The sequence below is a fragment of the Anaerosolibacter sp. genome (genome assembly GCF_029240175.1).
In the GTDB taxonomy this organism is placed as follows: Bacteria; Bacillota; Clostridia; order Peptostreptococcales; family Thermotaleaceae; genus Anaerosolibacter.
This window is the reverse complement of record NZ_JARBTM010000009.1, coordinates 1-105,555: the sequence shown is the minus strand read 5'-3', so window position 1 is coordinate 105,555 and position 105,555 is coordinate 1. Positions and strand designations below refer to the sequence as shown.

Here is a 105,555-nt window from a genome sequence, read left to right as displayed (position 1 = left end):
AATGTAGTGTATTGGAAACAAAAACAGTCATAGTTCAATTTCACTAGAAATCAAACTATGACTGTTTTGATTCTTTTTAAACTAACTTAATGACATTGGGAGAAATCCGCACCTTTTTATGATTAATTTTTAAGAAATCTCTAATGATGAAAGGATTTCCAGAAGTCACCTTTTTCGTTGATGATGTCTGCAATTTCCTTAAAAGGTATTTTAAAGGTTGGAAACCCAGCAGCATAGGGGGCTATATCATAAGGGTAAAAGTAAATATTTAGTCCGGCCTCAGAAATAAAAAATGGTTGATCTTCTGTAATTCCTTTATAGCTATCTAACCATACCGATGAATCATCACCTTGGCTGATGATTTGTTTCCTAATAATATCACTTAGTCTCCCTACATAATTGCTGTTGGATTTAAACAGGTCTTTTAGCCTATAGAACGCACCGCTCACCAAATCGACATGGGTATAGATCATGGTAGGCATGCCATGGGCCGCACCAAATGGATAATTATAGCCTGTAATTTCAATCACCACTAGGTTCTTTCGAAAGAAAGTTACATTATAATCTCCTTGATAGCTATATGCAAGTTCTTTCTCTCTATCGATGCCTTCTGCCTGAGCCAATTTACGTAGCTTTTCATTGACTTGCTCTTGCATGGCATTATCCTTCATACCTTTAATTTCTGGATAATATACCAAATAATTTCGGTTCGGTTGATATTTCTTTTCTTTCACTATATATTTATCATTCAATCCAATAGTATTGTCTTGTTTCCATATGATTTTTCCTGATTTATCATAATAGCTGATCCGCTGGTCAACATTTGCTTTGATGAGATTGCCTTGGGCCCTGAGGGTTCCCGCCCCTTTAACTGTGGGCAAATTCATCACTTTTTTCCCATTCTGATCAATGAAAAATGTTGTAGCGCCATCATTGACCGATGAAATACCCTCTCGATAATCGGTGATGTCATAGTATATGAAATCAGTAAACAGTGAACCATCCAAATCACCAATAGCGTATCTTGATCCTGCAAATGGAACGTCAGCATTTATAGGTATACCTACTGCGATTCTTCCTTCTCCTAAAAATCTTATATCGTTATATTTTGGTTGTAAAATAAATCTTCCTGTTCTATCAATTAGACCATATTTAGGTATATAGTTTTCATCTAAGCTAACGATAGCTTTGCCATCTTTAAAACCCTGTACCCCATCAAATTGAGGTGTGATGACTACTTTTCCGTATTCATCTATGAACCCAAATTTTCCGTCTGTAGTAAGTTTAAATGGTAATAGTCCTTCATGCAAATCTCCGACGAAGGCATAATTGAATGACCGTAATACTTTCCCGTACATATCTATGATTGCATAGTTCTGATCCCGAAGCTGCACTACCGCTTTCCCATGATGAAAATTCCCTGCAGTTTTATAGGTTGGCTGTATAACGATTTCTCCATTTCTATCAATAAAACCATATAATATCTCATTGTTCTCATTTTCTATACTAAACTGAGATCTGCCTTCCTGCATCCCGCCGATAAAATTTTTCGACTTAAACATCACATTTCCTTTTTCATCAATCAATAACGATTCCTTTGAGTTCCATGCAATTGCCCTGCCTTCTGCAAATTCCCCAATACTTTCATACTTAGGTGTTATCACGTAATTTCCCTTTTGATTGATAAGGCCTGAACGATTATCTAACGTAACCACTGCTAATTCGTTTTTTTGAAAATCCTCAGCCCACTCATAATGGGCTCCAATACAGAACTTTCCTTTGTCATTGATATATCCCCATTTTGTTCCACCAATTTCAGGTTTTGAGGCTAGATATAATCTAATATTTCTATGCCCTAAAACATCCAGTACTTTGTTTCTTAACTCTTCAAAAGCATCCTTGCCTGGATACTCCATTCCTAAAGCCATCCCTTTTTCAATGGTTTTCAATGCTTGCTCTGGCATACCCGCTTTCAGCTGGGTATCGGCTAAGTAATACCAGTAAAATGCAGCATCCGGCATCTCTTTTACTTTTTTCTCATAATAGCTTACCACTTTTCTAAAATACTTAGGGTATGCATCTTCCGCAGCAACTAATGTCTCTCCGTTCCAACGAAAGACATCGATTTTATAAGCTTCACCCGTATCATGTATCCAAATCGCAATTTCTGCTTTCCCATCTTTTCCTGATACGTCTGTAATCTCTATCCTGCTATAGGGTATTTCCTTGAAAATCTTACTAAGCATATGGTGTCCTGTTCTGTAAATATCTAAGTCTCCCCAAATTGCACCCATCTTCCATCCGATCAACAAATCTTTACGCTCTCGACTTGTGATATTAACAAAACCTAAATAATTGATTCCATATCCCCTTCCCTTGATGATAATACGACGATATCCTCTCACCCCATTACTTTTTAAAATCAATACATAAGGCTCGTCATTCATCATGTAGCCAATAGCAATTTCAGATGTTCCATCCCCATCCATATGGCCCCTTTGTATCTCTTTGATACCGTTGGGTCCTTGTGTTTCTATGACTTTTGCACCTTCAGGCAATGCATGTTGGATTATATTTGAACCAGGTATTGTCCACTCCACGAAAACATCCTCCATTCTTTTTCATTACTACTATAGTATGTAGCTAGTATGAAAGTGTTCTAAATAACCAGCCCAGAATCAGTATTCCCCTTTTATACTGATTCTGGGCTGTTTTCCAGTTCTACTCACTTTATTTAGTATTCTTTAAGCTCATAAAACCTCTCTTTAGGACAGTACTCTTACTTTAAAAATATATTATTTATAGATGGACAATTACTCATATTATGATGTCTCATACCAATCAACGGTCTCCTTTATTCCCTGCTCTAAATCATATTTAGGAGCATATCCAAGCAATTGTTTGGCTTTTTCAATATTTGCCTCCCTTTCTATGGTCTCATCCCATTCCCTACGGTCACTAAATACAATAGGTGAAGATGATTTTGTAACGTTCTTTATGGTCTCAGCTAGCTGTCGAATGGTTGTTGCTTTACCTGTTCCTATATTAAAAACTTGGTTCTTACCTTCATCCATATGGGCTGAAAGGACTGTACCTCTCACAGTATCTTTTACAAATGTGAAATCCCTCTTTTCATTTCCATTTCCTGTAACGATAATTGGTAAACCTTTTATAGCATTCTCAATGAATCTGGGGACTACTCCTCGGTATTCATTGAATCCTTCCCTTGGTCCATATGAATTAAAATACCTTAAAATCGTAACGGGAAGATCATACATTTTGCTATAGAAATTACAGTAGTATTCCCCAGCTAACTTGGAAATGCCATAAGGTGTATGGGGTATGATCTCATGTTCTTCTTTCATAGCTTGAGATAAGGGGGCATAGACACATGACGTGGATGCATAAACAAATCTTTTGATACCTAATCGCCTCGCTATTTCAAGTTGTACCAGTGTTCCTTTCGTATTAATGTCCAGATTAATTTCCGGTTCTTGAATAGATAGCTCATTGGCATAGTGGGCGGCAAGATGGAAAAGGATGCTTGGCTGAAAGCTTTCGTAAATCTTCCTAGTTTCCTTATCACATACGTCCATATGAAAGAAGTGAAGATTGTCATTTGCTGGAAGGTTTTTACGATCTCCAGAGGATAGATTATCTATTGCAATGACCCTATATCCAATCTTCAATAGATAGTCAACGAGGTGGGAACCAATCACACCTGCTCCCCCTGTGACAACAACCGTTTTTAAGTTATTCATGTTCTCGCCTCCCTTACACCTTATATAAGTAAATATTGGGGTGTGGCGCTAAAGCATTTCTTGTATCAACGACGATAGCAGGTTTATCCATTCTTTCTGAGATTTCAACGGGATCAAAACCTACATTTTCTTGCTTCGCGGCAATAATGATACAATCGGCACGATTAATCGCCTCTTCATAGGAATTGGCTTGATGGATGACATAGGCAGGCACTAAAGGATCATAGGCTCTAACTTCAGCACCTTCCCTTATAAGATGCTGGACTATTTCAAGTGCGGGACTATATCGATAATCAGCACAATAATCCTTCATGGCAAGGCCAATCACTGCAATCTTAGCATCTTTAATGCCTTTACCATGTTCACTTAATCGTTTAATTACTTGATGTACTATTTTTATAGGTCTGAGATTGTTCAGCTCCCTTGCTGTATTCATCAATTGCATTTCTCCCCGCATCTCCTCGTCTAAGGCTAATTGCAGATATTTTAGTGCATTAGGCAGACAATATCCGCCTACCCCTGGACCTGGCTCTAGTAGTTGTACCCTTGGATGGGTATTGACCAGCTGCCGCAGTTCATGGATATCTATGCCAAGTTTCAGCGCGACTTCACTGACTTCATTGATAAAAGCGATGTTTACATCACGATCAATATTCTGAACCACCTTTACCATTTCTGCAAGTTTAATGGTAGATGCACGATGAATTGGTGAATCAGTTAAACTTTTTAGGAACTTCTCGGCGGTAACATAACTATCTTCATCCATGGCAGACAGGATTCTCTCATTATGCTCTAATTCATAAAACGCTGCTGTTTCAGATATCGTCTCAGGAGAATAGGCTACATATATTTTTTTGTGTAATGATTGTACCTTTGGAATTACTATCGTATCTATTGTTCCTGGAATCATTGTGGTCTTGAAAATAAGTAGATCTCCATCTACCAGGCTGGGCAGAATGGTATCGACTACCTTGTGAACTGTTGAGACATCTTGAGTTCCATCGGGTCTATCGGCGATACCCACTGTAATTACAAAGATAGAAGGCTCATCGTTCATCCTGTGGAAGGTATCCTGCAGCCTAAGTTTGTTAGTTTTCAATAAATCTCTTGCAATGCTTGCAATATGTTTTCCTTCGTGATGCTCTTGAATCGCTACAGTTCCTTCTCTTATTGTTTCGATTTGGTCTCGATGTATATCAATACCCGTAACGTTATAGCCCTTTAAAGCCATCCATATAGCCATGGGCAAGCCTATATGACCCAAGCCAAAAACATATATATTCATCTTTAACACGCCTCCTTAGAAAATAAATGTCCATGATCCGCTCTAATTCTGAGATTTTACAAGCAGCCATTTGCACACCTTGTCTGTCCCAGTAATATCCTATGTAAAACTTGGCATAACGTTACAAACACCTATATTGATATTTTTGTAGTATTTCAAATATATTTATAAAAGTTGAAAGTCTCTCCCGTCCTAAATGGGAAGAGACTTTTTCTTTTCATATGTAAAACAGTTTATTTTGTATTTTTGCTACTTATTTTTTTCTAAAAAATCTACTAGAGTTTGGGCTCTATGATAACAAGAGTGGTTGTTAACTGCAAATTCCTGTCCATCCCGTCCAACCCTCTTTCTGTCTACATCATTGATAAGATAGTGGTTTACCAACGTCAATAGGTCATTTTTGTCATCTGCCCATTCTAGATGTACACCGCGCTTAAATAGGTACTCATGGGCTTTGGTATATTGTGTAAGATAAAAGGCTCCACATCCTAAAACTTCAAAGGTTCTCATACTTGTTTGGGTAAGGGACGTATTATCCAGATGTACACCTAATACTATCTTAGCTGAATTATATACCCATGGAAGCATACAATATGGAAGAAAACCCCCATAATGCTTTTGGGGAATAGAAAAGGGTACACTTTTATCCACCCACCATGAATTTCCCCAAACCATTAAATCATAATTTTTCTCAATCAGTGGCTGCAATAATTTTTTAGTCGTTTCTACCCTTTCATTATAATTATTGCCTACCAATACAATATCGTGTTTTAGCGTCCTACATGGGGGTAATGTTTTGTGAAACTGAGGATTACAAGAAAATAATAGTAACGCTGCCTTTTTTCCCATTCGTTGATACTCTTTCAATAGTTCTACACAGGTTGTAAAAACATAATCGGCATTTTGCGCTATACCCCTTGATAATTGTTGATGATATAACGGATCTTCTACAGCCCAGTAGATCACAGGTATTTGATAAGTATCTCTAACCGCCCAGAGAGCATTCCAGTTAAACCCAGGAGGATCCCCATGAACAAAAATGTAGTCAGGCTTAAATTTTTCTATCTTCATAGTCAGCTTATTTTTTTGCTCTTCAAGTGGAAACTTTCCCATATCAAAAATTTTTACAGTATGACCAATATGCTCTAATCCAGGCTTTAAAGAATAAATAATCGTAACACACTCATGCACAAATAGCATTCTCATGATTGCCCACCTCCATTACACATATAGCATGGGATTAAACTCAGTTTCTAGTTGGAATAGCCTATGTGCATAAGTATGTTTGCTAAGCACTTCTTCCTGTCCCTGCTCTGCTATTTGTTCCCGTTCTTTATCATGCTTCAAATAGTAATCTACAAGGTCTATAGTTTCTTTTTGCGAATTAGACCACACCAAATGCTCATGGTTGTTAAAAATATTCTCGTGGGAAGGGGTATAACATGTTATATGAAAGGCGCCTGTGCCTAGAATCTCATAAGTTCTCACACTGGTTTGTGTGGAAGAAGTATTTACAGATTGAATACCTAGCACAATTTTTGCAGAAGAGTAGATATATGGAGTCTCATGATAATTAACAGATCCTCCGTAATATTTCGAATCTATTGAAAATCCATCCGCTGCTTTCATCCAGCTTTCTGAACCAAATATTTTTATATCGTATCCACCGCGAACCAAAGGCGCTACTATATTGCGGATTGCTTTTCTACGGAAACTATTATCTTCTGAGAACCAATCATAGTTATTGGCTACTAGAACGATATCATGTTGGTATTCCAATTTTACAGGTGTTTTTCTAAATATCTTTGGATTGCATCCAAATAGCAGAGTAGATGTGTCCTTGCCAAGAGCATTATATTTTTTTTTGAATTCTATAGAAGTGGTAAATACATAGTCACAATGGGGAGCAAAGATCATGGAAACCTCATCAAAAAATATAGGGTCTTCCGCTGCCCAGTATACGTGAGGTATCTTATATTTCTTTATCATTTTAATAAACATATCAGTTTCGAAAATTCCTTGAGACCACCCGGGAGTGAACACATAGTCCGGTTTAAACTCCTGCAGCATTGATTTTAGAATTCGTTTTTGATCACTTTTGGGGTATTTTCCCAATGGCAATATTTTTAATTCATATCCTTTGTCTCTCATGGCTTCAAACAGCCCATCATTTATATAATAAAGTAAATGATTTACACATAAAACACGCAATTTGTTTCCCTCCTTCATGATGATTTCACTATATATTATGTAGCTTGACTATAACGTTGCTGGATTTTCTCCATAGTATAAAGTTAAATCGTAACTGCCGGTAATCTTGTTCTATCATTCTAAATTGTAATCTTTCTTAGTTTTGTGACTGTATATAAACAAAAACATGAAATAGACCAACGCTTGAACGACATTGGTCTATTTCATGTATATTCACTCAAATGCTATTTGCTATTTATTAAACAATTCTATTCATCAAAATAAGAATCTAAATATGAATGATGTTTTCCATCTTGATCCCAGCCTAAAATTGCATCCATATTCACATTCTGAGCAGCTTTAAATATTGATTTATCTACATCTTTAAATGTATCTTTCAAATTCTTGATCAATTCCTTAATTTCATATCGCTTATTTCCTGTCTTCTCAGCAGCCACCATACATGCACAGTTTAATGGCCAAATTCCACTCTCTTGGGTGAAATGCTCAATATATTTCTCTTCTACATAGTACATAGGTCGAATAAGCTCTAAGCCTTCAAAGTTAGATGATCTAAGCCTTGGCAGCATTGTTTTAAAACAGCCGGTATAAAGTATGTTTAGCATGGTGGTTTCAATTACATCATTAAAGTGATGGCCCAAGGCAAGTTTATTACAACCTAAATCCTGTGCCTTATTATATAGGGCGCCACGTCGCATTTTGGCACACATATAGCAGGGATAATCCTTTGCAATATTATCTACGATGCGGAAAATACCTGAATCATAGATTTGGATAGGTATATCTAGATAATTACAATTCTCTATCATCAGTCGCTTTATGTCTTCATGATAGCCTGGATCCATAACAATAAACTCAAGCTCAAAATTATTTTCCCCATGTCGTTTTAATTCCTGAAACAGCTTGGCCATCAACATGCTGTCTTTGCCCCCAGAAATAGCTACCGCGATTTTGTCTCCAGGTTCAACCATTTTATAGTCTTTTAATCCTTTTATAAATTTAGACCAAATCTGTTTCCTATATTTCGTAATTAAGCTTCTTTCAATTTCATGTAAAGGTTTCCTTTCTTCAAAAGGAACCAATATATCGCAGCCCTTTCCTGCTATGTCACCCATTCTATCACCCAACCTTTCTCGAAAAATATTATAACATCTCTGAATACTTTTGTACTAGAAAAAATGGGTTGGTAAAATGATGGTTCAGTTCTACAAGGATTAAGTTTCTTATAGTTATGCCTAGTAAGCTTTTCCACGCTGATTACTCTTTGTTCTAGCATTTTGATTTCTTGAACCCGTCTTTTTTTCAAAAGTATTTCTTTTCTCCTCATGTTTTCTTTTGCCATCAGATGATCTCTTAAAAGAACCACTCTTGTCACTGTGTTTAAATCTATCTCCCTTTTGATTACCTCTAGATTTTCTCTCCCTTTCTTCTGAACGATCTCTCCCATCACTTTTTCTATTTGGATTCACTCTGAATTCTTTTTCCTTGGTAAGTCTTCGCTTTTTGATTGTCATTTGAATGGTTTTTTCGATAATTTGTAAATCTTCATAATCCTTAGGAGTCACAAAGGTTATAGCGACACCCGTCTGTCCAGCTCTTCCTGTACGACCAATTCGGTGAACATAGCTTTCAGCATCCTGGGGTATATCATAGTTAAATATATGAGTTATACCCTCGATATCCAAACCTCTGGCTGCTACATCCGTGGCTACAAGCAGTGGTATTTCCATATTTCTAAAGCTTTTCATAACTTTTTCCCGTTTTCCTTGGGTCAAATCTCCATGTAATTCGTCAGATTGATATCCACGTTCATGAAGGGCTTCATTAAGAGCAGTAACCCTTCTTTTTGTGCGACAGAAAATAATCGCCATAAACGGCTTGTATTCATCAATCATCTGGCATAAGGCATCTTGTTTTCCTCTATCGGTTGTATCTACGACAATTTGTTCTATTTCATCTAATGTAACACGGTCACTTTTTGTCTTTATTTGTATTGGTTCATTCATGTAGCGAGACGCCAATTCTCGTACTCCCTTTGGCATAGTAGCAGAGAAGCACATAGTTTGTCTATCTTTCCATGTATGCCTGATAATCGTCTCAACCTCTTTTAAAAATCCCATATGCAGCATCTGATCTGCTTCATCTAAAACCAGAATATCTAACTTACTAAAATCAACTGTTTTTCTACGCAAATGATCCAACAGCCTTCCTGGTGTACCAATGACCATATGGATATTTCCTTTTAGCTTTCTTACCTGCTGCTCCACATCTTGTCCACCATATGCAGCCAATATTTTTATATCTTTGACAGGTGCCAACTTCCTAGCCTCGGCGGTAATTTGAATGGCAAGCTCTCTGGTAGGTGTAATGACAAGGGTTTGTACACTAGATTTATTTACATCAATCTTTTCCATGGCAGGCAGTAGAAATGCTAAGGTTTTTCCCGTCCCAGTCTGCGCCTGAGCGATTACATCTTTCCTCTGCAATAAAGCTGGAATTGTCTCTTCCTGGATTGGTGTTGCCTCTGATATTCCTTGTGCATGTAATACATCACATAGTTCTTTACTAATTCCAAGTAAATTAAAGTTCATACTCATCATAACGACCTTTCTTTTTTTTATTTATTATAAGTATTCCTGATATGATTCATTCTAAATCTTTTCATGAATTGTATCCCTTGTGCTTATTCTTTTTTTAGTTCCCAAAAAAGTCTAGCATTCATATAATATATGTAATACAGGAAAATTTCAATAAGGAGAAATCCAATGTGACGGAGGGAAAAAAATGAATAGCCTTATCTATAAACGATATGTGCAAAATTTTGAAATCAATCTATTGGATTGTAAACTCCTTGGCAGAGGAAATAATGGTGTTGTATACCTGCTTCCAGAAGGTAAAATCATCAAAATTTGCTTCGAACCCGAATCCTGTGAAAAAGAGTACGCTATTCTGAAAAGAGTAAATGGTAATAGATATTTCCCAAGGGTCTACGGGATGAATGGAAATTATATGATTCGCGATTATGTGGATGGCATTATTCTGAAAGACTATATCAAAGAACACGGCTTAGACAGAAACCTTTCCATAAAAATCATCGACCTATTGAGAGAATTTAAACGATTACGTTTTTCCAAAATCGACTTACGCTGCAAAGATATCATTGTTCAACCTAATGGGAACCTGATGGTCATCGATCCCAAAAAATTTTATACGAAACAACGTCATTTTCCAAGACATTTATCAAAAGGTCTTTATAAGCTTGGTGTATTAGATTATTTTATGTCTGTTGTTAGGGATGTAAGCCCCAAACTCTATAATCAATGGCACAAAGACATTGAAGACTACATTCAAGAAAAAAAAGAAGAACTTGATTAATCTCATAATAGACAAAAGATGTTCTACAAGATTCCATTGATTATAACATCTTTTTTCTGTTTCTTATTCTTACCTAAGATTTAATAGTTTAAGATCGGTTATATGCTGATATTTTTGAACTGATTAAAATATAACCGATAATATAATCCCCTTTTTTGCAAAAGTTCATCATGGTCTCCTTGTTCCACAATCTGGCCCTTATCGATTACCATGATCATGTCTGCATTTCGTATGGTGCTCAGCCGATGGGCAATGATAAAACTAGTCCGTGACTTTAACAGTTTAAGGAGTGCCTCTTGTATATGCAATTCTGTGCGGGTATCCACGTTGCTGGTTGCCTCATCTAGTATAAGTATGGATGGATTGGCCAGTATTGCTCGTGCAATCGCCAAAAGTTGTTTTTGGCCTTGACTAAGGTTTCCAGCATTTTCTGTAATTTTGGTCTCATATCCCTTAGGCATTCGTCGAATAAATACATCCGCGTTGGCCAGTCTGGCTGCTGATTCTACTTCTTCGTCCGATGCATCCAACCGTCCATATCTAATGTTATCTCGAATCGTACCCGTAAATAAGTAGGTATCTTGCAGCACTACACCAAAACAGTTACCTAGACTTTTCCGAGTATACGCTCTTATATCAACACCATCGATAGAAATGCTTCCACTACTTACATCATAAAATCTAGTGAGCAGACTTATGATTGTAGTCTTACCTGCTCCTGTAGGACCTACAAGGGCAACAGTGCTTCCCGGAGAAACTTCAAAATTTATTCCTCGAATAATCGGTATATCCTGCTGATAGCCAAAGGTCACATCACGAAAAATCACATGTCCCTTTGGATTCTCTAAAACCTTTGCATCTGCCCTATCTTTCGGTTCTTCCTCTACATCAAGGACCTCAAATACTCTTTCTGCCCCAGCTATAGCAGATTGTAATGTATTGTAAATACTTGATACCTCATTCAATGGTCTTACAAACTGCCTGGAGTAACTTAAAAAACTAGCAATTACACCAATGGTTATCATTTCTCTAACAGCCAAAACGCCCCCCACACCTGCAACCAAAGAAAATCCGATATTATTAATCACATTTAGCAAAGGCATAATAAATCCTGCCCATATTTGCGCTTTGATCCCAACTTTACATAACTGATGGTTTATTTCAGAAAACTCATTTATAACCTTTACTTCATGATGAAATGCTTTCACAACAAAGATGCCTGATATGGCTTCCTCAATATGTCCATTTAATCTACCTAGGTTTTGCTGCTGTTCTTTAAAAAACACCCTTGTCTTTCTCGCTGTGAAGCGGGATACAATAAAAACTAAGGGAATGGTTACAATACTCGCCAGCGTGAGTAGAGGGCTTAACCATATCATCATGTAAAGGGATCCACTTATTATGAATAGACTTGCGAGCAAATGTATAGTTGATTGGGAAATGGTACTACTTACATTCTCAATATCATTTACCAATCTACTCATAATTTCTCCGTGGGTATGGAGGTCAAAAAAAGATATAGGCAGTTTTTGAAGTTTCTGAAATAATGAACTACGCAGCTGTTTAACGATACGCTGAGATACTCCCGCCATAATCCAACCCTGAAAAAAGCTAATAATGGCATCTAGCATGTATACAAAAAAGAGTATCAGCACAATCATTGCAAGTAAACTACCCGTTTCTATTCCTTCTTTATGAGTCATTTCATCAATAGCTCTACCTATAAGGTAAGGTACTGTCAACCCTAAAACAGCACTTGAGATGATTAAGAACGATAGCCCTATGATGTAATTCCGTTCACCTTCAAAATAATGCCATAACCTCTTTATGGTTCCCTTAAAGTTTTTCGCTCTCTCAATAGGGCCCCCTCGATGACCTTTGCCAATCCTATGATAACCAATATAATTTTTACTCGCATCCTTTTGTATGTTATAATTCAAGCTTACTTTATCATTGTATTCACGGCTCTTATCACCTTCAGTCCTATTTTTCATATTCCATTCCCTCCCTTCCGATCTGAGAATAAAATATATCCTGATAAATTGCGCAGTATTTCATAAGTTCTTCATGGTTTCCTATACCTACGATACTACCATGATCTAATACAATAATCTTATCTGCACCTATGATCGAAGTGATCCGTTGAGCAACAATGAAAGTAGTCAGTGCTTGAGCATATTCCTTTAAGCCTTCCCTAATCTTTTCCTCAGTTGCCACATCTACAGCACTGGTACTGTCATCCAAAATCAATATTTTGGGCTTTTTAATGAGAGCCCGCGCAATGGCAATTCGTTGTTTTTGGCCTCCAGATAGATTTACCCCTCCCTGTCCCAACATAGTATCATAACCAGCTGGAAAAGATGTGATAAATTCATGGGCTTGAGCCAGAGAAGCCGCCTCTATCACCTCATCACTACTGGCATTTTCTTTACCCCATTTTATATTCTCTTGAATTGTACCTGTGAACAATATGGTCTTTTGGGGAACAATTCCAATCATTCTCCGCAATAGCTTCGGGTCTATTTTTCTAACATCAACACCATTTACCTTGATAACACCTTTTAAAATATCATAAAACCGCGGTATAAGATGAATAAGACTGCTTTTTCCAGATCCAGTCGATCCTATGATTCCTATGGTTTCCCTTGAACTACATGTAAATGATATGGCTTTTAGTATAGGATCTCTTAGACTACCTTCATATGAAAAATATACATCATCAAAGTCCACTCGTCCCTCTTCCACTAATGTAACCTTGCAATCTTTAGGTACAAGAACTTCATTATCCAGTTGAAGCACCTCATCAATTCTTTCATAGGATGCCCTTGCCCGAACAAATCCATTGAATACCATGGATATCATCATGAGAGAGTGCAATATTTGGGTCATATAATTAATAAAGGCAATGATCTTTCCTACTTCTATACGTCCTTGACTCACCCTCAATCCACCAAACCAAATCACTGCAACGATGCCTAAATTCACGGTTAAAGTTATGGCTGGGGAGAATATAGCTATCCTACCCATTGCATTGGCTGATATGGAAGTTAGCTCTTGATTTACAGCTTCAAATCGCTCGCCCTCGTAATCAAATCGATGAAATGCCTTTACCACACGGATGCCTGCTAAATATTCTCGGAATATTCCATTGACACGGTCAAAGGCTTTCTGTACTTTCCTAAAATATGGATATCCAATTTTCATATTGAAGTATATCAATCCCCCTACGATAGTAACCACCAACAGCAGTATTCGTGTCATTCCTGGATCCAGTAAAAAAGCCATGATGAAGCTTCCTATGCTTAGTAACGGTGCCTTTACAAAAATTCTCATCATCCGATGGACGAACCCCTGTACTTGTTGTACATCATTGGTCAGCCTCATAATCAAAGAAGCAGTATCAAAATCATTGATTTTTCCAAAAGAGAAGTATTGGATTTTCGTAAAAAGGTCTAATCTTAGTTCACTTCCAAATCTTTGTGAGACATTGCTCGAGATAATATTACGCCATATGGCACCTATTGCCCCGATCCCTGAAATACCAAGCATTACCATGGCCATTTTCAATACGTAATCCATATCCCTATTGGCGACCCCTACATCTATGATCTTTGACATGATTGTGGGCTGAATCAAATCGCAAATCGCTTCAATGGTTAAGAAAACAACACTTATGCAGAAATGCTTCCAATATTTCTTTACATACTTTTTTGCTGTTATCATTCGGTTCACCTCTGCATATTTGATCACGATGATTGCATCCTAAGAATTTCTTACATGTTAAATTATACCACTAGTACAAGCTTGAAAACTAAAACAGCATGAAATGAAATAAAAAAGAAGGCTACACTATAGCAAATCTTAGTTTAGCCTTCTTTCCTTAAAGTTATTTATATTAGCTGTTCTTTACAACTGGCAGGGTAGAACCCCCATAGGGCATAACTATCACTTTAGCATCCTCCCCTAAAATACTATAGGCGTTTTGTAAGGCTTCCTCTATGTTCTTCTGTGGTTCAAGAAAAATCTTTTTTACGAAAACATCCTCAAGGTCTGATATGAGGAATATCTTTGCTCTTTGATGAACCATGGCTATTGCAGCAGCTTTATGTCCTCCTAATTCAAACTTCTTCTGAATATTGACAATCATTTCATCAGGTGATTTTGATGTTGTCATCCATCTTTCAAAGGTATGCTCTCCCAAGCCTTCCTTGCAAGATGCCGCCAATATGATGATCCCACCATCTCTTACGGCATGCTGGGCATTGTCTAAGGCCTTTTGTGCCTGATATACATTGATGTCCTTAGGAAACCCTCTAGGTGAAACAATCACAATATCTGCAGGATGATCTATCTCTATTTTATATAGCCGGTCTAAAAACTTACATCCTTCCCGGTGAGCCTCTATATGATGGCCTGCTACCGCTTTTATAATATTTTTCTTTTCATCCAGCACCACATTCAAAATGAAATCAATGGATAACTTTTTGGCAACTTCATCGATATCTCTTCGAAGTGAGTTTTCATCCAAGGTTCCTGCCTTCGCATCTTTTCTAACCATCATACTATGGTTTGCCTGTATGGCTTCTCTTGTCGATACCCCAGGCATAATTGCTTTTGCACCCCCGCTGTAGCCAGCGAAATAATGGTATTCGATATTTCCCAGACAAATTCTTCGCTCAGCTTCTGCCACAGGTTTAAATATATCTACTGGTGTTCCAGCAGATGTTATCCCTATGTGGATACAATCATCCACATCGGAATCGATACATTCTATTTTTTCATAGATATCATCTCCAACTAGATACCTTTTTTCTTCCTCAGAATGCTTTCTATGACTTCCCAAAGCAAAAACAATGGTTATATCTTCATTAGGGATATTGGCTTCATAGAGTTCCTCCAACAATATTGGAAGCGCAGTCTTGCTAGGCATAGGTCTTGTGATATCGCTGGTGACGATGACGATCTTTTCTCCCTTCTTTACGATATCCTTTAATCTCGGTAACCCTATAGGCTCATGTAATGCCCTTTTCACTTCATCGGCACCCATACTGTCTACTGTTACTTTATTGGCCTCTAAGAGACCCATCAGATTCTTCTGATCTATAAGAAACTTTACACTTTGTTTTCCAAATCCCAATGCAAATTCCATGCTTCTTCCTTCCTTTTATAGGTAATTTTGTAATAAACACTATAACCGGCTCACCTTGGTATCTATGGCAGCTTGTGCCACTGCCTTTGCGATCTTTTCTGCTACCCTCATGTCAAAGGCATCGGGTATAATATATTCTTCATTTAATTCTTCTTCACCAATTAACTCCGCAATAGCATTGGCAGCAGCTAACTTCATTTCTTCGTTGATTTCCTTTGCCCGTACATCTAACGCGCCTCTAAATACACCTGGGAAAGCTAGTACATTGTTTATCTGATTAGGGAAATCAGATCTACCTGTTCCTACTACTCTTGCACCTGCTTTTTTTGCCAAATCAGGCATGATTTCAGGAACCGGATTTGCCATTGCAAATACGATGGCATCTTTTCCCATTTTTGAAACCATTTCCTCTGTAACTACATTGGCAGCAGATACACCGATAAATACATCAGCACCTTCCATAGCATCAATCAAAGTTCCTTGTTTTCTTTGTGCATTCGTAATCTTCGCCATTTCTTCTTTCGACGCATCATTATATGGCGAGCCAGGATATAGAATTCCTTGACGATCACACAACAGAATATCCTTTACGCCCAGACTAATCAACATTTTTGTGATGGCAGTTCCTGCTGCCCCTGCACCATTTACAACTACTGTAACGTCTTTTGTATTCTTATTCACCAATCGTAGGGCATTGATTACACCCGCGATTACAACGATGGCAGTTCCATGCTGGTCATCATGGAACACTGGAATATCTAATTCTTTCTTTAATCTTTCTTCTATTTCAAAGCATCGAGGTGCACCGATATCCTCTAGATTGATCCCCCCAAAGGTTGGCGCAATAAGCTTCACAGTTTCAATGATTTTTTCTGTATCCTTAGTTCCTAAACAAATAGGAAAGGCATCCACATCTCCAAAGTTTTTAAACAGTATGCATTTGCCTTCCATCACAGGCATAGCTGCCTCAGGGCCTATATCTCCAAGGCCTAGAACCGCAGTTCCGTCCGTAACTACAGCCACCAAGTTCCACTTTCTTGTTAAATCATACGCCAAATCTTTATTCTTTTCTATGGCAAGACATGGCTCTGCTACTCCTGGTGTATAAGCAATTGACAGATCCTGCTTGCTTCCTAGGGGCGCAGTGCTAACAACCTCAATTTTACCTTTCCACGCTCTGTGCATCTCCATTGCTTTCTGTTTCATATCCATTTTACAGCCTCCGTATCTATAAATATATTTAATTTTGATTATTATACTTTCTATCTTTTTTTATAATCTCCTTCGATCATTTTCTCCTTTCATTGCCTGCTCTGACATTATACCTTTATATAACTTATTTGGATCTGCCATAGTGCATCTAGCATAAAGAAATATGGAGTATTTGCCTAAAGGAACAAACACTCCATATTTCTAAAGTAATTCATATCTCATATTTCATTATAAATATTATCTTATTTTTCAAAATGCCACTGCACTATAATGGATATTTAACTGTTATAGTATAAACTCTCAGAAGAGTACTCTGGATCACTCGTTACATCAATGCCTAGTTTTCTAAAGGTCTGTTCATCATTCATGCTTAGAATTGTTGTTGAGTGGGCCTGACATCCCTTTAGCATCGTTAATTTTTCCATAGCTACCTGGGCTGTTGGATTTGTAACTGCACATATGCTAAGGGCGATTAATATTTCTTCACAGTCAAGGGCTGCATTGTTACTACCCAAAGTTTTCGATTTCAAGTTGATGATCGGTTCTAAAATCAAAGGAGAAATCAAATGGATTTCATCAGATATATTGGCATAATGTTTTACTGCATTTAAAATTACTGCTGCTGGTGCATCCATAATACTTGAATTTTTTCCTGTTAGAATCGTCCCATCATTTAGTTCCATGGCGACAACAGGGCATATCTCCCCTTCACTAGACCTTTCTCTTAATTCAGCTGAACGTTCTCTAGCGGGCACAACTACCTTTCGATCCTCTTGTTTTAGGTTAAGCTCTTCCATAATCAATTTCGATCTTTCAAAAGTTTCCTTATCCACATGACCTTTTTTATATTCACAGCCAGTTTTAAAATATCTTCTGATGATTTCTTGCTTTGAGGCTTCTTTGATCACCTCATCATCGGTGATCCCATATCCAACACGATTTACACCCATATCTGTAGGTGATTTGTATACCGCTTCTTCCCCAGTGATCTTTTCAATAATCCGCCGAAGAACTGGAAATGTTTCTATGTCACGATTATAATTTACGGCAATCTTATCATAGGCATCAAAATGGAATGAATCAATCATATTTACATCCTTTAAATCTACGGTTGCGGCTTCATAGGCGATATTTAATGGATGCTTCAAAGGAACATTCCATACTGGGAAAGTCTCAAATTTTGAATAACCCGCTACCCGGCCTTGTTTATATTCATGGTATAGTTGGCTAAGACATGTTGCTAATTTTCCACTTCCTGGTCCTGGCGCTGTGACAACCACGATTGGCTTCGTTGTTTCAATATATGGATTCTTACCGTAGCCTTCGTCGCTTACAATGGTATCTACATCGGTAGGATAGCCTTTTGTAGCACGATGGGTATACACCTTTATACCTCTACGTTCAAGCTTATTGATAAATACAGTGGTTGCTGGCTGTCCATCATATCTAGTAATTACAACACTGTTTACGTCCAGCTCATATGACCGCAAGTCATCAATCAGTCTCAGGGTATCAATATCATAAGTGATACCAAAATCCCCTCTTATTTTATTTCTTTCAATATCCCCTGCATATATACAAATGATTACTTCAACTTTTTCTTTCAGCTTATGTAACAGCTTTATTTTTGCATTTTCATCGAATCCTGGCAGCACTCTTTTTGCATGGAGATCAAATAACAGTTTCCCCCCAAATTCTAGATATAGCTTATCGTAATCATTCACTCTTTCTAAAATATACTTCGATTGCTCTTCTAAATATTTTTTATGATCGAATCCTATTCTCATATTTTTCTCCTTATCATATAAAATGGTTATTTAGGTAGTGTTTACTAATATTTATCTAACATTCTTGTATGAAGAATTACTTTTCGACATTATATTATTACATAGTTTTAGGCTTAAGTAAATAGCATCCTCACTGAAAAAATAAAGATAAACTTATTTTCCCTACATAAAAAAACAAGGATTCCTTTCATTTATAATCCTTGTTTTTTCTATCCTAATCATGCTTTATCTTTTCATTATAAAAACCTTCATAACCATCTATTTCTCGTTAAGATAGAACCGGCTAGTCAAATCTCAGAATCATCTAGCATCTTATTTAGTGCATCTATATAGCCATGTATACTGGCTTCAATAACATCTGTGCTCAATCCCCTGCCTGTATAAATACGATGGTCTCCACGTATCTTTACGATTGCTTCGCCTTGGGCATCCTTTCCCTCTGTTACTGCATGAAGGGAATAATCCTGTAGGATGATTTTTCTCCCAATGATTTTCTCAATGGCACGGAATGCTGCATCCACCGGACCATCACCGGTTGCCACTTTTTCACTTTCCTTCCCGTGATGACTTAACTTCACTGTAGCCGTAGCCGTCATCATATTTCCGCTGTTGATTACAAAGTTCTTTAATGTATAAATCTTCTTTGCCTCAACAAAGTCTTTTGTCATAATAGCCTCAATATCACGATTATCCACTTCTTTCTTCTTATCTGCCAATTCCTTAAATTGTAGAAATGCTTTGTCTAGCTCCTCTTTTGATACCTCAAAACCCAACATCTTCAACTTCTCATGAAATGCATGTCGGCCGGAATGTTTTCCCAAAACCATCTTATTTTGTGATAATCCAATGGATTCCGGAGACATAATTTCATAAGTACTTCTTTCCTCCATAACACCATGCTGATGGATACCAGATTCATGGGCAAAGGCATTGGCTCCTACTATGGCCTTATTGGGCTGCACTTGTATACCTGTAATCGTACTGAGTAATTTACTTGTTCTTAAAATCTGTTTGGTCTCTATATTACAATCAAGACTATAAATGTCCTTTCTGGTATGAATACCCATGACGATTTCCTCTAATGCTGCATTGCCTGCTCTCTCCCCAATACCGTTAATGGTGCATTCAATTTGGGTTGCGCCCCCTTTTACCGCTGCAAGGGAATTTGCGACAGCCATACCTAGATCATTATGGCAATGTACAGAAATCTCTGCCTTATGAATATTGGGTACATTCTCTGAGATACCACGGATTAAATGGTATATTTCATCTGGTGTACTATAGCCTACCGTGTCCGGGATATTTATGACCGTTGCCCCTACGTCAATAACTGCTTTTATGATTTTATATAGAAATGCAGGATTGCTTCTCGTTGCATCTTCAGCTGAAAATTCGATATCGGAACAATACTGTTTTGCAAGCTTTACTGCGCTGACTGCACTTTCAACAACTTCCTCCGGCTTTAGCTTCAGCTTATGCCTCATGTGAATGTCTGATGTGGCAATAAAGGTATGGATTCTTGGATGTGATGCATATTGTATGGCTTCCCAGGCACAGGTAATATCCTTTGGTAATGTCCTAGCTAAACTGGCAACGGAACAATGCCTAATGTTCTTTGCAATCTCTTTTACCGATGCAAAATCTCCAGGAGATGCAATGGCAAACCCTGCCTCAATTACATCTACCTTCAAGCTTTCTAACTGCTTTGCCATCTGAACTTTTTCGTGTAGGTTCATACTGCAACCTGGGGATTGTTCTCCATCTCGCAATGTCGTATCAAATATTTTAATCAATTTACCCATAATCGGTCACCTCTCCTTTATTTTCATAACATTTTTTTCATCTTTCTTTTCAGATGTATCTTGTATATTGTATTATTACTTTTCAAAAACCTATTGCCGCAGATGCTCTTTTTTTTGTAAATAAAAAACTCCCGTCACTAAGATATACAACTATACCCTAGGGACGAGAGAATTTCCCGTGTTACCACCCTTTTTCACAGCCTATTTTCATAGACTGCCTCATCAGGTCGAAGGATATATGAATCCTTTTAACCTTAGTCATATAACGGTGACTGTGAGGTACCGGCCTTAATTACTTTGAAATATACATTTCATCTTGGCAGTTCAGGAGTGAGTATTGTATACGTTCTTTCCACTGACTCACACCACCCGTCAGCTCTCTGTAGGCAAAAACCGCATTTTTCTCTCCGTCTTTACTTTTTAAATATTCAATTAATTATTGAAACTTATTCTACTATTTTCAAAATCATCTGTCAACTATATTAAATAATTTTTTTATATTTTTTTAGCAATAAAATTTTTGTAAATTGCCTTGATTGCCTTTTCAAAATCCTCATTTTCAATTCCAACAATAATATTTAACTCGCTAGAGCCCTGGGTGATCATACGAACATTGATGCCTTCTTGAGCCAACGCACCAAATACTTTCGCAGATATCCCCTTGGTTTTAATCATCCCTCTACCCACTACAGCAATCAGTGCCATATTTGGATAGCCAACAATAGATTCTGGGCATAATTGTGAATGGATATCACTTATTACCTTCTCCATTTTATTCCCAAGCTCTGAATCTGCAATAACCAGTGAAACGGAGTCAATACTGGATGGCATATGCTCAACGGAGATATCATTTCCCTCCAGTATGGAAAGGAGTTTGCGGAAAAAACCCTTTTCAGAGCTCATCAGCATTTTTTCTATGGCAATAACAGTGAACCCTTTTTTCCCAGCTATACCAGTGATCGTACCCGAATAGCTTACTGGCGATAAATCACTGAGAATCAGTGTGCCTTCATCCTGGGGTTTATTGGTATTCTTAATCTTGATGGGTATCCCTTCCTTTTTTACAGGAAAAATAGCCTCTTCATGGAGTACCGAAGCACCCATATAGGAAAGCTCTCGAAGTTCTTTGTAGGTAATCTTCTCTATAAGTTTAGGCTCTTCAATAATTCTAGGGTCTGCCATACAAAACCCTGAGACATCGGTCCAATTTTCATAAACACTCGCGGCAACACCCCTAGCGATAATGGCACCTGTTACATCTGAACCGCCTCTTGAAAAAGTTTTGATTGTAGCGTCCTCCATGGCACCATAAAAACCAGGAATCACCCCTTGGTTAACAGATGCTAATCGTGTCTGGACCCTGTTTTGTGTAGCCTCTGCATCAAATTGACCATTTTTATCAAAAACAATTAACTCTGCTGCATCAATGAACTCATACCCAAGATAGTCTGCAAGGATTAACCCATTCAAATACTCCCCTCGACTGGCTGCATAGTCCGCAGAAGTGCCTTGTGCAATACGGCTCTTGACTTCCGTAAGAATCGCCTTCATATCTAAAGAGACACCTAATTCTGTGCAAATATCTAGGTATCTTTTCTCGATAATACTGTATACCTCATCAAAAGGAAGTCTTTGGGCCACATGCTGATGGCATAAATATAATAAATCCGTAATTTTATGATCTTCACGACTTCTTTTTCCTGGCGCAGAAGGTACAACATATCGTCTCCTATTATCCGATAAAACAATATTTTTCACCTTTAAAAACTGCTTACTATCGGCAAGTGAGCTTCCGCCAAATTTCGCTACTATAACCTCGCTCATTATTCTTTCCCCCTATAATAAATAAAACTTTTTATCTCTATATATTTTCAACACGAATTACATTGGCAATGCTCACAACCTCAGGTAATTTAGCAATATCTGTAAGGGCATACTGTACATTGAGCTCTATTGTCTCATGGGTAATAAACACAAGAGAAACCGCAGGTTCTTCTTTCCCCTTTTGAATAACAGAAGACAAACTGACATTATACTTACCAAACAGCGAAGCAATTTTTCCTAGTATACCAGGAATATCTTTTATCAGCAATCGTACATAGTACTCCCCTTGGTTACTTCCCATATCCTTTATGTTGCTTAGGTCTTTTTCATTTATTACTTGCGTAATCATTTTATTGGGCGAGCCTTCTCGAATAATAGAGATGATATCTCCAACCACAGCACTACCCGTCGGCAAATCTCCAGCTCCTTTACCGTAAAACATCAATTCTCCTACGGCATTTCCTTTTATATATACTGCATTAAAGGCATCCCCTACCGCAGCCAAAGGGTGCCCCTTGGGGATAAAAGTAGGATGTACCTTCAGCTCAATCTTACCATTTGTTTCTTTTGCAATAGCCAATAGCTTTATTACATAACCAAGCTCTGTAGCATATTCAATATCAATAGGTGAAATATTTGTAATCCCCTCACGGTAAATATCCTCAATCTTTACATCTATTCCAAATGCTAACCTAGCTAGAATTGTCAGCTTATAGGCAGCGTCGAAAGCCTCCACATCACTGGTTGGATCGGCCTCAGCATATCCTTTTTCCTGTGCCTCTTTTAAAACAATATCATATTCCATCCTTTCTGACGTCATTTTAGACAGAATATAGTTCGTTGTTCCATTCAATATACCCATAATGCTATTGATCCTATTGGCTGATAAGCTTTCTTTTATGGCATGTATTATTGGGATGCCGCCTGCAACGCTTGCTTCGTACAGTAATTTTACATTTGCATCCTTTGCTGCCTTCAAAAGCATATCCCCGTGGGAAGCAATCAGGGCTTTATTTGCAGTAACAACATGTTTTCCTCGCTTTATCGCCTCAAGCATATATTCCTTTGCAGGTTCAATACCACCCATGACCTCTACAACGATTTTAATGTTTTCATCATTTAGAATCTCCAAGGGATTGTCTGTAAAAACGCCTCTGGCTATTTCACTATTTCTCTCTTTGGACAAATCACGTACTAATATCTTCGATACCTCTATTTTAAAGCCGCAATTTTCAATAATTTTGTCACTGTTATCCTGAAGTACTCTCCAAACACCACTTCCAACAGTTCCAAATCCCATTAAACCAACTTTTAACTTCTGCATTTCATAACCTCTTTTCTCAAATATTCAATCCCGTTTCGTATATATATACATTTCTATATCTATCTATTTAACCTTTTTTTGAATGTTTTGTCAATTATATTTATGCGCTTTCATCAAATTTATTTAATTCACAACTTAAACGTGATCATGCTACATCATCATCGTGGCTTAAATTGAGAATAGTTTCAAAATGGCTAAATTTTCAGAAATTTATAGCAATATGATGCTAATTTCGTATAATCTCCGTTTTTCACTTAAAATGCACTTTGTATAAATTAATCGTCATGTGTATAATAACTACTAATTAACTTCATATGGGCAAAGGTTATGATGGAAAGTAGTAGCTGTGAAAGTCATTCAGAGAGCTAGTGTTTGGTGTGAACTAGTTGATAGACATGGGGAACTCGTTCCTAAACTTCAAGACTGAACATGAACGAAGCATTCAGTAAGTCTTGCCGTTTCCCCGACGTTAGAGGGTTAAGTGGATTTACTGATTTCAGGTAAATCTAGTAGGGTGGTACCGCGGATTACACATTCGTCCCTTTTGGGATGCATGTGTTTTTTTATAGTATAGGAAAGTATACTTTCCTATACTATAAAAAAACAGGGGTGCAGGGGAAGCAATCCCATGCCGCACTCAGAGGGGTGCTCAGGCTGCTTTGCACCCGTCGAAGGGGAACTAGGTTCCCCTAGCGAAGCAAGCGAAGTGTGCCTTTTTTATTATTTACTATTATTCATTTTAAAGGATATGGAGGTTTGCATATGAAGCATACTTTAATTGTATTGGTGGAGAATAACCCTGGTGTGCTTTCTAAGGTTTCAGGTTTGTTTAGCAGGCGAGGTTACAATATTGAAAGTTTAGTCGTTAGCGCCACGGATGATCCTAACACTTCTCGAATGACGATCGTTGTAGATGGAGATGACAAAATCATTGAGCAGGTCTCAAAGCAGCTTCATAAATTAATCGATGTCATCAAGGTACAGGATGTTACATCCCAAGAAACGGTAGATCGTCAGCTTCTTTTAATCCGGGTGGCTACTGATAACAATACAAAATCTGAGATTATTCAGTTAATGGATATTTTTAGAGCCCGTGTAGTTGATATTGGACAAAAGTCTCTAACCATCGAAGCTACAGGAGATGAAGCAAAGATACAGGCAATTATCAAATCATTAAAACCCTTTAAAATTAAAGAGCTTGTAAAGACAGGCACAATTTCAATATTAAGAAGTAACTAGCTGAGAAATACAGATATGTAGTTTCTAAGACTGTTTATTAGAAAGGTGGATTGATTCTATGCGATTAAATGGTGCAGAAACCTTGGTGAAAACGTTGGAAGATCAAGGTGTTGAAATAATTTTTGGATACCCTGGAGGAACGGTTCTGGAAATCTATGATGCTTTACTAAATAGCTCTATTAAACATATTCTTGTAAGACATGAGCAAGGAGCTGCCCACGCAGCCAGTGGGTATGCTCGGGCAACCGGTGGTGTTGGTGTTTGCTTGGCTACCTCAGGACCTGGCGCAACAAATTTGGTAACTGGAATAGCTACCGCTTATATGGATTCTATCCCCATTGTATTCTTTACAGGCCAAGTTCCTCAAGCCATGGTTGGAACCGATGCTTTTCAGGAAGTAGATATTACGGGTATAACCCATCCAATAACAAAGCACAATTACTTGGTCCAAGACATTAAAGATTTACCCCGCATCGTAGCTGAGGCTTTTTATATCGCCAAAACCGGCAGACCTGGTCCTGTACTAATTGATATTCCCCGCAATGTCTCTATGGACATCGCTGAATTCATACCCTATAAAAAGGTAGAAATACGCAGTTATAAACCTACTACCCAGGGCCATCCCTCTATGATCAAAAAGGCAGTACAAAAAATCCAAGATTCTAAGAATGTAGTGTTTTGTACTGGGGGAGGCGTCATCCACAGCGATGCATCGGATCAAGTGAAAAAAATCATAGATTTGACAAAAGGGAAAGTGGTCTCAACCCTTATGGGTCTAGGTGCTTATCCAGCCGATCGTAAAGAATTTGCTGGAATGTTGGGAACATACGGCAACCAAGAAGCAAATAACATCGTTCAAGGGTGTGATTGTTTTGTGGCCTTAGGCATGCGTTTTGATGACCGGGTTGTAGGAAATCCAGAAAAGTTTGCCCCAAATGCAACAATCATTCATATTGATATTGACCCAGCTGAGATCGGAAAAAACATCCATGCAGATATACCGATCGTTGGGGACGTAAAAAATATTCTAATAGATATGATCAAGCTTATGGAAAAACATCAAGCACCCCATGAATCGATTAACTTCATTCATCCAGAGAGAGTACCTCCTGTATTGCCAGGCCGTAACGTGCCGTGGATTCTCAAAAAATTGTCAGAGGCTGCACCCAATGACATTCTGATTACCACCGATGTGGGTCAACATCAGATGTGGACAGCTACTTACTATGACTTTAACAAGCCGCGAACCTTTATTTCTTCGGGGGGATTAGGGACGATGGGATATGGCATTCCAGCTGCTCTTGGGGTTCAAGTAGCAAAACCGAATCAATTGGTTATTGCCATCACCGGCGATGGCAGTTTTCAGATGGGCATGACAGAAATAGGTGCCATTGCGGAGCTAGGATTGCCTATCAAAATCCTGGTATTCAATAATCAAACCCTTGGAATGGTAAGACAGCTTCAACATTATTATTCAAACCAACGATACACTGGGGTACATTTTGAAAATAAAATCGATTTTGTCATGTTAGCAAATGCCTTCGGTGCTGAAGGTTATCGCATCGATGATGCAATGAATGCCCCTGCGGTCTTAGAAAAGGCCCTTAACAATGGCAAATTCACAATTATAGAATGTACCATTGACCCTGAAAACTTAGTACTTCCTATTGTCCTTGCAGGCAAAGGACTCGAGGAAATGACAAAGAATCCATAAAACAGGAAAACCACTAGCTATAGTTCTTTATTCTTAAAGCGCAGCGTAAATGCCCTAATAATTTCCTTTTGCATTTTTTATAAAAGTCTATTGACAATACGGGCTGTAGTTGTTACAATATTATAAATTAACTGAATATTCTGAATGCATTGATGGAGAATGATATTTTACATTCACAGTTTTAGAGAGTCGGTGGCTGGTGAAAATCGATACTGTCGTAAAATATGGATCACTCCGGAGCAGTATCTTCGAAATTTTTAGAGTAGGTGATACCGTTTTGGTCTCGATAACGACCTCGGTTTATTTAAACCCATGAGAGGTTCTCTCCTATTCTTCAAGGAGAAACAATTAAGGTGGTACCGCGAAATATATTCGTCCTTAAGATCATATTTTAAGGACGAATTTTTTTATAGTATAGGAAAGCACACGTAGTGTGCCTTTTTATCAAAATTTTAATATTAGAAGACATTTTAAAGGAGGAATTAATATGCACAATGCAGCAGTCAGCTTAATGAACTTAACAAAGGATCATTCACCTTCGTCCACCAACACTGATAATCAGCCAATGAATAGATCAGAGGTTCCAGAGAAGAAAGTGAATACTATGAACTTTTGGGGTCAAGGTGCCCATGCAGACGACCTAGATTTTTTTCAATCTGATGTCTATGCATTTCTTAAAATTGTGAAGTAATGTATTCTGTATTCTTTTATTCAGATGACTATACAAAGAGCCTTATATAGTCATCTGATCTTGTTATAATGTACAAAATTTTTTGACAATTTCCCAAGCCTGCCTTATACTAATAATTGTAAATATATACTATAAGGAGGTAATCATGAAGAATACCATTTTTCTTAATTCGGCAAAACTTGACTTTGATAACAAGCTTAGTTTTTCGCCAGTAATGAACCTCACTACTTTCACAAAATACGACGATAGCAGCAACGATGAAATTCTAGAAAGAGTGAATGATCAGAATATTATCATCACAAAAGAGCTGCCTATGGGAAGAGATATCATCTCCCAATTGCCTTCATCCGTTCAACTTATTTGCGAAGCAGGCACTGGATATAACAATATTGATATCGCTACAGCAAGAGAAAGAAATATTGCGGTCTGCAATGTCCCAGGTTACAGCACTGAAGCAGTGGCACAACTAGCCATTACCTTCATTTTAACCTTGAGTTCTTCATTCGTACTACAACAAAGAATGATCCAACAAAACAATTATGATAACTTTACAAAGCACCTCCAAGTACCCCATTTTGAAGTACAGAACAAAACCCTAGGCATCATAGGTGCAGGGACAATCGGTCAACAAGTATTGAAGGTTGCCCGAGCTTTAGGCATGAACGTTCTTGTGTTTAATAGATCTCCAAAACAGTGGGATGATTCAAATATACAGTCCGTTTCTCTTGAAGAATTACTTCGCAAAAGTGATTTTGTGACGATTCACTGTCCCTTAACGCCAGATACAAAACATCTTATAGACAAAGATAAGTTAAAACTCATGAAACCCACGGCGTTTATTATAAATACTTCTAGAGGCCCTGTGATCAATGAGCTCGACCTCATTGAAGCGCTTAAAAACAAAACCATTGCCGGCGCAGGCCTGGACGTTCAAGACCCAGAACCTCCTGCCCTTGATAATCCCTTGTTTACAATGAACAATGTTATTCTTACACCTCATATTGGGTGGAAATGTTTTGAATCAAGACAACGCCTGATCGATCTCTTAGCCCTTAATATTCAATCGTTTATTCAAGGCGCTCCGATAAATATTGTGAACAGCAAAATTTAATCTTTCTGTTTGTGTACATATTCAAACAGATCATCTCTCATAGAAACCGTATTGGCTCTCCTCAATACGGTTTCATTTTTATTGGCTCTACGCTATTGCAATTATAATCGCTATATTTCTCCTTCATTTAATGAACATAAAAAGCACTCATTGTTGAGTGCCTTCATACTAAATTGAAATATCTATATTACCTCCTTTATGGGGTGTAATAGAATTCTCCATTACAGTTTTATTCACTTGCTGCATTCCCTCTACCAACATACTAACGGCAGATGCATCTTGATTCATGGCTTTTTGTAATGTTGCAATATTTAATGCCTGTTTCACGCTATACAGATTCTGTGCAGCAAATCCACTTATATTCATAACAACACCTCCAAATAAGGTTATTATGATTCTTTCTACAAAATCTTGCAAATACCTTCTAAAAATCCGGAATTCGTACCTTTATCCTATCGATTTGCCAAACAGAGAATATCGGAAAAAAGAGTGACTTTTGACAGAAAATTTATTATAATAAGAAAAATTATACAACTTTTTATAAAATCTTATTTTTGCAAAGGAGCGAATTCATTTGGTGATTGAAGCAAAGCAAGTTTCAGTTATTCGAGATTCAAAGTACATATTAAAATCGGTGGATTGGTCAGTGCAAACCGGTGAGCATTGGGCCATCTTAGGTCTAAACGGCTCAGGTAAAACTACACTGTTAAATATGGTTAATGGGTACTTCTTTCCTTCAGAGGGAGAAATGCAGGTTCTCGGTAAGACCTTTGGAAAATATGACTTGAGAGAGTTGAGAAAATCCATTGGCTGGGTGAGTACTGCCCTTCAAGAAAAGCTCTATGGTACTGAATCTGTAGAGGATATCGTCTTAAGCGGTAAGTTTGCAACAATTGGCCTATATGAACAGCCGAGTCAAAGAGATAGGGAAATTGCCAGAAATATATTGGAACGTCTAGACAGTGTGCACCTCTCCAATCGAACCTATCAGTCTCTGTCCCAGGGTGAAAAGCAGAGAGTTCTTATTGCCAGAGGCCTAATGTCTTCACCTCGACTGCTTATTCTGGATGAGCCCTGTACCGGATTAGATATATTTGCAAAGGAACAATTGCTTTCCATTATAGGAAAATTAAGCTATGAACAGGATGCCCCAACGATGATCTATGTAACCCATCGCACCGAGGAAATTCTTCCTACCTTTAGCCACACCCTACTGCTCCGCAGAGGTCAGGTTCATTCTTCAGGAAAAACAGATTTAGTCTTGACCAAAGAAAACCTTTGTGATTTCTTCGAAGCACCCGTGCAATTTGATAAGCTAAAAGACCGTTTCGTATTACAGTGCATTAGGCCTGACCTTCCTTAACGCTTTTTTTCAATCGTCCTCCAAGAACATTAATGACCAGACCTGCCATCACCAGCAGTGCCCCCATCATCTGCCACAGAGAGAATGTTTCACCTAAAAGCAGCGCCGCGCTACTCATCCCTATGATGGGAACTAACAGGGCCAAAGGAGAGACCACAGCTGCTGGATAATGAGCCAGTAATCGTCCCCACAGCCCATATCCACCTAATGTAGCAAAATAGGCTAAATAGATTACACAAACGATTGTGACCCAGTTGACAGCATCCCACGCTGCCTGCCATGCAGCAATACCTTCTATCCATAAAGATAATAATGCTAGGGGCAGTATGGCAACTGCACCCGCCCATACCACCAAAGATAACATGGAAAAAGGCGGAACATCTTGTGTAGCTCGGCGCATAATTACAGTACCCGTCCCCCAGCTAGCCGCTGCAGCCAAAGTAAGCCAAAATCCAACCAGTGTCATGCTGCTGCCTTGTTGCGATCCTACAATAACCATACCGATGGCAGAAATAATTAAACCAATCACTTGATTCCAACGCCATCGTTCTCCGATCATCAAGGAAGCAATTACCAATGTAAAAAACGCCTGGGACTGGAGTATAAGGGAAGAAAGGCCCACAGGCATTCCCAGTTTTACCCCCATAAAGAGAAAAGCAAATTGTCCCACGTTAAGGGTCAAGCCCAAAGCAATGAGCCAACGCCAAGCTACTGGAGGCCTTGGTAAGAAAAAAATGGCTGGTAAACAGACAACAACAAATCGAACAGCTGCCAGAAGTAACGCTGGCATATTGGCCAAACCCAGTTTGATAGCAATGAAATTGAACCCCCATAAAATTACTACAATGAACCCTAAACCCATATCACGTTTATTCAAGTCTATTCCCCCTATGTACCATCAATAGTACCTTATGATACTCAATTTTATACTTCTATCAATGACCCATGAGTATATTATATTTATTATAATCATCCAATAATAATAATTCAATAATTGTTGTATTATTATCAAATATTATATAAACACCATATTTATTTATATTGTCATTGAACATTATTTTATTGCTGATCCTATGGATTTTTTCCTAAAAACATAAACGACGAATGCTTATAAAAAATCATTCGTCGTTTATGCTTTTAAAATGAATTGAAGGTATAGATCTCCTTTATCCTTCGTTAAAGAATAGATCCTTTTTAGGAAACAATCCAAACAGGCCACCTGTATGAATATACAGGATATTGTTATAGGCTTGCATATTGCCTTTTCTTATTTCATTGACCAATCCATACATTCCTTTACCTGTATACACAGGGTCTAAAATAATCCCTTCCAGTTTAGCAAACCAATGAATAAATGCAAGCTCCTCCCTTGTGCTTTGGGCATATCCCTTACCAACATATCCATCTATGATTTCGATTTCATTCTTAGAATAATCTAGTTTTTTGTCAATATGGCGTAAACTATCATTAAGGATGTTAGAGATTCGATCTCGAAAGTAGTCTGCCGTATCGCATACATTGATACCCAGAATCTTAGTCCTATGTCCTAACATTTTATTGGCTAAGAACATTCCACTGTAAGTCCCTCCGGAACCTACAGCTAGCCCTATAGCGTCGAAGGCGACTCCCATCTGCCTTTCCTGCTCCAATATTTCCTCCATGGCTGTATAGTAACCAAAGGTACCGATTCCATTAGATGCCCCTTCTGGGATAATATATGGCGTATATCCCTGTTGTACAAGGCGGTCTTTAACCTCCTCCATAATTTCCATCCTTCTTTCGCGATAGTCCTCCGGTGTAATGAATCGAATCTCCGCTCCGAATAGCCTATCAAGAAGATAGTTTCCTTCCAGAGGATCATCTCCACCACTTCTTAGAACGAGACTAGCACCAAGTCCTAATTTCGCTGCAGCTGCAGCCGTTGCCCTTGCATGATTTGATTGTATACCTCCACAGGTAATCAAGTAATCACATTTTTGCTCCAAGGCCTCTTTTATAACATATTCTAGTTTTCTAATCTTATTGCCGGAAATCTCTGATCCAGTTTGGTCGTCTCTTTTGATATATATTTGGGGTCCACCCAATTCCTTTGATAATCGATCTAGCTTTTCTATTCTGGTGGGCAGGTTTGCAAGGCTAATTCTTGAAGGCAGCTTTACCATTTCCATCTTCTCCTTTTGAGATTATTTATAGTACACTTGCAGCCAGTGTAGTCAATGCTGTTCTCATTTTATAGGCCTCAATGATATCCTTGGCTGCATATCTTACTCGATTAGGTTCAATTAGGACCACCCCTGGTATAAATAAGGTAGCCTCTGCCATGCCGCTATTTAAGAATGAAACCTCTAACTCGATTTCTCCTTCCATTTTGCAAGGAGTGATTCTCTTTATTTCTTGTGACAATATTTTATGCACACTATCTTCTAACAACCTATGCACCTTCTATCATCAACATTGAATAATTATGGTTCATACACATAACATATCATATCATATTCTTTATTTGTTATTTGTCGAATCCAAAACATCGGACATTGTATTTGGAAATCTCACCATTATCTGCTTCAAACGCTCAAATCTTTACTGCCCAATGGCGTACAAAGTTTATCAATAAACATTTTGGGATATAATATGAGCAAATAATATTTAAATGATATGTGGAGGTACTATGAATGATTATTTTGACAATCTAGATGTTATAGAAAAAAACCTTAAATACTTCGTTGAAAATCATACTGAAATTTATGATGCCTATGAAAATTTTGGTAGATTGGTTCATGAGAAAGGCGGCCCCATAGATGAGAAAACCCGTTGGCTTATTAAAGTAGCTTTATCTACGAATTCTCAATATGAATATGCCTTAAGAACTCATATTCTCAAAGCTTTAAAAAGCGGCTGCACAAAGGAAGAAATAGAACATGCTATGCTTCTGGTAGCGCCCACATGTGGGTTTCCTAAGATGATGCAAGGTTTGCTCATACTCAGACATATTCTAAATCAGCAAGAATAATTCTTTCTATTTGCGGTTGTGTTACTTAATCAGATAAAGGGAGCCCTTCTGTTTGAAGAGCTCCCTTTATTTGATTTAAATTTTTTTCATTCAAATTACATAGGAATTACTTCACTGCGTGTATCGCTTCGCTATTTGCAATAGTACGCGGCTTTTCTTTTGGTAATATTATATTCAGAACCAAAGCGATAACACAAGAAACTACCATGCCAGAGCCTGAGAAAATCAGATTTACGGATTCTGGCAGATGCTGCAGTGCCTCGGGAACGGATCCTAATCCCAATCCTAAGCCTAAAGCAACAGCAACGATTAATAAATTTCTTTGGTTTAACTCGTCTTTTGTAACCAATACAATCCCAGAAGTTGCAATCATTGCAAACATTACAACAGCGGCTCCGCCTAGGACACTCTGGGGCATTACTGCAAGGACAGCACCCAATTTGGGAACCAAGGCAGCTAGTATTAAGAAGCCCGCACCCACACTCACTACATATCTACTCATAATCCCAGTTAGAGATACAATTCCCACATTCTGACTAAAAGAAGTATTAGGAAATGCATTGAAAATAGCTGCAAAACTACTGGCTAACCCATCAGCCATAACCCCACCTGAAAGTTCTTTGTCAGTAGCTTCTCTACCAGCACCTCCAATGGTAATACCTGAAATATCCCCAACCGTTTCAACAGTTGTTACGATGTATAAGATAAGCATAGCGATAATCGCTGGTGCATGAAAGGTCATTCCATAAGCCATAGGTGTAGGTATAGAAAACCAAGCGGCATCTGCCACAGATGTAAAATCAACTTTACCCATGAAAATAGCAACTACGTAACCTACGATGATACCTATTAAAATGGCTGCCATTCTCGGGATTCCTTTAAAATACTGATTAAAGAATATAATCGTCACCAATACTAAGCTTCCTATTGCCAGGTTCTGCAAAGAACCAAAATCTGGGGCTCCTGCTCCCCCGGCGAAGTATTTAATTCCTGTAGGTAGTAATGATAGACCAATCGTGAGCAAAACTGTCCCAGTAACAATCGGTGGGAAATATTTACGAAGGGGCTTTAAGAAGTAACCTAAGATCGCTTCGAAAAATCCACCCACAAAAGCCGCTCCCAATATACCCGATAAGCCAAACTGCTTCCCTATGGCTATAGAAGTAGGTACGAAGCCAAAACTAGTCCCCATGACGATCGGTAAATTGGCACCTACTGGCCCAATGCGATTCGCTTGGATAAGTGTGGCAATCCCTGCAACGAGCATTGCACACTGAATTAGGAAGGTTTTTTCACCCACTGACAATCCAAGGGCACCTGCGATGATTAATGGTACTGTCACATTACCAGCAAACATAGCCAGTACATGTTGTAATCCAAGAGGTATAGCTTCCTTTAAGGGTGGTTTACCATCCACATCATACTTCGAATCAAGATTGGGATTGTTCTCATTCATATGCGACATCTCAATTACCTCCATTTTTTTATTTTTTCTGACATACAGAGCTTACATTTGCTTCATTGCTAAGAATACTTTTTCAGGGGTTATTGGAAGGTTTGTTATCCTAACACCTACTGCATTATAAACCGCGTCCATTATAGCTGGTGCCGGTGTATTTATAACAACTTCCCCTATGGACTTTGCGCCAAAGGGTCCTGTTGGCTCAAAACTCTCTTCAAAGACCACTCGAATGTTTCCGATATCCTTTCTGGTTGGAATTTTATATTGCATAAAGTTATTTGTCGTCATTCTACCTCTTTCGTCATACCTCACATCTTCATACATCGCTAGACCGATCCCTTGAACAAGTCCACCTTCAGCCTGAATCGTGGCCAGGTTTGGATTGATTACCGTACCGCAGTCAATCACCGCTACATAGTCTATTAATCGAACCTTTCCCGTTTCTTTATCAACTTCCACCTCTGCAAATCCTGCAATGAACGGTGGTGGAGATACTGGACTGCCATAGGTTGAATTACCAACCAGCTGACGTTTGCCCCCGAAACCTAATATCTGAAGTTCTGCAACTTTTTCCAGAGTAACTTCATTGTCCCCATTAACGGTGATTATTTTGAGGCCGTCATAATCCACTTCATCGATGGAAACTCCTAATATCCTTGCGCCGCTTTCTACAATCTGTTTCTTTAAATCTTCAGCAGCTTTCACTACAGCCATCCCTGTCACATAAGTGGTACTGGAAGCATAAGAGCCCGGGTCATAAGGAGATATATCTGTATCTGCAGCATGAACAATAATATTATCTATTGTTGTTTCTAAAATCTCGGCTGCCATTTGGCTTAATATGGTATCACTTCCTGTTCCCATGTCTGTAGATCCGATGAGCAGTGTAAAGTTACCATCGTCATTTAATCGAATTTCAGCTGAAGCAGTATCGATATTGGCAATTCCTGACCCTTGCATTGTTACGGCCATTCCCAAAGCCCGTACCTTATGCTCGCCAACCTCTAATCTTGGGTACTTATCCTTCCATCCAATCAGCTCTCGACCCTTTTCTATACACCTATGCAAGGTTGAGCTTCCCAGTCTAATCCCTTCGGATACTAAAGAAGTTTCACCTTCTTTAATTAAATTCTTTAATCGAATCTCGGTAGGGTCCATATTTAATCTTTCAGCTAGCTTATTGACAGCCGTTTCTAATGCAAATGTTCCCTGGGTAGCACCGTAACCTCTAAAGGCTCCTGCTGGCATTTTATTTGTATAAACCACGTCTCCCATAAATCGAACGGCCTTTGTCTTGTTATAAAGGGGAAGGGTTTTCTGACCCACAACCCCAAATGTCGTAGAAGCATGTTCACCGTAAGCCCCTGTATCCGATAAACCCTGAATGTCCACTACTCTAATGAATCCTTCCTGATCGGCTCCTAATCTAACCTTTAATCTCATTGCATGACGGCTGTTTGTTGCAGTAAACGTCTCTTCGCGATCATAAACAATTTTAGCCGGTTTTCCAGTAGTAAGTGTAACAATGGCTGCGAACATTTCCACAGCCCCTGTCTGTTTACCACCAAATCCTCCGCCAATTCTAGGCTTAATTACCCTTATTTTACTAGCAGGCAGCTTTAAAGCTCTCGACAACTGTCTTCTTACATGGAAAGGAATCTGGGTCGAACTAACAACAACAAGTCTGCCAGTATGATCTAGATGGCTATATGCTCGGTAAGTTTCCATCATGCCGTGGGCCTGGGCTTGTGTATAACAAGTCTCTTCCACTACAATATGGCATTTTTCTAACTCTTCTTCCACATTTCCAACCTCTATCTTTTGAGAAGATACAATATTTCTTTCCTTGTCCATACCTATATCAAAATTACAGTGTACATCTGCTTCTGGATGGACAACAGAAGGATGGCCCATAGCCTTCTCATAATCCAAGACAGGTTCAAACACTTCATAATCAACCTTTATTAGCTTCATGGCCTTTTCAGCTGTTTCTTCATCTGCAGCTGCAATGATCGCCACTTCATCCCCCACATATCTTACGATTTCATCTAGAATTAAGCGATCATAGGGGGAAGGTTCTGGATAAGACTGACCCGCCAGTGTAAATCTACGATTAGGTACATCTTTATACGTGAGAATACATGCCACATTCTCTAATTTTTCCGCTCTTGAGGTGTCAATAGTCTTTATCCTAGCAAAGGCATGGGGACTTCTGAGCAGCTTTACTACAAGAGCATTTGGAGGGACCATGTCTTCAGTATAAACCGGTTTCCCTGTGGCAATAGCCATGCCATCTATTTTAGGTATGCTTTTACCAACAAAGTTCATCCTATGCCACCCCCAAATATTTTTTGATGGCTCTTAGTTGTCCCAAATAACCTGTACATCTACACAGATTTCCAGTTAAATAGTGAACAATCTCTTCCTGTGTAGGGTTTTTCAGCTCTCTTTTCATTGCCAATACAGTCAAAATAAAACCTGGACTGCAGAAACCGCACTGTTCTGAACCTTCTGCCACAAGAACTTGTGCAAATTCTTCCGCTTCCCTTTGAAGCCCTTCCATGGTAGTAATGGTTTTGCCATCCGCTCGAACAGAGAGCATTGCACAAGATAATACAGGTTTTTCTTCAACCCATATGGTACAAAGTCCACAGCATGTGGTATCACAGCCTTTTCTTATACTGAAAACACCATAGTTTCTTAAAGTATCTGCCAATAACTCATTATTTTTTACATCCAAGCTTACCTTTTTACCATTTAAGATTATCTCTATTTGCATTCTAGTACCTCCATAAGGGCTCTTTTCACCAATACTTTACACATGGCTTGTCTATATTCGGCTGTACCTCTCTCGTTGGTACCAAAGGTTAATTCTTCAGCAGCTATATCTGCATAATACGCTAAATTCTCAGGGCCTAAATGCTCGGATAACGCTTCAGATGCTTTTATCGCAATCGCAGCCACTCGTGGTCTTGCCCCCACCGCGATCGTCCACTGATTATCAAGTCTTGAAACTGCAACATTTAATATCGGATAATCGCTTACAGAATTTCTTAAGTCCTGAAAGGATGCTCGTCTTTGATTTTTCTTTATAAAAATTCTTATTAAAACATCCTTTTCAAAGGGTCTTTTCAAAAAATCATCCAATGGTATTCTACCTGCTTTATATAGCTCTATCTCTGTATCTAAAGCAAGCAGTGCTGTTATTAAATCGGAGAATCCATATTTTGAAAAAACAGATGCGCCGACTGTAACGATGTTTCTAAATTGAATGCCAATAATATTCTTCACTGAGTTGGATATAACGCCGCTAAAGCTATTTACTAGGATTGGGCTGGTTTCAACTTCCCTCAAAGTTGTATATGCTCCGATTTCTATATAGCCATCCTCATCTTTTATATAATCTAGTCCAAGCTTGGATAAATCTACCGCAGTATTAATTTTCTTCGAACCCATTCTCAAAAAGGCACTGCCGCCAATCACCGCATTGTTTCTTCTGCTTACAAGTATGTTATAGGCTTCCTCAATGGTTTGAGGTTGTATGAATTCATTTATTATAAACATCTAGTCGCTCCCTTCATTATGCGAAAAAATAAAAATAAAATAGACGTGTTGGTTCTACTCGAGCAAAGAGCAAAACCCAACACGCCTAGAATATGTCTCTATTGTGCAGGTTATAAGGTATCCCTAAGATAAATGCATAGAAACACCTTTGCTCATAGTCAGACCATTTACGGTAGTCCGGTAGAAACTTGCAGACCATATCTCTGCGATTATATGAACCATATATTTTTTCTTGTATATACATTTTACGACAAACATGGATAATAGGTCAACCTATTTCGTACATTTTTTAAAAATAAATATTTATTGTTCGGAAAATTTTGTTTTAGCACTTATAATAACTTCTACAAATTTTTCAACTACATAAGGGTCAAACTGCGTTCCGCTGCATCTTTCAAGCTCTTTTAGGGCAACCTCATTTTGTATAGCTGCATGATAAGGTCTGTCACTTGTCATAGCATCGTAGGCATCTACTACAGCGATTATTCTAGAAAGCAAAGGTATTTCCTCACCCTTAAGTCCCTGAGGATAACCATTACCATCCCACCTTTCATGATGACTAAGTATTAGGTTGGCAATATGGGCAAGCTCAGGTGAAGCAACAGCTATGCGATAGCCAATCTCACAATGACTTTTCATAATCTTCCACTCATCCTCAGTTAATTTCGCTGGTTTTCCTAGAATATAATCAGGGATTGCAATTTTTCCTATATCATGAAGCATGGCTAAAAGCGAAAGATCATCCAATTCATTATCATACAGGTCCATAATTTTTCCTATTTTCATAGAGAATTCCTTCAAGCGCTGCCCATGTGCCTCAGTTTCGTGTGTCCTCTCTTCTAGCGTTTTCTTTAGTGATGAAATTATGGAACTTCTTATACTTTTACTTTCCACCAGTTTATTGTTGTACATTCTATCTTCTGCTAGTTTGTATATCTTCTTAATATCCTCATTCTTATTGGTCTTTATCGAGACGCCAAGCGCAATGCTTGGGCTGATTGGATCGATAATCTCAATACTGCACATTTGTTTTATACGTGAAATAATAGTATTTGCCTTATCATAGCTGGTACGGGGAAGAATTATGGCAAACTCATCTCCGCCCACCCGGGCGACAACATCACGATCTCCACATATAGTTTTGAATATCTCTCCTATGCGCTGTAGCATTTTGTCACCTTCCCCATGCCCAAAAACATCATTTACCATTTTAAGACCATTGGCATCACCCATAATAATCCCAAGGGGCATATTTGCTTCATGATCTAAGCGCACAAGTACCTCCTCAAAATAAGCACGATTATAAAGCCCCGTTAATTTATCATGATAGCCTAGATACCTTACTTCCTCTTCCTTTTGCTTTTCTTCGGTCACATCACGGAATACCATCACTACGCCTAGAACGTTGGTACACACATCCTTGATAAACGACTCACTACTTGAAATGATTCTCTTGTTGCCATTTCTTGATAGCAATGTTTTATATTCCCCATACTGCTTACCGTTTTTCACGTCTTGGACTAAAGTATCTTCTAATAATCCGTACTTTTTATCACTTACTGTTATCATTACTTCATTCAAGAGCTTTCCTGCCGCATCCTCCTGACTCCACTCAGTAAGTTCTTCTGCTGCATTATTCAACATAACAATTCTATTATCGGTATCAGTAGTGATAACCGCATCGCCTATAGAGTGTAAAGTAACCTTGAAAAGCTGCCTCTCTCTTGCAACTTCGTCCTCCCACTCTTTGAGTTTTGTGATATTTCTGCTGGAGCCAACGATTTGAACTACTCTATTTTCGCTTATTATGGGCGATAACAGTGTATGCCACACCTTTTTTTCCCCTAAAAGGCTAAACTCCTCTTCATAAATAATTGGCTTTTTAGCAGCAATACAATCAATATAATGCTCTTCTATTTGCTTACCAATCAACTCTCCATATAATTCCCTTGGTGTCAATCCATTTACTGCTTCAGCACATATACCTACATCCATTTCATAACCCTTATTTACCATGTGATAGGCAAAACTATTATCACGATTTACATTTATGAGAAACATCGCATCCTGACTTCCATTAAACACCGTTCTATATTCCTGCCCAATTTTCTTTATGTCTTCCTCCGCTTTGCTTCGAAGCAGCATTATTCCAAGTTGATTTACATACAACTCTACAATATCAGGGTTTTCAATACGGCTTCCTTCTTTCATTATTATAATGAAACTCCCAAGTATCGCTTCATTATGGGTAATTCCAATTCCAAAAGAATCACCCAGTTTTAACATCCGTTCCAGTATATTAACAACCAAAGGAGGAATACGATTAAAACTAAACTCATGCAGTCGCCCCATTCTTACCAGCTTTTTAGATTTCATTACTCCAATATCAGCCTCTTTTACATCCCATATCTTTCCTATGATTTCAAATCCCAGTATCCTGACCGCCTGACGTACCTTGTCACTTAAGCCCGAAAATCCCCTGGTCATTGTTTTCATTGCGCCGTTATCAAAAACATTTACTAGTACAAACATAGCCCCTGATAATTTAAGAAGTTCATCTGCTATCCACTGGTAATCAATATCCGTAAATGTTGTTTCATGAAATTTTACCGTTGACTCATATAGAATATTTATCTTCTCTGCTCTGCTTTTCACTTCAGTAAAATCATGGAATACAACACAAAAATGATTCTGTTCGCTTTTATAAATATAAATCAAATACCATTTCTCTAGTACAGCCGAATAGTACTCGAATTTGATGTTTTCTTCCAGGAGATTAGCCTTGCTGCAAATATCAATAAAATCAAACCCTGTAATTTTACCATTGGGTGAGACTTGTGAAATCTTCTTTCCCAATATTTTCTCTAATTTCAATCCTATTAATTGTTCAAAGGACTTATTGGCTTCCAAAAACACATAATCTATATCATTTCCACTTTCGTTAAGCACACTTTCAAAATATACCAGTCCATCAGGCATATTTTCAATCATATGATCGTATTTACTTCTATTAACCTCTCCAATTATCATTGTCATGGCCTCCATATATATGTAATCATGAAGCTAATATCGAATTTTGTGAATTTTGTCGAAATATGATGTGTATATTATATCACGCCCAGGTGTATGTAAGAATACTAAAAATTAAGATGCTGTATCTTGTACAAGATACAGCATCTTAATTTTTAACTTTATTCCTATCCAACTCACATCATCATATCTTTATCGTCTAATAGCTTCTTGAATTAAACTGCCCATTTCCGTTGTTCCAACTACCTTAACCTCATTACCCATAATATCTATGGTTCGGTATCCCTTTTCAAGAACACTGGTAACAGCATCTTCTATAGCTTTTGCCTCAGCGTCTAGATCAAAGGTTATTCTAAGCATCATGGCAGCAGATAGAATGGTGGCAATAGGATTCGCCTTGTCTTGCCCTGCGATGTCCGGAGCAGAACCATGAATTGGTTCGTAGAGTCCAAAGCTCCCTTCTCCTAAACTGGCAGAGGGCAGCATACCGATTGAACCAGTAATCATACTGGCTTCATCCGAAAGAATATCGCCAAACATGTTGGTTGTAACAATGACATCAAACTGCTTAGGATTTCTCACCAGCTGCATGGCTGCGTTGTCTACATACATATGCTCTAGGGTCACTTCCGGATAGTCCTTGGCTACTTCTAGCATTACAGAGCGCCAAAGCCTAGAGCTCTCCAACACATTGGCTTTATCCACGCTGATGACCTTTCTATCCCTTTTTAATGCCATCTCAAATGCTAAACGCCCAATTCTTTCTACTTCTCCCACGCTATAGGCTTCCGTATCAAAGGCCTCTTCACCCATTTTTCCGTCTTTCCTACGGCCTCTTTCACCAAAATAAATGCCGCCGATAAGTTCTCTTACCACACAGATATCAATGCCGTCACCTACAATTTCAGGTTTAAGAGGACACGCATTTTTTAGGGCTTGATGCAGTACAGCCGGACGTAGATTGGCATATAATCCTAAAGCCTCCCTTAATCCCAGCAAAGCAGCCTCTGGTCTTAAATTGCCAGGCAGTGTATCCCATTTATTACCTCCAACTGCACCTAATAGCACTGCATCGCTCCTTTTACAAACCGCTAAGGAAACCTGGGGTAATGGATGCCCTGTAGCATCATAGGCACATCCTCCTACCAATACTTCTTCAAATTCAAACTGATGACCAAAGGTCTCCCCAACGGTATTCAATACCTTTACGGTCTCCCTAATTACCTCTGGGCCAATTCCATCTCCAGGGATTAATGCTATATTGTATTTCATTTTATTCCCTCCAACCATCTATTCTTGTAAGCTTTTTGTTATATATTTGACGAGCCCATCGGCAGCCATTATTTCTTGAATGAATTCTGGAAAGGGCTGAGATTGATAAGACTCACATTTTGTCATGTTGTGAATGACACCTTTGCTAAAGTCAATCTCTACCACATCACCTTTCTGAATTTTCTCTACTGCCTCTGGGCACTCAAGAATCGGTAAACCAATATTGATTGCATTTCGATAAAAAATCCTTGCGAAGGTAGTTGCGATTACACAGGATACACCCGCAGCCTTGATTGCAATAGGAGCATGTTCTCTGGAGGAACCACATCCAAAGTTTTTATCTGCAACAATGATATCTCCTGGTTCAACTTCATTGACAAATTCAGCATCAATATCTTCCATACAATGCTTTGCCAATTCAGCAGGATCCGATGTATTTAAGTACCTTGCAGGGATGATGACATCCGTATCTACATTACTTCCATATTTAAAAACTTTTCCATTGGCTTTCATAATAAACCTCCTTTTATGCTACGTCTTTGGGATTTGTGATTTTTCCTGTCAATGCAGAAGCCGCTGCCACTGCTGGGCTTGCTAAATACACCTCTGATTCTGGATGTCCCATCCTACCCACAAAGTTTCGATTTGTTGTAGCAATAGCTCTTTCTCCCTTTGCCAAAATTCCCATATGCCCCCCAAGACAAGGACCACAGGTAGGCGTACTTACCACAACGCCAGCTTTGATAAAGGTTTGTATTAAACCTTCTTCTATCGCTTGTAGATAAACCTTCTGGGTTACAGGGAAGACAATTACCCTCACGCCTTTTGCTACCTTTTTACCGTCTAGTATCTTCGCTGCAACTCGAAGATCCTCGATACGACCATTGGTACAAGAGCCAATAACCACCTGATCTATTTTTACCTCTCCTACTTCATCAATTTTCCGGGTATTGTCCGGAAGATGTGGAAATGCCACAGTTGGAGACAGCGTACTTAAATCTATCTCATAGACCTCATCATAAACAGCATCTTCATCTGCTACATACACTTTATATGATCTTTGAGCGTGTTCCTTTACATAAGATAAGGTAAGATCATCTACTGGGAAAATACCATTTTTACCCCCTGCTTCAATTGCCATGTTTGCCATAGAAAATCGATCATCCATAGATAGATGCTTTAATCCATCGCCTACAAATTCCATAGATTTATATAGGGCACCATCTACACCAATCATACCAATGATATGAAGAATGATATCTTTACCACTAACCCATTCAGCAGGTTTCCCTTTTAATACAAACTTAATTGCGCCAGGAACCTTAAACCAGCACTTCCCAGTAGCCATGCCTGCTGCCATATCCGTACTTCCAATTCCCGTGGAAAATGCGCCTAGTGCGCCATAGGTACAGGTATGAGAATCAGCTCCGATGGCTACATCCCCTGGAACAACTAATCCCTTCTCTGGAATTAAACCATGCTCTATTCCCATTTCACCGATTTCAAAATAATTCTCGATTTCCATATCGTATGCAAACTCACGAATACATTTACATTGTTCAGCTGACTTAATATCTTTATTCGGTGTAAAATGGTCAGGAACGATGGCCACTTTTTTCTTGTCAAATACTTCTTTGAGTCTCATTTTGGCAAATTCCTTCACCGCCACTGGGGTTGTAATATCATTACCCAAAACCAAATCTAAATCCACTTGGATCAGTTGCCCTACTTCTACTTTTTCCACACCTGCATGGGCAGCAAGAATTTTTTGTGTCATTGTCATTCCCATATTTATTCCTCCCAGCTCTCTATATTAAGGTTCATGCACCCTTTAATTGATTCGTTGTTCTACCAGGTATATATTTGCTTTTTTCTCAATTTCTTTTAATAGTTTATATTCAATAGAGTCCACCAAAGCAATCCAACTAGCTTCAATAATATCTGTAGATAACCCTACAGTGGTCCATACATCATGTCCATCGGTGGATTCAATCAAAACCCTCACCCTTGCTCCTGTAGCCTTCTTGGTATCTACAACCCTTACCTTATAATCCGAGAGATATACTTCTTTTAGCACAGGATAGAATTCCTCCAATGCTTTTCTTAATGCCTTATCTAAGGCATTAACAGGGCCATTTCCTTCAGCTACGGTAAGGGCATCCTTTCCCTCCACCGTCAATTTCACCACTGCAGTAGAGCTGTCTCCATCCTGGGAAGGTTGCTCTCCGATGATTTTATAATGTTTTAATTGGAAGAAGGGTTTATACTTTCCTAGGTGCTTTCTGATCATCAACTCAAAGGAACTTTCTGCCCCTTCGAATTGATAACCCTCATGCTCCATTTTCTTTAAACAATTCATAATTTCCTGAGTTTCTAAGGAATTTTTCTTTATATTGGGATTTATTTTCTGTATTTTTGATAGTATCGTCGTTTTTCCAGAAACCTCTGACATGAGGATTCTTCTCTCATTTCCTACCTTATCGGGATTTACATGTTCAAAGGAATGATTGGCCTTCATAACGCCATCTATATGCATACCACCCTTATGGGCAAAAGCGCTGTTTCCTATATATGGCTCCCTTTCGTTCAAGCTGATATTGGATACCTCCGCAACAAATCGTGCTGTAGGTGTTAGATTCATTAATTGATTCGATGGTATACACTGGTAACTTCGTTTCAATTGTAGATTTGCAATCACTGTACTTAAGTTTACATTCCCACATCTTTCTCCGAAACCAATATAAGTTCCCTGAACCTGAGTTGCTCCTGCCTTAACTGCCATAATGGTGTTGGCTACTGCCATCCCTCCATCGTTATGACAGTGAATTCCTATCTTTACAGGAAACTTTTCACACACAGTTTTTGTAATACTGTATACGTCATCTGGAAAAGCTCCACCGTTCGTTTCGCATAATACCAACCAATCTACTCCGCCTTTTACGGCTGCTTCTAGAGCCTTCAGGGCATACTGAGCATTTGCTTTATATCCGTCAAAGAAATGTTCTGCGTCAAAGATCACTTCTTTTCCTTTGCTTTTAAAATACGAGATGGTATCCATGATCATATTAAGATTTTCATCCAATGTGGTTTTGATAATTTCTGTTACATGAAAATCCCAGCTCTTACCAAATATTGCGATAACCTCTGAATTGGCCTCTAAAAGAGACTGTACATTGGCATCTTCCTCTACTGGAGTATCTGGTCTTCTTGTGCTGCCGAAGGCCGTCAGCTTCGCATTCACCAATTTCATTCCTCTAACTCTTTCAAAGAACTCTAAATCTTTAGGGTTTGATCCTGGATTTCCTGCTTCAATATAGCTTATTCCTAAGGCATCCAGAGCCTTAACTATTTTTAATTTGTCTTCTACTGAAAAGGAAATACCCTCAGCTTGAGCGCCATCCCTTAAAGTAGAATCAAATACCTCTATTTTTTCCTTGGTCATCTTACCACCTCCTGCTCCCTCAAAAGCGTTTTTTACATTCCTATCACTTACCAATTATTTTTTAAGCCAGCTCATCATTTCTCTTAATTCTCTACCCACTACTTCAATTTGATGATTTTGTTCCATCTTTCTTTTTGCATTAAACATTGGTCGATTTGCTTTATTTTCAAGAATCCAGTTCTTTGCGAAGGTGCCATCCTGCACCTCTTCAAGCACTTTTTTCATCTCTTTTTTTGTTTCTCCTGTCACGATTCTTTTTCCAACAGAATAATCTCCATACTCTGCAGTATCACTGATGGAGTAACGCATATAACTTAAACCGCCTTGGTTAATCATATCGACGATCAGCTTCATCTCATGTAAACATTCAAAGTATGCACTTTCTGGTTCATATCCTGCTTCCACCAATACTTCAAAGCCTGCCTTTATCAGTTCTGTAACACCACCACATAATACCGCCTGTTCACCAAACAAATCAGTTTCTGTTTCTTCCTTGAAGGTAGTTTCCAATACCCCTGCTCGAGATCCGCCAACCCCTGCGGCATAGGCTAAAGCAACCTGCTTTGTATCACCCGTTACATCTTGATGAACAGCTACCAAACAAGGTACGCCTTTGCCTTCCTGATACTGACTCCTTACTGTATGTCCCGGCCCCTTTGGTGCCACCATAAAAACATTTACATCTGATGGTGGAAGGATCTGACCATAGTGGATATTGAAGCCATGGGCAAAAACCAAATACTTGCCGGCAGTAAGATGAGGTTTAATACTCTCTTGGTATAAATCCACCTGCTTTTCATCATTGATTAGGATGACAATTACATCGGCAGCTTTCGCAGCATCTGCTGCAACTGCAACCTTTAACCCTGCCTCTTCAGCTAATTTCCATGATTTACTCCCTTCATATAAGCCAACCACCACATCAACACCAGATTCATGCAAGTTTAATGCATGGGCATGCCCCTGACTGCCATATCCAATTACAGCTACCTTCTTTCCATATAAGAATTCAATGTTACAGTCCTTTTCGTAATATAATTTTGCCATTTTCATTTTCCTCCTAATGATTTTATATTTTATTTAAAATAATTTAACCTGATTGACAAAATGGTTATCAGAAAGAATCCGGGATTTTGGGTATAAAAAATCCTCGCCACTGCATGATGCTATCTTTGCAGGGACGAGGTTATATTCCACGCGTTACCACCCTAATTGTTTCTATAAATAAGAAACCTCTCTTCTAGGTTCTATCAAACCCTCAGTCTGTAACGGAACTTCCCGTTTGCCTTTACTTACGTTTATGAAATGTCTTTCAAGGCAACTGCTCAGGAGCGATTTGTATCCTACCACAGTATCGGTTCGCAGCGACCACCGACTCTCTGAAACTGATTCTGTAAAACACCCTTCTCCCTCATCACATTTTTATGTGTTTTGGTTTTCGATTTATTGTTTTTAATATTACCATGGGAATCTTATAGTCGTCAACATAATTTTTTAAATTTTTTTTCTATTCCATCAATTCCTAGTGATATTCACCCATGTTAGATGCGGCCAAATCCCAGTTATTTAGCCATGATAGACTGTATAAAAATTCTTATTCACTTTTAAAATTTCCATAAGATTTTTTAAATTTTTCAGAATCCAAAGGCTTGGCGTACTGATAAACCCGTTAAATTTTTCTGTAATCTTTCTAGACCTTAGTGGGATCTGTATATTTTTCCATATATTTTTTTCAAAATGTATATTGACATCCTATGTATAAGTTGTTATAATTTTTAGAAATAACTGAATATTCAAAACGTGTTGAAGGAGAAGGATATTTTAGCAAACAGTTTCAGAGAGTCGGTGAATTGCTGGAAACCGGCACTGTTATAAAGTATGGATCACTCCCGAGCAGTATCTTCTAAATCTTAGGAAAGTAGTTGATACCGATTAGCCTCGATAACGGCTTAGGTTTGATTGAACTGAAAAAGATATTTCTTCCTATAGCATATAGGTGAAATAATTAAGGTGGTACCGTGAGCTACTACTCGCCCTTAAGATATCTTTTTAAGAGCGGGTATTTTTTATTGTCTAAGAAAATATAGTTTTTGATTAGTATCAACCTTAGTAAGAACAAGGAGTATAAGGATTTTGAAATATTTTACAATAAAAATTCAGGGGTGCAGGGGAAGTATTCCCATGCCGTAGTAAGAGGGGTGCTCAGGCTGCTTAGCAGCCGTCGAAGGGGAACTAGGTTCCCCTAGCGAAGGCATCGTTAGATGCATTTTTTATCTGATTTTACTTCAACCGATGAACACATAAAAGGAGGAGTTTGTATGTACAATGCAACAGCAGTAAACCTAATGACTTCAACAAAAGATAAGACCCTTGGTTCTATTTTAGGTAATAAAAAACAAATTCATATACCAAAGGATCATAATGAAAATGAGGAAAAGCGAAATTGCTCCATGAATTTCTGGGGCCAAGGAACTGAAAAGGATGACTTATCCTTCTTTGATCTAAGGATGGTTATGAATTACTAGTTATTCATGGATGTTCTGTCTCTTGGAATATTTAGCAAAGAATGTTGTTCTCATATCTGATATGAGAACAACATTTTAACTTATTTATTAGTAGATTCTAACCCCGTATATTTTTTGTCCCCTTGTTCCAACGACAACCATATTGTCGAACACGGCTGGAGAACCTTCTACATTCGCACCTAACTCAATGACATCTAATGTATGTCCTGTTAAACCATCTACTAGATGCATCTTTCCTGCAGAATCGCAGACAACAATATATCCTTCACCCTCTTCTGTATATACATCTACAGGAGAACTCCATGAATAGTTGGCTAATTCTAAGCGCCATACTTCTTCACCTGTGTTTTTATCTAGGGCAACAAGTAAACCTCTATTAAACCCGCCCCAACGTGCAAGATTATATATCACCATGTGGTTTAAAGAATTTTTTCCAACTACTGGTGTCGCTAGAGCCCCACCATTATTAGGTTTATCTCCCAGTTTAGAATCGCATGCATAAGCTTTCTCCCAACTCAATTGACCAGTGAGCGCATCGATTTTTCGGATATAGCTTATCCCTTTTGCACCTTGCTTATCTACTTCGCAGGCTGTATAGAGGTTAACTTGATCTTCTTTTTCCTCCTCAATCACTACAGTACTGTCCGTATCGTCAGTAATATCCCTGACCCAAATAGGCGTTAAGGTGTTTAGATCTATGCATTGTAACCACCCTCCATTATCTGCAAAATAGGCTAGGTTCTTATAAACGGCCACTGAGTTTTCTATTCCCTGATAATTATTTCCTGTTATGCGATATCTGTATTTCATAACTTCAGGGTCTATAGTGATTGTATTTGCTATTTTATCATAGTCTGTATTTAATTTTACAGTATAAAAAATGCCGTTTTCTCCTGCCAACAGCATGGTATCTGTTTTTTCATCTATTAGTGCCGTGGAATCAAAGGCTGCCCAACTTCTAAAAGCAAATGAATCAGACCCGTTGATAAAGAATAGCTTCTGTTGGTCTATCAAGCTATATATTCGATACCCCATTTCAACTCTTTTTCCTTGAACAGTATTAATCCCTTGACCTACGTATAACAGGGGTATTCCCCGAGGGTCAACAGTAAGACTACCCTTTACGGGACCAGGAATTTGAATCTTTTCACGGGTAGGGGTTCCATCCTCAAGATCGAGAAAATAGACCTTGCCATCTAACGCTGCATAGATTACCTCACGCAAATCTTCTTTAGCCTTTTTCTCTTCGATTATATTCATGGTGTTTTTCAATTCTTTAGACCACTCAACAATAGATGGTTGTCCATTCCATCCTACGCCTGTCCAGCTATCAATTCCTCCGATGGGAATCTGCCATTGAATTTCTAGTTTTCTTTCGTTAATCTCTGCAAAACCAAAACTGGCAGAATCTCGATAATGGTTTCCCCGAAAGCAAGTGACACCTTTTACTGTCGAATAATTATTTCCTGTATCCATGATGATTTTATCATTTCTTGTAAAATCAGCGATGATTTCTTTTCCTTTTGCCACATCATACTTTAGTTTCTCTAATATGGTTAGATCAATCTTCTCTAGGTTGATGCTTGCCTCTTGTTGGATGAGTTCCTCCATGATGTCTTTTTGAGTTTCCATGTCTACCCTTATGGGTTCATTCATTTCTATTGAACTATTCTCCCCAACGTTCTCCCTATCCGCTGCTGTATTCATTTCTTTTATTGGTAATTCACTTTGCTGTAATGCCACTTCATTTTCCTGCTGATCAGCCTGGGCTATAGTCAGCAGCGCAAAAATGAGCATTGCCATGACAGCCCACACGATCATTTTCCCCTCTTTGTTTTCCATAAATCTTTCCTCCATATTCTGTAAGTTTCTTATAAACTATATGAAGGAAATATTAAAAAATGCTATTATATTGAAAAACGGACTATGGCGTTTCCATAGTCCGTTTTATTGGCTTGCAAAAACTAATATTTTTATCCGTTTACTCAGTTACAACATCCTTCACATCTATAGCTGCTGCATGGTTTAAATTATAATTCATGTATTATAGAATAAATTCTCACAATTCAATATTTATCTAGAAGTATTGAGTCTTCCCATCATTATTTCATCCACATATTCTCCATTTCGTATAGCTGCTTTTTTCTTCAATCCTTCAATTTCAAAATTAAATTTCTTATATAAATTGATGGCTTTTTCATTGTCTGCAAAAACAGCTAACTCAACTCTTACAAGCATAAGCCAGTTGTCAGCAATATCAATGATTGCTTCCATTAATCTAGTTCCGACACCCATATTCTGAAAATCCTTATGCACCATAATTCCAATACTTGCAGAATGACGCAGTCTGGAATTTGGGAATATATTCAATCCAGCAGTTCCGATAATTTTTTCTTCTCCCGAGTCCTCTTTTGCAACTGCTACAAATTGATGTGCATCGTTATCCAAGCTTACAATAAAATCTTCATTTCTTTTAATTCTCTCAGAAGGAATACCTAGAATATTCTCAAAAACTCCAGGCATACGTCTAAGTTCGTTAACGCCTTTTCCATCACCAATACAAATCGGCCTAATATAGAATTCCATAATCATACCTCCAAACGAATTCACCATGTGTCATTTCAATCTCCTTCATTTACGCCTTATAAGGTTTTGGTCATGTATACCTAATACATGTTGACCAATTTTTCTACCGCCATAAAAGTAAATTCCCTATATAGAGCCAATATCCTTTGATATTCGTTCGATCATATTCGACATATTGTGGTATGATAAATCTATCCATAAAGAAGCTTTAATCACTGTTTAACTCCATTATAAAAGGGACTATTACAGTCCCTTTATTGGTTGTTATTTTACCGTCCATTTTACATGAACTGTTTTTGTATAGTTTACAAACCTAATTGTGCTTCATTTGATTTAAGAACTTCAATAAACGCATCAACGATAAGGGGATCAAATTGAATTCCCTTGCATCTTTCTAGTTCTACTATGGATTCATCTATGGTTTTGCTAGTATTATAGGGTCTATTTGAAGTCATTGCGTCAAAACTATCTGCAACAGTGAGCACTCTAGCTAAAAATGGTATATTCTCTCCTTTTAGATTATGGGGATACCCTGATCCATCATATCGTTCATGATGATATAAAATAAGAGGAATGATATTTTCTAGCGAATGCACTGATTTAATAATTTCAGTTCCGTTTGCAGGATGTTGTTTTATGGTATTCCATTCGCTGTCTGTTAACTTCATTCTCTTATTCAATACTTCCTTGGGTATTTCTATCTTCCCTATATCATGTAAATAAGCACCAAATTTCAAGGTCTTTTTATCTTGATCTGAGATTCCTAACTTATCTCCAAGCAGCTGGCAATACATAACTACTCTCATCGTATGACTATACGTATATCTATCCTTGGCATTAATAACACTGATTAGCGTTTTTATAGAACTGATCAAATCTATATGTTCATCTTCAATATCATTCTTTAATTCATCTAAGATAGAAACATAGGATTCTACTCTGTTTTTGCTCAAAAATTTAGCCCTATATAAAGCATCATCCGCACTATTTATTAATTCCTTTATACTTTGCGATTTCCCTGGAAAACAGGATACACCAACAGAAACCGTAAGCTTTCCATTGGGTAGACTTTCTTCTCCACTAAAATATTTATTTTGAACTGCTTCTCTGACCTTCTCTCCAATTAAAACAGCCTCTTCCTCATCGGTATCTGGCATTAAAATTGTAAACTCTTCTCCACCATATCTAGCAACAATGTCACATTCTCTCCCTTTAGCAAGAAGCAGTTCTCCAATTTCTTTTAACACTAGATCCCCAGCCGTATGTCCATATAGGTCGTTATAGTATTTAAAGTAATCTATATCTATAAGCATAAGTGAAATTGCTTTATTTGATTTCTTTGCCATATTAAAATTATACCTAATTGATTCATGAAAATATCTATGGTTATATAAGCCCGTTAACTCATCTTTATTTGCTAAGTTAATTAAATACTCTCTATAACCCTTTTCTAAATTTGCATAATACCCTATTAACCATGCGGTTAGGATAAACACTCCTACTAACACTAAGTCACTTTGAAAGTAATTGTTTACGATACCACTTGGTGATGCAAAATAATCTATAGTCAGTATAATTCCGGAACACAAGAAAGCTATAGATAAACCAAACATTTTTCCAAATTGAATTGTTGCAGTAATAATTGTAAATAAATAAATAAACTTATATTGGCTTTTGTGACTTCCTGTAATAAAAATCAAAAATAAAAAAATCCCTATATAAAAGGCTATTTCGACAATATCCTTTCGAGTAATTTTTTCATCAAATCTATCTCTAGCTACACTAAAAGACCATGCTTTATAAATCAATAGTAAAACTATTGAAAACAAAACTAACGTTATGGAATTAACCATATTGAATATATTAAGACTTTTTTCAATCCATATATCGCTATCAAAAAAGGCAATCCCACAAACTAATAGGGAAAGCAACTTTACTACTGAAACTACTTCATAAATATTTTTTCTTCTTTTATCTTCAGCATAATACATTCTAACACCTGTCTTCATTAGTATAAATGATGTAATAGGAGAACTTAACATAGCTCTCCTATTCTATTTGTCCTTTAATAACTTTGGTTCATTTGGCTGATACCAACCCCAATAACACGCAGATGCGGATGTAGTTGTAGCAAAGAAAGTTAGTAAAGAAGCACCCAATACAGTAAGCGTCATGAATACTTTATTTTTCATTTTTTCACCTCCTTTATTTTTTACTTAATAGATAAACTATTTAGCATTTTATCAAGATTCAATATTATAGAGCTCCCAAAGGATGTTAATGATACAGCCTGGGTAAGAAGTCCCCCGGATATCGCTGTAGCAGTACTTAGTGCTAAATAATTATGACTGCTTAAAAAAAACACATAGGAACACGCAGTTATCATAAGGCAAATATGGACAGTCTTTAGCGAGGCTTTCTTCAATCTAAGCCTAACTTCGGCCTTGACGATGGGCTTATTGGGCGTATCCATTGGACTAAATTTGATTATGCAATAATATGTAATCAAAAAGCAGACTAACGTGAATATACTGCTCAATCCTATTCCTGAATTAATTTCAGTCATATTCATCAATAGTGCTAGTCCCACAGACATTATGACTCCAATTGCAGCACATCTATTTGGAGACGTGGCATGAACACCACCAGCAGATTTTCTTAATATTGCACCAACCAATGAAATCGTAAACGCTTCAAGTAGAACACCAAACAATAACCCGAATATAATTACCAGACCCACTGACCATATGGTTTGAAATATGGAAAAAGCACCATATGCCAAAACCTCTTTATTATCTTCATCTAAATGTAAATAACCAGCAATGACTGCTGCAAGACTGCTGGATAATTTCTCAATCATATATATCTAGACCACCTTTGGTACTTCTTCATTTTTATTTCTTCTTATTCTATATAAAAAGAATACGATTAAGGCGAATAACAGTAAGGATGGCATTCCTGCTAATGTCTTTAATTTTATATTGTCTAGCATTGTCTCTATAGGAAATTTAAATAGATTTACAAGAACAAAAAAGTTTATAAAATCACAAATAGATAAAATAATGATGCTTAAAAGACCAGAAGATATGGCAGTGATAATATTTATATTGTTTAACCCAACAGCTGCTATAATATAGATAATTAAAGATATTATCGTATGCACACCAAAATTAATTGGGAGTAGTCGAATAAAAAATGGTGTGATCCCTAATATAATTCCAGTTAGAACAAGTTTATTTGTATCAAACTGTTTATTTGACAATACATACATCAAGAAGCAGAGCAAAAAACCTTCGGGTAACAGCCTAAAAAACAACTCAAACAATGACAATTTCAGCATTTCATCACCTTTTTTCTACAATATGTATATTCATTCGTTTTATAATTCGACATATCGGCACCAAAATCCTTTCCTCATTGTTAATTATGTATTATTTTTAACATGGTATATTCAATTTACAATTATATGAACAAAGTTCCCTATCGACAAATAGTTTTCAATTTCCGGAAATGAGGGGAAAAAGTTCAAGGAATTTGCCGACTACTTCTGGATCAAATTGAGTTCCAGAACATCTTACAATTTCTTTTAAGGCTTCATCATGAGAAACAGGCGCTTTATACACTCTTGCATTGGTCATCACATCGTAAACATCGACTACTGAAATAATTCTTGATAATAAAGGAATTTCATCACCTTTTAAGCCTTTAGGGTATCCTGTACCATCCCATCTTTCATGATGAAATAAAATATACTTAGAAATATGCGCTAGTTCTGGAGAAGTTTCTACAATTCTATAGCCAATCTCAGAATGTCTTTTCATCTTTTCCCATTCCTCTAAGGTTAATTTTCCTGGTTTTTGAAGAATAGAATCAGATATTGCCATTTTTCCTATATCATGAAGCAGCGCTAACAAACCAAGTTCATTAATTTTATCATTGTCAAGGTTCAAGCTTTTACCTAATGCTATGCTTAAGTCCTTCATACGCTGACAGTGGGTTTCTGTTTCGTGGCTACGCTCATACAATGACTTTTGTAAAGAATTAATAATATGACTTCTCGTACTCTTACTTTCAAGTAATTTATTCCTGTACATTCGTTCTTCTGCTTCTTTAATTAGTTCTGTCATCGATTCGTTTTTGTACTTTATAGCATATCCGAGAGATATACCTATTTGTATTGGGGTATCGGCTGATTCCTTTGATAGGCAATAAATTCTCTCACATATCTTATCTACAATATTTTTATCCGTATGTGGCAAGAGGATTGCGAATTCATCCCCTCCCCACCTACATATAATATCTTCTTTACGACAGGCCTTCTTAAGAATATCTGCAGTTTTGGCCAACAGTTTGTCACCTGTTAAATGACCAAAAACATCATTGGTTAGCTTTAAACCATTTACATCCCCAATAATAATGGCAAGCGGCAGTTGCCTATCTGTATCAAGGCGTTTCAACTCTTCTTCAAAAAAAGCTCTGTTATATAGGCCTGTTAACTTATCATGGTAGCTTAGATATCTTATTTTTGCTTCTGCTTCTTTTCTTGCTCTAATATCTGTATAAATCCCATGATAACCAATGATCCTTCCTTCAACAAAGGTAGGACCTCCCCGAACGCACACATCAATGAGTGTGTTGTCCTTATGTTTTCTTACTGTATCTACTTCCACTTTTTGGTTCTCAAAAGCTATGTTATTAATCATTTGACTTTCCATAATGTATTCTTCGCTTACAATCAATTCATCCACGGTTTTTCCAACGCATTCATCAATTGTATATCCAAACAGTTCTGTAAATGTATGATTAATATTTATAATTTTTCTGTTCATGTCAATATCTACAATAGCATCAGGCGAGTACTTAAAAAGAGACTCCAGAATTTTCTTCTGCTTTCTTATCTGATCTTCTGCTTCTTTTATGAATCTAACATCGGTATAAATAGCATAACCTCCAACGGTTTTGTTGTTTATGACAATGGGGACTCCTTTAACAAAAACTTTGATTGGATTTCCATGCTTATCATACCGTACAGTATCTCGAAATTGACAATCTCCTTTTTCTAAACCAGCAAAAGTAAGATAGCTCTCCATTTCATTGAAGGGATCAATGATATCATTAATGTACTTACCTTTAACCTCCTCAAAAGTATATCCAAATAATTTAACAAATTCTGTATTGATATCAATAATGCGTTCTTCCTCATCAAACTCCACAATGGCATCGATTGAATTATCAAATAGACATTCAAATGATTTTTTCTGGAGGAGCAAAGCATCTTGATAGTTTCTTTCTTTCGTAACGTCTCTATGGGTTCCAACCATTCTAAGTGCCCTTCCATCCAAAGCTCTTTTCGTTGCTTTACTTCTCTCATGAACCCACATATAACTGCCATCTTTTCTAAGAATTCTATATTCCGCTATATAAATAGGTGTTTCATTATTTACATGTTTATGAAGTTCATCAACTACCCATTCTCTATCCTCAGGATGAATCATATCCAACCACTGTTCATAGGAATTCGTAATATCCTTATCAGCAAATCCTCGCATGGTTTTGTACTGCTTTGACCGATAAATACTATTGGTTTCCAAATTCCAATCCCATACGCCATCTCCGCTGCCTTCCAACGCAAAGATCCATCGCTGCTCACTCTCTATTAAGGCAGCTTCCTTTTCCTTTATTTGATCATAATTATATCGCAATATTTCTTCATTAGCAGTTAACTGCTGTAGGGAGGCTTCCAGTTCCTCGTTTACTTCCTGAAGCATTTGCTCGCTTTCTTTAAGCTTTTGCTCTTTCATCTTTAAGGATGAAATATCGCTGATAAAACCTTCGATATAAAGCTCATTACCTTCCATATCCTTTTTGATGTGCATATTTAAGAGTGCATTTATAATACTACCGTCTTTACAATAGTACTGTACTTCATAATTCGCAAGCTTCCCATCTCTTCTCATTTGCGCCAAAATGTCTTGCCGATTATAGTCCCTTGTAAACAACTGGTTTTGAATATCATTGATGGAAAGTATAACTTCTTCCGGTGATGAATACTTTAATATGGTGGAAAAGGCTTTATTTGCATATAGAAATTTTCCATCGAAAGTACTATGAAAAATTCCTATTAGTGCATTATCAAATAGCTCCATATAGTTAGTAGTAACTTCGCTTGTCATCCCAAAAGCACCCCCTGCGCCTTATGTTAGATTCCTACTATATACATTTATATTTTCTCAATACGTTGAGCTTTTCTTAAGCGTTGATATGGAAATCAAGCTTAAATGATGATCATATTTACTAATCAAATTCCCTTTTTCTTTTAATAAATATTTCCCTTCATATTGACAATTTCCTTCATTTTTTACTGAAAATTTTTAATTTTTTAAAAATTTCCCCTGTATATTTAGTTATATTTTATATTGCTTTAACTGAATTTTAACATATCGATCGGTACATAATTATAGTAAAATATAAATACTTACTCTAATGAAGGGAGCAGCTGTTATATAGCTGATTATATTAATGATGGAGTTACATATCTTTCTTAAGACGCAAACAGAACCGGTAATTTATAGAGGGGACAGGATCGATGTATTAGATTTTGAAATGAACGGAATCAAATATAAGCAAATCAGATATTTCAGAAAAGGCTTCAGCAAAAGTGAACTGGTAGAAGACCAAGGTATAAGCAAGATTGTAAGAAAAGAATAAAGTAAAAGTTCATAGTTTAGTACTATACAGCCAATCTCAATATTCCTCCTCTTCTCATATTTTTCTGATATAATGAAATGACTATATCCAAAATCAAATTTAAATGCGAGGAAAATAAATTATGTCATTTTATAAATTAGGTATCCAGGGTGATCTAGTATACGCTCTCGAAAGTCAAAATATATTTATTCCGACACCGATCCAGTTATTAAGCATTCCACTGGCCTTGGCTGGAAAGGATTTAATTGCTGAAGCGCAAACTGGCACAGGCAAAACACTTGCTTTTCTGCTTCCAATGATCCAAAATATCGATGTTGAAAACAATCATATTCAAGGTCTTGTCATCACTCCAACCCGTGAACTTGCCATCCAAATAACCGATGTTGCTAGACAGTTTGTTGAAATAAGACCGCTTAAAATCCTTGCTGCTTATGGCGGTCAGGACGTCACAGCCCAGCTTCACAAACTCAGTGGCAACGTACAACTAGTCATCGGAACACCTGGACGAATCTTGGATCACTTGAGACGAGGCACGATTAACTTCAGTCAATTAAAAACACTGGTTGTCGACGAAGCCGATCAGATGTTCCATATCGGATTTAAGCGTGAAGTAGATGATATCCTAAGCCACCTGCCCAAGAACAGGCAAACCCTATGCTTTTCTGCCACAATAAGTCATACGGTGGACACGTTTTCAAAAGAATATCTAAATAACCCAAAGCAAGTAAAAGCCCCACAGAAACAAGTGACCCTCGAAAGCATCTCACAATTTGTAGTGGAAACATCCAATAGAAGAAAGTTTAATGATTTCGTCAAGATTTTAAAACAAAACTTTCCCAACAAGGCGATCATTTTCTGTCGGAGCAGGGTGGGTGCTCATACTCTTTATGAAGAAATGCTTGCTGCAGATTTTAATGTAGAAGAACTACATGGTGCCCTGACACAAGCAAAGCGTGAATTTGTCATGACGGCTTTCCGAAACAATGAAATCAAATTCTTAGTTGCAACGGATGTGGCCGCACGAGGACTTGATGTGGAAGGGGTTACTCATGTTTTTAACTATAATTTGCCCGATGAGCCGGAGAGTTACGTACATAGAATCGGTAGAACAGGCCGTGCAGGCCATAGTGGTGTTGTCTACACGCTCCTGACCGATAAAGATTCAAAGAGACTTGAGGCCATCGAAGCATTTATCGACATGAAAATCAAACGAATCCGTGTATCGGAAGATCCAGCCCCACCTGCACAACAATCAAAACCCGGTAACCCTTTAAAAAAGAGCAACCCTATACAAAACAACCAGAAAAGTAAGTCTTCAAGCAAACAAACTTCAGCACAGCAAAATGATCATAGATCCTCTTTACAAAAAAACAAGACAACTAAGAAATCCGGAAATCCGAAAATAAATTCATCAAATAAGTAACAGCCCTATGATACAGGGGGAAAACAAAAGCCAAGTCGTTATGCTAATTGACTTGGCTTTTACCATGGTTTGTATTACATTGAGCTCATATTCGTATAGAGCTTCTTTTTATTTTTCCTAGCAGTACCACTTTGGTGAGTTTTCTTCCCAGGTGTATTTTTTCTAACATCCTTACCTTTAGCTATACAGGAACTGTTTTTTATGGAACTTGAATTACTTATAGGATAGGGATGATCCCCGATTATGGGTATCTCTTTCGATATAGTGTTTTGAATATCCCTGAGGGATTCGCCTTCTTCCTCATCGCAAAAAGAAAGTGCCACACCCGCTGCTCCAGCCCTTCCAGTACGTCCTATTCTATGAACATAAGTTTCAGGCACATCCGGCAAATCAAAGTTTATTACATGAGACAATTCCTCTACATCAATACCCCTTGCAGCTATATCCGTTGCTACCAAAACTCTTATTTTCTTTTCTTTAAAGTTTTTAAGAGCAAGTTGTCTTGCATTTTGCGACTTATTCCCATGAATGGCTTGGGCCTCTATTCCCGCTCTAATCAGAACTCCGGTTATCTTATTTGCACCATGCTTTGTCCGAGAAAACACAAGAACGGATTCAATAGATTGATCCTTTAATAAGTGAATAAGCAAAGATTTCTTGTTTGTTTTTTCAACTAAATAGACTGCCTGCTTAATCGTATCAACAGTCGATGAAACGGGGGTCACTTCTACTTTTACAGGGTTTATGAGAACAGAATCAATTAATTGGGAAACATTCTGGGGCATCGTAGCAGAGAATAACATCGTCTGTCTAGTTTTAGGAAGCTTTGATATAATTCTTTTTACATCCTGTCCAAGACCCATATCCAGCATTCTGTCTGCCTCATCAAGAACAAAATACTTTATATGCTGTAGACTTATAAATTTCTGCTGCATTAAATCTAGAAGTCTACCAGGTGTTGCAATTAAAATATCTACGCCTGCTTTTAATGCATCTGTCTGAGATTTTTGTGAAACACCCCCAAAAATAACAGTACTTTTTAATCCCGTATATCTTCCATATACATTAAAACTTTCTCCAATTTGGATAGCTAACTCTCTCGTTGGCGCTAAAATTAATGCTTTAATCCTTCTCGAGGCCTTTTCGTCTATACTTTGATTATAAAGAAGCTGCAATATTGGTATAGAAAAAGCGGCTGTCTTACCAGTACCCGTCTGAGCACATCCCTCTAAGTCATTTCCTTGAAGTATAACTGGAATAGCCCTTTCCTGTATAAGCGTAGGTCTAACATAACCCTGAATTTCTAAAGCTTTCAAAATAGGTTCAATAATATTTAGATTTTTAAAAATCATTTTTCTCCTTTATAAAAGACTGCCAGATTTTATTCCCTATTTCCTAGGGATAAACTGACGATCCTATCTATTTTTTCTACGTGTTTTTATATGCGTCAAAACTTAATGATAAGCAACTAAAAACCCCTTAAATAGGCTACCTATTCAAGGGGTAAATGTTTACTAATTAAAGAACAGTAATATTTTCTGCTTGAGGTCCTTTAGGTCCTTGAACAACGTCATAAGACACTTTTTGACCTTCTTCAAGAGTTTTGAAACCGCCTGAATTTATTTGAGAAAAATGTGCAAATACATCTTTTCCATCTTCTCCTGTAATAAATCCAAATCCTTTGTCTGCATTAAACCATTTTACTGTACCATTCATATAATGTATACCTCCAAAATTTTATTCTTAAATTCATTGTAATAATCCACTAATAAAATCTCGATATGGCATACTTATACTAAGTACTAATTGAAATATATATTGGCTTCTCATTCATTACTATTCATTTAAGTTCTTATTAAGAATAACATAGTTTCTTACATATAGCAAACTATTTTTAAAATTTATTATTGTATAAGGCTATTCTCTGTTTCTTTTAAAAGAGATATATAACATTCCCGAGTTCTCCCTACGTTACACCTTTTCTCTCGCCCTAGAATAAAGCACAAAAAAATGGTATAATCAAAGCATCATACAATACAAAGGAAGATCTCAATGAAAAATAATTTTAATGACCTAGGTATCATAACCCCTATTTTAAGAGCCCTCGAAGAGATGGATTTTGAGAGCCCTACAGAGGTACAGAGAAAGGCTATCCCTCATATTCTGAATCAGAAAGATCTGATCGTTAAGTCTAAGACTGGTAGTGGTAAAACTGCTGTTTTCGGTATTAGCATGCTCCAAATGACTGATCCTGCAGGACCAGGACCCCAAGGACTCATTCTCACACCGACACGTGAACTGGCAGTCCAAGTAGGCAATGATCTCAAACAGATGTCGAAGTATCTTCATCACAAGATAACCTCTGTGTACGGACAACATAGTATAAATGCTGAAATACAGTCCCTAAATAAAGGGCCTTCTATTGTTACCGGAACACCTGGCAGAGTATACGACCACATTTGTCAAGGAAATCTAGTTACCAAACACATACGGTTTTTGGTATTAGATGAAGCAGACAGGATGTTGGATATGGGCTTTTTAGAACAAGTAGTGAGAATTATAAAAGCTCTCCCTAAAAACAGGGTTACTCTCCTTTTTTCTGCTACTATGCCCCCAGAGATACATAAAATATGCAATGAGTATATGAAGCAACCGGTAAACATAGAAATTGAATCTCCTACAAAAACAGTGGATAGCATTCATCAAGTATATTATCGTGTAAATGGAAATGAAAAGAATACTTGGTTGAATCGCCTGCTTCTGATTGAACAGCCTGATAGCTGTGTGATTTTCTGCAATACACGAATGGCTGTCGATAAAGTTCAGACCTACTTATCACGCAAAGGCTATGCTTGTCAGGCACTGCATGGAGATATCCCCCAGAGCCGACGGTCAAAAACCATACAGCAATTAAAACAGGGAGAATTTCATTTATTGGTGGCTACTGATGTTGCCGCCCGGGGCATTCACATCGATGATTTGTCCTTGGTAATCAACTATGATGTTCCCAATGAAAAGGACAACTATGTCCATAGGATCGGTCGTACCGGCAGAGCCGGAAAAAAAGGCTCTGCAATCACTTTGGTTACAGGTGAAGACATCATGTCCCTCTATGAAATAGAAGAACATATCAGTGCTATGATCACTGAAGCTGAACTGCCTCCTGAAGACGTCTATAAGGCACGCAAAGCCGAAGCCGAAAAATGGTTAGCAGCCAATTCTGTGAAGAGCATGCCCCATCGGACAGATTCGAAACCAAACCCAAAGGTTACTCAAGATAAGCATTCTCAGCCAAGACGATCTCAGCATCATAAAAAATATAATGATCAAGAGACCAGGGTAGATAATCATCATGCAACCCGTGAAGGGGTGCCAAAAAAACAGCAAAATTCAACGAAATCAGTGACCGATTCACAGACTACTAAATCCAAAGAAGTCAATGCAACCCATTCCCAACAAAACACCATGATCGGGAGCACTCAAGATTCTCCAACCAAAAAATCATTTTTTCAGCGTATTCTTCAGCGTATATTTGGCAAGTAATCTCTAGCATATTACGAGCAGGATTTCGCTTTCGTCTCAATTGAGCCTTTCCGTCACCTAACAAAAGCAACGAACACAAAAAGCCGCGAAAATGCGGCTTTTAAACTATCTAGAATTAAATTGGTGGAGGCGTGCGCAGTAGGTGAATACACAACTTCTCATAAAATTTATTGTACCTTGAGAACTTTATATTAATGCGCCAATTTATAAATTTCCCCTTTTCGCAATAGCTTTTTTAGTTATGGTCTCCAGATATGCCAAAGATGATTATTCTGACCTCTTGCAAAGACATCTAGTCTATTACCTCCCCAAGATACGGCTGCAGGCTCTGAGGTTAATTCCCCTCGAAGGGACTGCCAGCCACTCCACCTGGTTCCGTTCCAAGTTCTAAAGATCAACTGATTGTTTTGTCCACGGGCAAAAACTTCCAGTCGATTAGGTGCCGTTGATGCAACCGCCGGTCCTGAGCTTATCACTCCCCCACCTAAGTCTTCCCACTGACTCCAGCTTGAACCATTCCACCATTTATGCCATAGACTATTGTTTTGTCCTCGTCCAAATACGTCAATTCTATTTGGTCCCCATGATACTGCTGCAGGAGCCGAAGTCAGTACTCCACCTAAGTCTTCCCATTGACTCCAGTTTGAACCGTTCCACCACTTATGCCATAAAGCATTATTTCGACCTCTTCCAAATACATCCAAGCGATTTGCTTGCCAGGATGCTACAGCAGGAGATGAAGTTAGTACTCCACCTAAATCTTCCCATTCGCTCCAGCTTGAACCATTCCACCACTTATGCCACAAAGCATTGTTTTGACCTCTTCCAAACACATCAATTCGATTTGACCCCCAGGACACTGCTGCAGGAGATGAAGTTAGTACTCCACCTAAATCTTCCCATTCGCTCCAACTTGAACCGTTCCACCACTTATGCCATAAAGCATTATTTTGGCCTCTTCCAAATGCATCCAATCGGTTAGGCTGCCAGGATGCAACTGCAGGCCCTGATGTTAATACTCCACCAAGATCTTCCCATTGACTCCAGCCCGATGTCGGTCGCTCCTCTATATTTTCCAAGCTAAAGCGGATAATAGCTCTTATAATTTGGTTTATACGGTTGTTCAACACGCCATACCCTCTTAAAATTAAAAAAGTTATTACATTATCACGTTGATACGCATTAAAGATTGCATTTGTTCTCTGTTCAATGTTTCCGGTGTACCTATTTTCGTTCCTTAGCACATAGGTTACAATATTTCTAAAAATATTACGTGTTACAACTCTCTGAACGCCATACCTTTGAAGCTCAGTATAGTAGCTGTTGAGTTCTTGATTAATAAGTGCCATGATTCTATTGATATCCTGCGGCCTTTGGCGCATCATGCCGTCGTGGGCTAGTTCACCATTATCTTCTTCATATAGATTCTCTAGATAATTTGTCGCCATATTACTATAAAACGGACAAACATATCCTGGATTCATAGGATAGACATTAGGCTGACCATATATTGGAATTTGTAAATATGGCCAATTATTATAATATGGATTCATTTATCAACCACTCCTTTAAATAAAACTACTACATGATATGAAACTGCTCTATGGATGGTTAATAAAATACAAATCTAAAGTTAGTCAATTAGTATGGTTATTCTTGACTCACTTCGTTTATCATCAAAATTACATTTGTTTTCATTATGGTTCACCCCTCATAATACTAATTAAAGACAAAATTAAAACCACGATATTTCGGTCGCGGTTTTGAATGTGTAATCACTATGATTTTATTATTCTTTATCAGCAAGCTTGTTTTCTCCCATAAGAACATCCTTCTTAATAATATACATCATTTTATCTGGTTCTTCAAAAATCGGACTATGGGCAGAATTTTCAAAGGTGTAAAACCCTTTTACAGGTGCTTCTAATTGTTGTAAGTAAGCTTTTGTTAAGTCATGATTTACTGTTAAATCGTACGCACCACTGAAAAAATAGACCGGTATCTCAAGCTTTGTTAACCTGGTAGTTAAATCAGTGGCAAAAAGCTGGTCTGCTAATTTTGTCTTTTTTATAAATGTAAATTTTGATGTCCACAGATTAATTTTTTCTCTAAAAGTATATGCCTCGCATAACATGATAGGTAAAACTACATCCTTCTCAAGAGACTTCATGTTGCGCATTGTACCTACGCCAAACTCATGCATTGCCTGATCACGAACAAGGGATTTGAAAAACGGGATAACATATGAATCGTCTTCTAAAATTGGATATTGTCTTAACTTTTCAACCATTTTTGTATTTCCCGCTGCTTTATATTGCTCCATCAAATATTTATAGGCTATCTTTTCTGACTCTGTCTGCTTTGTAATCTGTGAGATACCAATATATGCTTGGTACAGTTCGGGTTCTTTAGCTGCAACCTGGATGGCAAAAAACGTTCCTCCGGAGTGTGCCGCCAGGTATATCCTATCCTGTTCAAACCGTTTGCGCAAATAATTCGTCACTTCAATTGTATCAGATGTAAGCTGTTCCATGGTCATACTGTCCAGTGAAACATCGGAGTTGTAAGAAAGACCTCCACCGCGCTCCTCCCAGTAACAAACCGTAAAATCATCCTCAAGCCCTGTAGGATATTTATCAAAAAGGAAATATTCAGAGAAGCATGGACCTCCATGCACGAAAAGCAAAACCGGATTTCTGCAGTTCTTTCCTCTGATAAACATTCCTTGCTTTACACCACCAATATTGACAAAACCTCTTTCAGATATGCTACCCTCCAGCTCCTTACCGTCTTTATCAAGGAAAGGTTGAAGTTTTCCAGGACTGTAGGCAAGAAATACACTTGCAAGGATTAATGAACTCACAAGTAAAACTGAAAGAATAATTATCATTGCTCTCCCCACCCATCTTACAAATTCTTTTCTAGAAAGTTGCCTGGCACCTTTATTTATTCCAGATAATATCTTCAATCTTCTCTCCCCATTCTTTACTATAATGAACATTCTTCATGGTAGCGATAGAAGCAAGGCCATGGACTGTAGCCCACATGGATATTATCCCATCTTCGATTTTTTCATAAGTCATTCCCATATTCCCCAATATCCGGATCGCATGGGTTTTAAAAAGCTGGTAAGGTGGGAAATTCTTTGTATCATCCCCCTCCAAATCAAGATTTACCTCCATGTAATGTTGGGAAAATATGAAAGTAAAATACTTGGGATTTTCTATAAAGAATAATACATACCGCTTGCCCATTTCAACGAGAAGCCTTGGATCGTTTTGATTCGAGCAGGAGAAAGCTGCTTTCTCCAAAACCTCCATAAATAACCCTATTACATGATCCCTCATAGCTCCCATCAAATCTTCCTTGCTTTTAAAATGAGCGTATGGAGCAGCTTGACTAACACCGCATAATGAAGCGACTTTTCTTAGAGAGAGTTGATTGATTCCCTCCTGATTTATGAGTTCAATACCGGCTTCTATTAGTGAGTTTCTTAAATTCCCATGGTGATATGACTTATTTGCCATTTGAAAACCTCCTCAATCTTTACACTGTTAATATTGTATCACTTAATCTTAACAGCGTAAAGATTATTTATCTTAAAAAAAATTTTGTACTTTAATAAGCTTCATTTAAGCAAATATAATCACAACCAATGTAACCGAATAATAATATATGGGTTGCAAATTTTTAGGAGGATGACATTGTCATCCCCCTAATTGGCTTTACATATTTGCTGAACTAATGAATCCCTTGGTAACATCAGGTCCAGTGTTTTTGGATTTGTTCTAAAGTTTGATTCTGGTAGCCGTGATGACCCTAAACCGTATGCAGTCTAGGCAGGACGAGCAGCTATATTAAGCTGCTAAAGCGTAATTAAAGCAAAGTCTACAGACTAACAATATCTATATATCTTTCTAATGCTTCTTGAACGTACTCCGCTACCATTTGTACAAACGCATTAGCATTCCCATTTAATTCATGATATGAAGTGAAGCAATCATAATATTTACGTCTATCCGCAAATTTTACATTGATAGCAGGGTAACCTTCTTTCATCAATTCCAAGTTTAGTAACAATCTTCCTGTACGCCCGTTTCCGTCAATGAATGGATGAATTGTTTCAAACTTCAGGTGAAATAACGCAGTGCTCTCAATGGGATGTAGATTTTTTTTCATTTCCTCATACTCTAAAACAAGCTGCTCCATTTGAATTGGTACTAAGTAAGGCTGAGGTGGTTCATGAACTGAGCCCATAATTCGAACAGGCACTCGTCTATACACTCCTTTATCCTGAGGCTTATCTATGAGTATGATACTATGAATATCCTTGATTAATTTCTCTGATAGAGGAGTTTTTTGTTTTACAAGTTCTTCTATATAGTAGTAAGCCTCTTTATGACCTATTACTTCCAAATGCTCTTTAAGTGGCTTTTCAGCAATAGTAATACCTTCTTTAATTATTAACGCAGTTTCTTGTAAAGTTAGGGTATTCCCTTCGATAGCATTAGAGTTGTAAGTAAAATCAATTAGAAATTCATCTCTTAACCGCTCAACTTCTCCCTGTGTAAGAGGGCGATAATTGTTTAATGTTGATAATAAAGTGTCTATTTTATCAAATATTTTCGTATTCATCAAATTCCCCTCGTTTCATTCACAATACACTATAATCTTGTTAAAACATTCAACTTCCTTTGTCCCTGATATTTTTGTATTAATATAAATGCTTTTTTATGATCTGTTTATTTTCTTATCTTCTATTCATATGCTTTTCAGATTCTCTTTCTACAAAGGCTTTTGCTGCCTCTAACGTAGCTTTATTGGAATCATTAAACTAAGCATATTTATTAAACTTTAAGAATGCATCAAACCTATTAGACTCTCTATCTTTCACCAAATGAAATCCTCTGGATACTCAATTCCTTTCAGCCGTATATCTCCCTGAGCACATCCATACTCTTTAGCTGCCTCTGCTACTACTTTATTGATTTCATTATGTTCTTTATCATGTGCAAATTCTGCAATCCTCTTTGCGATTGAAGACAGGTTTTTCAGCCGTTTTTCTTTGGTCATATTCATGTATTTTATGTTTAAGACATCGACATACTGCCCACAAATATTTTCAATGCTCAAGTAATCACTATTCATAATCTTCAGCCATCTTACAAAGGTTCCCTCTGTAAGTGTACCTTTTACGCATTTCACGAACTCGCCTTGAAAAGCTCTAATTGTAGCAATTTTATCATCCCAAATTACATTTTTATCAAGTGCTTCTCTATATATGTATTTCGTTTTGGCGAGATCCTTGATTCTTAGCTTTACAAGTTCATTTAGAGCGAGGATCACAAAAAACATCTCTGGGTATAGGCAATTGCATTTGTAATATACATTGCTCTTTGGAGTAATGAGTGCATGCCACTTCATTTTATCTTCTGTCATGTAATTGTTAATAAGCTCAATCTCCCGATCTCCTTGATAGGCATGTCTGACATCGAAGCATAACCCCATGACTCTAGTTGACATTTCAATATAGCCATGATGATTTTCGGAGTATTCATTAATAGTAATTGCATGAAATGCCTCAACTAAATTGTATAAGTCGTGAAAATCACCGCTAATAGTTACACCTGTAAGGTTTTCTGTGTTTTTAATTGAAATCATTGTCCCACTCCTATGTAATAAAAAAATATATATTAGACAAACCTTATTATATTCAACAAAATATTCTTCAACTTTTGTAAGACCAAATTGGAATTCTAATCGTATCGCTTTGTAAATGTCATATATTAACAAAGCTATTCTATCACATTATCAAGGTATCATCAAACCTTCATTAATCACATATCATCCTCGTACAGATACTGTTTAGGAATTTCCTCTTTTATCTCTATAATGTGTGGTTTCTTCGGAGGATGATCTTAAAAAAATATATATTTTCCTCATTTGGAAATAATAAGTTACATGCAAGTAATTTTTCAAAAGGAGCTAATGTAATGAATTTTTCAAAGAAAATAATTGTCTTATTAGCCGTCACAATTGGATTGGCTGGACTTGTACTTTATCAACGTAATATAATAAAGGATTTAAAGGAAATACAAAATATTTACGCAGAAAAAACAAATGATATGTTTTTATATCTTATTACAGATACTAACGCTACTATGGAAATCGCTCAGGTCTTTGAAAGTCTTGGAAACTCAAATTCTTCTGAGGAACTTTGGCAAGACTTAGAGTTAATTAAAAAAGCTGACAGGGATTTAAATAAGTGGGAACGTGAAATGATATATATTATTGCTAATGCCGATGAAAAAAACATTTCTCTAGATAGGAAAAAAAGTGTCAGTTATGACTATGTTTCTGCTACGTACATGATGACAGTTTCTACAGATAGGCAAATAGAGATTGCAAATAAAGTGTTCTCAAATAATCTTAGTAAAATTATTGTTACCTTATTATATTTTGTTGATCCACCGAGATTAACTCCAGAAACTAAATCTTTCTTTAAGCAAGCATCTAGTGAATTTGTAGCATTGAGCAAAGAGTTTGATACTCTTAAAGCACCAAATATGCCTATACACGAAAGGGACTCATCTAGAATAAAAAAAAGAACTCTTGATATAATAGAAAGCCATCTTGAACAAATAAACTCTATAGCTCAGATTTTATGGAAGACCTTAAGCCAAGAATGATTAATCCCAAATGAGAATATAAAATAATGCCATTTAAAGCCATATGCAAGCAGGATAGGTCCTCACTTATCTTACATGTAAATTACCAAAATATTAATTTAAAATTATGTATAAAAGCGAAATCTTAATTAATTTTTAAGTTTTATTGGAATTTTATTTACGTTCTTAACATTGTCCACTTCACCATTTCTGGTAGTTATAATTACCCCTATAAGAATCAATAGAGCTCCTGCAAGTGTTCTAATGCTATATGTTTCCGAGAAAACCATCATGCCCATCAAAATACTTGTTATTGGTTCAAAAGTGCTTAGTATAGATGTTTTTTGTGGTCCGATGGTCTTTAGTCCATATTGAAAAAATCCAACCGCTCCATACATTACCAGTATTGACAGCAGAAAACTTAAAATCCAGCCTTTCACAGTCATGGTATAGTCAAAATTACCCGTTGATGCTGCAAATATACCTGTTGGAATCGATGCAATGAAACATAAATAAAAAGCGAGTTTCAGGGAACTGATTTCCTTTAGTTTAGATTTATCAACAAAAATTATATAAAATGTGTAGGTTATACTTGATGCAAACGCAAGTACTACACCTTTAATATTTATGTGCTGTCCTTTTTCGTAAAAAAGCACCAATCCTATCATACACACAATGATACTGATAAGCTGACTTCTTGTGAGTTTGTCTTTAAATAATATGCTGCAGCCAAGTATTACAAAAACAGGATATCCAAAATGGAGCGTCGTTGCCATTCCAGATGGTATATATTCATAGGACATAAAAAGTAATAATACTGTTAGTCCATAGCCAAAGATTGAAATTACAAGAAGCTTCAATAACTCATCCCTCGTTAAACCCATATCTTCTTTTCTGATGTATTTAAGGTGAATGTATAAAAGTGGTAGTGCAAGGGTAAATCTGTAAAAAGAAGTGCTTATGCTATTGCCACCTTCCTCTAATATAGATTTTACAATTATTGGCATTAAACCAAAAACAACAGCAGAAATAAGCACTGCCAATACCCCTGCTTTTTTTGATGTTTTCATCATGAAAAATCTCCTTTCCTCATTCTACATCTATCCGAGGCAAGATTTAAGGCCTAAAAGCTCATCGCCGAATACTTTTGTATAAACAAGCAAACTTGAACGGTCTGGCTTACTTATAGACGCTTGCTTCGCTGGTAAATAAAGAAGAAAGTTTCATTCATCTAAAACTGTTTACTTTAGAACCAATGACTATAGATATTTATAAAACAAACAGTATCTTTTACATTCTTCTCTTATATGAAAATTCTCTAATCCATGATTATTTCCTCCTAGTTTCTTCAATCATTTTCTATATTGTTCATCTCTCTGAACTTATGATTGGTTGTCAACTGTATAATGAAATATACCTCCAAAATTAATCTTTACTTATTGCACACACCATATGACACAACATAAGTCTAGATTACTTTTGAGTTAAACCTAAAATTTCTCTAGCTTCATCTGGTGTTGCAATCTCACGCCCCATTTCTTTTGCAATGCGTGCTATTCGAGCTACTAATTGTGCATTTGACTCTGCTAATTGTCCTTTATGATAATAAATATTATCTTCAAAACCAGTTCTAACATGACCTCCCATGGCAATAGCATGAACAGCTAAAGGCAACTGGTATCTACCTATTCCTGCAACAGTCCAAATACTTCCTTTTGGTATGCTATTTACTAAAAATACTAAATCCTCAATATTTCCAGGCATAGCACCAGGAACACCAAGAACAAAATCAAAGTATAAAGGTTCTGCAACTAAGCCTTTTTTTACTAAACGTAAAACATTTTCAATCATTCCTCTTTCAAAAATTTCAAATTCAGGTTTTATGTTTCTTTTCTTCATTTCAACTGCAAAACTGTGTATATATTCCGGCGAGTTCATAAAGACACCATCTCCAAAATTACATGTACCTGCATCTAAAGTTGCTATTTCAGGATTTAATTTTAAAGGTTGCATTCTTTCTTCAAACGTATGCCAAATAGACCCACCTGTTGATGGTTCATATATAATGTTGCATTTTTCTGCAATTTTTTCAGCAATTATTCTGTTTGTTTCATAGTCTTGTGTAGGTTCACCATTTTCATCTCTTGCATGAACATGAACAATTGAAACCCCAGCTTTATAGCATTCATAAGCAGCATTAGCTATTTCATCGGGAGTTAAAGGTAAATTCGGTTGTTGTTTTCTGGTTACCTCTCCTCCAGTTAGCGCAGCAGTGATAATTAGTTTTTCCATTTCTAAACTCCCCTCAATCTTATTTTGTTATAATTAAGAATAAGTACAAAGGATTCCCTAGAATGAAAGAGGAGTAGGAATTTGTTAATCCCCACTCCGACTATCGGTCTATCTGATAAATGCAAGTGATAGCCATGGTATATAGGTGACTAAGGTCAGTCCAATTAATCCTACTATGAACAAGGGCACAATATGTACAAACATGCTTTCTATTTTTACCTTAGCAACAGCTGCACCTACAAACAAGTTGCAACCGTAAGGAGGAGTACACAAACCTATTGCTAGGTTTACAGCCATCACTACTCCAAAGTGTACAGGATCAATACCTAATGCTCGAACTGTAGGAATTAACATTGGGGCCATAACAATAATGGCTGGTACCGTATCTAGGAATAAACCTATAGCTAATAGTATTAAATTAACAAACAACAATACAATTAAAGGATTGGTCGATACATTTGTCAAAAATTCTGTAATCATCTGTGGAACTCTTTCATATGTCATAAACGTAGAAAACACTGTAGAATACCCCAATAAAAATGAGGTTATTCCATTTAATACTGCTGTATCCAAAAATACGTTTTTTAACCCTTCCCATGTTAAATCTTTATATACATATAAACTTATTATAATCGAGTATACAACAGATATACAGGCTGCTTCAGTAGGAGTAAAGACACCTGAATAAATACCACCTAAAATGATAACTGGAGATAATAACGCCCAAAAACCCTCTTTTATACTTTTAGCAATTTGTGAAAATCTATATTTCATTGCTTCGCCAATAGGTACTTTTTCATCTGCTTCATTACCTCTTTTTTGTTTCAAATCAACTCCTTTTATAGTACAGATTACAATGTTTGCGACTAGAAACAAAAGGCCTAATAGTATTCCGGGCAATACCCCTGCCAAGAATAATTGCGAAATTGATACACCCGTTGAAGCCCCATATAATACAAAGGATAAACTAGGAGGAATGATTGGTCCCACAATACCTCCAAAGCAAACTATCGTAGCTGCATAAGCCGGATCATAGCCCTTCCTTTTCATCTCTGGAATCATCATCCCACCAATTGCTGATGTTGTCGCCATTCCAGATCCTGATAAAGCACCAAAGAACATACATGCAATGATTGTTACACAACCAATGGCACCATTTACAAAGCTTATTAATGCAGATGCAAAATTAACAATTCTTCTGGCAATTCCACCTGTTGACATTATAAGACCCGCTAGCATAAAAAAAGGTATAGCCATTACAGTAAATGAAAATATTCCGCTATAGGAATACTGAGCGTTGATAGCCATGTTCAAGTCTGAATAAGCAACCATTGATAACATAGTAGCCCCACCTATTGCAAATCCAACAGGTACTCCTATCAACAACATCACAAACAATGCAATAAATAATGCAGGTACTGCCATTATAGCTCCCCTCCTTATGTAATTACTTCATTCTTAAGAATACATTTGACTGCCTCTAAAAAGAATGCAACTGCCCTGATGATAAAGATTCCGCATCCAAGGACAAGAGACAAATATCCCCATGCTGTACTGATTTTAATTCCTGCATAAGGTACATTCACTTGTATGTTGATCATTATAACTCCGTAATACAGTGTAATGCCACAAATAACAATTAAGATCAATTCTGTTATTGCTTCTGCTAATTTCTTTAACTTATATGGTAATTTATCAACCAGCAGTGTAATTTTTATATGTTCTTTTCTTCTGTGACCTATACTTATTCCCAGCCATGAAAGCCACACAAATAAAAATTTGCCTAGTTCTTCTGACCAAGATAATGAATTGTTGAAGACGTATCTCATAATGACTTGAAAAAAAATTATACCCACCATAGCCATAAACATAGCTATCAGGACAGTATCTTCAATTTTATTCAAAGCTGTAAAAACTCTATTTTTCATGTTATATCATTACCCCCAGTAAAAGAGTAATGCCCTGACCTCCTTTCATATTACCTTATAAATCATCTGACTTCTTTTAATGACTCATTAGCCAAGTGTATTTTTCTCCTGAACATCTAGGATTTTACATAATAAATATAAGAGGCAACTAATTGCCTCAATATATCTATATTAGTCTTTTCGTAATTGTTTTCATTAAGGGCGTGTATTCAACCATTTCTCCATCATTTCATCTCCAACAATTTTACGTTGATAGTCATATACTGGCTGGACAGCTTCTTCAAATGCCTTTATTTCATCATCAGTTAATTCATAAACCTCTGCACCTTCATTTTTAAATCGCTCTATGTAGCTTTGCTCTTTAGCAAATTCCTCTGCCCTTTGTTTCTTGGCAACTTCTTTAACGCCTGCTTCTAATACTTCTCTATCCTCTGGGTCTAAAGCTTCAATCCATTCTCTTGAACAGATAATTGGGAATGGCGAACTAGCATGATTTGTTAATGTTACATATGGGGCAATTTCATGTAGATTAAAATCATTAAATACACCTAAAGAGTGATCTAGTGCATTAATCTGTCCTTGAGACAATGAAGTCACAACTTCTCCCCAAGCCATAGGTGTTGGATTAGCTCCCATGGCCTCCCAAATTTCAATATTTAAGTCATTTTGTGCAATACGAACTTTCTGTCCTTTTAATTCATCCTTAGTTCTATAAATCTTATCTCTACTGATAACTTGTCTCATTCCGTTATAGTACATATCTATGCAATAGTACCCAGAATCTTTTAGAGTTTCATTGAACAACTCTAGCCCACCATTTTCAAAAGTACCCTTTTCCCAGGCTCCGAACGAAGGATATAAATAAGGTAAATCGATACAAGTTGAATTAGGACCTGATGCAGATGTAATTACTGATGATAAGTCAAACATCATTGTAACAGTTCCAATTTTAATACCTGATACTAAATCTGGTGTATCTCCCAATTGTCCATCCGAATAAACCTCTACTTTGAACCTACCAGGTGCTTCTTTTTCTAAATACTCTCCTAAAGCTTCACTCCATTTATGAGTCGATCTTTGTGACGAGTCAGTATGTCCAATTTTGATAACAATTGGTCCATCTTCTGATACAGTTGCTTTATTACTTGAGCAACCTGCGACAAAACCCATTACCAACACTAATGTTAATACAATAGCCAATACTTTCCCTTTTTTCATGTTTTTCAATCCTTTCTCATAATTTTTAACATCGATGATGTCATTATTCTATAAGAGCAATTATCATGCCAATTATTTAAAATCAATTAATAACCTTTAAACTTAGGGTAATGCTTATTTTAGGATAATCAATAGTAATATAAAAATAAAAAGCGTGAATTTTTCTTCACACTTTCATATTCAATACTGAAAATTTGTTCACACTTTTTCCAACCCTATCTTATACTGATTGATTTTATTCCATAACTGCCTCGTGCTTATTTCTAATTCATATGCTGTTTTTGCAACATTCCCGTTATTGTTCTTTAGAGCTTCTGATATAAAAATCTTTTCAAAATTAGAACGAGCCTTCTTTAATGTCTTTTCACAATTATTATTTATCAACTTTTTCTTATCAACGCAACCTATTGGCATTAATATTTCATTGACTGTAACAACACCATCTTTACTTAATGCAATCATTCTTTCAGTTATATTCTTGAGTTCTCTTATATTTCCCGGATAATCATATCCCAACAAAAAATCCATTACCTCGTCATCAACTTTCTTGATTTTTTTCTTTTGATCCTTTTGAATTTTTTTGATGAAAAAATTAATAAGTGCTGGCAAATCTTCTCTTCTTTTTCTCAGTGGTGGTATATACAACGTTAGTGTATTTATTCTGTAAAGCAAATCCTCTCTAAAATCTCCTTCAATTATTTGCTTTGAAAGATCTTTATTCGTCGCTGAAATAAATCTCACATCTAAATCAATTAACTTATTACTGCCTAGTCTTTCTATTTTCCTGCTTTCTATAGCTCTAAGTAATTTCCCTTGTGTTGCCATGGGCAAATCCCCAATTTCATCCAAGAATAAGGTCCCAAGGTTGGCTTGTTCAAACTTTCCGATTCTAGTATCAATGGCTCCTGTAAATGAACCTTTTTCATGGCCAAACAACTCCGATTCTATGACTCCTTCAGGAAAAACCTGGCAGTTAACAGGAACAAACGGTTCTTGCCTTCTTTTACTTAATCGGTGAATATAATTAGCAATGACTTCCTTACCTACTCCAGATTCTCCTAATAACAAAATGTTAATACCTGTATCGGCGGCTCTTTTACACATCTCCAGAAGCTTCAAATGTTCCTCATTCCAAGACTCAATGAATAATTCAGTTTCATTTTGATTCTTGAGTAGAAACAAACTCTTCCGCTCCAGTCTATATATTTTAGCTAACCGGTCAACTTTCATAACTAATTCATCCATGTCACCGCTCTTAACAAAATAGTCTATCGCACCATACTTTATTGAATCAACTGCACTTTCGATGCTGCCAAAAGCTGTCATAACAATTACATCAACATCATCATATTTTTCTTTTATCCTCTTTATCAGCTCAACACCATCCATAACAGGCATTTTCAAATCAGTAAGTACAAGATCTACTATATTGTTCTCAATATGCTCAAGAGCTTCATTCCCATTGGAGCAACTAGCTATATCATATCCAACATCTGAAAGTATTAAAGACAGAACCTTTTGATACTCAATTTCATCATCTACAATCAGTATTTTGTATCCTTTATTTTCAGCCATTTACATCACCCCTTTATTGGTAAAACTATATCAAACCCTGTGCCTTCTCCAAGATTACTTTCTACCGATATTCTTCCATCATTATTAGATATTTCCGTACTGATGATATAGAGACCCAAGCCTGTTCCATTTTCTTTGGTAGAATAAAAAGGATCGAATATGTTTTCAAGCTTTTCCTTTTCTATACCACAGCCGTTATCTATAACCTTTATATTTAAATAATCCTCTTCAATTTTGATCGCTACGTGAATTTTCTTTTCCTCCCTATCAACGCCTTCAAGCGAATCAATACTATTATTTATTAGATTAAGCAATACCATTTTTAGTACATCTTCATTTATCAAAACTTGCTTCAAATGGTTGCCTGTTACATTGCTGATAATTTTTATTCCATTTTGTTTAATATTCTTTTCTTCCAAATCCAATATCAAGCTCAATACGCTTTCAATATCCACTGATTTAATTTCATCATTCGAAAGCTTTGAAAATCTCAACAAATTTTCAATAAGCTTGTTAATTCTTGCTACTGAGTCATTTATAACCAATATAGCATGATCACAAATTTCATTAATACAATGCTTTTCAATAATATAACTGTAGCTTTTTATTAATCCTAATGGATTTCTTATTTCATGAGCAAGTCCAGCTGATAGCTGACCAACAGCTATCATTTTAGATTCCTGTCTAGCCCTCTTTTCATTAAAATACTTTTCTGTATAGTTTTCAATTATAATCATACTCTTATTGCTCGCAATTTTCTGACTGGTTACATAATAATATGCGTTTCCCACATTTAGTACTTTATTCATATTATCTTTGTCAACAAAAGGCTCTAATGCCTTAAAATAGTTGTAGTTAACTCCTATTAAATCTTCTCTAGGGATATTGGTTATGCCAGTGACTGCATCATTACATTCCACAATTATAGCATCGCTTTCTATAACCATAATACCACTTTGCATTGTATCAATAATAAGACGTAATTCCTCTTTACTTTCAGATAGTTCCCTGGTCTTGGTGTTAACTCTTTGCGTAATAACATAATTCCAGCTAGAGAAGATACCAATAATAAATATTATAGCGATTACTACTTTATAAGCTAACTCAATATGTCTTAAGTCAATACTATCCGTATTAAATTCACCAAGCCATTTATATTGAGTCTGGGCTATCAAGTTTTTTTTCTTTAATTCTAATATCCCCTTGTTCAATACATTAAGTAAATCGCTATTTTCTTTTTGGACAGCTAAACACACCTCTTTCTCATAAAGAGTCAGTTCTAAAAACCTGAAACTTGTCCCTCTGTTGGTCACATTAAGAAAATGTGCAGCTTCCATATCATCGCCTACAAATCCGACTACAATATCATTATTTATTAAAGCAAAACATTGATAGATATTGTCTACTTCAATGATTTCAACGTTACTTCTATGTTCAAAGTATTTGTTTATACGGCCATCTGCATTGTCTCTCTCCAATGCCACTAAAGCCATATCCTTTAAATCCTCGACATTTTCTATGTTTGAGTTGTTCTTAACTAGTATTTTCACCTTAACAACACATAAAGGCTCACTTATGCCAAACTCTATTTTACTCTCATCTGTATTTTCCATAACCATGACGTCCACTTCGTCACTTTTCATTGCATTGATTAGGTAGTCCTCTGATCCTACTTTTAAATGAATATTACTCCTTAATTCAATTTCCAACTGGGATAAATAGTCCACCATAATCCCAGTATTATAATTGTTAAATTCATTAATAAATGCCAATGGTGGATCATTATAAACCCCTACAAGGAGATGTTTTTCCTTTAGCAGCTCTTTTTCTTTTTCTGTTAATACAGTATTATATTTAAAATATTCACGCATCCCCATATTATATCTTATATTTAAGTCTAACTTCCTTATCCCGATGGAACCAATAATTAACAGTATAATTAGGATTATTATCTTTCCCTTTTTCATAAAACCTCCATTATTGGTTTAACCATAAGCTCTATATATGACTTGCTTGTATAGTTTATTTCCTAAATTATTATGGTAGTCAATTGATACTGTACTATTAATACAAGATTCTACACCTTCTTAAATTCACCTTTGTCTAAAAGCGTCTACTTTTGTCAGCATGAATAATATATTAGAAATTAATACAAATGTATAAGTCTGTTAGTGCTAGTGTTCTTAATGGAACAAAACTTCTAATACTTTTAAAAACATAATAAAAATGCTGCTCTCAATACCACAATGAGAACAGCATTTTTATCTTTGTTCTAAAACTAATAACCACCATAGTTATTCTTACAATATTGGTGGAGGCGAACCATACCGTTTCGTATGTACAACTCCAATAAATGAATACAGACATCATAAAAGTTGATATGCTTACGTTACTAATAATGAACTGGATGAATCTCTTACAAAAATATCTGGAAAATCCACTAAAGAATAAAACGTTATGGCATAGTCCCATATCTCTCGTTGTGGTACTAAACTAGTACTTTTGAATCAGCGAACCCCTTTATGTATGACTGTGTAAATAGTTTGAAATTTGCTCTAATTAGTTTTATAATTAGAGTGTCATAGTTGTATAATGTTGGAAATAAGGATCATATAATTTAACGAGGTGAGTCTAATGAGCGAAAACAAGGTCAGCGTGGTAACTTATACAAAAGATCAACATACTATTGTAAAAGATGGTGTAAACGCTATCAGCGAAATTTTGAATGGCACAAATACTTCAGATAAAAGAAGTTTATTACTATGCTTAGATAAATATTTAGACCCTTACTATGGATACAATTTACCATATTTTGATGATATAATCTTTCTTCTACAAAAACAGCTATTTTTAAACGATGATACCGAAGTTAAAGAAGATATTTTACAGTTACTATCCGATTACTCAAAGGGTTCATTGAGTTATTTGGCAGATAACATAGAAGAAATGGAACCTGAACTACTTGCTGATGCATTATATGCTTTAGCTAATACCTATAATTGTGGATATGTACCTATTTTTATCAGATATGAAAATCATCATAATCCTGCTGTGCGAAATGTCGCTCAAGAGGCTTTGCAAGAGTTATCAAAATCAAATATTAATCTGCATGAGTAATGGCCAAAGGTAACTCGCATTCTTCTTAGACTGTGAAACTATATGAATATTTACTGAGACTCCCACCGAAAATCTTATTATATCACCATCATTCTTACACATTACCATATAAACCTAGGGACGATTCATAATAGAAAATCCAAGAATCGTCCCTTTTCATATGATATACTCATATCAAAAATGTATATATCTTTACCTTCGTTTTTCAAAATACTTTTTTATGAATATAGATTTTCTTGAGGCACCTAATCAAATTAGTATTTATGCCATTTTGATTGTATTAAGGAGAATTGATAGATGCCTAGATGATATTAGTGCAGAGTATTATTACCTAGGAAACTTGACTTAACTGCTAACAATCAATTAATATCATAAATGGATGTGAAAATATTAAAAATATCCATATACGAATGCGAAATATCAAGTTTATTATAGATAGATTTGTCCATAACATGTAGGTATAATATCAGTCAAACAACAAAGCCTCTTTCAGTTCTTCACTAAGCCCTTTCGAAAGCTTCCTAAGATCATATATGATAATTGTCAAGTCTCCTATATATTCGTTTAACTTTGGCATTTCTGCTTTGTATACCTCGTTTACCTTATGTTGCCTGATTAGTTTCATAAAAGCATTTATATTACAAGGGGACGGTCCTTGCTTGCCCACTGATCAAACTTGAATATCACTACCTCTATTGCTTTTTAATATTTATATTTTGGTTATGATACGGTCTAGACCGTATCATAGCCCAAATACACTCACCCCAGCATATAGCCTTATTTTCCTTACTTCATATCAGTTAATAACTATGAAAACAAATATACAAATCCTCTTATATCTCTGCATTTCCAATGCTCCCATCAAAAAACCGCAGTCATTTATGGTACGGTTCATCTAGCATAATGCTAATTTAAAGTAATATAAAAACCACGACATTTCTGTCGTGGTTTTAAATGGTGGAGGCGAGGGGACACATCATTCCATCGTTTCCAATGGTGCTGACTATATCTTGAACTTCTTTTGAAGTCCTCTGGCGTATTATGAAAGTTTTAAGGTAAGGGGACACATCCCTCAAGGATGCATTCCTCTTCTGTCTAGGGAAATGTCCCCAAACATAACTTTCATCCTAGTACATCCCTGTGGGATGCCTATGAGTCGATACAGAGCTGTTGGATTACTCCACATACTCCTCGGCATTGCCGTCGTCTTTACGTTACGGTTTCACCGATCAAGCCAGATTTTCACTTGCAGCTCACGCCACAAGGCGACTCTTTTGAATCGAACCCCTGTCCGAAAGCACTTTGCCAACAGCTTCTCCGAGTGCAGTCATTGTTTTAAGATCTCGTCTCCAGCAGCGCCCAATGACAGGCTTTGCCATCAACCAGTCCCAATTGTTCCACCTTTAGGTCGAGACACCCCCTCGGTAGTTCCCTACTAGTCGACGCCCTGACCCTAAACCGTAGGCAGTCTAGGCAGGACGAGCAGCTATATTAAGCTGCTAAAACGTAATTATCGTTTGCGTTTATCTTTAATTCCCCAGTTTTTTAAGGCGGACCCCAAGGAAAAACCTCCACTCGCTACTCCTGACTCCACACCCCCGTCGAAACCTGTACGCCCCCATGATATATATGTCAAAGCAGATAAAACTGCCTTGCAATCATAGTAGATGAATAATTTCAACACGTTGAAGTCACTGCTTTAATATGACTTTTGTCTTTCTTTTAGCTCCTGCTGAATACGTCGGTTTGCTTCTTTCTTCGCGATATCATCTCGCTTGTCATAAAGCTTTTTCCCTTTTGCAACACCAATCTGTAGTTTAACAAGACCTCTTTGATTGATATATAGCTTTGTCGGTATCAAGGTATATCCCTGCTGGGTGATATAGCCTAGGAGTTTTGCTATTTCTTTTTTATGCATCAACAGTTTTCTCTTTCTGACAGGATCAACATTGAATATGTTTCCCTTTTCATAAGGACTGATGTGCATATTGTAGATGAAAATCTCTCCATTGTTAACTTCAGCATAGCTGTCTTTTAAATTGATTTTACCCATGCGGATTGATTTTACTTCTGTACCAGTCAGTACAATCCCTGCCTCATAGGTTTCCTCAATAAAATAATCATGATATGCTTTTTTATTATTGGCTATTGCTTTTCCTTCACCCATACGAACACCCACTTCAAAACGTAATCTCAATTAAGGTCTGATAAATATCTTACCACAGAATACCCATCCTGTCAAATGGCATATTCTTCATTGCTCTTTTCCATGACCAGTTCCTTTATACTATATAGTTTACCATACACAACAACTTTATCCCCATGCTGAAAGACAAATTTGCTGCTGGGGAAATGGACCATGTGGGAACCCCTATCCACATTCAATACTTGTATGTAGGTTTGCTTCAACCCCGATGCTTCTAAGGAGACACCGATCAGGCGATTCCTCTCTCCAATAACGAATTCTGCCACCCCATATTCATCATTGAGCTTTAAAACTTCCTCAACGGTTTTATATTTCTTGTTTCGTTTCATTTGCTTTTCAAGTCTCTTTTCAATAAATCGCTCTATTTTTAAGAGCAGCCATTTGTTCTTGGCAAGCCATAATATGATGAAAACCAATGCCAAGCTACCCATGGTAATATAAAGAACCTTTTCGCCCGAAGTAATCAGCGTAATAATATTGATGATTAAACCAATCATCGTCGCTGTACCCACATAACTGATCAGCATAAGGGCCTGGGCAATCCTCCGTCTTGAAGAATGCTGGGTGATCAGCTCTGATTCTCGGGTTGTAAAGCCTGTATTGGTGATGATGGAGATCACTTGAAATCGTGCTTTCTCCATATCCAGCCCCGTAAGCTTCAAAGCAATGGCCAAGACTTCTACGATCAGCAGCAGTATCATAATCAACAAAACACCATAGACAATACCCATGCACAATATCCTCCTTGTACTGGTTATAGTCTATATATACGCAAGATGAATTTATTTAAAACCTATAAAACGAACTTCTTCAATGCATTGGCTACGCCATCATGGTCATTGGAGTCTGTAACATATTTTGCACTGGCTTTCACGTGATCCTCCGCATTGCCCATGGCAACCCCTAGACCAGCAAACTGAAGCATACTAATATCATTTTCATTGTCTCCAAAGCAGATGACTTCCTCCGGCTTTACACCAAGGGATTTTGCCAAACGTTCAACGGCGACTCCTTTACTGACGCCCCTATTCATGATCTCCAGATTATTATGCCAGGATTTGCTGCATTCCAGGCTTGGAATCGTCTCAAGCTCTTCTCTCACCTGTTCGAGCAACTCCTTATTATCATCCATAATGACAAATTTATAGAACTCCTCATCACTGTTATTTACAACCTCATAAGGGTTCTCAACCACTCGGATATCAATTTGCTCTTCTTCCTTAAGGGTTTTATTCCATTCAGAGTATTTGATCGAGCTATACTCTAAACTTTCTGTATAAAAGATATCATTGGTATAGAAATGAAAATATAGGTTGTTCTTCTTACAGATATCTAAGATCTTTATACAGTCTTCTCGACTTATATGGTTTTCATAAATGGTTGTTCCATCGCTAAGATTTCGAACAATAGCCCCATTACAAGCAATGATCGGAGTGGTAATACCTAAGTATTTTGCATACACCCTGGCCGATGTAAATATTCTGCCAGTGGCCACAGCCACATGTACACCTTGTGTCATGAGCTCCTTCAGCACTCTCTCTGTTTCATCAGAGATTTTGCCTACACTATTTAAGAGTGTTCCATCCATATCACTGACAATCAATTTATAATCCATGTCAATTGCCTCCTTCAAGTTCCATGCGCAATCCATTCTTTCCATAAGGAAGGCACACGTCCGTGTGCCTTGCATCAACTAAACCAATACAAAATCTATTTCCTTTTGGGAAACATCTGCCTTTGTTACCCTTACCCTTACCTCATCACCGATTCTATAGGTTTTCTTCGTTCTTTCTCCCCTGAACAGATGTTGATCCGCATCATAAATGTAATAATCATCCACCAATGAACTGATCCTTACCAAACCTTCAATCGTATTCTCTAATTCGATAAACATACCAAAGGATGTTACACTGCTAATGATACCATCAAATTCCTCATTAATATGATAAGTCATATATTCGGTCTTCTTCAAATCATCGGTTTCTCTTTCCGCCTCTTCAGCTGTTCTTTCACGTTCTGAGGATTTTTCCGCAGCCTTGGCTACGATACCCTTGAGCTGTTCGATCCGCTTCTGATTTATTTTTCCTTGCAAACTTTCCTTTATGATTCGATGTATCTGTAAATCAGGATATCTTCGAATCGGAGAAGTAAAGTGGGAATAATACTGGGCTGCCAATCCAAAGTGCCCGCTGCATTCCGGAGAATACTTCGCCTGCTTTAATGATCTCAGCATGAGGGTATTGATAATTCTTTCTTCCTTCTGTCCTGCTACTTTCTTCAGAAGATCCTGTAAAGCTTTCGGATGTACCTCAGTGTTTACACCCTTTAGGTGGTATCCAAAATTATGAATAAACTTATTAAAAGCTTCGATCTTTTCCATATCAGGCTCTTCATGGATACGATAAACGAAGGGGATATTTGCCCAATAATAGTGTTCAGCCACTGTTTCATTACAAACTAGCATAAATTCTTCGATGATTCGGTTGGCAATTCTTCTTTCATATCTCTTGATATCAATAGGCTTGCCGCTTTCATCAAGGACAATCTTCGACTCATCGAAATCAAAATCGATATTTCCCCTATCATCTCTTCTCTTCCTGAGGATCTTACACAATTCTTCCATTGTCTTAAAATGATCCAGAAGATAGTCATATCTCTTTAATAATTCTTCATCCTGTTTTTCTAAAATATCCGATACATCTGTATAGGTCATTCGCTCGCAAGTCTTGATGACGCTCTCATAGACCTCATGCTCCACCACTTGCCCTTTATTATCAATTTCCATAGAGCAGGACAATGTGAGGCGGTCTACTCTAGGGTTGAGACTGCACATACCATTGGAGAGCTTCCTTGGCAGCATCGGAATCACTCTATCTACCAAGTAAACACTGGTAGCTCTCTTTAAAGCCTCTTTATCTAGTGGCTTCCCTTCCTTAACATAATAGGTTACATCGGCAATATGAACACCTAAAAGATAATTTCCGTTGGGTAATTTTTTCACAGAAACGGCATCATCTAAATCTTTTGCATCGGCACCATCAATGGTAACAATCTGTTCATTTCTCAAATCTCTTCTTCTTGCAATTTCCTCTTCTGGTATAGTTTCTGGGATTTCTTCTGCTTCATCCTCAACTTTTTTCGGGAACTCTTCAGGAAGCTTATATTTACGAATAATAGAGACGATATCTGTCCCCACATCATCCTTATGACCAATCACCTCAATGACCTTACCCTCTGGATTTCTTCTGGCTTCTGGCCAGCGGGTGATCTCACAAACAACTTTGTATCCGTCCTTTGCTCCATTGAATTCACTTTTTGGTATGTATATGTCCATGTTCAATCTGCGATCATCAGAAACCACGAAACCAAAGTTTTTACTGCTTTCAAAAGTTCCTACGATTTCCTTATTTGCTCTTTCAATAATACGAATGACTTCGCCTTCTGACTTCTTTCCATCATTGCTCCGTTTTACGACCCTGGCCACAATACGGTCATTATGCATAGCACCATTTAAATCATTGGCAGGTATAAAAACATCAGAATACCCTGGTAACTCTGAAAGTAAAAAACCAAAGCCTTTGGCATGCTGTTGAAGCTTACCTACCATCAGATTCATACGCTCTGGAGCTGCATATCTATTCTTCTTTGTTTTGATAATTTCTCCGCGCAGCTCCATATCCTCCAATACGGAATAGAATTCTGCGATATCCTCAGATCCTATTTCAAACTCATGGGCCAATTCCATATCCAACATTGGACTATAGGCCTTTTCCCGCATAAACTCTAATATCTTCTCTCGAATGCTCAATGTCATTCCTCCAATCTGTAAAATACCTAAAAATATCCAAATACTTATTTTTATTTTACCCCAATTCCAGCCAATTATTTCATGGATATCATTTTCACGAATATTTTCTCACATGTATTCCCTATTTCCCAGGGAATACAAAGTCTATCAAAACATTCATCTCTATTTTAAGAAAAAGAAATAATAAATTGATAGTACTATAGCTACATGTAACACACCTAGGGCAGGAACGCCAAATGTAAAGCTCTTATGCAGGGTTTTATGGCGAAACATCTTCATGCCTAGAAGCACACCCCATGCACCGCCCAAAAGTGAGGTTAAAAAGAAATTCCTCTCGCTTATTCTCCATCTATGCTTCTTGGCATAGTATTTATCAAGACCCATAATAACGAACCCATATATATTTACTAGGGCAAGGTATCCCATAAAGATTAGAAACTTTCTCTCATCGAAGCCAAAGACATCTATGATCATCTTCATCCAACATTCTCCATTTCTTTTTACAAAAAATAACATGTCAACTGCTATTATAGCATAGATGTCATGTTATGGAAACAAAATACAAAAGTCCTGCCTCGAAATCGAGACAGGACCTATTCATTTTACTAGAATAACATTCCACCAAACTTTAAGAACAATGGTGCAAATACTAATGCTACGATCGTCATCAGCTTGATCAAGATGTTAATAGAAGGACCAGATGTATCTTTGAATGGGTCTCCTACTGTATCTCCAACAACAGCAGCTTTATGTGCTTCGCTGCCTTTTCCGCCGTGGTGACCTTCTTCAACGTATTTCTTCGCGTTGTCCCAAGCACCACCTGCATTTGCCATCATGATTGCCAATAACACACCAGAAACAAGAGATCCTGCAAGTAATCCACCCAGTGCTTCAGGTCCAAGAATAAGTCCTGTAGCTAATGGTGCAGCTACTGCCATAATACCTGGTACAAGCATTTCTTTTAAAGCTGCACCTGTACTGATATCAACACACTTTGCATAATCAGGCTTAGCTTTACCTTCCATGATACCAGGGATTTCTCTAAATTGTCTTCTTACTTCTTCAATCATTTGGAATGCTGCTTTACCAACAGACTCCATTGTCATAGCTGAGAAAAGGAATGGCAGCATACCGCCAATCAATAAGCCTACAACAACCAATGGGTTAAGGATATCAATGGTTTCAAGCTTCACTACCTGTGAATAAGAAGCAAATAATGCAAGGGCTGTTAAAGCAGCTGATCCGATAGCAAAGCCCTTTCCAATAGCTGCTGTAGTATTACCTACTGCATCAAGTTTATCCGTAATTGCACGAACTGACTTAGGAAGTTCTGACATTTCTGCAATACCACCAGCATTATCGGCAATCGGTCCGTATGCATCTACTGCAACAGTGATTCCTGTCGTTGACAGCATACCAACCGCTGCTAATGCGATACCATATAATCCTGCGAATTTAAAAGCAACTAAGATGCCCACAGAAATAAGAATCAACGGCCATGCTGTTGAGTACATACCTACCGCTAGACCACTAATGATCGTTGTTGCGGGTCCTGTCTCAGATTGCTGTGCAATCTTCTTAACAGATTGATAATCTCCAGAAGTATAGAACTCTGTAATTTTACCAATGGCTGTACCTACAACTAGACCGGCAGTGATTGCCCAGAAGGCATTTAAATCGCCAAATAGCATTTTACTAAGGAAAAACGCACCTGCAATAACGATAGCACCTGCAGCATACGTACCTCTATGTAATGCATCGGCTGGATTTGTATTTTCGTCACCTCTTACAAACATTGTACCAATAATAGATGCGATAATTCCTACAGCAGCCAGCATTAATGGGAATACTGCACCATTTACTGGATCGATAGTTGGAATTACAACACCTAGAGTAATAGCTGAAATAATAGATCCTACATATGATTCAAATAAGTCCGCGCCCATTCCCGCAACGTCACCAACATTGTCACCAACGTTATCAGCAATTACTGCAGGGTTTCTAGGATCATCCTCTGGAATCCCCGCTTCTACCTTACCTACCAAGTCTGCGCCTACGTCAGCAGCTTTTGTATAGATACCACCGCCAACACGACCAAAAAGTGCTATAGAAGAAGCACCTAAACCAAAACCTGTAATGATTTCAGGTTTTCCAATAACTAAATATAACACGCCTACACCTAAGAGACCTAATCCAGCTACTGACATTCCCATAACCGCGCCTCCGTTAAAGGCTACGCTAAGGGCTTTGTTCATGCCGCCTTCTCTAGCTGCATTTGCAGTTCTAACATTGGCTTTTGTAGCAACCTGCATTCCGAAGAAACCTGCCAATGCTGAAAACAGAGCTCCCATTAGAAAACATGCTGCTGTTAACCAATCAATACCAAAACCTAATACGACGAAAAGCACTGCTGCAAAAATAACGAGTGTCTTGTATTCCCTTGTTAAGAATGCCATAGCACCCTCGTGAATATATGTAGAGATCTCTTTCATTCGCTCTGTCCCTACATCAACTTTGTTGATTTTAGTAGCAAGGGTATACGCAAATATCAAAGCGATCACCCCTACTACAGGCGCTAATAACGCATAATTCATCCTTGATGCCTCCTTTATTTTCCAAACCTGTTACAACAGACTCTGGTGTTTCATATTAGAAAATTCTGATCAGTATAATAGAATTGATGATAAAGACGATTGCACCAATTGTTGTAACTTTGCTTAATAATTCTTCATAACCTCTGCCTTTTTGCTTACCCCAAAGTTGCTCCGCTCCACCAGCAATCGCACCTGATAATCCTGCACTCTTTCCTGATTGAAGTAAAATACTTCCGATTAGAATAAGACTTGCTATTATTTGAACGATCATTAGTAAAATTCTCATTTTTCCACCTCCTCTGTCTAATTAACATACATATTTTAACATAGCTGATTTTTAAAATCAATAAATATTATCCCTTGTCTTTATTTATCCACTTTTCAATGAACATTAAAAAATTTTGGTAAAGATAAAAATAACAATAATATAAGGGTAGGCATCCTATCCTTATATTATTGTTTAAATTTTTACAGATTATACCTATTATCTCAAGTTATAGAAAGCACCCATGCCCGCATACTTAGAAGTATAATCAAGCATTTCCTCAATTCTTAACAACTGGTTGTATTTCGCTACACGGTCTGTTCTGGATGGAGCACCCGTCTTAATTTGACCTGCATTTACCGCTACTACTAGATCAGCAATGGTAGAGTCTTCTGTTTCTCCAGATCTGTGGGAGATTACCGCAGTATATCCAGCGCGTTTTGCCATTTCAATCGCATCCAGTGTTTCAGTAATCGTACCGATTTGGTTTAATTTGATAAGGATCGCATTGGCTGTCTTTGATTCAATACCTCTCTGCAATCTAGATGTATTTGTTACAAATAGATCATCCCCAACAATCTGAATCTTTTTACCTAATCTATCTGTAAGAAGCTTCCAACCTTCCCAATCGTCTTCATCTAAACCGTCCTCGATTGAGATAATTGGGAATTTGTTTACTAGATGCTCATAGAAATCAACCATTTGCTCAGAAGTCTTTACAACTCCTTCTCCAGCTAAATTATAATTGTTTTCATTCTTGTCAAACAGTTCTGTTGCAGCAACATCAAGGGCAAGCATTACATCTTTTCCTGGTGTATAGCCAGCCTTTTGAATGGCTTCAATGATTACTTCTAAAGCTTCTTCATTAGATGTTAAGTTTGGCGCAAAACCACCCTCGTCACCTACAGCTGTATTTAAACCTTTGCCTTGAAGCACTTTCTTTAAGCTATGGAAGATTTCTGCACCCATTCTTAGTCCTTCTCTGAAGCTTGAAGCACCTACAGGCATTACCATAAATTCTTGTATATCTACGTTGTTGTCAGCATGCTTACCACCATTTAAGATATTCATCATTGGTACTGGTAATGTTTTTCCATTCACACCGCCAAGATATTGGAACAATGGTAATCCAAGGGCGTCTGCGGCTGCTCTTGCCACAGCCATAGATACACCAAGAATCGCATTGGCACCTAACTTTCCTTTGTTTTCTGTTCCATCTAATTCAATCATTTCCATGTCGATGGCCACTTGATCTACTGCATCCATACCGATGATTTCTGGTGCGATAATTTCATTTACATTCTCAACTGCATTTAGTACCCCTTTGCCTAGATAACGATCTTTATCTCCATCTCTTAATTCAACGGCTTCAAATGCGCCAGTGGATGCCCCTGATGGTACCATTGCTCTGCCCATGGCACCGCCCTCTAGATAAACTTCAACCTCTACTGTAGGATTTCCCCTTGAATCTAATATCTCCCTTGCATATACATCTACAATTGTTGTTGGCATATGTATCTTCTCCTTTCAATTTAGAAGTTTACGATTTGAACAAATTCATCTGGAAGCAAGCTTGCGCCGCCTACCAAAGCACCATCAATATCTTCTTGGTTCATGATTTCCTCAGCATTAGAGCCTTTTACGCTGCCACCATACTGAATGCGAACTTCTGTATAGATTGTTTCCCCATAGAGTTCTTTTATGGTTTCTCTTATTTGGTAAATCACTTCATTGGCTTGTTCTGGCGTAGCAGTCTTCCCCGTACCGATCGCCCAAATAGGTTCGTAAGCGATAACAATTTTGTTCATATCCTCACCAGATATATTTTCTAAGCCATTTTGAATTTGACTCTTTACAATGGCTTCTGTTTTACCTGACTCTCTTTCCTCCAGGGTTTCACCTACACAGAAAATTGGGTTGATACCATGTTGCAAAGCAGCATGAATCTTTTTGTTGACGGTTTCATCGGTTTCTGCGAAATATTGTCTTCTCTCAGAATGCCCGATGATACAATAATCTATTCCAATATCCTTCAACATTAAAGGTGATATCTCACCCGTAAAAGCGCCTTGATTCTCCCAATGCATGTTTTGAGCGCCCAGCTTAATGTTTGATCCGGCTGCTGCTTCTTTTAATGACAGTAATAAGGTAAAAGGTGCACAGATTACCACTTCCACATCAGTTCCCTGTACTTTTTCCTTGATATCATTTACAAATTGTACCGCCTCATTTATGGTTTTATGCATTTTCCAATTGCCTGCAATGATTGGTATTCTCATGGGTTCACCTCCTATTTATCTTGGATTACTGCAATACCAGGAAGTTCAATACCCTCTAAGAATTCTAGAGAAGCACCGCCACCGGTAGATATGTGGGTCATTTGATCAGCAAATCCTAACTGTTCAACGGCTGCAGCACTGTCGCCGCCACCTATGATTGTGGTTCCTTTGCTTTCTGCAAGGGCTTTTGCAACTTCCTTCGTACCTACAGCAAAGGCTGGCATTTCAAAGACACCCATAGGTCCATTCCATATTACTGTTTGAGCACCTTTGATTTCTTCTGCAAAGATCTTTACCGTTTCCCCACCAATGTCTAATCCCATTTTATCATTAGGAATATTATCCGCATCTACTGTTTCGTGTTCTGCATCGGCTTTAAACTCTGCAGCTGCGACTACATCTACTGGTAACAGTAATTTTACACCCTTTGCTTCTGCTGCTTCCATTAACTCTTTTGCTAATTCAATCTTATCTAACTCTAGCAGTGATTTACCTACTTCATACCCCTTTGCTTTTAAGAAGGTAAAGGCCATACCTCCGCCTATGATCAAAGCATCTACTTTCTCTAATAAGTTTTTGATCACACCAATTTTATCAGATACCTTTGCACCGCCTAGAATCGCAACAAAAGGTCTTTCTGGGTTATGTAAGGCTTTTCCCATGATATCGATCTCTTTTTGAATTAAATAGCCGGACACGCATGGAAGATAGTCTGCGATGCCTGCCGTTGACGAATGGGCCCTATGGGCTGTACCGAAAGCATCATTTACAAATAATTCGCCTAGGCTGGCAAGCTCTTTTGAAAACTCAGGATTATTCTTCTCTTCTTCTTTTCTGAAGCGTACGTTTTCTAGGAGAAGAACTTCTCCATTCTGCATTCCTTCCGCAGCCTTTTTTGCAGTTTCACCAACCACTACGTCATCGGCTGCAAAAATAACTTCATTATTCAATAACTCAGCCAATCTTTTCGCTACTGGCTCAAGGCTGTATTTTTTGTTCGGTTCTCCCTTTGGTCTTCCCAAGTGGGACATGAGGATTACCTTAGCGCCTTTCTCCATTAAATACTTAATGGTAGGAAGTGCACCTCGTACCCGAATATCGTCTGTTATATTTTTGTTTTCATCCATCGGCACATTGAAATCACAACGAACCAATACTCTCTTACCCGTAACTTCAACATTTTCTATCGTCTTCTTATTTAGCATACCTACACCCCAATTCTTTAAAATAATGTATCCTACTTAATTATATGTAACATACTATTTCCTACTCGTCAATCGTTTCAGTGTTAGGATATGTTAAAATGAATACCAATTCGAGTGGAATTGGTATTCATTTTTCTTAAAGACCTTTTTGGATCATAAAATTGATCAAATCTACCACTCTGCTGGAATAACCCCACTCATTGTCATACCAGGAAACAATTTTTAACATATTGTCACCGATGACCATAGTAGATAATCCATCAATGATTGAGGATCTTGGATCTTGTCTGTAATCGATAGAAACCAATGGCTCGTCACTAAAGCCCATGATTCCTTTCAATTCACCTTCTGCTGCGTCTCTTAGTACTTTATTTACATCTTCAGCAGTTGTTGATTTTTCTAATTCAAATACAATATCTACTACAGATACTGTTGGCGTAGGTACTCTCATGGCAAAGCCATTTAACTTACCCTTTAATTGTGGTAATACCAAAGCTACTGCCTTTGCTGCTCCTGTTGTTGTTGGAATGATGGATTCTGCAGCTGCTCTCGCTCTTCTGAGGTCACTATGAGGTAAGTCTAAGATTCTTTGATCGTTTGTATAAGAGTGTACTGTTGTCATTAATCCTTTTTTAATACCATAATTCTCATCGATAATCTTCGCAAAAGGTGCCAAACAGTTTGTAGTACAAGATGCATTAGATACCACATGATGATTTTGCGGATCATACTTGTCTTCATTTACGCCCATAACGATGGTGATATCTTCATTTTTCGCAGGTGCAGAAATAATTACCTTCTTTGCTCCTGCTTCGATATGTTTAATTGCTTTTTCCTTTGCTGTGAATACACCAGTAGATTCAACAACAATATCTACACCAAGTTCACCCCATGGTAAATTTGCAGGATCTCTTTCCGCGAGAATTTTTACTTCTTTGCCATCTACAATCAATGCACCTTCTTTTGCTTCAACAGTTTTGCTAAATTTTCCAAAACAGCTGTCATACTTTAGCAGATGGGCAAGTGTCGCTGCATCTGTCAAGTCATTAATCGCTACAATTTCAAAGTCATTGTTGCCTTCAAAAGCAATCTTAAATGCATTTCTTCCAATTCTCCCAAAACCATTAATACCAACTTTTACTCCCATATGATAATTCCTCCTTAAAAATATATGTTTATTTTAGAATTTGTTGCGCAAGGTTTTCATCTACTACCATTACAAGATTCGGATTTAAGTTGCTGATTGAGACAAGGGCCTCAGCTTTGTCTGCACCAGCCGCAACACCAATAATATTTTCTAATTTCTTAAATTTGTCTAGCGTCATCCCAATCGTACTGACTTCCCGTACGGTCTCTCCATTTTTATTGAAATAGTATCCAAAGGCTTCTGAAACAGCACCTTTTTCTATCAGCTCTTGTACATCCTGAGGTGTTAATCCTCTACGGGCAGCCATTTTGTCGGCCCTTCCTATGCCAAAGACAAGGGTTTGAATTTTTTCAATATACTCTACCACTTCCTTGATCATTGGGTCTCCTGACAAGGTAGGTATAAGGTTTTTATCAATGTTATCCGGCATATAGAATAGCTTATAGGTCCCGCCTAGTTTATTTGCTATCTTTGCAGCGACCGTGTTAGATTGCTTATCCACATCTTTTCCAAGTCCGCCTCTGGCTGGTACGACAACCACATCATGGTTTTTTCCTTGATCTTTTGTCATCTCTTCTGCTAAGGCAGCCATAGTGCCTCCGCCTGTGATACCAATGATCATCTTTCCTTGCAGCATACTCTTTAAATAATTAGCAGCCGCCTTGCCAACTTCCTTTAATGCAATTTCTTCATCTTGCATCATCCCAGGAATAACAATGACTTTTTTGATTCTTAGCTTTTTCGCTACTTCCTCCTCCACATCGCGTAACCCCTTAAATCTATGGATGAAAAAGTTCAAACCTTCTAGGGTATTCTCTCCAATATCTGTGATCTTCATTCCCTCAGCATTAATTTCAATTAAACCCTTATCTCGTAACAATGATACTTCTCCGCGAATTACTCGCTCACCAATGTCTAAGATACTTGAAAGCTGCCTTCTCCCTATTGGCTGATAATAGTGAATCAGTCTGAGAATATTGTAGCGCTCAATAAGCGTCTCATGCAGATCTGGAATGATTTTTTTTTGCAATTCTATCATCATGTCTATATCAAATGTGCTGCTATGTACCTTTTTCATGCTATCCCCCCAATCGTTGTAGTTTTTAACTATAAAAAATGCATCTAACGATGCCTTCGCTAGGGGAACCTAGTTCCCCTTCGACGGCTGCTAAGCAGCCTGAGCACCCTTCTGACTACGGCATGGGAATACTTCCCCTGCACCCCTGATTTTTTATTGTAAGTATTTCAGAATCCTTATACTATTTGTTATTACTAAGGTTGATACGATCAGTATCTAAACTTTCTCAGACAATAAAAAAAGTGTTTGGTCATTTTTGTTCCCTATAGTCATTTTGAGTCCCAGATAGACCAAAAAAATATTCTCATCTACATTGTAATATATGGTATTTCCATTTGCAATAGGAAATTAAAAATTCCACCATCATTTTCACTTTTCAAAAAATGATGGTGGAATACATGTCTATTAAAAATATAAAATAACTAGCTAAAAACGTTTTCTCTTGGATGAAGCTTGTATATTCATTTCATCCCGGTACTTTGCTACGGTCCGCCTAGAGATGTTGATGCCTTTGTTTTGAAGTAAGTCTGCAATCAGCTGATCACTCAAGGGTTTCTTAGGATTTTCTTTATCTATCATTTCTTGGATCATACTTTTAATACTCTCCGATGCCAGTCCATCCCCTTCCTGATTGGAAACGCCGCTGCTAAAAAAGAACTTTAGCTCAAATACACCCCTGGGACTCTGCATATATTTACCGTTTACAGCTCTACTCACTGTGGATTCATGAACGCCAACCTCATCCGCAATCTGTTTCAGGGTTAAGGGCTTTAGCCACTTCTTTCCACCTTCAAAGAATTCTATTTGATAATCTACAATGGCCTTCACTACTTTGTATATGGTCTGTCTTCTTTGCTCAATACTCTTTACAAGCCACATAGCTGAGTTGAGCTTATCCGTAATAAACTTAGACGTTGAAGAATCTTTCTCTTCATGCATAAGCATACTCCGGTAAAACTGATTGATCAAAAGCCTAGGTGCAGAAGAATCATTCACGATCACGACATATTCTCCATCTACCTTCTCAACTGTAACATCTGGCGTAATATATTTCACATCATCATTTGAGCTGTATACTCTTCCAGGCTTTGGTTCTAGGGTTTTGATAAAATCGGCAATCTCTTGTGCCTCAGTGGTTGAAATGTTTAAGTCCTTTGCAATAATGGCAAGTCGATTATTGGCTATATCATCAAGATGGTGTGTCACCACCTCAAATATCCTTTCGTTTTCCACACCTAGCTGCTTCATCTGAATCAATAGACATTCTTTTAAGTCTCGGGCTGCAATCCCAAACGGATCAAAACTCTGAATGACCGCAAGCACATTCTCCACAGTTTCCTCTGACTCATGAAAAACCTCAGCAATTTCTCTCAACGGGGTTGTTAAATACCCATTTCGGTCAAGGCTTTCAATAATGAACTTCCCTATGCTATAATGCCTTTTCTTTAGTATCGAAAATTGAAGTTGAAACATCAGATGCTCTGTCAATGTAGTGTCACTAAAAACAAACTGTTCTATAGATACCTCTTCTTTGTCTTTATTATAATTTGATTGCTTATAGCTGATATCGTCGTATTCTCGGAAATATTCTTTCCAATCAATTTCTTCCTTCGAGGTATTTTTCGTCGTTTCAGCTTCTTGCGGGGATGCTATGTCGATGAGAGGATTTGTCAAAAGCTGTTCATCAATAAACTGAGATAGCTCTTGGGTGTTGAACTGCAGTATTTGTATAGCTTGCTTCAATTCAGGTGTCATCACTAGTTTCTGGATCTGCTCAATATTTAAATGAAATCCTATCTTCATCAAATCACCCACCTTTTCAAGACACATCGTCTTTTTCTTACTTAACTATCCACAGTCTTCTTTTCCATACTATTATACCATTAAACCGTTATTAAATAAAGCTTGTTCAAGGATTGTTTTCATATATAGATAAAGACAAGGCATTTGCCTTGTCTTATCTTTCTCCTTTTTCATAAGGCTGCCCAGCAGCCTTAGGGCCAACCGCTTTTCCTGAAAATATTACTAATGCGATAACGGTGAGTATATATGGAAATGCCCAGAAAAACTCTTGTGGCAGTTTATTTAAGAGCGGTATTTGGTATGCTACTACCCCCAATGCTTGAGAGAAACCAAAGAACAATCCTGCAAGCAGTACACCGATAGGATGCCATTTGCCAAATATTAAGGCAGCTAACGCAATAAATCCTGTTCCATGGATCGTAGCATAAGTGTATTGAATATCTTGCGTTAATACCATGATCGATCCGCCTAGTCCTGCCAGCATTCCAGATAGAATAACACCGATATATCTCATCCGATACACATTGATCCCCATGGAGTCCGCAGCCCCTGGATGTTCCCCAACAGCCCTAAGCCTTAGTCCAAAGGGAGTTTTATAGACAACGTACCATACGATGAACACGGTCAGGATAATTAAATATGATGTGAGATGGACTTTTCCAAAGAACAATTTACCAAGCACAGGAATTTGCGATAATACTGGTATATCCTGCTTCTTAATGCCATATAGGAACGCCACTGTTCTTTGTTGTTTAAAGATAATCTGTGCCAAATAAATAGTCATACCTCCGGCAAGAAGGTTGATTGCCGTACCACTGATTACCTGGTCAGCCCTAAGATTTATACTTACATAGGCGTGAATGATTGATAATAAGCCTCCCGCCATAATTCCGGTAAGAATCCCAATCCATGGGCTCATGGCCCCCATGGAAGCTTCAACCAAAACCGTCGTCGTGGCAGCTGTAAAGGCACCGATCATCATGAGGCCTTCAAGTCCTACGTTTACAACTCCTGAACGTTCACTGAAAAGTCCGCCTAGAGAGGCAGCAATTATGGGAGCAGCAGAAGCCAAGGTTAGGGGGAGTATAATACTGATAATCTGCATAAAGTCCATCTTATTTCCGCTCCTTTCCTAATCTCTGTAGCAATACTTTTATTCCATAGTTCATCGCTGCAAATAAAACGATAAAAGCCATGATGATTTCTGCAATCTCCTTTGGTACACTAGCCAATGCCATAGAACTTGAACCTGCCTTTAATGCCCCAAATAAGAAACCGGCAATCACGATCCCCAAACCGCTGTTACTTCCCAGCAGCGCTACCGCGATTCCATCCATTCCATATCCTTCAAATGCACCAATGACCCTGGCATAATTAAAAGTTCCAATAGAAATCATTGCACCCGCTAACCCAGCGAAAGCACCTGAAATCATCATAGAATAGACAATATTTCTATTTACACGCATACCTGCATATTGAGAGGCATCAGGATTAAAACCTACTGCACGTAATTCGTATCCAAAAGAAGTTTTTTCAATAATATACCAAAATACAACAGCCATAACTAGGGCGATAAATATACCTAAGTGGAGTCTAGAACGTCCAGTAATTCCTGATAGGAAAGCATTATTTAATGTGGCCGACATGTGTATATCTATGGTCCTTGTCATTGAGCTCCCCGGAAGTGCCTTTATGGCATAGTTTATCATATGGAGAGCGGTATAGTTCAACATGATGGTTACAACCACCTCATGAACCCTGTATCTAGCCTTTAAAAATCCAGGGATAAATGCCCAAAGAGCACCCGCCGCTGCCGCTGCGATTAACACGAGGGGAAGATGGATAATTCTTGGTGCTTCGATGAGAATCCCTACTGCTACAGCAGCAAAGGAACCCACGATCAATTGACCTTCTACACCTATATTAAACAATCCTGTTCTAAACCCAAAGCCAATAGCCAAACCCGTAAGGATTAAAGGTGTAGCTGTTACTATCCATTCTCCGAACTTCCTTGGATTTCCTAAAACCCCTTTGACTAGGGCTCTATACCCATCGGCGGGATTGATACCTGTGATCATCATAATGATTGCTCCAGCCAAAAATCCTAAAAGAACAGATATAAGGGGCACCAAAAATACATGGTTTTTTTCATTGGATAAGAACTTTATCATTATTGATCACCTTCCTTACCTGGGTCTTCAATTCCTGCCATCATAAGACCTAATTGATTCTCTGTAGCATCTTTTGCATCGACAATCCCTACAATCCGACCTTCAAAGATTACTGCAATTCGATCACTGACATTCATTACTTCATCCAATTCTAGCGAAACCAGTAGGACAGCTCTACCCTTGTCACGTTCTTCGATTAGCTTTCTATGGATAAATTCAATGGCACCCACATCCAATCCCCTAGTGGGTTGTCCAGCGATGAGCATTTCCGGACTTCGGTCTACTTCTCTGGCGATGATGGCCTTCTGTTGATTTCCACCTGACATCGCCCTGGTCTTCGTATGAATACCCTGCCCGCTTCTTACGTCAAATTCTTCGATAAGCTTCGTTGCTTTTTCATTGATGGCTGCCTCGTTTAAAATACCGTGTTTTGAGTAAGGGGCTTTGTAATATGTTTGCAATACCATATTTTCCGCCAGTTTAAAATCCAATATAAGTCCATGCTTATGTCGATCTTGGGGAATATGCCCAATCCCAAGCTCAGTTCGTTGTCTTATCGGCATTTTCTTTATATCTTTACCCAACAACTGAATGCTTCCTGACTCCGCTTCTTTTAAGCCAGAGATTGCTTCTAATAGCTCTGTTTGTCCATTTCCGTCAACACCGGCTATACCAAGAATTTCACCCCTTCTAATTTCCAGGTTCAATCCGTCCACAGCCTTTAAACCCCTTGAGTCTTTGACAACTAGATCACTAATCTTTAAAACAACATCTTTAGGGTCTGCCTGATCTTTGTTTACGGTAAAATTAACCTCTCTTCCCACCATCATAGATGCCATGGTATCGGCAGAGGTCGTCTTTACATCGACCGTATCGATGTACTTTCCTCTTCTGATAATGGTGCATTGATCGGCAGCTTCTTTGATCTCCTTTAATTTATGCGTAATCAGAATAATAGATTTTCCTTCTTCTACCAGCCTTTTCATGATATGCATAAGCTCGGTGATTTCTTGAGGCGTTAGGGCAGCTGTTGGCTCGTCAAATATTAAAATTTCAGCATTTCTATAAAGCATTTTCAATATTTCAACCCTTTGCTGCATCCCAACAGTAATATCTTCAATCTTTGACGAAGGATCTACCTCTAGCCCATACTCTTTTGACAGCTGTTCTATCTCTCTGGTAGCTTTTTCAATATCTATTCTTCCACCCTTAATAGGTTCTTGTCCCAATATAATATTTTCAGTAACCGTAAAGTTATGAACCAGCTTAAAATGCTGATGCACCATGCCTATACCAAGTTCGTTGGCGACATTAGGTTTGGAAATATTTACATTTTTGCCTCTGACCTTGATTTCACCCTTTTCCGGTTGATAGAGACCAAACAGCACGCTCATTAGGGTGGACTTTCCGGCACCGTTTTCCCCAAGCAGCGCATGAATTTCACCCTTTTTAACCCTTAAAGTTATATTATCATTTGCCACGATTCCTGGGAATTCTTTTCTAATATTGAGCATTTCGATAATATATTCCATAATTGCAACCCTCGTTTCTAACTCATATTTATCTCTATCTAAATCATACAATAAATTGCATCGGCTTTCCATATTGTTTCAGATTGTTAAAGATTTAAAAAAAGCCCATGTAGCATGGGCTTTTTTACACAGACTTCTAAATTGTTATCTGCTTTAAATCGATTATAGGCTAGCTTCGAAAGTTGTTAATTCTTCCATTGTTGTAGGAACCACAATCTCTCCGCCAACAATCTTGTCTTTGAAGCTGTTGATTTCAGTTACTACATCAGCAGCTAGGTTTGGGTTCTCAGCAGGGATACCAACGCCGTCTACTTTTAAATCTAGTGTAGTTGTTGTACCACCTGGGAATTGACCTTTTTCTTGTGCTTCCATCATGCTGTAAGCAGCAACGTCTACTCTCTTCATCATAGAAGTCAATACTACAGATTTTCCGTCTGCCATTTTACCATCTTCATATTGATCTTTATCAACACCAATTACCCATACTGCTTCACCATTTTCAACTCTGTTTTTCGCTTCGTTGATTACACCGTTTCCAGTTCCACCAGCAGCATGATAAATCACGTCAACACCTTGTGCATACATTGTAGATGCAATTTGCTGACCTGCGCCTGGATTACCGAAATCTCCAGCATATTGGTCTACTACCTGGATAGACTTATCTACAGCGTGCACTCCAGCAACAAAGCCTGCATGGAACTTTCTAATTAATGGGAAATCCATTCCACCCACGAATCCAACCTTCTTTGTTTTTGTTGCTTTTGCAGCCGCAACACCAACAAGGAATGAACCTTGTTCTTCAGCAAAAACCACTGAAGCAACGTTAGGTGAATCAATCACAGTATCAATGATTGCAAAGTTCGTGTCAGGGTACTGTGGAGCTACTTCTTTCATAGCATTTTCAAATAAGAAACCAGCAGCAATTACAAGATTGTAAGTTTCATCACCAAAAGCACTAAGATTTGGGATGTAGTCAGCTTCTTCGTTTGATTGAATATATTTATATTCTTGTCCTTCTGTCCAGCCTTTTTCATCAGCATACTTCTTGATACCTTCATAAGTTCCTTGGTTGAATGATCTGTCATCAATTCCACCGATATCCGTAACAAAACCAACTGTCATTTCTGTCTTTTCCTCTTCAGCTGGTGCTGTTGGCTGAGGTTGCTCAGGTGCTTTCTGTGCACAACCTGCCATTAGACCTACAAGCAGCATCATTACTACTAGTAAAGCAATACTTTTCTTAAACATGTACTCTTCCTCCTCATTTTTTGTCCATTTCTTTGTCTTTTCCCCTAGACAATATAGCTTATAAGATTTCTACAAGGACATACTAAAATCCTTTCTTTCCATGAAAAAAATTTATTTTTTGTTTAAATTTTCCTCATATTTCATACAAGCCTACTATATGTTTATCGTCTGGCATGCGAAAATATGTCATGTTATAATAAAAACTCCAGCATCGCTGGAGTTTCTATAATTAGCACACATCGCCTTCTTTTGCAACAAAACCTGCTTTTCCTAATACCTCTGAAGCTTGATGTATTCTCTCTTCATTTACAAGAACAATAGGTCCTGTACAGCCCATGCCGCTCTCCGCATAGATTCCTGCCTTCCAAAGAGCTTTTACAGCATCCTCCAAGTCCATGATATCTATGCCTGATATGGAGCCAGTTACTACCTCTTTTGCAGGTGCAGTTACTTCTTCATCATCAGCCTGTGCTTTTTTTGTATCCTTGGTTAATGATTTTAAGATTTCATCCAGCTTTGCTGCTTTTGCCTTCGCAAACTCAGTTTTTGCTACTTCAGGTAATTTACCCTGGGCCAATTTTGCAGCATATTTTATGGCATTGGCAACCACAGGTACACCAGAAGCCCTTGATAAGATTAAAATGGTACGATCGTAACCATCACCAATTCCTGGTCCATAGCCGTAGCCTAATGCCTCATAGCTTCCGCCAGTAGTATAGGATGAAAATACCTTCATCATGATATTTCCTGTCAATGTATCCTGTACCATGACATCTACACTGCCTGCTAATAAATCGTTACCTCTCATCACAGCGCCACCATCGGAACGAATAGACTCAGAAAAATTGATTTTGTATCCATTTGCGTTCAGTTCCTTTAATGCTCTTTCAACCTGACGGGCACCGTCTAGGTTTAATATTCCAACTGTTGGATCTGCAATCCCCATAGCCTTTGCGGTGATGATACCATAAAGGGCATTTTTTACCATGGCTTCAACCCTGTGAGCTGAAGCAGTCCCGGTTGTTGTTGCTAGGAACATTTCTCTACCCATGCCCGGTGTAATTACTTTTCCTACCGTAGAAACACCAATTGGGAAGTTATAGTGCATGGTTACACAAGCCTGAATATAGTTACTATCCAGTAATTCTTCCATTTTTTTATGCATTTCATCTTCTGAATTTACCTCAGCAATCTCCAAGGTCGTATTTACCTTAGGTCCAATGAGCACGATATCAAAGTTTTCGCCGCTCTTTGAAGCCAGTTCCGCCCCTTTTACAAGGTTTTCTACACCATGCTCGCTGCCAAGGGTAGTAAGTCCTACCTTTACACGGCTGCCGAATTGTCCAGTTTTTATGGCATCGGCAATGTCCATGAATGCTTTACCTATCATCTGTTTTACTGCATTATTTTCAGTCATCTCATCACCCCTATGCCTTTAGTAGATGTGACGCGAAGTCTCTCATAGCCTCTGCAATCATATTCTTCACGGCTTCTTCAGATATGCCGGCACCAGCTGTCTCTGTTTTTCCTGTATTTCTTTCCATTACGATGGAAACACCATCGAATAGGTTTGTCATACGTCCAAGGAATAAGCTTCCTTTTCCTACGATCATCGCTCTATTTATTGTACCAGTAGTTAAATCTTCCTTAGCAAATCCAAGATAAGGTACTCCTGATGGAATATGTCCTTGAGTCGGTGCCCAACCAGGCATACCATGTTTTTCACCAAATTCTGCCAATTGGCTTCGCTCTAGTTCATTTCTCTTAACGCCAAGAGCCGCAATCATTTTGTAGTTTGCTTCTGGTACATCTCCTGCGCCAGCTGGTTTTGTAATGTCAGGGTTTTGCATTTCTACAGAATATTTGTCAATATCTGTAATCTTTAAGCCTCCCTTATCCAATGGCATAGTTACAAGGGATGTAATGACTGCTTGCGGTGAAGAACCTGTTCCCACTGTATGTCTTCCCACTAGGTCCGTTCTTAAAATTGGGTTTATACCGTCATTTTTGCTTACCAATACGGCAAATCCACCAAGTACATCCTCTAAGATAGGCATACCCTTCTTTACGTGATCTTTACCATTCATCCCTAACTTCGCTGTAGCACCACCTGCAACAACCACAACATTTTCATAGGTTCCAGCTTGAACCAAAGATGCTGCTTGAATCAATGCATGGGTTGGTGCAGCACAGAAACCTCTTGTGTCAGAACCTGTAGCATTTACTGCTCCCGCTGCCTCGGCGATGGCTTTAGCAAAGTTGCCGCCGCCTCTTTGGTTCATATCTCCGCATGCCTCTTCAGAGCATTCGATTACATAATCGATTGCAGCAACATCGATATTGTTCTTATCCACCAAGTGTTTGAACGCTAGAAGTCCTGAAGCCTTTACTACTAGGTTTTCAAACAGTACATGGGCATTAAGATTTGGGTCAATATCATGGGCTCTTTTTACACAGCCAATCAATTTACCATCTTGATATAAACCTTCTGCATGCTGCTCTTTTACGTATTTTTCGATTTCTTCAAGTTCTTCGCCTTCTTTTAATTTTGCAGCATCTTCTTTAAATAAAGGATGGTTACTAATTTTACTCTTTACACTCGCTGTAAAATTTTTGTCTAACTTTACTAAATCAAAAGCATCTGAGATTTTTAATAAAGCAATAAATTCATCTTGAGGCATGATTTCCCCATATTTTCCGAATCGGTTTGCTTCTGCAACATCCTTATCATACCATGGCATTTCATACTGTCTTAAGTTCTCAGGTGTTATATTCCCAATATACACCTGGTTTGGCGCATAATTCACGGTCTTTTCATATGGTCTAATATGCTCTGGCAGCTTTTTCAAATATTCAGAATCAGGATTCGTTAATTTTTCAGTTGTTTGGGTCGTACCATTGTGGTAAATCATATCAGGGGTATGTACCAGTACATAACCAGTTCCCTTTACTACTGCATAACTCATACCTTTCACCTCCGTATTATTTAAAAATCATTTCCAACAAAGCTACTACAGATGTGCCCTCGCAGCTCGCAGCTACAGACTAGCAATCTAATTGTTTCAAGTCCCTTTTAATAAACGGATAACTTTTTAGTTCTCTTCCTTTTATTTTGTACATATGATTTCAATAAATGGGTGATGTAAGCACCACCCATTTATTCATTAGTCTAAGCAGCTGCCAGCTGCGGCAACAGCTGGCAAATTTATTAATTTTCGAATACTGTCTGGCCATCAACTTCAGTTGAAAGAGCTCTTAATGCTTTTTCAACAATTTTTCTTCTAAGCTTCTTCTCTTCCGCTGGCTCCAATGCTGGATTTCCAAGTGGGTGAGGAATCGCAATAGCAGGTACGATTCTGTTTGCTCCAACTGTTAATGAGATTGGAACAACTGTACAGATATGCACAACTGGAATGCCTGCTCTTTCAATTTCTTTTACCATCGTTGCACCGCAACGTGTACAGGTGCCTCAGGTTGATGTTAAGATAACTGCTGTTACACCATCAGCCAATAGCTCTTGTGCAAATTTAGCAGCAAATCCTTTTGAGTTTGCAACGGAAGTACCGTTACCAACAGTTGTGTAGAAGTATCTGTGTAATTCACCGATTACTCCTTCTTTTTCCATGTCTCTAAGAACATCCACAGGTAATACTCTATCTGCGTCTGCATTTGCATAAATTGGGTCATATCCACCGTGGGCTGTTTCATGCGTTGCCTCAGTTAAATCAGCGAAATCAGCGATGTCATACTTACCATACTTAGATGCAGATGAAGATTCGATGTGATTTGGGTTTCCTTTTGGTACAATACCACCAGAAGTTACTAGGGCAATTTTTGCCTTAGATATATCTTTAACAGCTGGATTTGGTGTTACATTGTCAAAGTCAGGCATTGGATATTCTGTTACGAATTCTTCGCCCTTTAGCTTCTTTAACATCATATCTACAGCTCTCTTAGAACCTCTTTCTTCCAAGAATACGTTCTTTCTAACACCTCTTGGAATATAGCCATCTACTGTAGGAGCACCAATTTCTTCTCCTTTAGCTAGCTTAAGAGCAAGTTTTGCTAATGCTGGTGCTGCAGTTCTCATGGCAGCAGCTGAATTTCCAGTTTCAATAATGTATAAATCCTTCTTATACATATCAGCACCTGGATTTTCAATATACATCGCAGTAGCTACTGGAATATTTAATTCCTCTTTTACAATCTTTGAAATGGAACCGCAAGCCACGCCATAACGACCTGCATTAAAAGCTGGTCCAGCGATGAAAAGATTTGGTTCATACTTTTTAACCATTTCAAGGATTTCTTGTTTTGCATCTTCAAGGTTCTCATTGTAGTAGGAATCACCGCAAATTACTGTAGCAACGATCTCAGCTTCTCCACCAAATGCTGCATTTAATGCCGCCCCTGGACCTACAACCCCTTCTCTCACTTCCGGCTTAATATCAGCCTTCTCCTCGCCACCTATACCAGCGAAGAATTGGTTTATATAATGAACAACTCTTATCTTGCTCATAGTTTCCCCCCTCTCTTATTTTTCGGGAAATTTTTTTGTGTTTATTAGAATTTACAGAATTGTTCTCTGATAGATGTCATTTCAGCGATGATGGAATCAACGTCTAGTACCATTTCCATCATACCGATTTGCTCATCATATACAGCTGGGTCAACAGCTTCTTTGAATTCTTGGTCTACCGCATGGTATACTCTGAGTCCTAACTGGACTCCTGCCAATGAACCTGCATATGTAGGGTCTCCATTTGTTACTGTTTCAGCAGCTAAGCCTGCAGCTTCTGCTTCAGCAGCACCAAGAAGAACGATAATGTTTTCAGCTCCGTACTTCTCTGTCATGGTTTTTACCCTATTTTGATTCTCCAGGTCCATTGCTCCTGCAGCCGTTCAGACAAAGCACTCAGTAGCAGAAAATACTACCTCAGCTCCTGTTCCTTTTAGGCATTCTTCCATTGCAGGACCTGGTATACCATCTCTGTCACCGATGATGATG

General features: G+C 37.7%; 84 protein-coding genes, 1 other RNA gene, 1 riboswitch and 5 other annotated features. Of the genes, 13 read left to right on the top strand and 72 right to left on the bottom strand.

Annotation, left to right across the window (positions count from 1 at the left end; all coding sequences use genetic code 11):
- Positions 1-140: 140 nt before the first annotated feature.
- From K0R93_RS08520 to K0R93_RS08490, 7 genes are all read right to left on the bottom strand, one after another.
- Positions 141-2,600 (bottom strand): WG repeat-containing protein, encoded by a 2,460-nt coding sequence (locus tag K0R93_RS08520; protein ID WP_300299980.1) that lies wholly within the window; start codon positions 2,598-2,600, stop codon positions 141-143.
- Between the two features lie 222 nt (positions 2,601-2,822).
- Complete coding sequence (locus K0R93_RS08515; protein WP_300299978.1) at positions 2,823-3,761, bottom strand: NAD-dependent epimerase/dehydratase family protein; 939 nt, start codon at positions 3,759-3,761, stop codon at positions 2,823-2,825.
- Between the two features lie 13 nt (positions 3,762-3,774).
- Positions 3,775-5,046 (bottom strand): nucleotide sugar dehydrogenase, encoded by a 1,272-nt coding sequence (locus tag K0R93_RS08510; protein ID WP_300299976.1) that lies wholly within the window; start codon positions 5,044-5,046, stop codon positions 3,775-3,777.
- A 249-nt stretch (positions 5,047-5,295) separates the two neighbouring features.
- On the bottom strand, positions 5,296-6,252 hold the full coding sequence (locus tag K0R93_RS08505; protein ID WP_300299974.1) for a CgeB family protein: 957 nt from the start codon (positions 6,250-6,252) through the stop codon (positions 5,296-5,298).
- A gap of 15 nt (positions 6,253-6,267) precedes the next feature.
- On the bottom strand, positions 6,268-7,257 hold the full coding sequence (locus K0R93_RS08500; protein ID WP_300299972.1) for a CgeB family protein: 990 nt from the start codon (positions 7,255-7,257) through the stop codon (positions 6,268-6,270).
- A gap of 248 nt (positions 7,258-7,505) precedes the next feature.
- Positions 7,506-8,372 carry a tRNA 2-thiocytidine biosynthesis TtcA family protein gene (locus K0R93_RS08495; protein WP_300299970.1) on the bottom strand — a complete coding sequence of 289 codons (867 nt, stop codon included), beginning with the start codon at positions 8,370-8,372 and terminating at the stop codon, positions 7,506-7,508.
- Between the two features lie 120 nt (positions 8,373-8,492).
- Complete coding sequence (locus K0R93_RS08490) at positions 8,493-9,854, bottom strand: DEAD/DEAH box helicase (RefSeq protein WP_330685102.1); 1,362 nt, start codon at positions 9,852-9,854, stop codon at positions 8,493-8,495.
- A 187-nt stretch (positions 9,855-10,041) separates the two neighbouring features.
- Here K0R93_RS08490 and K0R93_RS08485 point away from each other — a divergent pair, with 187 nt between their 5' ends.
- Entirely contained in the window at positions 10,042-10,632 is a 591-nt protein-coding gene (locus tag K0R93_RS08485) for a serine/threonine-protein kinase (protein WP_300299968.1), read from the top strand.
- Positions 10,633-10,730: 98 nt separating this feature from the next.
- Here K0R93_RS08485 and K0R93_RS08480 read toward each other — a convergent pair whose 3' ends face one another.
- From K0R93_RS08480 to K0R93_RS08445, 8 genes are all read right to left on the bottom strand, one after another.
- Positions 10,731-12,626, bottom strand: coding sequence for an ABC transporter ATP-binding protein (locus tag K0R93_RS08480; RefSeq protein ID WP_300299966.1), 1,896 nt, complete (start codon positions 12,624-12,626; stop codon positions 10,731-10,733).
- Entirely contained in the window at positions 12,616-14,382 is a 1,767-nt protein-coding gene (locus K0R93_RS08475) for an ABC transporter ATP-binding protein (protein WP_330685101.1), read from the bottom strand. Before K0R93_RS08475 ends, K0R93_RS08480 begins: the two co-directional genes overlap by 11 nt.
- Positions 14,383-14,527: 145 nt before the next feature.
- Positions 14,528-15,781, bottom strand: coding sequence for a nickel-dependent lactate racemase (gene larA / locus K0R93_RS08470; protein WP_300299964.1), 1,254 nt, complete (start codon positions 15,779-15,781; stop codon positions 14,528-14,530).
- A 39-nt stretch (positions 15,782-15,820) separates the two neighbouring features.
- Complete coding sequence (locus K0R93_RS08465) at positions 15,821-16,993, bottom strand: NAD(P)-dependent malic enzyme (protein ID WP_300299962.1); 1,173 nt, start codon at positions 16,991-16,993, stop codon at positions 15,821-15,823.
- Between the two features lie 278 nt (positions 16,994-17,271).
- Entirely contained in the window at positions 17,272-18,780 is a 1,509-nt protein-coding gene (locus tag K0R93_RS08460; RefSeq protein ID WP_300299960.1) for a DUF1846 domain-containing protein, read from the bottom strand.
- A 287-nt stretch (positions 18,781-19,067) separates the two neighbouring features.
- Positions 19,068-20,582, bottom strand: coding sequence for a 2-isopropylmalate synthase (locus K0R93_RS08455; RefSeq protein WP_300299958.1), 1,515 nt, complete (start codon positions 20,580-20,582; stop codon positions 19,068-19,070).
- Between the two features lie 156 nt (positions 20,583-20,738).
- Positions 20,739-21,005, bottom strand: a binding site (T-box leader).
- A gap of 72 nt (positions 21,006-21,077) precedes the next feature.
- Positions 21,078-22,406, bottom strand: a complete 1,329-nt coding sequence (locus tag K0R93_RS08450; protein WP_300299956.1) for an aspartate kinase — start codon at positions 22,404-22,406, stop codon at positions 21,078-21,080.
- A 37-nt stretch (positions 22,407-22,443) separates the two neighbouring features.
- On the bottom strand, positions 22,444-23,730 hold the full coding sequence (locus K0R93_RS08445) for a homoserine dehydrogenase (protein ID WP_300299954.1): 1,287 nt from the start codon (positions 23,728-23,730) through the stop codon (positions 22,444-22,446).
- A 318-nt stretch (positions 23,731-24,048) separates the two neighbouring features.
- Positions 24,049-24,276: a binding site (T-box leader), on the top strand.
- 216 nt (positions 24,277-24,492) lie between these two features.
- On the opposite strand from K0R93_RS08445, the gene ilvN reads away from it, so the two are divergent.
- The 4 genes from ilvN (at position 24,493) to K0R93_RS08425 (ending at position 28,485) form a co-directional block, all read left to right on the top strand.
- On the top strand, positions 24,493-24,969 hold the full coding sequence (gene ilvN / locus K0R93_RS08440) for an acetolactate synthase small subunit (RefSeq protein ID WP_300299952.1): 477 nt from the start codon (positions 24,493-24,495) through the stop codon (positions 24,967-24,969).
- A gap of 58 nt (positions 24,970-25,027) precedes the next feature.
- Positions 25,028-26,683, top strand: coding sequence for a biosynthetic-type acetolactate synthase large subunit (gene ilvB, locus K0R93_RS08435; RefSeq protein ID WP_300299950.1), 1,656 nt, complete (start codon positions 25,028-25,030; stop codon positions 26,681-26,683).
- Between the two features lie 140 nt (positions 26,684-26,823).
- Positions 26,824-27,066, top strand: a binding site (T-box leader).
- Between the two features lie 104 nt (positions 27,067-27,170).
- Complete coding sequence (locus K0R93_RS08430; RefSeq protein ID WP_300299948.1) at positions 27,171-27,374, top strand: hypothetical protein; 204 nt, start codon at positions 27,171-27,173, stop codon at positions 27,372-27,374.
- A gap of 145 nt (positions 27,375-27,519) precedes the next feature.
- Complete coding sequence (locus tag K0R93_RS08425; RefSeq protein WP_300299946.1) at positions 27,520-28,485, top strand: NAD(P)-dependent oxidoreductase; 966 nt, start codon at positions 27,520-27,522, stop codon at positions 28,483-28,485.
- Positions 28,486-28,653: 168 nt separating this feature from the next.
- Here the strand turns inward: K0R93_RS08425 and K0R93_RS08420 are convergent, their stop codons facing one another.
- Positions 28,654-28,851 (bottom strand): putative motility protein, encoded by a 198-nt coding sequence (locus K0R93_RS08420; protein WP_300299944.1) that lies wholly within the window; start codon positions 28,849-28,851, stop codon positions 28,654-28,656.
- A 211-nt stretch (positions 28,852-29,062) separates the two neighbouring features.
- Here K0R93_RS08420 and K0R93_RS08415 point away from each other — a divergent pair, with 211 nt between their 5' ends.
- Positions 29,063-29,848: an ABC transporter ATP-binding protein gene (locus K0R93_RS08415; protein ID WP_300299990.1), complete on the top strand. Its 786-nt coding sequence runs from the start codon at positions 29,063-29,065 to the stop codon at positions 29,846-29,848.
- On the opposite strand, the gene K0R93_RS08410 is transcribed toward K0R93_RS08415, so the two are convergent.
- From K0R93_RS08410 to K0R93_RS08400, 3 genes are all read right to left on the bottom strand, one after another.
- The gene (locus K0R93_RS08410) at positions 29,829-30,725 is read right to left on the bottom strand and encodes an EamA family transporter (RefSeq protein WP_300299942.1); all 897 of its coding nucleotides are present in this window, start codon (positions 30,723-30,725) and stop codon (positions 29,829-29,831) included. The two genes, K0R93_RS08415 and K0R93_RS08410, sit on opposite strands and share 20 nt — an antisense overlap.
- Before the next feature lie 289 nt (positions 30,726-31,014).
- Positions 31,015-32,010: a D-cysteine desulfhydrase family protein gene (locus tag K0R93_RS08405; protein ID WP_300299918.1), complete on the bottom strand. Its 996-nt coding sequence runs from the start codon at positions 32,008-32,010 to the stop codon at positions 31,015-31,017.
- Positions 32,011-32,035: 25 nt separating this feature from the next.
- Positions 32,036-32,278, bottom strand: coding sequence for a M55 family metallopeptidase (locus K0R93_RS08400; protein WP_300299916.1), 243 nt, complete (start codon positions 32,276-32,278; stop codon positions 32,036-32,038).
- Between the two features lie 238 nt (positions 32,279-32,516).
- Here K0R93_RS08400 and K0R93_RS08395 point away from each other — a divergent pair, with 238 nt between their 5' ends.
- Complete coding sequence (locus tag K0R93_RS08395) at positions 32,517-32,858, top strand: carboxymuconolactone decarboxylase family protein (protein WP_300299914.1); 342 nt, start codon at positions 32,517-32,519, stop codon at positions 32,856-32,858.
- Positions 32,859-32,964: 106 nt separating this feature from the next.
- Here K0R93_RS08395 and K0R93_RS08390 read toward each other — a convergent pair whose 3' ends face one another.
- From K0R93_RS08390 to ilvC, 10 genes are all read right to left on the bottom strand, one after another.
- Positions 32,965-34,323, bottom strand: a complete 1,359-nt coding sequence (locus K0R93_RS08390) for a uracil-xanthine permease family protein (protein ID WP_300299912.1) — start codon at positions 34,321-34,323, stop codon at positions 32,965-32,967.
- 42 nt (positions 34,324-34,365) lie between these two features.
- Entirely contained in the window at positions 34,366-36,648 is a 2,283-nt protein-coding gene (locus tag K0R93_RS08385) for a xanthine dehydrogenase family protein molybdopterin-binding subunit (protein ID WP_300299910.1), read from the bottom strand.
- Between the two features lies 1 nt (position 36,649).
- Positions 36,650-37,099, bottom strand: a complete 450-nt coding sequence (locus K0R93_RS08380) for a (2Fe-2S)-binding protein (RefSeq protein WP_300299908.1) — start codon at positions 37,097-37,099, stop codon at positions 36,650-36,652.
- Positions 37,090-37,884 carry an FAD binding domain-containing protein gene (locus K0R93_RS08375; RefSeq protein ID WP_300299906.1) on the bottom strand — a complete coding sequence of 265 codons (795 nt, stop codon included), beginning with the start codon at positions 37,882-37,884 and terminating at the stop codon, positions 37,090-37,092. Before K0R93_RS08375 ends, K0R93_RS08380 begins: the two co-directional genes overlap by 10 nt.
- A gap of 135 nt (positions 37,885-38,019) precedes the next feature.
- Positions 38,020-38,121: riboswitch (purine riboswitch) on the bottom strand.
- A gap of 66 nt (positions 38,122-38,187) precedes the next feature.
- Positions 38,188-40,914, bottom strand: coding sequence for an HD domain-containing phosphohydrolase (locus K0R93_RS08370; protein ID WP_300299904.1), 2,727 nt, complete (start codon positions 40,912-40,914; stop codon positions 38,188-38,190).
- A gap of 192 nt (positions 40,915-41,106) precedes the next feature.
- The gene (gene leuB, locus K0R93_RS08365) at positions 41,107-42,186 is read right to left on the bottom strand and encodes a 3-isopropylmalate dehydrogenase (RefSeq protein ID WP_300299901.1); all 1,080 of its coding nucleotides are present in this window, start codon (positions 42,184-42,186) and stop codon (positions 41,107-41,109) included.
- Between the two features lie 18 nt (positions 42,187-42,204).
- The gene (gene leuD, locus K0R93_RS08360) at positions 42,205-42,699 is read right to left on the bottom strand and encodes a 3-isopropylmalate dehydratase small subunit (protein WP_300299899.1); all 495 of its coding nucleotides are present in this window, start codon (positions 42,697-42,699) and stop codon (positions 42,205-42,207) included.
- 13 nt (positions 42,700-42,712) lie between these two features.
- A complete protein-coding gene (gene leuC / locus K0R93_RS08355; RefSeq protein WP_330685099.1) occupies positions 42,713-43,975 on the bottom strand; it encodes a 3-isopropylmalate dehydratase large subunit in 1,263 nt (420 codons plus the stop codon).
- A 42-nt stretch (positions 43,976-44,017) separates the two neighbouring features.
- Complete coding sequence (gene cimA / locus K0R93_RS08350) at positions 44,018-45,628, bottom strand: citramalate synthase (protein ID WP_300299897.1); 1,611 nt, start codon at positions 45,626-45,628, stop codon at positions 44,018-44,020.
- A 54-nt stretch (positions 45,629-45,682) separates the two neighbouring features.
- Entirely contained in the window at positions 45,683-46,675 is a 993-nt protein-coding gene (gene ilvC / locus K0R93_RS08345; RefSeq protein WP_300299895.1) for a ketol-acid reductoisomerase, read from the bottom strand.
- A gap of 126 nt (positions 46,676-46,801) precedes the next feature.
- Positions 46,802-47,052 (bottom strand) — a binding site (T-box leader).
- Positions 47,053-47,422: 370 nt separating this feature from the next.
- Positions 47,423-47,669 (top strand) — a binding site (T-box leader).
- 277 nt (positions 47,670-47,946) lie between these two features.
- Between ilvC and K0R93_RS08340 the strand changes: the two genes are divergently transcribed.
- Positions 47,947-48,153, top strand: a complete 207-nt coding sequence (locus tag K0R93_RS08340) for a hypothetical protein (protein WP_300299893.1) — start codon at positions 47,947-47,949, stop codon at positions 48,151-48,153.
- Positions 48,154-48,240: 87 nt separating this feature from the next.
- On the opposite strand, the gene K0R93_RS08335 is transcribed toward K0R93_RS08340, so the two are convergent.
- The 7 genes from K0R93_RS08335 to K0R93_RS08305 form a co-directional block, all read right to left on the bottom strand.
- Positions 48,241-49,995, bottom strand: a complete 1,755-nt coding sequence (locus K0R93_RS08335; protein ID WP_300299891.1) for an outer membrane protein assembly factor BamB family protein — start codon at positions 49,993-49,995, stop codon at positions 48,241-48,243.
- 231 nt (positions 49,996-50,226) lie between these two features.
- Positions 50,227-50,739: a GNAT family N-acetyltransferase gene (locus K0R93_RS08330; protein WP_300299889.1), complete on the bottom strand. Its 513-nt coding sequence runs from the start codon at positions 50,737-50,739 to the stop codon at positions 50,227-50,229.
- 305 nt (positions 50,740-51,044) lie between these two features.
- Positions 51,045-52,730: a bifunctional diguanylate cyclase/phosphohydrolase gene (locus K0R93_RS08325; RefSeq protein ID WP_300299887.1), complete on the bottom strand. Its 1,686-nt coding sequence runs from the start codon at positions 52,728-52,730 to the stop codon at positions 51,045-51,047.
- A 63-nt stretch (positions 52,731-52,793) separates the two neighbouring features.
- On the bottom strand, positions 52,794-52,931 hold the full coding sequence (locus tag K0R93_RS08320) for a cyclic lactone autoinducer peptide (protein ID WP_300299885.1): 138 nt from the start codon (positions 52,929-52,931) through the stop codon (positions 52,794-52,796).
- A 20-nt stretch (positions 52,932-52,951) separates the two neighbouring features.
- On the bottom strand, positions 52,952-53,599 hold the full coding sequence (locus K0R93_RS08315) for an accessory gene regulator ArgB-like protein (protein WP_300299883.1): 648 nt from the start codon (positions 53,597-53,599) through the stop codon (positions 52,952-52,954).
- A 6-nt stretch (positions 53,600-53,605) separates the two neighbouring features.
- A complete protein-coding gene (locus tag K0R93_RS08310) occupies positions 53,606-54,079 on the bottom strand; it encodes a hypothetical protein (RefSeq protein WP_300299881.1) in 474 nt (157 codons plus the stop codon).
- Positions 54,080-54,236: 157 nt separating this feature from the next.
- The gene (locus K0R93_RS08305) at positions 54,237-56,912 is read right to left on the bottom strand and encodes a sensor domain-containing diguanylate cyclase/phosphohydrolase (RefSeq protein ID WP_300299879.1); all 2,676 of its coding nucleotides are present in this window, start codon (positions 56,910-56,912) and stop codon (positions 54,237-54,239) included.
- A gap of 346 nt (positions 56,913-57,258) precedes the next feature.
- Between K0R93_RS08305 and K0R93_RS08300 the strand changes: the two genes are divergently transcribed.
- Both K0R93_RS08300 and K0R93_RS08295 read left to right on the top strand, forming a co-directional pair.
- Complete coding sequence (locus tag K0R93_RS08300; RefSeq protein ID WP_330685098.1) at positions 57,259-57,447, top strand: hypothetical protein; 189 nt, start codon at positions 57,259-57,261, stop codon at positions 57,445-57,447.
- Between the two features lie 121 nt (positions 57,448-57,568).
- Entirely contained in the window at positions 57,569-58,870 is a 1,302-nt protein-coding gene (locus K0R93_RS08295; RefSeq protein WP_300299877.1) for a DEAD/DEAH box helicase, read from the top strand.
- A gap of 74 nt (positions 58,871-58,944) precedes the next feature.
- Here the strand turns inward: K0R93_RS08295 and K0R93_RS08290 are convergent, their stop codons facing one another.
- Both K0R93_RS08290 and K0R93_RS08285 read right to left on the bottom strand, forming a co-directional pair.
- Positions 58,945-60,222 (bottom strand): DEAD/DEAH box helicase, encoded by a 1,278-nt coding sequence (locus tag K0R93_RS08290; RefSeq protein ID WP_300299875.1) that lies wholly within the window; start codon positions 60,220-60,222, stop codon positions 58,945-58,947.
- Positions 60,223-60,388: 166 nt separating this feature from the next.
- On the bottom strand, positions 60,389-60,586 hold the full coding sequence (locus K0R93_RS08285; RefSeq protein ID WP_300299873.1) for a cold-shock protein: 198 nt from the start codon (positions 60,584-60,586) through the stop codon (positions 60,389-60,391).
- A gap of 336 nt (positions 60,587-60,922) precedes the next feature.
- Here K0R93_RS08285 and K0R93_RS08280 point away from each other — a divergent pair, with 336 nt between their 5' ends.
- On the top strand, positions 60,923-62,413 hold the full coding sequence (locus K0R93_RS08280) for a DEAD/DEAH box helicase (protein ID WP_300299871.1): 1,491 nt from the start codon (positions 60,923-60,925) through the stop codon (positions 62,411-62,413).
- Positions 62,414-62,652: 239 nt separating this feature from the next.
- Here K0R93_RS08280 and K0R93_RS08275 read toward each other — a convergent pair whose 3' ends face one another.
- The 5 genes from K0R93_RS08275 to K0R93_RS08255 all read right to left on the bottom strand — a co-directional run bounded on the left by K0R93_RS08275 (position 62,653) and on the right by K0R93_RS08255 (position 68,074).
- Entirely contained in the window at positions 62,653-63,966 is a 1,314-nt protein-coding gene (locus K0R93_RS08275; protein WP_330685097.1) for a hypothetical protein, read from the bottom strand.
- 236 nt (positions 63,967-64,202) lie between these two features.
- Entirely contained in the window at positions 64,203-65,381 is a 1,179-nt protein-coding gene (locus tag K0R93_RS08270) for an alpha/beta fold hydrolase (protein ID WP_300299869.1), read from the bottom strand.
- Positions 65,356-65,940 (bottom strand): TetR/AcrR family transcriptional regulator, encoded by a 585-nt coding sequence (locus tag K0R93_RS08265; RefSeq protein WP_300299867.1) that lies wholly within the window; start codon positions 65,938-65,940, stop codon positions 65,356-65,358. Before K0R93_RS08265 ends, K0R93_RS08270 begins: the two co-directional genes overlap by 26 nt.
- A gap of 361 nt (positions 65,941-66,301) precedes the next feature.
- Positions 66,302-67,048: a Fic family protein gene (locus tag K0R93_RS08260; protein WP_300299865.1), complete on the bottom strand. Its 747-nt coding sequence runs from the start codon at positions 67,046-67,048 to the stop codon at positions 66,302-66,304.
- Between the two features lie 255 nt (positions 67,049-67,303).
- On the bottom strand, positions 67,304-68,074 hold the full coding sequence (locus K0R93_RS08255; protein WP_300299863.1) for a DUF6904 family protein: 771 nt from the start codon (positions 68,072-68,074) through the stop codon (positions 67,304-67,306).
- Between the two features lie 251 nt (positions 68,075-68,325).
- On the opposite strand from K0R93_RS08255, the gene K0R93_RS08250 reads away from it, so the two are divergent.
- Positions 68,326-69,102: a hypothetical protein gene (locus K0R93_RS08250; RefSeq protein ID WP_300299861.1), complete on the top strand. Its 777-nt coding sequence runs from the start codon at positions 68,326-68,328 to the stop codon at positions 69,100-69,102.
- 128 nt (positions 69,103-69,230) lie between these two features.
- Here the strand turns inward: K0R93_RS08250 and K0R93_RS08245 are convergent, their stop codons facing one another.
- From K0R93_RS08245 to K0R93_RS08215, 7 genes are all read right to left on the bottom strand, one after another.
- The gene (locus K0R93_RS08245; RefSeq protein WP_300299859.1) at positions 69,231-70,151 is read right to left on the bottom strand and encodes a DMT family transporter; all 921 of its coding nucleotides are present in this window, start codon (positions 70,149-70,151) and stop codon (positions 69,231-69,233) included.
- 403 nt (positions 70,152-70,554) lie between these two features.
- Positions 70,555-71,373, bottom strand: coding sequence for a 3-keto-5-aminohexanoate cleavage protein (locus tag K0R93_RS08240; protein ID WP_300299857.1), 819 nt, complete (start codon positions 71,371-71,373; stop codon positions 70,555-70,557).
- A 108-nt stretch (positions 71,374-71,481) separates the two neighbouring features.
- Entirely contained in the window at positions 71,482-72,798 is a 1,317-nt protein-coding gene (locus K0R93_RS08235) for a TRAP transporter large permease (RefSeq protein WP_300299855.1), read from the bottom strand.
- Between the two features lie 14 nt (positions 72,799-72,812).
- Entirely contained in the window at positions 72,813-73,301 is a 489-nt protein-coding gene (locus K0R93_RS08230; RefSeq protein ID WP_300299853.1) for a TRAP transporter small permease, read from the bottom strand.
- Between the two features lie 195 nt (positions 73,302-73,496).
- Positions 73,497-74,519: a TRAP transporter substrate-binding protein gene (locus K0R93_RS08225; RefSeq protein WP_300299851.1), complete on the bottom strand. Its 1,023-nt coding sequence runs from the start codon at positions 74,517-74,519 to the stop codon at positions 73,497-73,499.
- 198 nt (positions 74,520-74,717) lie between these two features.
- The gene (locus tag K0R93_RS08220) at positions 74,718-76,094 is read right to left on the bottom strand and encodes a sigma-54-dependent transcriptional regulator (protein WP_300299849.1); all 1,377 of its coding nucleotides are present in this window, start codon (positions 76,092-76,094) and stop codon (positions 74,718-74,720) included.
- Positions 76,095-76,099: 5 nt separating this feature from the next.
- On the bottom strand, positions 76,100-78,061 hold the full coding sequence (locus K0R93_RS08215; protein WP_300299847.1) for an ATP-binding protein: 1,962 nt from the start codon (positions 78,059-78,061) through the stop codon (positions 76,100-76,102).
- Between the two features lie 667 nt (positions 78,062-78,728).
- Here K0R93_RS08215 and K0R93_RS08210 point away from each other — a divergent pair.
- Positions 78,729-79,211: a hypothetical protein gene (locus tag K0R93_RS08210; RefSeq protein ID WP_300299845.1), complete on the top strand. Its 483-nt coding sequence runs from the start codon at positions 78,729-78,731 to the stop codon at positions 79,209-79,211.
- Between the two features lie 1,275 nt (positions 79,212-80,486).
- On the opposite strand, the gene ssrA is transcribed toward K0R93_RS08210, so the two are convergent.
- The 22 genes from ssrA to grdA form a co-directional block, all read right to left on the bottom strand.
- Positions 80,487-80,823, bottom strand: a transfer-messenger RNA (tmRNA) gene (gene ssrA, locus K0R93_RS08205).
- A gap of 87 nt (positions 80,824-80,910) precedes the next feature.
- Positions 80,911-81,378 carry an SsrA-binding protein SmpB gene (smpB, locus tag K0R93_RS08200; RefSeq protein WP_300299843.1) on the bottom strand — a complete coding sequence of 156 codons (468 nt, stop codon included), beginning with the start codon at positions 81,376-81,378 and terminating at the stop codon, positions 80,911-80,913.
- Between the two features lie 71 nt (positions 81,379-81,449).
- On the bottom strand, positions 81,450-82,148 hold the full coding sequence (locus K0R93_RS08195; RefSeq protein ID WP_300299841.1) for a TrkA C-terminal domain-containing protein: 699 nt from the start codon (positions 82,146-82,148) through the stop codon (positions 81,450-81,452).
- A gap of 62 nt (positions 82,149-82,210) precedes the next feature.
- Complete coding sequence (locus K0R93_RS08190; RefSeq protein ID WP_300299839.1) at positions 82,211-83,032, bottom strand: Cof-type HAD-IIB family hydrolase; 822 nt, start codon at positions 83,030-83,032, stop codon at positions 82,211-82,213.
- A 78-nt stretch (positions 83,033-83,110) separates the two neighbouring features.
- Positions 83,111-85,231, bottom strand: coding sequence for a ribonuclease R (gene rnr / locus K0R93_RS08185; protein ID WP_334305779.1), 2,121 nt, complete (start codon positions 85,229-85,231; stop codon positions 83,111-83,113).
- Between the two features lie 156 nt (positions 85,232-85,387).
- Complete coding sequence (locus tag K0R93_RS08180; RefSeq protein WP_300299835.1) at positions 85,388-85,705, bottom strand: DUF1294 domain-containing protein; 318 nt, start codon at positions 85,703-85,705, stop codon at positions 85,388-85,390.
- Positions 85,706-85,830: 125 nt separating this feature from the next.
- Positions 85,831-87,819: a sodium-translocating pyrophosphatase gene (locus K0R93_RS08175; RefSeq protein ID WP_300299833.1), complete on the bottom strand. Its 1,989-nt coding sequence runs from the start codon at positions 87,817-87,819 to the stop codon at positions 85,831-85,833.
- A gap of 55 nt (positions 87,820-87,874) precedes the next feature.
- Positions 87,875-88,105, bottom strand: a complete 231-nt coding sequence (gene secG, locus K0R93_RS08170) for a preprotein translocase subunit SecG (protein ID WP_184308105.1) — start codon at positions 88,103-88,105, stop codon at positions 87,875-87,877.
- 198 nt (positions 88,106-88,303) lie between these two features.
- A complete protein-coding gene (gene eno / locus K0R93_RS08165) occupies positions 88,304-89,596 on the bottom strand; it encodes a phosphopyruvate hydratase (protein WP_300299829.1) in 1,293 nt (430 codons plus the stop codon).
- Positions 89,597-89,616: 20 nt separating this feature from the next.
- On the bottom strand, positions 89,617-90,363 hold the full coding sequence (gene tpiA, locus K0R93_RS08160) for a triose-phosphate isomerase (RefSeq protein ID WP_300299827.1): 747 nt from the start codon (positions 90,361-90,363) through the stop codon (positions 89,617-89,619).
- Between the two features lie 11 nt (positions 90,364-90,374).
- Positions 90,375-91,568, bottom strand: coding sequence for a phosphoglycerate kinase (locus K0R93_RS08155; protein ID WP_300299825.1), 1,194 nt, complete (start codon positions 91,566-91,568; stop codon positions 90,375-90,377).
- 136 nt (positions 91,569-91,704) lie between these two features.
- Positions 91,705-92,715: a type I glyceraldehyde-3-phosphate dehydrogenase gene (gene gap, locus K0R93_RS08150; protein ID WP_300299823.1), complete on the bottom strand. Its 1,011-nt coding sequence runs from the start codon at positions 92,713-92,715 to the stop codon at positions 91,705-91,707.
- A 28-nt stretch (positions 92,716-92,743) separates the two neighbouring features.
- Entirely contained in the window at positions 92,744-93,793 is a 1,050-nt protein-coding gene (locus K0R93_RS08145) for a sugar-binding transcriptional regulator (RefSeq protein ID WP_300299821.1), read from the bottom strand.
- Between the two features lie 426 nt (positions 93,794-94,219).
- Positions 94,220-95,596 carry an RNA polymerase factor sigma-54 gene (rpoN, locus tag K0R93_RS08140; protein WP_300299819.1) on the bottom strand — a complete coding sequence of 459 codons (1,377 nt, stop codon included), beginning with the start codon at positions 95,594-95,596 and terminating at the stop codon, positions 94,220-94,222.
- A gap of 154 nt (positions 95,597-95,750) precedes the next feature.
- The gene (locus K0R93_RS08135) at positions 95,751-96,701 is read right to left on the bottom strand and encodes an ABC transporter permease (protein WP_300299982.1); all 951 of its coding nucleotides are present in this window, start codon (positions 96,699-96,701) and stop codon (positions 95,751-95,753) included.
- A gap of 10 nt (positions 96,702-96,711) precedes the next feature.
- Complete coding sequence (locus K0R93_RS08130) at positions 96,712-97,767, bottom strand: ABC transporter permease (protein WP_300299817.1); 1,056 nt, start codon at positions 97,765-97,767, stop codon at positions 96,712-96,714.
- A complete protein-coding gene (locus K0R93_RS08125; protein WP_300299815.1) occupies positions 97,767-99,299 on the bottom strand; it encodes an ABC transporter ATP-binding protein in 1,533 nt (510 codons plus the stop codon). The genes K0R93_RS08130 and K0R93_RS08125 overlap by 1 nt, the downstream gene beginning before the upstream one ends.
- A gap of 162 nt (positions 99,300-99,461) precedes the next feature.
- Positions 99,462-100,547, bottom strand: coding sequence for a BMP family lipoprotein (locus K0R93_RS08120; RefSeq protein WP_300299813.1), 1,086 nt, complete (start codon positions 100,545-100,547; stop codon positions 99,462-99,464).
- Positions 100,548-100,776: 229 nt separating this feature from the next.
- A complete protein-coding gene (grdD, locus tag K0R93_RS08115) occupies positions 100,777-101,964 on the bottom strand; it encodes a glycine/sarcosine/betaine reductase complex component C subunit alpha (protein WP_300299811.1) in 1,188 nt (395 codons plus the stop codon).
- 10 nt (positions 101,965-101,974) lie between these two features.
- Positions 101,975-103,513, bottom strand: coding sequence for a glycine/sarcosine/betaine reductase complex component C subunit beta (gene grdC, locus K0R93_RS08110; RefSeq protein ID WP_300299809.1), 1,539 nt, complete (start codon positions 103,511-103,513; stop codon positions 101,975-101,977).
- A gap of 242 nt (positions 103,514-103,755) precedes the next feature.
- Complete coding sequence (grdB, locus tag K0R93_RS08105) at positions 103,756-105,066, bottom strand: glycine reductase complex selenoprotein B (protein ID WP_300299807.1); 1,311 nt, start codon at positions 105,064-105,066, stop codon at positions 103,756-103,758.
- Between the two features lie 44 nt (positions 105,067-105,110).
- A complete protein-coding gene (gene grdA, locus K0R93_RS08100; RefSeq protein WP_300299805.1) occupies positions 105,111-105,554 on the bottom strand; it encodes a glycine/sarcosine/betaine reductase complex selenoprotein A in 444 nt (147 codons plus the stop codon).
- Position 105,555: the final 1 nt, after the last annotated feature.

Excerpts from the sequence above, each read along its gene's own strand:
- K0R93_RS08515 (WP_300299978.1), bottom strand. The coding sequence starts at position 3,761 with ATGAATAACTTAAAAACGGTTGTTGTCACAGGGGGAGCAGGTGTGATT.
- K0R93_RS08510 (WP_300299976.1), bottom strand. The coding sequence starts at position 5,046 with ATGAATATATATGTTTTTGGCTTGGGTCATATAGGCTTGCCCATGGCT.
- K0R93_RS08505 (WP_300299974.1), bottom strand. The coding sequence starts at position 6,252 with ATGAGAATGCTATTTGTGCATGAGTGTGTTACGATTATTTATTCTTTA.
- K0R93_RS08495 (WP_300299970.1), bottom strand. The coding sequence starts at position 8,372 with ATGGGTGACATAGCAGGAAAGGGCTGCGATATATTGGTTCCTTTTGAA.
- K0R93_RS08490 (WP_330685102.1), bottom strand. The coding sequence starts at position 9,854 with ATGAGTATGAACTTTAATTTACTTGGAATTAGTAAAGAACTATGTGAT.
- K0R93_RS08485 (WP_300299968.1), top strand. The coding sequence starts at position 10,042 with ATGAATAGCCTTATCTATAAACGATATGTGCAAAATTTTGAAATCAAT.
- K0R93_RS08480 (WP_300299966.1), bottom strand. The coding sequence starts at position 12,626 with ATGAAAAATAGGACTGAAGGTGATAAGAGCCGTGAATACAATGATAAA.
- larA (WP_300299964.1), bottom strand. The coding sequence starts at position 15,781 with ATGGAATTTGCATTGGGATTTGGAAAACAAAGTGTAAAGTTTCTTATA.
- K0R93_RS08465 (WP_300299962.1), bottom strand. The coding sequence starts at position 16,993 with ATGGATATGAAACAGAAAGCAATGGAGATGCACAGAGCGTGGAAAGGT.
- K0R93_RS08460 (WP_300299960.1), bottom strand. The coding sequence starts at position 18,780 with ATGAGAATAGGATTCGATCATAAAAAATATTTAGAAGAGCAATCGAAG.
- K0R93_RS08455 (WP_300299958.1), bottom strand. The coding sequence starts at position 20,582 with ATGGGTAAATTGATTAAAATATTTGATACGACATTGCGAGATGGAGAA.
- K0R93_RS08450 (WP_300299956.1), bottom strand. The coding sequence starts at position 22,406 with ATGAGCGAGGTTATAGTAGCGAAATTTGGCGGAAGCTCACTTGCCGAT.
- K0R93_RS08445 (WP_300299954.1), bottom strand. The coding sequence starts at position 23,730 with ATGCAGAAGTTAAAAGTTGGTTTAATGGGATTTGGAACTGTTGGAAGT.
- ilvN (WP_300299952.1), top strand. The coding sequence starts at position 24,493 with ATGAAGCATACTTTAATTGTATTGGTGGAGAATAACCCTGGTGTGCTT.
- ilvB (WP_300299950.1), top strand. The coding sequence starts at position 25,028 with ATGCGATTAAATGGTGCAGAAACCTTGGTGAAAACGTTGGAAGATCAA.
- K0R93_RS08430 (WP_300299948.1), top strand. The coding sequence starts at position 27,171 with ATGCACAATGCAGCAGTCAGCTTAATGAACTTAACAAAGGATCATTCA.
- K0R93_RS08425 (WP_300299946.1), top strand. The coding sequence starts at position 27,520 with ATGAAGAATACCATTTTTCTTAATTCGGCAAAACTTGACTTTGATAAC.
- K0R93_RS08420 (WP_300299944.1), bottom strand. The coding sequence starts at position 28,851 with ATGAATATAAGTGGATTTGCTGCACAGAATCTGTATAGCGTGAAACAG.
- K0R93_RS08405 (WP_300299918.1), bottom strand. The coding sequence starts at position 32,010 with ATGGTAAAGCTGCCTTCAAGAATTAGCCTTGCAAACCTGCCCACCAGA.
- K0R93_RS08395 (WP_300299914.1), top strand. The coding sequence starts at position 32,517 with ATGAATGATTATTTTGACAATCTAGATGTTATAGAAAAAAACCTTAAA.
- K0R93_RS08390 (WP_300299912.1), bottom strand. The coding sequence starts at position 34,323 with ATGTCGCATATGAATGAGAACAATCCCAATCTTGATTCGAAGTATGAT.
- K0R93_RS08385 (WP_300299910.1), bottom strand. The coding sequence starts at position 36,648 with ATGAACTTTGTTGGTAAAAGCATACCTAAAATAGATGGCATGGCTATT.
- K0R93_RS08380 (WP_300299908.1), bottom strand. The coding sequence starts at position 37,099 with ATGCAAATAGAGATAATCTTAAATGGTAAAAAGGTAAGCTTGGATGTA.
- K0R93_RS08375 (WP_300299906.1), bottom strand. The coding sequence starts at position 37,884 with ATGTTTATAATAAATGAATTCATACAACCTCAAACCATTGAGGAAGCC.
- K0R93_RS08370 (WP_300299904.1), bottom strand. The coding sequence starts at position 40,914 with ATGATAATTGGAGAGGTTAATAGAAGTAAATACGATCATATGATTGAA.
- leuB (WP_300299901.1), bottom strand. The coding sequence starts at position 42,186 with ATGAAATACAATATAGCATTAATCCCTGGAGATGGAATTGGCCCAGAG.
- leuD (WP_300299899.1), bottom strand. The coding sequence starts at position 42,699 with ATGAAAGCCAATGGAAAAGTTTTTAAATATGGAAGTAATGTAGATACG.
- leuC (WP_330685099.1), bottom strand. The coding sequence starts at position 43,975 with ATGGGAATGACAATGACACAAAAAATTCTTGCTGCCCATGCAGGTGTG.
- cimA (WP_300299897.1), bottom strand. The coding sequence starts at position 45,628 with ATGACCAAGGAAAAAATAGAGGTATTTGATTCTACTTTAAGGGATGGC.
- ilvC (WP_300299895.1), bottom strand. The coding sequence starts at position 46,675 with ATGGCAAAATTATATTACGAAAAGGACTGTAACATTGAATTCTTATAT.
- K0R93_RS08340 (WP_300299893.1), top strand. The coding sequence starts at position 47,947 with ATGTACAATGCAACAGCAGTAAACCTAATGACTTCAACAAAAGATAAG.
- K0R93_RS08335 (WP_300299891.1), bottom strand. The coding sequence starts at position 49,995 with ATGGAAAACAAAGAGGGGAAAATGATCGTGTGGGCTGTCATGGCAATG.
- K0R93_RS08330 (WP_300299889.1), bottom strand. The coding sequence starts at position 50,739 with ATGGAATTCTATATTAGGCCGATTTGTATTGGTGATGGAAAAGGCGTT.
- K0R93_RS08325 (WP_300299887.1), bottom strand. The coding sequence starts at position 52,730 with ATGTATTATGCTGAAGATAAAAGAAGAAAAAATATTTATGAAGTAGTT.
- K0R93_RS08320 (WP_300299885.1), bottom strand. The coding sequence starts at position 52,931 with ATGAAAAATAAAGTATTCATGACGCTTACTGTATTGGGTGCTTCTTTA.
- K0R93_RS08315 (WP_300299883.1), bottom strand. The coding sequence starts at position 53,599 with ATGATTGAGAAATTATCCAGCAGTCTTGCAGCAGTCATTGCTGGTTAT.
- K0R93_RS08310 (WP_300299881.1), bottom strand. The coding sequence starts at position 54,079 with ATGCTGAAATTGTCATTGTTTGAGTTGTTTTTTAGGCTGTTACCCGAA.
- K0R93_RS08305 (WP_300299879.1), bottom strand. The coding sequence starts at position 56,912 with ATGACAAGCGAAGTTACTACTAACTATATGGAGCTATTTGATAATGCA.
- K0R93_RS08300 (WP_330685098.1), top strand. The coding sequence starts at position 57,259 with ATGATGGAGTTACATATCTTTCTTAAGACGCAAACAGAACCGGTAATT.
- K0R93_RS08295 (WP_300299877.1), top strand. The coding sequence starts at position 57,569 with ATGTCATTTTATAAATTAGGTATCCAGGGTGATCTAGTATACGCTCTC.
- K0R93_RS08290 (WP_300299875.1), bottom strand. The coding sequence starts at position 60,222 with ATGATTTTTAAAAATCTAAATATTATTGAACCTATTTTGAAAGCTTTA.
- K0R93_RS08285 (WP_300299873.1), bottom strand. The coding sequence starts at position 60,586 with ATGAATGGTACAGTAAAATGGTTTAATGCAGACAAAGGATTTGGATTT.
- K0R93_RS08280 (WP_300299871.1), top strand. The coding sequence starts at position 60,923 with ATGAAAAATAATTTTAATGACCTAGGTATCATAACCCCTATTTTAAGA.
- K0R93_RS08275 (WP_330685097.1), bottom strand. The coding sequence starts at position 63,966 with ATGAATCCATATTATAATAATTGGCCATATTTACAAATTCCAATATAT.
- K0R93_RS08265 (WP_300299867.1), bottom strand. The coding sequence starts at position 65,940 with ATGGCAAATAAGTCATATCACCATGGGAATTTAAGAAACTCACTAATA.
- K0R93_RS08260 (WP_300299865.1), bottom strand. The coding sequence starts at position 67,048 with ATGAATACGAAAATATTTGATAAAATAGACACTTTATTATCAACATTA.
- K0R93_RS08255 (WP_300299863.1), bottom strand. The coding sequence starts at position 68,074 with ATGATTTCAATTAAAAACACAGAAAACCTTACAGGTGTAACTATTAGC.
- K0R93_RS08250 (WP_300299861.1), top strand. The coding sequence starts at position 68,326 with ATGATCTTAAAAAAATATATATTTTCCTCATTTGGAAATAATAAGTTA.
- K0R93_RS08245 (WP_300299859.1), bottom strand. The coding sequence starts at position 70,151 with ATGAAAACATCAAAAAAAGCAGGGGTATTGGCAGTGCTTATTTCTGCT.
- K0R93_RS08240 (WP_300299857.1), bottom strand. The coding sequence starts at position 71,373 with ATGGAAAAACTAATTATCACTGCTGCGCTAACTGGAGGAGAGGTAACC.
- K0R93_RS08235 (WP_300299855.1), bottom strand. The coding sequence starts at position 72,798 with ATGGCAGTACCTGCATTATTTATTGCATTGTTTGTGATGTTGTTGATA.
- K0R93_RS08230 (WP_300299853.1), bottom strand. The coding sequence starts at position 73,301 with ATGAAAAATAGAGTTTTTACAGCTTTGAATAAAATTGAAGATACTGTC.
- K0R93_RS08225 (WP_300299851.1), bottom strand. The coding sequence starts at position 74,519 with ATGAAAAAAGGGAAAGTATTGGCTATTGTATTAACATTAGTGTTGGTA.
- K0R93_RS08220 (WP_300299849.1), bottom strand. The coding sequence starts at position 76,094 with ATGGCTGAAAATAAAGGATACAAAATACTGATTGTAGATGATGAAATT.
- K0R93_RS08215 (WP_300299847.1), bottom strand. The coding sequence starts at position 78,061 with ATGAAAAAGGGAAAGATAATAATCCTAATTATACTGTTAATTATTGGT.
- K0R93_RS08210 (WP_300299845.1), top strand. The coding sequence starts at position 78,729 with ATGAGCGAAAACAAGGTCAGCGTGGTAACTTATACAAAAGATCAACAT.
- smpB (WP_300299843.1), bottom strand. The coding sequence starts at position 81,378 with ATGGGTGAAGGAAAAGCAATAGCCAATAATAAAAAAGCATATCATGAT.
- K0R93_RS08195 (WP_300299841.1), bottom strand. The coding sequence starts at position 82,148 with ATGGGTATTGTCTATGGTGTTTTGTTGATTATGATACTGCTGCTGATC.
- K0R93_RS08190 (WP_300299839.1), bottom strand. The coding sequence starts at position 83,032 with ATGGATTATAAATTGATTGTCAGTGATATGGATGGAACACTCTTAAAT.
- rnr (WP_334305779.1), bottom strand. The coding sequence starts at position 85,231 with ATGACATTGAGCATTCGAGAGAAGATATTAGAGTTTATGCGGGAAAAG.
- K0R93_RS08180 (WP_300299835.1), bottom strand. The coding sequence starts at position 85,705 with ATGAAGATGATCATAGATGTCTTTGGCTTCGATGAGAGAAAGTTTCTA.
- K0R93_RS08175 (WP_300299833.1), bottom strand. The coding sequence starts at position 87,819 with ATGAATTATGCGTTATTAGCGCCTGTAGTAGGGGTGATCGCTTTGATA.
- secG (WP_184308105.1), bottom strand. The coding sequence starts at position 88,105 with ATGAGAATTTTACTAATGATCGTTCAAATAATAGCAAGTCTTATTCTA.
- eno (WP_300299829.1), bottom strand. The coding sequence starts at position 89,596 with ATGCCAACAACAATTGTAGATGTATATGCAAGGGAGATATTAGATTCA.
- tpiA (WP_300299827.1), bottom strand. The coding sequence starts at position 90,363 with ATGAGAATACCAATCATTGCAGGCAATTGGAAAATGCATAAAACCATA.
- K0R93_RS08155 (WP_300299825.1), bottom strand. The coding sequence starts at position 91,568 with ATGCTAAATAAGAAGACGATAGAAAATGTTGAAGTTACGGGTAAGAGA.
- gap (WP_300299823.1), bottom strand. The coding sequence starts at position 92,715 with ATGGGAGTAAAAGTTGGTATTAATGGTTTTGGGAGAATTGGAAGAAAT.
- K0R93_RS08145 (WP_300299821.1), bottom strand. The coding sequence starts at position 93,793 with ATGAAAAAGGTACATAGCAGCACATTTGATATAGACATGATGATAGAA.
- rpoN (WP_300299819.1), bottom strand. The coding sequence starts at position 95,596 with ATGAAGATAGGATTTCATTTAAATATTGAGCAGATCCAGAAACTAGTG.
- K0R93_RS08135 (WP_300299982.1), bottom strand. The coding sequence starts at position 96,701 with ATGCAGATTATCAGTATTATACTCCCCCTAACCTTGGCTTCTGCTGCT.
- K0R93_RS08130 (WP_300299817.1), bottom strand. The coding sequence starts at position 97,767 with ATGATAAAGTTCTTATCCAATGAAAAAAACCATGTATTTTTGGTGCCC.
- K0R93_RS08125 (WP_300299815.1), bottom strand. The coding sequence starts at position 99,299 with ATGGAATATATTATCGAAATGCTCAATATTAGAAAAGAATTCCCAGGA.
- K0R93_RS08120 (WP_300299813.1), bottom strand. The coding sequence starts at position 100,547 with ATGTTTAAGAAAAGTATTGCTTTACTAGTAGTAATGATGCTGCTTGTA.
- grdD (WP_300299811.1), bottom strand. The coding sequence starts at position 101,964 with ATGACTGAAAATAATGCAGTAAAACAGATGATAGGTAAAGCATTCATG.
- grdC (WP_300299809.1), bottom strand. The coding sequence starts at position 103,513 with ATGAGTTATGCAGTAGTAAAGGGAACTGGTTATGTACTGGTACATACC.